This is a genomic window from Paenibacillus tritici, assembly GCF_018207515.1.
Classification (GTDB): Bacteria; Bacillota; Bacilli; order Paenibacillales; family Paenibacillaceae; genus Paenibacillus_AQ; species Paenibacillus_AQ tritici.
The window spans coordinates 2767560-2882902 of sequence record NZ_CP073365.1; the positions used below are offsets into that span (position 1 = coordinate 2767560).

The window sequence follows — 115343 nt, forward strand, 5'->3', positions numbered from 1 at the left end:
TTATGAAATAATGACATGATATTCCTCCTTTAATGAATTACAATTTAATTAGTTCATTTATATTATGTGGGTCCAATGGTTCTATTTTATACTAATTTTCTTAGCCGGCAAATGCTTTGCGATACACCATGCATATGCTATTTAGGAAGTGAGTTTTTTGAAAAATTGATTAATTGTATTATGAAATGTATTTGATGAAACTTATTTTAAAACTTTCTTGGGGATAGGAAGGTGTTTATGAATAGTCACCCTGGTCAATACGTCCGGAAGTCTATTGTTTACTTAGGAATATCTGAGATAGAAGCAGCTCAAAGAGTAGGCATTGATGAATCATCGTTATCGGAGTTTCTTAATGGTAAATCCCCACTATCTATAGATTTGGCACTTCGCTTAGAAAAATCTTTGGGCGTAAGCAGCGATTATTTACTTGAAATACAGGCCCTTTATGATAAGCGAAATGACACATGTACCAATGATGTTAACTTGATCTCGCCTGTTGTCCCAAGCTTCCTAACTATTAAAGCAAGGCAAATAGAAAACTGGGCTGAACAATATATAGAAGCACGAAGTTTGCTACCAGTTCTTCTAAGGAAATTAGTTCACTCTACTGGTAAAGGACTCACAAAAGTCGATTTCCCTGGGTACGATAATTCGCAACGTAAAGGTTCGGATGGTTTCATACAATCTAATATTGCAACTGCTTGGATACCTAAAGGAGATTCATATTGGGAATTTGGAACCAATAAAAATCCAGGATTAAAAGCAGAAAAAGATTACAATGCACGATTATCTTCAATTGACTCTCATATAAGAAAGGAGAGTACTTATATTTTTGTGACACCAAGAAATTGGCCTGCTAAGAATGAATGGGAGGTAGAAAAGAATGAGACTGGGGAATGGAAAAATGTCAGAGCATTTGATGCGGATATTCTTGAGCAATGGTTAGAACAATCTGTGCCAGCGCAAATATGGATTGCAGAACAACTTAGCTTAACGACTAATGGATGCGAAACACTGAATCAAGCATGGAACCGTTGGTCAAATGTTAGCCATCCACATCTTACGCCTACACTATTTGCTCCTTCAATTACTTTATATAAAAGTTTATTTATAAATTGGATTAAAAACGAAAGTAATAAGCCATTTGTTATCACTGCTGATTCTCATTTAGAGGCACTAGCATTCTTGGCATGCTTGTTTAATGATGTAGAGCTAAGCAATTATAAAGATTTACCGACAGTTTTTACTTCACCTGATGCACTTAAAACCCTCATTGCTTCGACTGCAACATTTATCCCCATCGTTTATTCTGATGCTACAGAGCGTGAACTTATCGACGTTTATCACCGGCTACATTGCATAGTTTACAGACCGCGTAATGTCGTCGATGTTATACCCGATATTAAACTTGATCTTCTTAACCATGAGCACTTCAAAGAAGCTCTTATCTCAATGGGTATTGTGGATAGTGATATTGATAAACTTGCTAGGGAATCTGGGCGTTCACCAACCATTTTACGTCGGCGACTTTCTCAGAATGCTGCAGTCAGTAGACCAGACTGGGCAAGAAACGATAATTGGGCAAAATCACTTGTACCAATGGTATTAATCGGAGCCTGGCAGTTTAAATCTACGGCAGATCAATCGATATTATCTAGTATAGCGAACTATAGCTACGAAAATATAGAAGAAGAGATGGCTCGGTTGCTTAAGCAAGAGGATAGTCCAGTATGGTCAGTGGGGAAATATCGAGGAGTTACTTCGAAGCTTGATGCAATATTTGCAATAGCATATGTTATGACAACAGCTGATCTTGATCGTTTCTTTGTTGCAGCTGAATCTGTTCTATTGGAAATAGATCCGGCTTTAGAGCTACCAGAAGAACAGCGTTGGGCTGCTTCTATTTATAACAAAACGAGAGTACATTCAAATGTACTGCGCAAGGGCATTTGCGAAACGTTAGTCATTTTTTCTGTTCATGGAAATAACCTATTCCAAAGTCGGCTTGGCCTAAATGTAGAGCATCAAGTCAGCACATTGATTCGAAAGCTTTTAACACCTTTGACATTGGAGAAGTTGCTCTCATGCAATGACGATCTTCCACACTATGCAGAGGCAGCGCCAGAAGAATTTTTGAATATTATGGAGACAAATTTAATTAATAACGACTCCATTGTACTTGGCCTTCTTAAACCAGTTGACAGTAGTATGTTTGGAGTCAGTCCATCACGCACTGGACTTCTCTGGGGAATAGAGTCCCTTGCATGGAGGCCAAATAATTTATGGCGCGTTGTAGCAATACTAGCCCAGCTATCTAAAGTTAAAATTGAAGATAATTGGGCAAATAAACCCATAAATAGCCTCCGTGCAATCTTTAGGTCTTGGATGCCGCAGACAGCCGCATCATTGGATCAAAGGTTAAAGGTGCTTGATATAGTTATCAAACGTTTTCCAGATATCGGATGGGACGTTTGCATCGAACAAATTAGGTCTGGTTCCCGGATAGGTGGTTATAATTATAAACCTAGCTGGCGTGGAGATGCGTCTGGTGCTGGATATGCAGTTTCGCGAAGAGAAAGCTACACTTTTAATCGAAGAGCTTTGGATATACTGATAGATTGGTCTTCTCATAATACTGAGACTCTTGGAGATTTGATTAAAAATCTTCAAGGAATTCCAATAGAAGATCAAAACAAAGTTTGGGATCAAATCGATAGATGGTCAAAACACGCTAATGATTCTGCTAAAGCAGTTTTGCGAGAATGTATACGACAATATGCTTTTACTCGACAAAGTCGTAAGCGGAAACTTGATGTGACAATCCGTGATCGTGCTCGTCAATCATATGATTCCCTTCAACCGGAGAATCCCATGATTCGCCATGCCTGGTTGTTTGCTGAGCAATGGATACAAGAATCAAGTGATGAAATCGAAGACCAGGACTATAACTTTTCTGAACATGAACAGAAAATTGACAGACTGCGTCACGAGGCGATGAAAGATATTTGGTCTAATTATGGTTTTGAAGGAGTCAAGCTGTTATTAGAAGATACCAATGCAGCTAATGTTATTGGACAATACGTTACATCATTCGTTCCAGAAGGGCAGGCACAAAGTAAATTCATTCAACAATTACTTTCAATAAAAGAAGATAATCAAATAAAGGCTGAGTTGTGTCTTAGAGGATTCTTGCTAGCAATTAAAGAGGATCAACGTATTGAATTATTACAACTAACATCAGCAGAACTGTGTACAAATGATCATGAGAGGTTGCTCCTCAACTCTCCATTCAACTGGTCAACTTGGAGGCTATTAGATGGAAATGAAGCACTTCATGCTGTCTATTGGAAAAATGTATTCCCCTCCTGGGGACTATATGAGTCAGAAGATTGTAACGAGATAATTGAATGTCTTTTGAATGCACAACGTCCCCGTGCAGCTTTTCATACTGTTCAAATGAATTTTAATTCTGTCGATACTTCTCTGTTTAAACGTCTTTTATATGAAATTGTTACTTTAAAAGCAGAACCACCAGGTCAATTTACATTGAGAAGCTATCATATTTCTAAAGCATTAAGTTCTCTAAATACGCGATCAGAAGTTACCGTCAATGAAATGGCGCGTTTAGAGTTTATGTTTATTGAAGCGCTTTGTAATGAAGAGCATGAATTCCCAAATCTTGAACGTGTTATTGCCACATCCCCGATATTATATGTTCAGGCTTTGGCACTCTGTTTTAAAAGGAAAGATGAAGGTGATGACCCCGAAGAGTGGACTATAGAAAATGCTGAGCAACAGGCCATGCTTCAATCAGCTGTGTATCGATTGCTTGAGCGATTTAAGCGGATACCGGGTACTAACGAAGAAGGTGAAATTAACGTTAATGCATTGAAGTCATGGCTTACCGAAGTCCGAGAACTATGCAGTGTCCACGGTCGTACTGAAATTGGAGATGAGTATCTCGGAAAGTTGCTTTCAAGAGCTCCAGCTAAAGAAGGTATGTGGCCGTGTAAAGAAGTATGTGAAGCGATGGAAGAATTCTCATCACCTGGAATCCGAACGGGTTTTCTTATGGGGATTATAGGTTCCCGAGGATTTGAATGGCGTGATGAAGGCGGAAAACAAGAACGTGAACTGGCTGCAAAGTACCATGATCTGGCAGAACGTTTATATTTTGAATATCCTTTTGTTGGGAGAGTTATCGAAGATATAGCTGAATTTTATGAGGACGAAGCTATTTTACAAGATACAGAAGAAGATATCTCAAAAAGGATAGATAAATAGATGGATTTTGTAAACAGTCTGTTTACTATTCTTGGTCCTCCGTCTCGTGGGGGTAGCCGAGTCGACGTACTACGACCGTAAGAAACGCAAGAGCAGGAGGCACAGGACGTCCCTCAGGGGTGCGGAAGACCCCTGGCTACTCCCTGACCGAGTCGGGAGAGAAGATTAGCGACGAGCCGATCCAGTAAATGCTCCTGGAACTGGTCGCTGGAGAAGAGCACGTGTACGGGTACAAACTGCTAGCCAAGTGCTTGTGGGACCAGTATGGGCTGAGGCTCATTCACAAGAAAAGCTAACGGCTGTGTCAGGCGCTAGATATCCTGCAGCCGCAGCGTCACAAGAGCTTTAAGCATCCCCGGAAGCTGCCGGAGAACCAGGTCATTACCGGAGCAGGCCAGCTCTGTCAGATGGACATTAAGTACGGGTACGTGGTGGGACAGACCGGCATTTCTTCGTCCTGAGCATTATCGATGTGTTTACCCGTGTCATCGTGGGCTACTACCGCGGATCGTCGTGTGAGGTCAAGCACGCCTGACAGACGCTGGCACTCACCATGGAGCAGCACTGCACCCCTGGTAGTGCACGCGGTGATCCGCACGGACAACGGCCCCCAGTTCGTCAGCCGCCTGTTTGGCGACATGTGTGAAAGCTGGGAGATGACCTATGAACGCATTCCGCCGAAAACGCCGGATTTAAATGCTTTTATTGAATCGTTCCACAGCAATATCGATCGGGATTTATTCCGCAAAGAGGCCTTCAACACGTTCGAAGAAGCCTATGAAGCGGTGGACCGGTACATGGACTTTTACAACAACCGTAGAATGCATACGAGCCTTCGGAACATGCCGCCAGCTACCTTTGCGGAGTATTGCAATATCAAAATCTTAAGTATGACGTCAGATTTTATGAGAAAAATTTTCAGGTTATTGAGACTGGGTGGTAGAATTGATGAGAAGCGTATAAATATGCATATTCTGCAGTGTTAACTTTCAAAGATAATGCAAATAACGCCACAACAATTGCAAAGTAAATGTGAAAAAAGACTGTCGTAGCAAGGTTCAATTTCACAACAAATGCAAAAACGCTTGAAAGGCAGTGCCAAATTAACATTCTTGGCGTTGCTTTTTTTAGGATGACAACGAAGATGTTTAAAGAATATGGGGGGAATAAGATGCCAGATGAAACGAAAACAGCATTTATAAGCTATAACTAGGAAGTTTAGGATTTGAATCATCATAGCATTCAAATTAACTGTGCCACTCTGAGTGATAAATAAATCCATTCGAATTTCCCTGATACTTCGAATTACTTCTTGTATGATGGGATCCTTTACAATGCCATGTAAAAAAGAATTTCAACATGGTTCCGGTGAACTCCCGATTTGGAAGGATCTATTCACCAATTGGTGGGTGAAGAGTCGCCTTCGAATCAAACTCGTATTTACTCGAAGGGATTCGGTAAAGCCATCAAATCGGGAACCTCGGACGACAGATTCCGTCGCTATCTCATCAACACTAGATTCTTAGAAGCTCTTAGCCGCCAATGCCGTTCTTGGTATAGGACTTAGGATATTGAGGTTATAACCTGGCGCATTGGAAAAGGCAGGGCAGAACTGCAAAATGGGGGATACCGCCTAGATTGAGATGCATTGTCCATTCTGCTGAAGCTTGAGAATTTGAGAAGTAGACACTGGGGAAGGGATTACTGGGGGCGGGGAAATCTGTGCTCTCCAAGAAGCTCCCACCAAATGGTGGGAGCTTCTTGGAGAGCACAGAAAATGGTGATTTATTTATGCACTTGAAAAATCTTTTCAGAACCAATGTAGTTTTAAATGCTTAGTATTGTAGAGTTTTTAGATGAACAAGTTCCATTTCAAACACATCTTGTACAGAATTGAAAAATTTCGTGTCTCCGTTTGGTAGAAGGGGGATTTTGAAGAAAAATTTTTCAATTGATCTCCAATAATTAATGATGTGTTCATAGCTATCAGGGCGTGTTTGATAAGTAAAATAAGTCATCCTAGAGATCGAAATATTTCTTATCATACCAAACAATTTTTTCTCCAGATCTTTTTTCATCTCAGAAGAAGATTGTAAATCAAAGTAAATGTTGAATTGTTCTTTAATAAATGAGTAGACATTATTATATTGTGATTCATAATCTTGCAAGGAAAGAATATAAGGAAGGCTTATGGGATTTTTTTTAGTTAAAGGTTGATCGAAAATATATATATTGTTATGAAATTGCAACCATGAATTTTTGCAATTCTCCAGAGATAAGGATAATTGTACCATATAATAGGGATCCCATAACGTAATTGTTTCATCCATATTGAAGGCCAAGACATAATGGATTTGATGTCGAATTTGATAAGAATCTTTCATATAGGGTAAATCAAATGTGTCGAGGGCGATAAGAAAGTAACGATTAGGAGGAACATCTTCAAAATTATAGATCTCTTCCACATTAATATCTAATTTGTTTACTAAATATTCCATTAATTTTTCGATAGGTATAGTACCACTAAAAGTAAGTGATTTCTGAGAATAGGCTATATTAAAATTATAAACTGATAGATCGCTAATATCAATATTTAGTATCTGTTTAAGATATAAGACTGTTGAGTTTAAGAAACAGTCAAAAGGCCCGTAAAGGAGCTTACAGTCCCTCCAATCAAATACGTTTAACTTAGTATTCAATCTCTTAGTTCACCCCTAATCGAACATGAATATTTCTGTTCAAGTAAAAAAACAATTTTATTGATGTTTTCAAAGTTTGTCATAAGTAAATCTTCGTCTGCAAATTCAAAATTGAATTCCATCTCGATCTTCACTAGAATTTCCATTTGTTTCATGGAATCTGCACCATACTCAATCAAATTGACTGAAGGATGTATTTCTTCGTCGAAATTAATAGTGGAACGTACAATAGCAATAATTTTTTGAGTAATTTGTTCGGAAATTTGAATGATAAACCCCTCCTGGAAAATGGATTTTTTAAATAATTTTATTGTCTAATGATAGACTGGGATACAAAAGCAGGCCATAAATCTGGGTTATGCCCAAATTGGTGTAAAAATGAAATAACCCATCTCTCTAATCCAAAACCAACGCATCCACTCACTGGATCGTCTATGTTGTTGATTTTAATATTGAATGGATGAGTAAAACCTTGTGAATGGAAGTTAAATGAAGCAACAGCAATCTGTTTTTCAATCCCGGATTCAAGCTTTATTTCTTGCTTGGTGTTTTCCATCCATTGGAATTTTTTATATTTTTGCATATTAGGGATAATAAAAGAGTCATGAGAAGTGCACAAGTAACCTCTAAGCCCTATCTTTTTAACAAACTCTATTGTCTTTTGAGTTAAAAATGACTTGCATTCAAACACAAACTGAGAATCACCAATAAATACAATCTCTCTGACCTTGTAATCCCTGAGTCTACCAGTCTCTTCCCAACTTTTCCTACCCTCATTTCGGAATACGTTTTGTGTGAAGGTTAGTACCTGATTACGAGGAAGTGTTTTATTTTCGTACTCCTCGTAGGTATGAAAGCAGGCTGCGGGGGAAAGCGAAAATTGAGGTTCATTACAACTTTCCAGCACATCTCCTTTGTTAACGCTCTCATTTAGTTGATTAAGTACGTCGAAATCTTCTTTTGAGTAGCAAACAAACATAGAGTATTGAGGTGAGGTTTTCAAATAATTAGTTTTTTTTAGTACAGAAATAGGCAACAATGTAGGGTAGATTCTTTCTTGGGCATTTAATTCTAAGGCTATATCTTTAAAAGCAGAATCAAAAAAATTAAATAGTTTCACAGCATCCGAATTGAAGATAACCCTACCAGAAACGTATCGATGTGCTGCAGGCTTATGTTCCTGTGAGTAGGGAATCGAATTTGTGAATTGATTAATAACAATGTCGCCTTGCTGGACAAATGTTTTCAAAATAAATTGGATGTTTTTTTGAATATGTTCATAATTCGCATCTCGTTTCAGATCAATTGTCAATTTGTCGCCGGCATGTTCAACGTGTTGTATGTCCTCAGAAACGAAGTATAATGCTCTAATTATTTCGTGAATATTCACCACATGAGACTCCTGAATTTTAACTTCCACTGCTCATCACCTCTCTATATATGTAATATGTAAAAAAGTTGAATATTGTTGTTGAAATACCATGAATAAAGTCTCATTCAATACAACTTTTAACTTTTCAAGAAAAAATACTACATCATTTTTCAATAAATCGCAAACGAAAAAAACGAATTATTTTTTAGTTTAAAATAACAATGGCCATCTATAAAAATAGAGCTCCGTTGCTGCTAGTACAATTTGCACCCAAGTTCACAAATTATCATATTCCTTTTTTGCTTAAAATTTAGAAGAGTTCTTCTTTATTTGCTATGTAACGTCTCTGTTCAGGCGTTATCATAGCAAATTCCTTTTAGCTTTGCTAGGGCACATTTCTTTCGTATGTGTAGGGTTTCTGTTGAAGCATACTGAGAACCGCAATCAATAATAGTGGAGCACGTAATACTAGGACTGATGGTGGCGAATAGGTTTTTCATTGCCTTTAGAACCGCTGATTCTTGCGTTCGGTAATCCCAGGAAACTTGGATGTTTGAACGCAATGTGATTATGCTCCTACTGTCAGGAAAGATTATGCTCATTTTTCTTAGGTGTACTATCACGGTGGGTAGTAGATCGATTCGTTATCTCTAAAATATTTCACTTATGGAATAAAGAGTCTTTGCAAAAACTTCGTGCGCTATTTCTTTAATTGGTGGGTGTAAAACATAATAATTTTTTAATTGGCACTACGAGTTTTAAAGATAATATCTACTTTTACATATTTAATTGATTGTTAAACTTTATTGTGATAATTATTAGTATCATGACGAAATTAGGAGGAAGAATATGAGAGATTCGATGATTGAAATTGAACAAAAGTTAAAGCTTATTGTGGCGCAGAATGCAATTCCGACAACATCTCCAGATGTTATTGTCCGTACCTCGAGGCCGATTGAAGATCTTGGAATGGATTCTATGCAAATTATTAATCTTTTCGCGATTATTGAGATAGAGTTTGGTATTACAATATTTGATGATATGTTCGCTCCTGAAGCAATTGAAACCTTTGGAGGTCTAGTGGAGATGGTCAAAACCTGTATAAAGAAAAGTAAACATACTATATAAAGACAGCGATAAATTACGATCTACTGCGTACGAAAATACCAAGAACTCAATGGCGGTTATTAAAGCGTTATTTCGCATATTTAGCCTTACTTCAAGAAGTACAAGTGTAGCGATTATGCAAGGAACATATCTCTATATGGGTATCGATGAAAACGAGTTGAGCTATTACGTCGGTGACCAGGCTAGTATTAAATGCATGCAAGAGAAGTTGAATAATATAGTGTTCAATAGTATCGTTTAGCTATTTTCAAATGTTTCCATATTATGTATGTTGTTCTCCAATAATTGGACTTGTATCCAAAAGACGATTCAAAACGCCACCTACAATGTAATTGAGGAATAAAAAAATCCACGAGTAACTTTATCCAATGTGTATTTTGGTGAAATTTTTGTTTTGCAGCGAGTAGAATGATCTTGATACAAAGTTCGTCACCACTGTTTCGTTATATTGAGATTAAAAGGGGGCTTGCTTGCGGAGATGCTTGGAAGAACTTAGTATATGATTTTTTATTCCAAAGAGTAGCAGGGGCCATATCCCTCACGCAACTATCGTGCCAGAACGTTGCAACATCTGAACGCCAATTATATTGTTGATTTTGAATAAGCGTGGTATAAAAATACTCTCAAAGGGATATGGTATCATGAAATTCTCGCATTTACGAGATCTGGTAGAATGTAATAATACTCCTTCAAATAAAGCTGCAGTTATAGAAGTAAATGGCCGCTGTGTTTATACATATGCCGAACTTAAATCTTTAGTAAACGACCTCAAAACTGAATTGTACAACCTTAATGTGAAGGAACGAATGCACGTAGCTGTGGTAGGCGGAAATAGTCTACAATTTATAGTTGCCTATTTTGCGATCCAATCCATTGATGCTGTATGCATTCCGATGTCGGGATCAGAAGCCAAATTCGATATGGACCGTATAATTGATACATGCCAGATCTCCTATGTGTTATTTTGTGACGACTATAATGAGGAACATTCCCTTAGGCTGTCTGTTGTTCGTAGAAAGTTTGGCATTACTCTTTGTAGAGTGTCACTTGAGTTTGATACGACGAATTGCCCGAAGGATGTTGCCCTCCTTCTAAGAACGTCCGGAAGTATTCTGAATCCCAAAATCGTAATGCACTCACATTCCAGTCTTCTTTTTAGCGCGAATTCTCATGCAGAATCAGTGGGGTACACGAAAGAAGAAAGAACTCTCGTAGTTCTTCCTTTGTGTTATGTATTTGCTCATACGTCTCAAATGTTGGCAACGCTCTCCGTGGGGGGGACAATTATACTATTTCCGAGTGGGAATATGTTTAATGTGAATAGTTTTAAAGATGTCGTTCAAGAATTCCGAATAACTTCTACAGCCTTAATGGCAACATACTTGAGAATGCTTGCAACCACTGCAGAGCGGTCCCTATTTAAGTTGGAATCGCTACAGCACATCTGTTTTGCAGGCGGCCCTACACCTCAATCTATAGTATCATCCCTTTCGAGAAATTTGAAGAATGTTAAATTGCTTCGAGCCTATGGGTTAACCGAGGCAGGACCACGAGTTAGTGTTGTGAGGCCTGCTAACTCGGAATATAACGTGTCGTCAGGGCATCCTGTTGAGGGAATTGAGGTTCAAATAACCAATGTGGCAGATGGAGTCGGAGAAATAATTGTAAAAGGGCCAAATATTATGAGGGGATACTATAATGACGTGGATGCAACTAACCTTGTCATTAAAGATGAATTTCTACATACTGGGGACCTTGGTTTTTTGGATAATAATGGAGAATTACATGTTGTTGGGAGAATTAAAAATATGGTTATTTCTATGGGAATGAAGGTGTTTCCTGAGGAAGTTGAGGATATCCTCAACTCTCATTATCTTGTAAAAGAAAGCCTGGTCAAAGGGGTATCTAACGAAGTTTTCGGTGAGATGGTTATCGCTTTTATAGTTCTTGAAGAGAAGGAAGCGGAAGAAGAAGAAGTGGAAAAAATCCTTGTAGGTCACTGCAAGGGACGGCTTCCGACACATTCGGTCCCACGAAAGATTTATGTAGTCGAGAAATTGGAGAAGACTATCAATGGGAAGTTAAAGCGAACAAGTGCGGCTCATACGAACATTCTGAGCAGTTGAGAATGGACTTTGGAAACTTATAACTTTTATTGAGGCGGGAGCATTCTATGTCGAGTAACCGTAGTACGTTTAAGATATACAAATGGGCGCTATCTTATTTATCATCTTATAAATGGAGATTTATTCTAGTTGTATTATTGATTGTAATAGCTTCATCTATTCAATTGATTATACCAAAATTCGTACAATATGTTATTGATGATCTTATGCCAACACGTCAATATGAACTTTTTTTTATTTTTGTAGGTATCCTTGTTTCATTGCTCATAATAGCAACTTTTTTTAACGGCTTTCAGAATAACTTGAAAATCAAAGTGCAAGAGGAAGCGACACGTGATTTACAACTGAAGGTCTTTCAACATACGAGGAATTTGGGATTCTCCTACTTTGAAAATCATCCGGTAGGTGAGACGTTGTCTCTCTTAAATTCTGAGGTTGCTTCAATGCAAAAATTATATAGGGATTTTTTGCCCAAAATGTTGGAGTGGGCTGTGTACGCGATAATCGCTGGAATTATTATGTTTCAAATAAATATAAATCTAACTCTCTCGACCCTGCCCTGTTTGCTGATTTACTATATTATTGGGCCGTTCTTTGTAAAAAAGTCTGCAATTTATGGGAAACAACTTGCAGATGACAGAGTGAACTTAAACCAAAAGATCAACGAAAGTATCTCGTGTTTGCCGGAGTTTAAAAGCAATTCAGCTGAAGACTGGGGACTCCAGAGGTTAATGCAGTACCAAGAAAAGATGGGTAATTCTTTGATTAAATTTGTGTTCTACGATTTTGCTAGATTCGCTGTTAGGAATTTTTCTTTTTATCTTGGTTTCATAGTACTTGTATTATATGGATATTTCCTTATTCAAAGGAATGAGCTCACAATTGGTGGGATTTCAGCCTTCTTGATTTACTATGTTGAAACTATGAAAAGAATTACTGGAGTCTTGTCCTTCATTACAGAACAGAAGATGCTTATGCATCAAGTAGAGCGACTTTATAGGTTTATTCATACAAAACCAAAATATCAACTTTTGACATCAACTACTAAGCATAATCAACCGATCGATGGGAACATAATTTTTAAGGACATCGCTTTTCGCTATACTGATACTCACACTCCTGTGTTCACTGGGTTGAATTTTGAAGTGAAGAGTGGCGAGAAGGTTGCAATCATTGGAACAAGCGGAAATGGGAAATCCACGATCACCAAAATTATAGGTGGATTTTATTCACCTTACGAGGGGGCTGTACTTCTTGATGGAGTTCCGTTGCAAAATTATGATTTAGTTTCATTGCGTGATGCTATGGGGTTTGTATTTCAAGAAACATACCTTTTTGGTAGGACCGTACGGGAAAACATATTATTTGGAAAACCGGAAGCTACTGAGGAGGAGGTTATTCAAGCTGCCAAATTGGCCTATGCGCACGATTTTATTATGGATCTTCCTGAAGGGTATGATACTTTCGTTGGTGAGCGTGGGATAAAATTGTCAGGTGGCCAAAAGCAAAGAATTTCACTTGCAAGAATGTTCCTCAAAAATCCTAAAATTGTGATTTTAGACGAGGCAACATCCGCACTTGATAATATGAGTGAATTCGAGGTTATTAAGGCTCTTGATATTCTTTGCGCTGGACGAACGACCGTAATGGTAGCGCACCGGCTTTCCACGATAGTTAATTTTGATCGAATCCTTGTCTTAGATCAGGGATCGATTGTCGAAAGTGGCTCGCATATGGAGCTACTAAGTAAGAAAGGCATATACTACAGGATTCATAACTCTATTGAGGTGTCCTATGGATAGTTTACGATGGTTTATTTCCTACTTGATTAAAGTTAGAGGATTAATATTACTGTCCTTGTTGCTGGTAGTGCTTGAAACTTCAACACTGACATTTTTGACATGGATACAAAAGCATCTCATCGATAACGTGTTTATATCGGATGATTTCCAAGAATTTCTTACATTTTTGATAATTATAATCATTAATATAATCATTTTTTGCTCAATGATGTTTATCACACCAGCAGTTTCGAACAAGAGTAGTGTGTTAATTCAAACTATGTTACTAAGAGATCTAATAAAGCAAATGTTTAGGCAGCCAATGGGAGAACTCCAAAAAGAAAGGACTATGATGCTTTCACATATTTATACGGACGACATCCCTAGAGCTGCTAGTGTGTCTGTCGAGCTAATTCGAGGGTTCCAACGCTTCTTTGTAGTAGCTTTGTCAATAGGTATTATTTTTACAGCCAATATCTACGTGCTCCTTCTTTTATTGTCTTTAAGTGTGATATATGTTTGTTTAGGATACAATTTCGGCAAGAAGGGCAAAAATATATCTAAGGAAGTGGAGAAAGAGAAGTCAAAATTAATGGTTTTCCTCGACGAGAGCATCTCCTCTACTCGGGAAGTCATTGCCTATAATCGTGAATCATGGGAAACGCATCTATATCATAATATATTTAGTAAATACCTTAAATCAGTAATTAAACGGGGTCATATATCTAATCATGCAATGTTTATTACGGACCCATTATTGTGGGGAACGTTAATCATTGTTGTTAGTTACAGCGGATATTTAATGTTTAATGACAAGATTACCATTGGTGAATTCGTTGTTATTTTTCAGCTTACCTCTACTTTCCTCAGTTCCATGGACGTATTATTTAAAACGTATTTGGGTTTGAGCTCCAACTGGGCGTCGGTTGAGAGGGTATATGATGCCTTTGAGAGATTCAACAAAACGGATATTGTCCAAGGTAGTATCGATAGTCCAATAAAGGAAATTGTATTCAAAGACGTTGATTTTCAATACTCCTGTGATTCTTCCAAGGTGCTCGATCGATTAAACCTTTATATCCCTGCTAACAAAAAAGTTGCGATTGTTGGTTCAAGTGGTGGTGGGAAATCGACAATTGCAAACCTCTTAATTAGGTTTAACGAACCAACCGGTGGGGACATTTTGATCAATCACAGAAATTTAAGCTCAATGGACTCGGACGCTTGGCTAAGAAAATTAGGAGTTGTATTTCAAGAGCCGTATCTTTTTCCTGATACAGTTAGAAATAATTTGTTGATGGGTAAGGAGGTATCGGAAGAATGGTTTAGATTGGTTTGCGAAAGTGTACTCGTAGATACATTTGTCTCACAGCTCCCGGATGGATATGAAACAATAATCGGTGAACGGGGAATTACACTGTCAGGGGGCCAAAGGCAAAGACTAGCATTAGCTAGATCTTTACTTAGAGATCCAGAGATTCTAATTTTAGATGAGGCTACCTCTGCGCTAGATGTTGAAATCGAGAAAGAAATCCAATTGAAGTTAGACATATTACGAAAGGCAAAGACAACTATCGTTATCGCTCATCGATTAACGACTATCATGAACTCCGATATCATTTATGTAATGGTTAAAGGGAAAATTTGCGAGTCAGGCACTCATCAACAATTAATGCAAAAATCAGGTGAGTACGAAAAATTGGTGAGAATCTACGGTACATGAACTACTCTGATATGCCTAAGCAGTTGAATGTCAAGCGCGCAATTAAATTCCAATCGAGATGAGCGTCACATTTTGTATCGTTTACTCTCTTATTATGAAAGCGTTCTGGTTTTGTTTGAATGGGCAGACCTGTTTCAATGGAATCTATTCTCAAATTAAAAATCTGTTTTGTATCCTAATTCATTTCTCAGGCTAAGCTTGAATTTATTCTAAGGAATATGAGGAAGGACTTCAATCTAAAATTTTTAACCAACCGTTAGTGGCTTGTTTACAGTGAAGATAATAGTATCGATTACAGATTAAATATCAATAATTAAAAGAAGAGCAATTAGCTAGAAACTGAGCCAATAACGTGAGACAAATCAAAATACCTTCAAGAGAATGAATCCTTTTCGTAAGATAGGGAAATCATCTGGGAGGTGTTTTTGTATTGGCAACCAGAGTGAGTTATCCCGTGGAAATATAGATGAAAGCCTTAGAAAGGAGTTTAGGTACCCGTAAAAAAGTTATGAAGAAGCTCGGGATACGATAGGAAATAAGACACAGTTAGAGACGTGGACAACGAAGGGGCTGTCGCTTTCAGAATAGCGGAAAAGCAGGATGCTTGGTTTTAAATACGATGGAACAGCTTCCAGTGAGGACATATATGCTGCTTCATAATGATCTCAAGCTTACTAAAGCGAAACTAAATAACCAATCTCACATGAACCTGAATTTCGAAAGCGCTTAATAGCAAGGAAGCCAGAGACTGGCTACTCGAAATAAGGGAGTATTAACAGAGTGAATTTTCCGAAATGGCTTGCCGGCTTATAGGACCCCCCACCCCAGAATTCCGGGAATCTGAATTTCTATGTTGAATTTTAGAGACCTTCATTCTAGATGGGCGATCTTAGATTGCATCCGTTTCCAAGCGTAGGGGTTTGTAAATTCCTTCGTCAGTTTGAGTACGGTAGTTCGACTGTGACTCACCAGCGTCGCCGCGCACTGAAAGAATTCCAGACGGAACCGTGCCACCGTATAACCGAAATGAATGGGTTCGCAGCAATCTCGTTTGAAGCGTTCATACAGGTTATGCGCCAGCAATTTGGTGAGGAGGTCGATTTCATTGGCTTCGAAGGAACCGGCTGCGATCTTTTCAATGGAAAATCCACGCTTGGCTTCTTTGATGTAGTTTTCCATGCAGCAGCGCTGGTTGTAAAACCGCCACAAGTCGATCGCTTCCCAGTCCAGGTTCGTGACAATGGCTTCGTACTGCCAATCCGTGTCCAGCAGTAAACACGCTTGGTCGTCTTGAACGACCATGGCTTTGCGGATCACGGCGACCCGCCGGGGCTTCGTCCAGGAGGTCGCTTGGTACCACAGGGCGATGCCTTCAATGATCCAGTCTTCGTCGATGTAACGTGTCCAGTACCGACAAGAGGCCACTTCAGCCGACAGACGCTTCGTCCATTTCATTTTGCCAACATAGCCAATCTTTCGTTTCTCCCACAAGGAATAGAAGTCTTCGCCGCCAAAGCCTTTGTCAAACCGGGCATATTGGACCGAGTGCTGGCCCAGGAGGCCACAGGTCTCTTCCAGAAAAGTAGAAGCATTCGTGGACGAGTGAACGTTTCCGGCACGGAGCATGGCATTCAGGCAGAGGTGGGATTGTCCCTCGAAAGCCAGCAAGGGATGGTAGCTTTTCCGCTCCGGCTTATGGGCATTCACCCCTTTGGCCGCCTTTGCCTGATTCCCATATACCGTCTCCACGGTGGAATCAAATTAAGAATGAGTTTGGAGGGCTGAGCCGGCCGAATCACTTCGAGGTTCACGAGCCGAAGTTGCTTCTGTACATGGGGATTCATGTTGGCCAGTCGAGTCAGTTCCTTGTACAGCAAGGAGTGGTGTGGACAGCGCCCGCCGAGAAAACGCTGAAGCAGGGAATCCTTTTGCCATCTGCGAAAGTGAAACAGACGCTCACAGCCCAAGACCCAGCCGATGATGAGATACAGTAGAATGTGGGGTATGGGAAACAGCGCATTGCGGGCTTTGCCTCTGGATAAGGTGCGCAGCACCTGGCGCAGTTTGATTTTTTTGAGATCATCCAGGAAGAACTTGCTTCCTCCGATGCTGGTCGACTGAGTCAGGGGAAATTCGGTCTTGATTTTAGAAATAGATGTGGTAGACTTCACCTAAAAGGTGCTCCTCTCTTTGGGCGTAGTGTTCTGGATAAACACCATTCTACCAAAGAAACTAGCCCTTTTTTTGTTTTTACGTACAGTTACTTTCGAAATTTAGGATGAATTTTCTAAGACAGGCTGTTTAAAATTGCAAGGTGCTCTCTGATATCTGTCTCACAAGTGGGGCCCAGTTCCCTTAGCTGGCAGGTTTTGTTTTTTTATTGTTTATTTGGTATTATGAAGTTTGTTTGTGTCTTGTCTATATTGATAGCGATAAGCATAAATTGAGATAACAGTGAAAGGAGATTGAGCATTGAGCCCCATCTGCATGGGCTATTACCTATACAATGCGTCGGTAAAAAGTACAAAGATCTTCGAAGAGGTTGAAACGAAATGCTAGATATGGTAGTTTAGTGATGCGATGCAGCTAGTAGTGATTTGGGAAATAAATTGTTTAGCTTCAAGTAATAAATGAAATAACTTTTCCTTCTGTCAAACACTATTTTGGTTCATAACCATGTTAGTTTCAGGAGGAACAGAAGAAAAAAATGAATTTTCAAGCATTATTTGAGTGCTTTAAGCATATATTTCTATAGAAACAGGAAAGTACAATGAAGAGTGTTAAATCTGATTAACTATATTAGGAGCCATTCCTGTAATGAATTAATTTGAGGTTTGAATAAAAAAGCTCCAACTGTATACTGGGAAACGTTCCGTCCAAAGAACTATTCCAGCACAGGAGGCACTCTATCATGAAGTATAAGCAATCGAAGAAACAGAATCAACGAATTGCACGAATAACAGGCAAGACCCTTGTCGTAGGCGCAGACATAGCTAAAGAAACCCCTATGGCCCGCGCCATTGATTTTTGGGGATCAAACTCGGAATGGATTGTGGGTTCACCAATACCCGTACCGGACTCAAGTAACTGATTCAGTGGATGAAGGAGCTTAAGCAGGAGCATGCCAAGAGTGACGTCCTATTCGGCATTGAGCTCAGCGGACATTACTGGTTACCCTGGCGGAGTATTTGGGAGGCCAAGACATTCCTTTAGTCATTGTCAATCCGCATCATGTACCAAAGAACTGGAAGATAACTCGCAACCAAAAACGACTATAAAGATGCAAAAGTTATTGCCGATTTGGTTCGAAATGGGAAGTACAGCGAACCGAAACTACCGATGAATATGTATTCAGATCTGCGAATTCTCATGAATCTTCGGGAGAAGAATTTCGGACAGGTGCAAAGACGGGTGCAGAACTGGCTGGATCGCTTCTTTCCAGAATATATGCAGGTCTTTAAAGACTGGGAAGGAAGGCATCGCTCATTACGCGCTGAGTGAGTTTCCCACACCGGGTGAAGTCATAGAACTAGGTACAGAAGCCATTGTCCAACGGTGGAAGAAAGATGTGAAACGAGCTGTAGGCGCAAAGCGAGCGCAGCTTATCGAAACGGCGAGACGTTCCATCGGTCTGACCGAAGGACTCCCGGCACCCAAAATCGAGATCAAGACGCTTCTGAAGCAGTATGAAATGTTCGACAGACAACTTGAAGACATTCTGACCGAGGTTGTACGTCTGCTGGCGCTAATTCCGGGAACAAAGGAGATGCTCACTGTGCCGGGCGTGGCAGTCGTGACGTTGGCGGGATCTAAACGGTTATGCGCATGGACAGACAAAGGAAGTACGGAGCAGCCGCAGGAATCAAATCCATAAGGGCAACGACCTTGTAAAGGAGCAAGAAACGGCGTCCACCTCTTGAGAGGCCGAACGAAGGAATGTAAGGGCAGAGACCCCGCGTAACATGGGAGGGTAAGCACGGCTGAAAATCTAAGAACGAGTGTTTAAACAAGAGCATTTATAGTGGGAGGGTATTTAATGGAGTTTCCGACGCACATTGTATCGGCAGGGGGAGTTGTAGAAGATGGGAATGGAAATATCCTATTAGTTAAAGCCCATGATGATGGTTGGGTGTATCCCGGTGGAATAACCGAAGTTGGAGAGAATCTGATCGATGGAGTGATCCGTGAAATCAAAGAAGAAAGTGGAATAGATGCAACAGTTAGCTATTTGATTAGCGTTGTTTCAAATACAGCAATACATAAGTGGTATGACGGTGTGACGGATGTTCCTACGAAGGTCATGTTTGATTTTTTGTGCAAAGCTGTGGGTGGAGAGTTGGCTACTTCTGATGAAACTAGTGAGTGCAGATGGGTTCCAAAGGAACAGGTTCTGGATTTGATCACTTTACCTTCAATCCGCATGCGTTACCAAGCTTATTTGGACTATAACGGCTCTGTGAATTATATAGAGTACGTCACTGCAAAAACATCAGAATGTGATGTTAAGCTACAAAGGGATGTTTAGTTATAAGCGCTTTTTGTTAAGTAGATCTTTCTATTGGGAAATGAAATATTATAATGCTAACTTCACTAATTTAATCAAGCCCTAGCCCATACAATTTAGTGTAGGTCGTGCGATTTGTTAGAAATAAAAACTAAAACAAGCTTAAAGAAAACCAGACTGTTACCTATGAAAGTAGGACTGTTAAAAAGAACTATTTGTCTAACCCAGAGGTAAATGGTAACGAAATCCCCAGAAAGACAACTGTGTTTTATCGAGATATGAACGGTTCACTCTAAGCCACACATTTGTATATTAAAAACGTAAATGAGGTTTATCAATACTATCCAAAATAAGTAGTAGAGATGTTGATTTGAGGAATGATTACAGTCTCGAGAGTTGGGGAGGGTCCTTAATCAAAGGAGAACTTGAATATTATCTGTCCAATTCCAAGAACTATCTTGGCTTGGAAAGACAGCGATGATACCTAATCGCAGGTTAGGGGAGCGTACCGTTCATGCGAGATATCATGGATGATCTCGGTTTGAATGCTGTAAACTTGATTATGATGGACGGAGCGGGATCAATCCAAATGCAAATTGGTAATCCAAAAAGCAATCCAGTTGACAGTAACCGTTATGTCTATAACATGATTCGGGTGAAAACAACCTAATTAGCTACAATACCCTTGCTCATATAAATAAGGCTGTCGAGAAAGTCTCGACAGTCTTATTTATATGTAATTAATTTAAGACGACACCGCGTTAATGTTATAGATAACTGTTTGTAGAACTGATGGTGTCTTGAGGCACTCCTTCACTGAAAAGGGATTCAATTTGCTCAGGATGTGAAGCGCCTGGGGATAACTGAAATACCGACTTATTTTGGTACAGAAAAGTATACCTCTTTATCATTAATTAGTACAATAAAATATTAGCGCTTAATTTAGGGCCACAGTGGAATAGTTTAGAAGAATACATTGTTTCCGATATTCCTGTGGTGTCTGTCCGTAGTATCTCTTAAATATATCTGAGAATTGTGAGGTAGAAATATAGCCAATAGAAGAAGCAATTTTTTTTATTGGCAAATCTGTATTCAAAAATTCTAAAGCCTTTTTCATTCTTACCGACTGTAGAAATTTCATTGGTGAGATGCGAAATACTTTGGAAAATGTGTTGCTTAAATAAACAGGATTGGACTTTATTAGATCTGCGAGACAATTTAAAGTCAATGGTTTACAATAATTATTTCGAATATGTCGATGAACAAGCAAGAGTCTTGCATCAATTTTTTTAACAATAGGTTTCACTATAATTCTGTTAGTATTAGTGCTTTCTTCTGAGTATGGTTTAAGCTGTATCATTAAATCATCAAGTATGTTTTCGAGTTGATGTACACAATTCATTTTTGGATTTTGTTCAAACTTATCAAAAGTATGTTCGAACTTATCTATAATCCTCTGTTGGTCTATATCACATTCCCTCTGTTGGAATACTTTAATTCTATGCTTAAAGAGCACGGTTCTAATTTGGAAGATGGCAATTCGATATCTTCCTAAATCTTTTGTAGGATTTACAATTTTAATACGGTTGGCGATGACCAATTGGCCAGAAGAAACAGGATATTTCTGATGGTTTAATTGCACTACTGCGCCGAATAAAAAATGAATGCATACCAGTTGGTTCTCAGGATTAATTATATCTATGAAGGAATGTGGAGTTAAATATTCTTGAGTACGAATAGAGCAAATCGTGGTTTTCATGCAATACTTATCCTCCTATTTTGTTTAAAGTCGGTTTAAAAAATTCCCACTTTAAATTATTCGGTAATAAATGCTTATGCCATATTACTGAGAAAAATGAAGTCATCTTGAATGTTTCGTGATCCAAGTTGAACTCCCTAAGTTAATTATTATTACAAAATATAACAGAAAACACTCTTGAACTGCAAGTACAAATTTAAAATAATTTTCAAGTCATTGAAATTTATACTTAACACTGAAGAGATTGAATTCGCAAAAAACCAATGGCTAAATGTGCTGTGGAGATAGGTTACTTAGAAGTTAACCGTGGGTCTCTAAATTTAAGCCCCAACAATTTAAACGAAATAAATTTGTAATGAAAGTCACAGGGTCTCAGTTCTACCTTTCACTATAAAATTTATTTGCAACATTATTATCCATAATTCTATCTTTTTCGACACACGCTTGAATTTTGGGAACTTAAATATAATGATTGCATTTACAGAATCTATCTAATATTACATAATGATTTGCTGATCAACGGATTAATGTGATAAATATTACGTATAGACCAGCTCTTCTCATACATTTGAACTGAACTCATACACCAGAATGTTGTTATTTCAAAATATATCATTTGGTAGAGAAGGCAACTTAAAATTTTAATTGCACGATACTAAATTAGTAAATCGAGGAGGATAGCAATGAGATCGTTAAATGTTGGGGTTATTGGAGCAGGGTTTATGGGACAAAGGCATATACGCACGTACCTTTCTAGGCCAAACTGTTCATTAATCGGTATAGTAGAACAAGATGATGCTAAATTAAAAGATCTGAGGGACGCTTTTAGTGTACCCGTTTATAAGGATTTAAGTTATTTACTAGACGATGTCGACGCGGTAAGTATTGCTACACCTGCATCTACACACTATGAATTGGCCAAGTTCCTCCTGGAGAATAAAAAGCACGTTCTTTTGGAAAAACCAATGGCTTACACAACCAGTCAAGCATGGGACCTTATAAAAACTGCTAGAGTCAACAATGTCATTCTTGCTATAGGTCATATTGAAAGATTTAATCCAGTCGTTGACAGTTTATGTGAACTTATTAGAAGAGAGCAACCCTTATTTATAGAAATACACAGGGAAGGTCCTTACGACCCTAGAATTTTTGATGTTGATGTCATTATGGATTTCATGATACATGACTTAGACTTATTAGTGCATCTGTTTGAGGATAGATTAGTACTAAAATCAGCATATGGTATAAGTGTTTTCTCAGACAAAACGGATGTTGTCAATGCTCAATTAGTTGAAAAAAACGGAATGCTGATAAATGTCACTTCAAGCAGAGCCTCCGAACAGCGGAAGAGGCAGTGGAGATTATTGTTTCATAACAAAACTATTGAGATCGACTTGTTCAATAGAAAAATTTCTTGTTTTAATAAAAAAGATGGATTGACTCGTAATATATCAGATCATTACAGTTCTGTAGATCCGTTGACACTTGAAATTGATGACTTTCTTAAATCCGTAATAGGTGGATCTCGGCCGACTGTAGATGGTACTCAAGGATTTAATGCTCTTTTCCTCTCTGAAAAAATACAGACAGCAGTAAATAGGCAGAACAGTGATCTGATGGCGATTTAAAAATTTGCAAATAATGGTGATGGAATGAAAGCGTTATTATTGTGTGCGGGTAAAGGGAAACGTTTGCAACCCATAACAAAAAAAATCCCTAAGGCATTGGTCCCTATTGGTAATATTACATTAGTTGAGCATGCCGTGATGTCAATTCGACAAGCAGGGATAACGGAGATTGGAATTGTCCTGAATGACGAAGTTTCGAAATATAGAAGTATAATTGATACAATGCAGGAATCTGCAAAGATAACTTATATTGAACAGATGGATCCCAGAGGTACTGCGCACGCAATACAAATCTCTTTGGACTTTATTGGAGACAGTCCCTTTCTAGTATATTTAGCTGATAATTTGTTTGGTGAGTCTTTGAAGGGATTTGTCACCAGTTTTTTGTCGAACAAACCTATGGTACAAATTGGAGTAAAAACAGTGCTCAATCCAAAAGATTACGGTGTACTAGAATTGTCGGAGAACAACAACGTCCTGAACATTGAGGAAAAACCTAAACATCCAAAGGGAGATAAAGCGGTAGTAGGCGTTTTTGCGTTTGAGAACTCGTGTAAAACGTTATTTGACGACCTAAAGCTGTCGGATCGAGGAGAGCTAGAAATTACAGATGCGCTTAATAAGGCGATTCAGCAAAATTATAATGTAACAGCGCATGAGTTTAATGAGTGGTGGATTGACGTGGGAAATATTAATCGCTTACTCGAAGCGAATAATCTCTATCTTCAAGATATCAATACGAAAGAACAAAGAACGATCGCAACGGATTCGATAATCAACAATTCTCTCATAATTCACCCTGTCATTATTGGTGCATCATGTAACATTGAGAATAGTGTTATAGGGCCCAATGTAACAATCGGAGATAATACAGTGATTACAGGCAGTGTAGTAAATGAATGTGTTATTATGAGCAACTCTAAACTATCCGGAATGAAAGAAATTCAGGATAGTATAGTAATTCAAAAGGAAATAGTACAGGTTAGATATTATCAAAATACTAGGGAGCAATGGCAATGACTCATGAAGAATTATTATTCAATAAATACTTTGTAGATATTACACAGGCAGCTTTAGTAGAGAATATTTCTAGAAAACTTGACCGATTTGGGCTAGTTACATTCGAAAATATTCATTCTAGGGAGCAACTGATCAATTTTGCTGAAAAATTCGGAGCAATATTTATGCATAGAGACTCTGACGCTGATGGAATAACCGTTGTAAATGACAGAGGGTATGAAGAGATAACCGCAGGTTACGAAGGACTTTCGAATGCGGAGTTGACTTTACATACGGATAGAAGCGGTGAAAAATCCCCTCCAGAACTTATGTTTTTTGTCTGTAAAAAACAAGCCTTAGTTGGCGGTGAAACGTTTCTTGTCGATGGTAAAGAGGTGTTGGATATCATGAGTAAGGAATACCAGAGTGAGTACCACCAAATATTGGAAAATAAATCTGTTATATTTGGTGGTGCAGATGAACTATATTGCGGTTCGATGATCAATAGGTTATCTAATGGGAATTATTCGATACGGTTCAGATTTGATGAGCTAGGCTATTTTTCAAGTAACACATATAATGCAGTGAAGCGGTTACTTCAAGTGATGAAAGAGAGGGCATTTAAGCTAAGGCTTAAAGAGAACCAAGGCTATCTCATCAAAAATGATCGAATTCTACATGGGAGAACAAATTTTCAGGGGGAAAGAGAAATGCATCGATTATTGGTCTGTCTAAACCATCTATCCAGGATAGCTCCTGGCTTTGATATGCAGGTAAAGAATGCAGTAAATTAACTAATCTAACCAATTTCCCGTCCGCTAAATTCAATTCGAAAGCGAGGATTCTTCATGAGATGGCTTGAAGTTCAAAGGACACAACTATTGGGAGGCGAGGTTAAAATACTGGGAGCTAAAAATAGTGTACTAGCTTTGATTGCAGCGTGTTGTCTAGGAAATGAACCAATAATTTTGAGGAACATACCGGACATTCAAGATGTAAGGGTGGCTTGTAGCATTGCGGAAGATATAGGTGTCAAGATAACAAGAAACTTAAACGGATCAATCACTCTTGACCCGCGAAATATTGATCATGCGAATCTAGATGTGCATAAGACTTCGATATACAGGGCTTCTTATTATTTTATTGGTGCTCTCCTCGCAAAATTTAAAGCAGTGAAAATCGGATTTCCTGGTGGAGATGACTTTGTATCGAGACCAATTGATCAGCACATTAAAGGATTTCGGGCGCTTGGCGCAAACATTGTCATCCACAAGGATCATTATGTTATAAATGCTAACAAATTAACTGGAACAGAGATTTATTTTGATGTTATTACTTCGGGAGCCACAATGAATCTGTTGTTTGCTGCGGTATGTGCTACGGGAAATACCGTTCTGAGAAACGCAGCAAAAGATCCCGAGGTGGTAGATGTATCGAATCTTCTCAATAAGATGGGTGCCAAAATTAGGGGTGCAGGTACAGATACAATAAAAGTAACAGGAGTCCAACAATTAGGTGGATGTGACTATACCGCTATCCCAGATCGATTGATGGCGGGTACATTTCTGATGATTGCAGGAATTTCTGAACGTCCCATAACGGTAATGGACGTAATACCCGAACATATGGAGGCCAGCCTGGCTAAATTAAAGGAGATAGGGCTTGAAATTGAAAGAGGAGAAAATTTTATTACTGCCCATCAAGCAAAAGATTTGAACTCCGCACTAATCCAGACAGAGATGTATCCTGGATTTGCAACTGATCTGCAGCAACCTCTTACTTCACTTTTGCTTATGGCAAACGGAAGAAGCGTCATAACTGATAATGTATACCCATATAGATTTGGCCATGTACCTGAACTTAATAAAATGGGTGCTGGCATCGAAATAAGCGGATCTAGCGCTCTTATTAATGGAAAGAAACAACTAAAAGGGACTTTGGTCCATACAACTGATATACGAGCAGGATTATGTATGATATTTGCAGGTCTAATGGCGGATGGAATTACTAGAATAACGGGTGTCGAACATCTCGAACGTGGAGTTGAAGACGTTATATCTTCATTTCGTTCCATTGGGACCAATATAAAACTATGTACTGATAATGAAGCGGAGAATATTAGTGAAAGGTTTTTGTAATTTTAATGTTTAAATTAGGAAATTAACTTTGGATGAAAAGAGGCGACAGGGACACCATGGATAATAAACATATATTTGATGTTGTTGTGGTTGGGAATGGTATTTTAGGACTTTCTTTGGCACTTACGCTTGCAAGAAAAAAAATGCGAGTTGCGTTAGTGGGCGAATCTGCTCGGCCGTGGGCAGCTTCGACAGCCGCAGGTGCAATGCTGGGGTGTTTCGGCGAAGTAACATCCTCACTACTTAAAAATGAGTATGGTCGTATGAAGCATGATTTTGCAGTACGTGCTTTAAGTCTGTGGGATAATTGGTTAGATGAAATGGAAGATAATCAAGGTAATACTAACATTCGTGTTGCCAATGGTACCGTTGTCATATTAAATGCAATTGGTTACTCCAAAGTTGATGATATCAATTTTGAAGCAATCCGTGACTCATTAAAACATTACAGAGAACCTTTTGAAGATATTGATCCCAGGGATGTCGAATGGCTTGATCCTTATCCCTTATCGAGGCCAGGAAGATCAATTTATATTCCAAATGAACATGCAGTTAATTCAATTAATCTTTTACAAAGATTAGAGAAATCCTTTTTATCGCTTGGTGGTAAATTGATTACTGAATCCGGCGTACGATTAGAAAGTAATGCAGGTCAAGTTGATGCATTAGTACTGAATTCAGGCGAACGCTTAGTAAGTAATAAAATCGTACTAGCTGCTGGAGTTAAATCTCAAGAGTTGCTTAACAGCGTACCCGAAATTGCAGCGCATATACCAAGATTAGTTAGTGGGCGTGGTATTTCTGCTTTAATAAGTACTGCCGACGGATCTACGCCTAACAGTGTGATTCGAACACCTAATCGAGCATTTGCATGTGGTCTACATGTACTCCCGCGACAGAAGGGTGAGGTTTATATTGGTGCTACGAATGCGATCGCTCCTAAAGTAGTAGAATATCCTAAGATAGGTAATGTTGCATCTCTACTTGAGACTGGGTATCGGCAAATTCGACGTGATTTGTATAACGGACAGTTGAATCGTATTCAAATAGGTAATCGACCAGTTTCTCTTGATGGGTATCCCCTCCTCGGTGAAACCGGTCTTAGTGGTCTCTGGATTATGACAGGGACTTACCGTGATGGATTAACGTTATCTCCGTATTTGGCTCGAGAAATGACTAAGTTAATTTGTGGTGAAGAGGCTGATCCAGACCTTAAAATGTTTAATCCGGTACGAGCTCCGATTCAACCATATACTCGTGAAGAAATTATTAAAGAGACGGTAGAACACACACTTGCTACCGGTTATGAAACAGATTGGCGCATCCAAGCAGGTTGGCACGACGTAATTGAGAACGATATGTATTCGTTTTATGAGAAGTTCACTAACGATCTCCATCCGTCATTCACACCGCCTGCCGATATACTTGTAGCTGCGGGTAAGCATATGAGTGTACGGAAAATACTCTTTAAATACTATAACAATATTCCTTAATGAAACATAATTAGGTTGTGGCAATTTAGGAAAAAAAGAACTCCAAAAAATCCACATTAAACATAGCAGTAGAGCGTTGAATAATATGTGATACTTACGGTGTCGTTTTGGAGGAAGAAATGGCTGATTATATAAAATATTTGAGAGAGTACGTTGGCAGTCAAGCATTATTGTTACCAGGAGCTGCTGTGATATTAAATAATACCAATGGTGAAATACTAATTCAACACAGAATAGATAATAATATGTGGGGGTTACCAGGAGGTTTCATGGAATTAGGGGAGTCTCTAGAAGAATGTTCTCGAAGAGAGTTCTACGAAGAAACTGGATTGAAGCTTGGTGAACTTCAATTGATTAATGTTTATTCAGGTAAAGATTTCTTCTATCAATATCCGAACGGAGATCAGGTTTTTTTTGTAACAGCAATTTATTATGCAGATACCTATTATGGTAATATTCGATTGGATAGTCCAGAGACTAAAGACTTAAAATTTGTTTCTATCTCAGAAATATTTAGCATGGGGGAATTTGATATTAATGATTTAAGAGTACTAAAACTATTCCAAAAAAATGTAAGGGGGAAGTTGCTTGATTCCAATATCAAAGCCTTCGATTGATGAGCGTGAAATTCAGCAAGTAACAAAAGTTATTAGTAACGGACAGTTAGCGCAGGGGGATAATGTTTATGCTTTTGAGGAAGCATTTGCAGATCATTTTGATTACAAATATTCGGCGGCAACAAGCAATGGGACAGCCGGACTGCATGTCGCTCTTAAAGCGGCGGGAGTGAAAACAGGTGATATTGTTTTGACAACGCCCTTTTCTTTTATCGCAACAACTAATGCTATTATTTATTGTGGAGCAATTCCTGTTTTTATTGATATTGATGATAAAACATTTAACATTTCTCCAGAGAAACTACGCGAAAAATTAATCGAGTACCCAAATGTGAAATACTTGCTTATAGTACATCTATTTGGTCAGCCTTGTCAAATGGATGAAATAATGGATCTTGTAGTATCAAAAGAGCTCATTTTAATTGAAGATTGCTGTCAGGCTCACGGTGCTACTTTTCAGGAGAAAACGGTAGGGAGCTTCGGACATGTAAGTGTTTTCAGTTTCTACCCTACGAAGAATATGACAACTGGAGAAGGCGGGATGATCGTTACTCATAGTAGGGAACTTTTTGAAAAATGTAAACTCCTAATTAATCATGGTTCTAAAAAGAAATATATGCATGAGGTTACCGGTTACAATTACCGAATGACGGAGATGGCAGCGGCTATTGGACTTGAACAGCTTAAGAAGCTTAATAGTATGAACTTGAAAAGAAGGTCAAATGCCGAATTCTACAAAAAACATATCTCAAACGAATTTATTCAATTACCGTTTAATAGAGAGAACATCGAACATGTATATAATGCCTTTACAATAATGACAGAATATAGGGATGAACTGATAGAATACTTGAGTTTAAAACAGATTGGTACATCCATCTATTATCCGTTGTCAATAAACTTACAAGATAGTGTCCAAGATTACTTGTCGGCAATGAATGAAACTGTCAGTCATTGCCCAATTTCAGGCATGGTGTCAAAAAAAGTCTTATCCATACCCATGTACCCTGGCCTAACAGAACCGGAACTTAAATACATTAGCGAAACCGTATCTTCTTTTATACCACGCGCGGTCTTGACAAAATAATTATGATTTGATTTTAGTATAAAAAAATAGAACGGGATGGTGTTAATTTGACTATCGTGTTGATTGATAAGAAAAAAGAGAAAAAGCTAAAAGAATTATTAGTTTTTTTGAATGATAATAATAAATATTATCACAATATGTTTAATAATTTTGGTATAAAAGTCAGTCAAGAAGGTTCAAGTGTAGATGAATTTGATAAATTACCGATTATAACGAAAAAGGATATCAATAAGAATTATAGTGATTATATCTCTCAGAATCAAACTGGTTTATTGCAAGAGCTTACAAGTGGTTCTACAGGAACACCACTAAAGTGTATAAAAACCGAGAAAGAACGTGTTATAGCGTCTGTTGCCCTATGGAAGGAAAGAAAGCGCTGGGATGTAAATGTGAATATTGATAATTTCATTCCGATTGTTGGAGCTAAAACATATAATGAAATTGGCGACTTTTGTGATTTTGAAATAGAGAATATGAAGAACTGTTTCAATAATTTACAGATGCTCTCTCCGCGATGGATTTCCGGTCCAATATCTGTCCTTGAGGAATATGCCAAGCTAGTAGAAAAAGGGGTTTTAGAATACAAAAATAAAAGTATTAAATTTATCGAATTGGCTGGAGAATATGCAGATCCCAAGATTAGGATGTATCTCGAAAAAATTTTTAGTTGTAAAACAACCAATCAGTATGGACTTCGGGAAAGTTGGTGTATTGGTTATGAGTGTAATTTTGGGAACATTCACGTGCTAGAAGATATTTTTGTCGAGTTAGGACCAAGTTTTGAAGTAGATAAAAGATCAGTAAATGAGCTTATCATCACGAGCTTGTATAATAAAGCAATGCCATTTATTAAATATAACACTCATGATCTAGGAAAATTAACTGTTAAGAATTGCGATTGTGGTAAAAGCTCACAGGTAATTGAATTACATGGTGGGAGAACTGGGGATATTATAAGAGGTAGTAGGGAGGTTTTAGGGGATATTTTTTTTAAACGCGTAGTAAATGATGTAATTGAAAGTGGCCATAACTGTATAGAATCATTCCGCGTTGAACAATTATCAGAGGATCAATTTGATTTTTTCGTTGTCAGAAATAACTCTTATACAGAGCATGTGAGCACGTTGTTGAAAGAAATTATTCAGTCAGGGCTGGGTAAGCCTGTTAATGTAAATATCCATTATGTTGATGCAATAGCTCCTCTACCCTCCGGTAAAATGAAGACATTTTATTCACATGTAAACTAATTTTTTATATTTCCATATCTATTACATATAAGGGGATACACTATATGGAAGTCCAATTTTATTCACAAGTCCCAAGTCCATCACATTCTGTTCCTTCTGAATTTGAGGGGTATTACGATTTCGTTAGTACGATCGCCCAACTTTCCGATGAATTCAACTTTACGGGATCCCTGATTTACTATAACCATTTCACGCTTGATCCATTGATCATAGCATCTGCAGTTATTCAGAATACCCAAAATAACATCCCGTTAATCGCTATTCAACCTAATGCATTTCCACCACATACAATCGCGAAGGCTATAGTAAGTCTACATAATTTGTATGGCAGAAAGGTGAATTTGAATTTTATAACAGGGAATAATTTAAACGAACTACGCGAAATCGTAGACGTTCTGGATCACGGTGATCGTTATGAGAGACTTCAAGAGTACATTGATGTATTGAAAGATCTTTTGACAAAGGAACGTATTACTTATAAGGGGAAGTACTATTCTTACGATAATTTTCGAATGGAACCAAGATTGCCCGTAAATGCGTTTCCTGGGATCTTTGTGCCAGGTGCTTCTGAGGCTAGTATACTTGTAGCAAATCGTCTTGCTGATGTTGCTCTTGCTAGGCCAACTCCTGTTAATACATTTTATGACCAATACTGTAAGCATCTAAGGGATAATTCCCTTAGAGTGGGTATTCGAATTGGAATTATCGCTAGAACTACTGACGAAGAAGCTTGGGAGGTTGCAAAAGTAAGGTTTCCTTCTTCTAGAGTGGGCGTGTTAAAAGCGCTTGTATTAAATCGATTGCAAATGAACGAAAACAACAAACAAATGTCTAACTTAGCAAAATCAGATGAAGTTACAGATGGAGTATTCTGGATGGGGGCATATCGAAGCGGAATTAACAACAATCCGTATTTGGTTGGAAGTTACGAAAAGGTAAGTGAATATATTAAAAGGTATCATGATATCGGAGTTAGGGTAATACTCTTATCTGATTTATATGAAAGAGAGCAATTTTTTCATATAAATAAAATGAGGTTAATGCTTAATTTGCTAATAAGTGAGGATATGAAGCTTATCGGTAACTGAAACTTGATAATAAGCATGCTTTTCATTCTTCGTTGAGCAATTGCACTGGTTTAAATGGAATATTATATGATTTATTAAGTAAATGTTTAAAAAACAGAAGAATACAAGAAAGAGTGGTTGTATGGATAGTCCCATTTCGATTGCGAAAGTAAACAAGTTATTGGAGTATTCTCAAACCAATATATCTTACTACAATAAAATATTTAATCGTATTTCGCCACGAATAAGCTATGAACACTTTTCAAGTATCCCACTATTAGACACTTATACTGCACACAAGAATGAATATAATCTATCTTTGGAGCCTAAACAAGGTGATGAGAATGAAATCTTGATGGGAGTTTTAGGATTGCCATTAAAGATCGTAAGGTCAAATTTGGAAAGCACAAGACTCGCCATGCAGCTCACACTCGAACGGAGAAAGCATCTGCAGGGATTACCACAAAGACTGAAGATAGCCGTATTTTCTGCAAGTATAAAAGAGATTGTTAAATATAATGTAAGATCGGACTTGTTAGAATTTTCGCTTAGAGAGATTAATGATGAAGCATTGGAAATGCAAATGAAAGCAATTGTAAAGCATAAATCCCAGATATTAATTGGTCCTCCAAGCATTATAGCAAGACTGGCTAAAATTTGCTCTGAATCCAAGTTGGAAACTAAAAATCTTGAACTAATTGAAACCAGATCTGAAATAATGAATTATAAGCAAAGGCAAGCAATTGAGGGAGTATTTAATTGTCCAGTGACCAATGTGTTTGGAAATCATGAACAATGGGTTATCGGTTATTCCTGTAAAGAAAAGTCGATTCATATTGCAGATGAACAAGTGATGGTTAATATCGTCGACAGCAGCGGTCGAACGCTTCCTTATGGCGCAAGTGGAGAAGTAATCATGACTGGTTTAAATAATTATAGCATGCCACTTATTCGATACAAACTTGGTATTACAGGTGTATTATATCCATCAAGCTATTGTAATTGTAAGAGAAATTCACCAGTTATAAAATTCCCGAATTATAAAAACTACGATTGGATCACAACGGAGCGCGGATTGACATCCCCTTCGTCGTTTACGAATCTATTTCGTGGAATTTCTGGGCCTGAATATTCAGATATTCGGAAAATTAACCTTATTCAAAAAAGCACGAGGGGCTTTGAATTTATTATCTTTTCAGAGGAAAAAAAATTATATGATGTAGATAAGTTGAAACCGATACTTGTTGCCATCTCGAAAGTCATTAATGATAGTTTCGATATAAGCTTTCGTATAAAAAAGCCAGAAGAGATGGGACACGATAGGCGATGGTTTTTAAATCAAATTTAAAAAATACAGTCGGTAAAGTTGAGTTTTTGTTACATGGAGGCACTCCACTTTCTCGACTAATAGTACTAGTGCCTTTGACCATCATCGACCAACTCTGTGTCAGGTTCTAGTCAGTTGTTTGTTTAGTTCGAACTATATAGATAAAGAAGGAGAATTATGCATCTATTGAAAACGGAAAAATACAAGTTATGATATTCTAACTATAGGGATTTTGAGCGTTGATAATTTATAATCAACAAAATAAAGGAGAATATACAAATGGCTGAAAGCATTGTTTTACCGACAGTTCAACCATATTTTTCAGTCTATAATTGGCATGCTAATTTACAATCAATTATTCTTAATCATCCAGATTGGTCCCCATGGATTTATAGTAATTATATACAAATATATATGGATGTAAGACCAGAGATAACGTTTGCTGATTTTTATTTGAATAATGGTCTAACCCATACTACCAGTTGTCCCTTTGTAGAGCGAAACAGCATAAGTAGACAAATAGTTAAAAGGTTTTCTAATTTCGTTGATTTTATTGTTGAGTGCATCAGAGCTGAGAATTATATCTATTTGGTAGCCGATATCTCGAAAATTTCCAGATATTCAGAAACACTTACCAAATATCATGAAATATTTTTATATGGTTATGATCATGGGCAGGGAATATTTTTCATATCTGATTTTATTCAGGGGAAATACTCATCTTTTACCGCTTCCTTTAAGGAAATCGAAGAAGCGATAAACAGTACATATGAGAAAACATTTGACCATCTCCAGCACATTGAGTTATGGAAATATAAACCTGATTCGAGCTATGCTTTTGATATCATTAACGTTAGAAATCAAATCCTTGAATATGTTAATTGCACTAATTCATCAGAGAAATACAGGCAACAAGAACCTCCTCATCCATTTAGAACATTTGGTTTAAATGTATTTAACATCATCTTAGATCATCTACAGTACGTACAAAGCCAAGGTAAAAACCGGATTGACGTAAGGCCATTCTATTTATTATATATTAGGTATAAATTAATGTGCGAAAGATTGAGGTATATGGAAGAAAATAAATTTATTGGTAATATTGCTGACTGCTTTGAATCATATTTAAAGTTATCTAATTTAGCACAAATAAATAGTAATTTGGCACTTAAGTATCAACTTACTAAAAAAGAATCAATAATCACTACTATGCAAAGCACAATACAAATTATTTACAAGGAAGATAAAGAATTATCGGAAAGGTTGTTAGTTGTTATGGATAGATCAATTTAATAAAGTAGTTGTTTGGGTCAAAATTATAGACAAGTGTATTTAAATTAGAGTTCTTTTCATAGAAGGGCTCTTTTTCTTATGGCTTTAGCCAGTTGAGTGCGTGAAACGCGCGAAACAAAAAACCACCCGCTATGCGGGTGGAGGGAACGAGGGTTTGACCACTAAGACCATTCCGATAGAATTGAGATGTTCAGGCTCAAAACGAAAGGAATGGTCAAAGATGGCAAACAAGAGCTATAGCCTAGCTCACACAAAGTGGATGTGCAAATACCATATCGTGTTCACCCCGAAGTATAGACGGAAAGAAATTTATAATCAAGTGAGGAAAGATCTGATCGAAATTTTTAGACGACTATGTAAGTACAAGGGAGTTGAAATTCTAGAGGGGCACATGATGCCCGATCATGTTCACATGCTGGTGGCGATCCCGCCGAAAATTGCGGTCTCAACATTCATGGGATATTTAAAAGGGAAAAGTTCGCTCATGATATTCGAAAAGCATGCTCAGCTCAAGTATAAATACGGAAATCGGAAATTTTGGGAAGAAGGATACTATGTAAGTACGGTGGGTCTAAATGAGGCTACAGTAGCGAAATACATCCGTGAACAAGAGGCACATGATCAAGCGATAGATTAACTGAGTGTAAAAGAATACGAAAATCCATTTAGCGATAAAAGAAACCAAAAGAAATAGCTTGAACAGAATTGCTGTCAGGCTAGTGTCTTTAGGCGCAGTTTGGCAACAAGGGGTTATACCCCAAGAGCAAACCACCCGTTGGACGGGTGGTCCTGATTTGAATGCATAAGCTGCAGCAATACCGCTGAATCCCTATGTTGAATTCGTATATAATAAGGTCATATGAAAGGAAGTGATCGTATCCTTTTTATCCTGGAAGGACTCCTGCTGCTGATTGGTCAGACTTTCTACCTGCTGAACTACCGGAGATAAGTCCAGCAGATCAGCAGCCAGTTCTCTTTTATCATGGAGCATGAATCCCGTAACCGTATAGTCACCCAACTGAAGCCGAAGGAGATCGGCAGGCTGGTCCGTGAATGCAACAACCTGTTAAGCCGCCAGACCGGGATGGGGGAACAGTTCAGCCGCAAGAATCAGGAAGCAATTGGTTCTGCGGACGGAGGTGGGGTAGGAAAAGGGACGGTACGTGCGGCTGGCCCAGTCGAGGATTACAGCAGATCATCAAGCTGGTGGACGGGCTGTTCCTGTATACCAGGCTGCAGAATCCCGAATATGAATTGGAGCTGCGGCTGGTTGATGTGGTGGAGGTCCTGAAGCGGAACCTGTTCACCCTTCATTGAGGATTTCACCCGAAGGAGGAGCCTGAGCTGCGGCTAACGGAGCGGCCTGTTCTGGTTATGGCGGAGCAGAATGCAGCAGAGCGGATTTTCACGAATTTGCTCGGGAACTATTTCATGCATGGGGATGGTTCACTTACTGTTTAAATGAATTTTAATTCTGTCGATACTTCTCTGTTCAAACATCTTTTATATGAAATTGTTACTTTAAAAGCAGAACCACCAAAGCATTAAGTTCTCTAAATACGCGATCAGGAGTTACTAATCTTTGAATTATAATGCAATGTAATGCATGAAAATAAATAGACATGAATTCTCTGAATATTATGCAAAAGATATGCATAATCCTATAATGCTCTTTTTATCATTATATGTGAAAAATATTTTAGTTGGTTAAAGTATTTTTCATGCTTTTATCACTTTATCTGAAATATGGATTGTTGAATAACAAGCTTTTTGAGCTCGATTTTCTCACTTATTTTGCAATATCACATGTTGTGACGTTTCATTTTAAATGAGAATTGTTTCATTTCAAGTGAGAAAATAATTTTATACACTTAATTGAATTAAAATACATTAAAAGCACAACTAGAACACCGCAGCATGCTTCATTATGTTGCTGTGTTCTTTTTTGTTTGTGCCTATTTAATTTAATGTAACTTAAAAAGATGAGGATGGTATAGAGTGCCTAAATATAATATTTATAAAATTAAAATGAAAAACAAATTGGTGATTATGTAGCCGAATTTTATATAAAGATTTCTTTAATGAAAAATTTAAACGATCTTCGTAGTTTCGGTATATAGTACAAAAGAGGTGGAACTCCTTAAGAATCTACTCATTAATCTTAATGGGGTTGAAGAAGTTATTCAATACGCTAATAATCGAAAAACGCTCTCAAATACTCAACTGTTCTAAGTAAAAATAATGGGGAAGTGATCCTATGGTGTATCGGGCTTTTTGCAGATTTAATACTTTATAACTACTTCTCTGCATGTGCTTGAGTTTGTTCGAATAAGTTAGGAAGTAAAACCAGGACAAACCATAGGTGGAGATGCTTAGAAATGGGGATGCGTAAACAAAGCTTTATTCGTGGCACGTTCATTTTAACCGTATCGTCATTTTTTACAAAAGGGCTCGGATTTTTGAACGGAGTTTTGTTGGCACGTTTTTTGGGAGCCGAGGGGGTAGGTCTGCTTATGATTGCTCATCCCCTACTTCCCTTATTTATTACACTGACAGAACTGGGGCTTCCTGTTGCGATTTCGAAGCTTGTCTCAGAAGCCGAGGTTAAGCAGGATGAAGCGCGGGTAAAGCGAATTCTCAAAGTATCCTTAAGCATTACGGGTACATTGAGTATTATTCTAACTTTAGTGGCTCTATTTGGCTCCAAATGGATCGCATCGGTTTTTTTAGCCGATCAGCGGGCGTATTATGCTATGGTCGCGATTACACCAATCATTCCAATTATTGCGATGTCAGCTGTATTGAAAGGTTATTTTCGTGGGAAACAGAACATGAACCCGCTGGCCTTTTCCGATATTATTGAGAATTTGGCGCAAATCATTGTCATTATCGGTGTTGTCAACGTTTTGCTGCCCTATGGCATTGCCTATGCAGCTGCGGGTGCTATGGCGGCATCCGTTATCGGCGAAGGTTTTGGATTGCTCTATTTGTTTGCTGTCTTCAAATGGTCAAATCGAGGGAAGATCAAAACCTCCCCACCGCCTACATCAAGTATTTCGCCCAAAGGTGACAGTACGTTGAGAGATCTGCTGCGCATCGGCTTACCGATGACTGGCAGCGGGTTTATTCATTCTATCTATCATGCGTTTCTCCCACTGCTTATAACGAAAAGTCTAGTACTGTTTGGTGTAGGTGTGGAGATGGCGACTAAACAATTCGGACTTCTGGCGGGATATGCTCTCCCAATGTTGTTTCTCCCCAGCTTTTTCACACAATCGTTGTCAACTGCATTAATACCGGCGATCAGCGAAGCAAGTGTGACCAACAATAGTAAGCTTATGCATAGTCGGATGGATATGGCTATGCGATCCGCGCTCATTGTAGGTCTCCCATGTACAATCATCCTGTACATATGGGCTGTACCATTAACGACATTGATCTATCATTCGGCAGAAGCGGGTGAGCTGCTAAGGTTGATTACCCCCTTATTTTTTCTTTATTATTTTGGAGCACCACTGCAAGCGATTCTGCTTGGTTTGGGGAAAGCATCAACCGTCATGTGGAACCATATTCTTACGAATATTTTTGAAGTCATTGCGATCTTTGTTCTCGGTTCAAATATTGGAATCGAAGGAGTTGCTATGGGGTTTGGACTGGGGCTCTTGCTGCTGACACTGCTGAATTTTTTATCTGTGGCAGGAACGATCGGATTATATTTTGACTTTCGCATTGTATTCAAGGTGGGCGCGGGAGGAATTGTCATGACGATTTGTGGGATGACGGCTCACGGAATTCTGGAACGAATGGACCTGGGACAGATCATTGAACTGTCCGGAGCGCTATTCGTTTCGTTGATCACCTACGCAGCAACATTGCAGGTAACCCATGCTTGGGAAAGGGCACCGAAACCGCCAACGATCACGCCTGTTTCTTAAATAAGAATATTCGGTTTCACGCTCCAAAAAGTAAATCGAGCAATGAAGCTGATGAATGATTATGGTATATGCCGCATTCGCTGCAGGCGATAAAAGAATGTAAGTGATCGGCATAGCGCTGGCTGATGACATCGTTCCACAATCAGAGGATGCTGCTGATCATAGTCTAAAGCCAGCAATGCAAACATCATAAGAATTGTACTGGTTGCATAACTGGTACAGGGTCCCATCGGATTCAATTCGCGTCTCTAAGAGATCAGACAGATTAGGAGCATTAGCCGTTGAGATCGAAAAACGTCGATCGGCCATTATAAGCATTGGTGTGAGATGCACTCTTGAGTAGCCAGAGAACTCAAAATAGTTAATAGGAAAATAAGCTGGAAATAGCAAAACTTCTAGAGGAATCGAAGAGATCGATAAAGGCCACTTGCTTTGTCCTGTAGCTGCGAGAATGACTCTAGTTAAGGTGCTAGTAACTTTTCAAATCCCTCCTTTGGATTGAATATAATCTTTAGCGCGCAACATCGGCTCATCTGTCACCTTACTGTATCCAGAGTATAGAAGGGAGTAGTAGGCTTCAACCGAGGTAGATAAGTTTCCATATTCTTTATCTCTATATTATATGATGGAGGAGAATGGGAAATGAAAAAGGACTGTAAAGTTGCTTTATGCAACTTTACAGCCCTAGATACTATAGATATACAAAAGTTTAATTCTCAATAATAATACGATTCAGCTTAAGATTCACCGGGGCAGCAATCGTGTCACCTACAGGGCATTTACTTTCTAAAAATTGCACGAATGCTTCAACCTTCTCGGCAGGCGATGAGGTCTTTATGTAGAATGTATATCGAATATCGGAATAACCAGGACGGACTTCGGAACGGTTAAAAAATCCGTCGAGATCCAGATCGCCTTCTACGTCAACTTTGAAATCTTCAAGTTCCACCTCGAATTTTGAGGCATAAACTCGGGCAACAATAGATTGGCAGGCCCCTAAAGAAGCAAGCAAAGCTTCAACAGGATTCATTCCAGTATTTGTACCCCCAAGACTTTGAGGTTCGTCGATGACAAGCTCGAATTGTCTTGCTTTTGTAATAACCTTAACCCCATCTTGTAAATGAGCAGTTGCTTTGAAAGTTTGAACATTTGGCATGTGTTTACACTCCTTCTTCTGGACAACCCAATTAAGAGTAGATACTTCGAATATCATTCAATTCATAGTATATTTATATGAATTGTATAGATTATAGTTCTATTCTTTGTACCTTGTCAATATTTGATTAGTTTATTGGAGGTAGATAATGTGTCGGCTGGAATGGCGTTTACGTGAAAATTAAATGTGGAAACTTAAGAGTTACTTAAGACCATATTGGGTGTGGTCTGTGTAGCACTACTTATGATGATGCTCGAAGTGTTTATGGATTTGCTTCAGACTACACTAATGGCGAGCATTATGGATTATGGGATTATGACGAAAGATTTATCACATATTTATTCGACGGGATTGACCATGCTAGGAGTAGCATTTGTCGGTCTAATTGGTGGGATGGGCGTGGTAGCGGTGCGCCAATCGTACGTGCTAAAAATCAAGTGAGCACGCTTAAACGCATCTGGACTTATTTGAATCGTCAACGGTTCGGGTTAATCATTGTATATGTATTTACTGTGTCGAATGCTCTTCTTTCGTCGATTGGACCGTATCTCATCGGTAAAGCGATTGATACTGCGTGTGGAAAATTGTATTTTGCACTATAGGAAATATCTTCTTGTCAACTTTTTAAGATATTCTTGGTAAGGTAAGGGGATATCAATTAATAAGAGGTGATGAGTTGTAATGATTAAGAAATACTGCTTGTTCTGTGATGAGATGGTATCCATTACATCGGAAGGCGATTACGATAGATATTTAGGTTGTAATTGTTCTCCTGACGGGTTCTATAACTTATTGAGAGACAGCTATGAGCCTATAAATTCTCTCGCGCATCAAAAGAAACGCGATATGTTTCATGTCGTATCGGCTTATATACGGGAGCTGACAGATCGTGGAGAGAAGTTCAGTCTATCGGCCGACGATTTAGAATCCATTGTAAATTCCCCGAAAATTCCAGTGACGATTGAAGATAAAGGAAACCTTTTACTGCAATACTTATACAGACATTCTGAAGCCCCCGGGGAATCCGTTGTTATTCAACCACTCTCCAGTAGCTATAACCTGACGTATTCGCCTAATCTGCAAGAACTGGTATATATCATAGATAAGCTGATTAACGATCAGTCTATGATTAGGGAAGGCATGACCTTTAAGTTGACGGACGCGGGATGGAATGAAGCTGCGGCAATCGCAGGAGGCAAAAAATTAAAACCCTGTATCGTTCTAATGTCCGATGCGGAGGATTTGCACACGGTGTGGGTGGAAAAACTGCTTCCCAAAATCGAGCAGTTTGGTTATATACCACGTTTGCTAAGGCATACGACATCGCAAAACCGTGAACCGTATTCCTTGGAGCTTATAGAGGAGAGTAAACTGATTATCGCTGATTTAACGGGTCAATCCCCTGAGGTATATTTTACTGCAGGATATGCGCTCGGTTTGAACATACCAGTGATTTGGACTGTGAACAGCAGCGATGCCGATAACCTTTTTGTACAGGTGAAAAATATCCGTCCGATCGTTTGGGATACGGCTGAAGAGCTGACAGTTGTACTCCAGCAGAAGTTGAGTTAATAGGGTCTATCTCATATTTATATTTTACGATATTTTTTTTTTCTTATTAAGGGCTGAACCTAAACCCACAAACAGCAAAGCGATAATACCACTGAAAAGAAACAGGAAGCCCAGCGGAATTAAGAAAAAGAGCGGCTCATGCAACATACCATCTGATCCCACGCTTGAATCAACTATTCTCGAGATCATTAACCATAATTACTTGTGAGGACTATTATTTTGATCATTAACGGAATGACGGATCAGGCGTTTGCACCGGCAGGCCAAGTTACACGTGCGCAATTTGCGGCACTACTGGTAAGAGGACTGGGGCTATCGACAGAGTCGGTAACAAATGCCTTCAACTTAGACAACTGGGAGTTTCTCAGGAATAAAAGCACGAGGCGGATTTGAGGTTGGTGTAACCTGGGCGAAATCTCGGGCGACGAGTATCCAGGTCAAATCGCTTAACGGAACAAGTGCCAAACGTTCATACCCAAACATTGCCGGGGCAATCGTCACTAATCAAGCAGGTCAAAATGTTGCTTATGCGACTAATCACTTCACTCATGTCCCTCATGCTGGGTCAGTTCCCGGACAAGAAGGGAATCGTCCTGGGGATGTTGCTAAGTGGTGCAGGTATCGGGATGTTGTTAAGCGGATTAAATCGCTTCGAAATAGGGAATAAGAATGCGCAGGGGAGGCATGTCCGCAGGGCGGAGGTGGCCTCCCGTCTCTGTATAAAGCTGCTGCAGAAATCTGCCCTTAATGTGGGCTTACCCGCCTTATCCGGATGCGCCAATCCGTCTATAATCAGGTTGTAAGCGAATACAAAATGGATATATAAGGGGGAACTGAGGTTACCGATGATCTGGAACACTTCGAGGTGCTCTAAAAAAAGATGAAAGAGGTGTTTATTTATGTTAAGGAAGTTAAAGTTATTAAGTGCATTATTAATTTTTTGTATGGCCAATCTGTTACCTGTCTTTCCTTCGACAGCAAGCGCGGCGGGTACAATTGTAAGCTATCCATTACCGTCGATCTATACCACGACCAGTCAATACACGGTTACAGCAGACTCTACGAATATACCGGTAATCGACACTTCGGCGGTATTTGTAAACTATAATTATTGTAATTTCTCTTTTTCAGGTACGACTACAATCACAATAACAGCAAGCGAGCCAATCAATACCTATAATATTTCTCCCAAAGCTTTGGGAATCACTGCAACCAAGAGCGGGAATACACTTACCTTTACACTTTCATCACCAACCTATCTTATCGTTAAAATCAATAACCTGAAGGATCTGGTGATTGCGGCAGATGCTCTTGAAACCAATGTTCCGGCTTCATCCGGTACAGGGATATACAATGTTAAAACCGGGTACGGTGCCGACAGTACCGGGGCCGCTTTGGCTACAACTGCAATACAGAACGCCATCAATGCGGCTAACGCAGCAGGTGGCGGTATCGTATACGTTCCAGCCGGAGTGTACAAGAGCGGAAACCTTGTTCTAAAAAGCAATGTTTCGGTGTATCTGGAGGGTGGTTCTGTTATAAGGGGTTCAGGAAATCCAAGCGATTACACTACCCATTTCCATAAGAATTCTCTGAATAAGGATGGAACCTGGTTTATTTATACCGAAACCAATGCAAACAATATTAAGATATACGGCAGGGGAACAATTGACGGCAATGGCCATTATATGAGAAATACAAACAATTATCTGAACAATATTCTTGTACCCTTGCAGTGCAGCAACTTCACGGTTGACGGCATAACCATAAGAGACAGCGGGGGCTGGGCTACAATCGTTACCAGATCTAATAACGTAACCTTCCAGAATACCAAGCACTTCAACAACAATGAACTTGATTATGAAAATGATGCCATAGACATTCAAGAGAGCCAGAATGTACTCATTAAGCACACTGTAGCAGTATCGGAGGATGACACCTACTCCTTTAAGACCTGGGATGTAGCCACTACGGATATAGCTGCAAACTGGCCGGGAAGTCCTGAAAGCCAGTCAAATGTAGTGGTGGATGATGCTTTGGCCTGGAGCAGATGTGGAGCATTCAAGGTTGGAGATGGAGTGAAACAGCTTCAGGATGGCATCGTTGTTAAAAACTCTTATGTATACCGGTGCTGGCGCGCTTTAGCAGTCGGTCACCTCTATGGGACTCCAGCAGCACAGAACATCGTATTCGACAATATAGATGTAGAAGGCTTCTGGCCAAGATCCGGTGTTCACTCCAGATGGTTTGATCTTTCTGCAAAAACCGGTCCGATCAAAAATGTGGTTTATAATAATATCAATTTACGCGCTTTGGGTGAAGTTTCAATCATGAAGGGTTGGAATGACACATCTACAGTCTCCGGAGTGACATTAAACAATGTTCGCGTCGGTGGAGCTGCGATAAATAATTTGACGGATTTGAAAATAACAGATACGAACAGCTATGCTGCAGAGCCCAAATTCAACACATTGAAATTTGAAGCAGAAGGCTATAACCTTAGTTCAGGTGTTATGTCCTATGAGTCAAGCACTGACGGCGGGGTGAATGTGGGTGGAGGCAGTAATGGCGACTATATAGCATTTAAAAATGTAGACTTTGGCAGTACAGCTAAAACAAGTATTGATATGAAGGTTGCATCCGCTAACTCCGGCGGAAGGATAGAATTCCACTTGGATAGCCCTACAGGCCCTATGCTGGGGTCTTGGACGGCCGAAAGCACAGGCGGATGGCAGACATGGTCAGTCAAGAATATCCCGCTTAATGCCGGGACAGCGGTAGGAACTCATACGGTATATGTTACTTTTGTGAAATCAGATTCAACGACAGTTGCCAATTTAACTTGGTTCCAGTTCAAATAAAATGGATAAAGGTTTCAATTCATATTCAAAAAGTCCTGATTAGGAATTACCTAAATCAGGACTTTTATTTTTGCTCCCTTAATGAGGGGAGATTCTCCCGCAACAGGTAGAAGAAAGAGGCATTTTCATTGATAATGGTTATCAATGATATCCGAAATTCGAGGAGGAAGAGGTAAGAATGCTCAAACATAAGACAATCGAAGGCGAAGAACTGGAGCAGGGGGTTAGTCCGCGCCGATGGTATACGTTGGCGGTTATTCTTCTCCCCATATTACTTATTTCGTTGAACACCTATATGATCCAGGTCGCGCTTCCGTTCATACAAAGTAATCTGAACGCCAGTTTTTCCGATGCGCAGCTTATTGTGACCTGTTTTTCACTTAGTTTGGCCATAACGCTCATTGTTAGCGGAAAACTTGGCGACATCTACGGGAGGAAACGCTTGCTGCGAATTGGCGTGAGCGGGTTTACACTCATGGCTATGCTGGGAGGTATGACTACGAGTCCGACTCTCCTGATTGTTATTCGAATCTTCCAAGGCCTTGCCGCGGCGCTTATTCAACCTCAAGTGTTATCCATGATGCAAGTTAATTTTCTGCCGCGGGAAAAAGGGCTTGTCTTCGGGATTTACGGCGCATTGCTCGGGTTCGGGTTCGCCTTCGGCCTCACGTTGGGAGGGATTCTGGTCCATTGGAACGTGTTTGACTTAGGTTGGAGATCCGTATTTTTGATCAATGTTCCATTCGGTATTGTTGTACTTCTGTGCTTGCCGTTTCTATCGGAATCGCGAAGAGACCGGGCACAGAAAAACGACTGGTTCGGTACGGTCCTCATTATGGGTGGGCTGTTTCTGCTTGTGTATCCGTTATCCGAAGGCCAAAAACAGGGATGGCCGAATTGGATATGGGGGTGTATGGTTCTTGCGATACTGTTGCTATTTACATTCATCGCAGTTGAATTGCGCAAGCAAAATCGCGGTGATGCACCGCTGGTAGATCTGACGATTTTTAAACAACGTCTGTTCGGCGCAGGAATTCTATCTGTTGTGTTCATCTATCTCAGCATGTTTTCTTTCTTTTTCATCCTGACGTACTATTTGCAGTTCGGCTTGCATTTCGATGTCCAAGAGACGAGCCGCGCTTTTCTGCCTCTTGGCTGCGGTTTTTTCCTGACTTCTCTGATCTCATCTCGAGTGGTTGACAGGTGGGGGATGGTTGTGCTGAAAATCGGGGCATTGGTAACGGCAGGCTGCTGTTTTTTATTTATATTGCTGTTGCATATTGATGCGATACATTTGCTCAATCTAACCTACATTGCACTGCTGCTGGTGTATGGCTTAGGACTGGGGCTGGTCACAACGCCGCTCACCCGAGTCGTGCTGGGCACCTTACCGGCGAAGGATGCAGGGACAGGCTCAGGCTTGTTTAATACCGTAATGTATTTGGCTAATTCGTTAGGTGTGGCGCTGATTAGCATTTTGTTTTCAGTTACGTTACGGCAGTCCTTGAATAATGCAGTCCTGTCCGACTATGTAAGGGCATTTTCCGCTTCTTTAACTGCCTGTGGAGGAATGGCTCTGGTGACTTTTGTTTGCCTTATTTTGATGCGCAGCCCCAAAAATTTATAAATCAAATCGTTTGTTTTGTTCCAAGTTTAGTTGGCTGATCCGTTTCACATAATCGCTGGGATTGCAGCCGTAATGCTTGCGAAAAGCAGTCGTGAAATTGCTGGCATTGCTATAGCCGACTGAAACAGCTGTTTCACCTACGTTCAGATGAGCTACTTCCATATACCACATGGCTTTCTCCATTCTTTGTTGACGTACAAGCTCGAAGATGGTCATGTCGAATAATTCGCGGAAGCCCTTTTTCAACTTGAATTCATTCATTCCAACTCGTTGGGACAACTCTCTGATCGACAGCGGTTGTTCGAAATGTATTTTTACTAACTCATGTGCCTGCTTCAGCTTGGAAATATCATCTCGACGAATGATCATATTTCCACCAACAGAACCGTATGCATCCGACTCTCCGAATAACGTTATAAATTCAAGCGCCTTACTCTCCAGATATAATCGTTTCAATGTGCCAAGATGAGTACAATGGAACATGTCGAAGACACATCTTTGGAGGGTCGGTGTGTTCGGAAATTGATCAATATTCCCACGATGATGTTTAAGCCATGTTTCCATTTTTCGTTTTTCTGATGAGTCCTCAGCGTAGCGCAGTAGTTCATCAGGGGTGAACCTGATTTCCACAAGCTGATTTTGGATACCTGCCTTTTTCTCCTCATAAACCTGAACATCCTCCAGAAAGAGAACACTGCCTGTTTGTGTACCAGTATGGCTGTCCTTACCGTTCCATTCGCAATGGATATCCCCATTCACACAATAACTCAATTCAAATAGCTGACAAGATTCCTGAATCTGAAGTTTCATATCCTGTTCGAATGTAATATCCGTTAGCATGATCTCCATGCCAGGACGGATTTGGGTTCTTGTCACACTTCCCTTGCCTATATGAGAAGGAATAATAAGCCGTTGTTCATAATTTCTTTGCTGAACATGTCCCTCTACTACTCCCGTAAATTGATCAAATAAATCATGAATCTTGTTAATGTGTAAAGTCATCGCGGATATCACTCCCTTGTCTATTACGAAGCGACATATGTCACAATTCATTCATAAAATAGCGTGTTTTCACAAAAAAGACGCACTATCGAAGAAAGTTAGACACATTGCCCCCCTCGTTTGGGCCATACAGAGTTTCCCTAAACTCATTATACTTGTGAATTAAAGCACAGCAAAGTGGAAGGAATAGCAAAGCGCTTCTAAAATTTGCTGGGCTTCATTCGCAAGATTGAGGGGGGATGTATTCGTGATGATTGATACAGTGATGTGGAGTAAATGGTTAACAGGAATGACGTTAGCATTTCACACCATTTTTTCTACGATTGGTGTCGGTGTCCCATTGATGATAGCCATTGCGGAATTCGTCGGGATACGCAAGAAAGACCAGCATTACACTCTGATGGCCAAAAGATGGTCACGCGGATTTATTATTTCAGTAGCTGTTGGCGTAGTGACCGGAACGGCGATTGCCTTGCAGCTTGCGCTGGTCTGGCCGAAGTTCATGCAGATCGGCGGGAACGTAATCGCCCTTCCCTTATTTATGGAGGTTTTCGCCTTCTTTTTTGAAGCCATTTTCCTGGGGATTTATTTGTACACCTGGGGGCGGTTTCGCAACCCGTATATTCACTTACTGCTGACGATTCCCATTGTCGCCGGGGCAGGCATGTCCGCAGTATTCATCACAACAGTGAACGGATTCATGAATCAGCCTGGAGGCTTTGTAATGGAAGCCGGACAATTCACGGCAGTGAATCCGCTGGAGGTAATGCTTAATACGGCAACACCTTCAAAGGTATTTCATGTCTTAACCTCTGCCTACTTGACGGGCGCTGCTTTGCTTGCGGGAATTGCGGCTTACACTATCCTGAGAAGGGGAGTCTCAGCCTACTCCAAGAAGGCCTTGAAGCTGATGATGACCGTTGTTGTGGCGTTCAGTCTGCTGACAAGCCTGGCCGGAGACATGTCAGCCAAGTTTCTGGCGGAGCATCAGCCGGAGAAGCTGGCGGCAGCGGAATGGCACTTCGAAACCGAACGCAGCGCAGACTTGGTTCTGCTAGGCTGGCTTAATGCAGAGAACGAGATTCTGGGGGCGATTCACCTTCCGAAAGCGCTAAGCTTCCTGGCGTTTGGAGACTTTAACGCTGAGGTCACGGGTCTTGAAGAGTTCCCGCTTGACGAACGCCCGCCGCTTATTGTCCACTATTTGTTTGATTTTATGGTCCTGAGCGGAATGGTTATCTTGGGGATTGGACTGCTGTATTTCCTCTTCCTGTTCTGGAAGAGACGAAATGAGCTTAACAAGTGGCTGCTCAGATCCATTGTCTTTAGCACATTTCTGGCCTTCCTGGGCATTGAATTCGGCTGGTTCTATGCAGAGCTTGGCAGGCAGCCTTGGATTGTCCGTGGATATATGCGTGTAGAGGAAGCAGCCACAACATCGCCGAATGTGAGGATTCTCTTTTTCCTCTTCCTCCTTCTGTATGTTGTAATGGGGACGATGTGTGTCATCGTACTTAGACGGCTGTTCCACAATAATCCTCCAGAGGCCGAGCTGAACAAGCTGGCACAAGCATCTATAGAAAAAGGTGAGCAACTATGATCAGCTATGAGCTGGCCGGTATTTCAGTGCTTTGGATTTTTTTGTACGGCTATTTAATTGTCGCGTCTATTGATTTCGGGGCCGGATTCTTTGCCTTATATGCCCGCTTGACGAAACAGGATCACCTGATTAACCGGCTGATCTCCCGCTACCTGTCGCCAGTCTGGGAGATTACTAATGTATTCTTTGTTTTCTTCTTTGTGGGCATCATCGGATTTTTTCCCGACACGGCTTACTATTATGGCTCTGCGCTGCTTGTTCCCGGGAGCATTGCCGTGATTCTGCTGGCTATACGCGGCTCCTTCTATGCTTTTCAGAACTATGGCTCGAAGCAGAACATTATCTATCTGTTTTTATACGGGGCCACAGGTTTACTGATTCCGGCTTCTTTATCGGTGGCCCTGACGCTGTCTGAGGGCGGTTTTATTATAGAGAATAGCGGAACGGTCACCTTAGCCTATTGGACGCTTTTGACAAGTCCGTTGTCATGGAGCATTGTAGCCCTCGCCATCGTGTCGGTGCTGTTCATCAGCAGCTCGTTCTTGGCCTACTACGCTTCGAAGGCGGAGGATCAGGCCGCGCTCAAGCTGATGCGGACCTACGCCCTGTTTTGGAGCATACCCACGATCATTGCTGCATTTACGGCATTTGTTTTTCTTTCCCAGCACAATGAGCGTCATTTTCATAACATGATGGATTTGTGGTGGCTGCTGGGCTCGTCCGTTGCCTTTTTCATGATTGCAACATGGCTGCTCTACTACGGCCGCCTCTACGGATTAGCCTTTATCTTTGTCATGCTACAGTTTCTCTGTGCCTTTTTTGCGTACGGGATAGGGCAGTATCCTTATATCCTCGACCCCTATATCACCATTCAAAGCGGCGCCACGAACGAATCCATGGGGATTGCGCTGGTGGCAGCCTTTATCGGCGGTCTGTGTCTGCTGGTCCCGTCGCTCATTCTGGTCTTCAGATTATTCCTGTTTGATGCGGAGTATGTAAAAGGCAAAAAATAAAGGAGGGGAGTTATCATGAAGAGGAGAACCGGTCTGATCTCAGAGTATATGTCTACACAAAGGAAACGTCGTGCACTATTAGCAGGCTTCTCGCTTGCACTCGGTGCAGCCATAACATGCCAGGCCGTGCTGCTCGCGGAAGCCGTTAATAAGATTTTTGTAGAACGGGTATCTGTGTCATCGGCGGCTGTTATCCTTGGGCTGTTACTGGCTGTCATGGCTGCGCGTACGCTGCTATCTTATGGCAACGGGTTAATCGGCTTGCACATGGCTGCTGATGCTATGGCAACGATGAGGGCCAGGGTGCTGCGGAAGTTGACCCAGGCTTCTGTACCCTCGTCACTTCGCGGGCAAACGGGCAGCAAGGTAAGTGTAGCACTGGATGCGGTGGATGAGGCGGACAGTTATTTCAGCCAGTACATGCCAAGAATGATGGAAGCTGCGGTCATACCCGTGCTGATATTAATCGTAATCTTTACCCAGCACAGCAATTCCGGATGGATCCTGCTGTGTACCGCACCCTTTATTCCGGTATTCATGATTCTTGTAGGGCTGCAGACCAAGAACAAGGCAGAGGAGAAATTCGCACAGCTCGCCGGGTTCTCCGGGACCTTCCTCGATTCCCTTCAGGGGCTGGTCTCGTTGAAGCTGTTCGGCCTGGCCCGCCGCCAGCAGCAGGAGATCGAACGCAGCAGTCTGGGGTACCGGGATGCGACCATGGGGATTCTGCGGGTTGCCTTTACCAATACCTTCATGCTGGAGTCGATCGTTATGCTGGGCCTTGGCATTATTGCGCTTGAGCTGGCGCTTCAGCTTCTTGTTTTTAAATCTCTTTCCTTTCATACCGCGTTTCTGATCCTGCTGCTGGTGCCTGAGTTCTTCAATCTGCTGAAGAACACGGGAACTGCTTTTCACAGCGGCCGCACCAGCATGGGAGCCCTTCGTAAAGTGGAAGAGATGCTTGCAGAAGCAAAAGAAGAGAGCGCGGCAGCGGATCAGCCGGAAGCATACGAAGGGGGCTTGCACCGGATGCCTCCTACTATTGAGCTGAGGGATATCCAGTTTCAATATGCCCCGGGTATGTTCGGGCTGTCAGTGGATTCAATATCCATACAGCCGGGTGAGCAAATCGCCATTGCCGGCAAAAGCGGGTCCGGCAAAACCACGCTGCTGCATCTCATTGCAGGACTGCTTAAGCCGGCGGCGGGAGAAGTACTGGTGAACGGACGCCTGCTGACGCAAATAGAGGAGACTTCTTGGTTTGAACACGTCAGTTATATTACTCAGCACCCGTATATTTTTGCCGGTACGTTGGCTGATAATATTGCGCTGGGCGCTGGCAGGAACGTCTCCAGGGCCGAAGTCGTTCAGGCGGTGGAAGCCGCGGGACTTGCTTCTGTGGTGGCTGAGCTGGAACAGGGCTACGATACCCTGGTAGGTGAAGGAGGCCGGGGACTGTCAGGCGGCGAGAAGCAAAGGCTTGCTCTGGCACGTGCCTTCCTGAAGCATCCGTCGGTGATTCTATTTGATGAGCCCACGGTGGGATTAGATCTGCATACCGAACGCATAATGCAGCGGTCTATAGCTGAACTTGCCGGTCAAGCTACGATGATTACCGTGGCTCACCGCCTGTATACGATCCGCCAAGCCGACCGCATATTGTTTATGGATAAGGGAGAAATACTGGACTGCGGAAGCCATGATGAGCTTCTTGAGCGGCTGCCCCAGTATGCTGAAATGGTGAAGGCGGGAAAGGGGGAGCAGCATGAATGAGCTGGCTATTTTGACCAAGGCCATGCTACAGGAACGGAAAGATATTGTTATGGCCATCCTTGGGGGCTTCATTGCCGGAATAGCGGGAGTATGCCTCTTTGCAACCAGCGGATATCTGATCTCCCAGACAGTATTTGCCCCTCCGCTATATACCTTGATTGTGCTGACGTCTCTCGTGAAAATACTTGGTCTGGTGCGGGCGGCCGCGCGATATGCTGAACGTTTGTATACCCACAGGGCGACGTTTTCGATGCTCAGCCGTTTGCGGACCGCTTTTTTTGCCAAGCTGGTTCCTTTGACTCCGGGAGTACTAAACCAAAAACGGAGCGGAGATCTCCTCTCACGTATCGTAGGCGATATAGAAAGCTTGCAGCACTATTTTCTGCGGGTCGCCTATCCTCCGGTCATTGTCGTTATGGTGTTTTTGGCCACGGTTCTGTTTACTTCTGCCTTCTCCATCTGGATCGCCTGTTTGTTTGTACTGGGGATGCTGGCGGCGGCATTTGTGGTTCCGGCCATGGTTATGCTTGGACAGAGGAAGAACCAGGGGCGTGTTCGGGAGCAACGCTCGGTGCTTTCCACGGAAGTGACGGAATTACTTTACGGTTTCCGCGATTTGAAAGTATACGGGCAATTGGAGCAACGCGGAGAGCAGTTGGAGTCTGCCTCTGCGGCATTGACGGCTGAACAGCAGGCAGCGGCGCGGCATTTGCTGCGCGGGCAATCGCTGCATGTATTTGTAACTTTTCTGATATCCTGGAGCGTGCTGACCCTTGGCGCCCTGCTGATTGTGGAGGGTTCGCTTGCCGGTGTGTTCCTTGCAATGCTGGTTATGATATCTCAGACTGTGTTTGAAGAAGCTGCGGCAATGGCGACACTGCCTGCATATAAGCAGGATAGTGAGCATGCCGCCAAGCGGCTAGAGGAAACCGTTAGGGCAGCAGATCTACTGACAGAGCAGCCAAGCGGTAAACTTCCTGCCGGTCAGGCCGTGTCCATTGAGCTGAGCGGTGTATCTTTTCAATATGAAGATGAATGGCGTCCGGCACTCAAGGATGTGTCCCTCCATATTCCGTCTGGATCTAAGACTGCCATTGTCGGGCCGAGCGGTTCAGGCAAAACAACCATTCTCGAATTGCTGCTTAAGCTGCGTGCACCGGCGGAAGGACAGATCCGGTTCAATACAACTTCGATTCAAGAGCTGGATGAAGCAGGCCTATGGCAAGCTGCCAATGTGGTGCTCCAGCACAGCCATTTCTTCCGGGGAACCCTACGTGATAATCTGCTGCTGAAGGAGGAAGCTCATTCCGATGAAGTGTTATCCGCAATGCTGAATAAAGTGCAGTTGCCGGATAAGCTCCTGGATGACATGGTTTATGAGAAAGGAGAGAACCTGTCGGAGGGGGAAAAGCAACGCCTGGCCCTGGCCCGTGTGATGCTAAGGACAGGAAGGTTATGGCTTCTGGACGAGCCAACCTCTTCGCTGGATTACATTACCGAGCAGCAGGTACTCAGGCACTTGCTGGCCCAGGCGGCAGACGATACGCTGATTCTGATCAGCCACCGGCTGACCGGTCTGGAAGCGATGGACCAGATCTTGGTTATGGACCGTGGACAAGTTATTGAAGCAGGCACATATTCAGATTTAATGAAGCAAAAGGGCTATTTCTATGAAATGAAGCAAATTGAGCTGCAAATGATAGAGGGAAGCTGAGGATACTGTATACGCATATGACGATCGCCTTGGCCTTCTAGGACTTGGACGGGCTTCTCGAATTTCTAAAAGGCTTGAAATGTTAAAAAGCAGCGATCTCCGTTTTTGGAGAATCGCTGCTTTTTTCTTGTATAGGAAATTATAATGGCCAGATGTGGATAAGGAGGCGTAGCGTGGGGAGAAGTGCTCATTGAATGATACTGGGGCCGCATGAGTAAATGAGGAGCCCAGAATGTAAGCGAAAAACCGAATACAATGTGCTGGTGCGAGTATGCGTAGGCCGAATGTAATCGAAAAACCGAACACAATTGGACTGTGAGCGCCGCGTAAGCCAAATGTAATCGGAAAAGCGAACACAATTGGACTGTGAGCGCCGCGTAGGCCGAATGTAATCGGAAAACCGAACACAATTGGAATGGATACGCCACGTGGGCCGAATGTAATCGGAAAACCGAACACAATTGGACTGGACGTGCCACGTAGGCCGGATGCCCCGGAAATGGGCAGATGGGTACAGTGGAGGTAGCCCAACGAGTTCTCTGGAACGCAGAGGTTCCTACATTTATCCACCCGCAGGGTGATTTTGTTCTTTGTTTTTAAACAAAGGTTTTCGTACCCCGCTTAAACAGCGACCCAAACATCGCTCCGTTCACGCAGCGTCCACCAAAGTGCTCACTTTGATCTTCAATCTCTCGTGAAATTCTCTAACATTCCAGCTGGATACCGGCTGCCGGCTGATCCGTGCGGGAGGATCTCATTAATACGCTGAAGATCAGCTTGTGAGAGATGAACATGAACAGCACCAATGTTCTGCTCAACCCGCGCAGCGCTGCGTGTACCAGGGATCGGGACGATATTCTCTCCCTGATGAAGAAGCCAGGCCAGGGCCAATTCTGCTACAGAGATCCCTTTGGCAGAAGCAAGTTCTCTAAGTTGCCCGGTTGCGTTCAGGTTGTAGATATAGTTGTCCCCTTGCCAACGCTCATCGAACCGGCGCATATCGTCTTCGGCGTACTCGTGAGAGGGTTTAACCGCATCGGTCAGGAACCCTCTGCCTAATGGAGAGTATGGAACCAGACCTATACCCAATTCATTCAAGGTTGGCAGTATATTGTCCTCGATCTCGCGTTCGAATATGGAATATTCAGTCTGAAGCATAGACACGGGGGTAACCGCGTGAGCCCGGCGGATGGTTCTGGAGCCCGTATTACTCAACCCGAAATATTTAACCTTCCCTTCTTGGATCAGATCTCCAACGACCCCGGCTACCTCCTCGATAGGAACATTAGGATCAGGGATATGCTGATAGAGAACATCAATGTAATCCGTCTGCAGATAGCGAAGACTGTTCTCCGCTACTTTACGAATATTATCTGGACGGCTGTTGAAACGTGTTCCGAATGGCTTGGCTGTCATGTCAAAGCCAAATTTGGTAGCCAGTACTACCTTGTCACGAAAATCCTTCACTGCTGTACCCAGCAGCTGTTCATTGTGGCCTTTTCCATATCCATATAATTCTGCCGTATCAAAGAAATGAACTCCAAGCTCATAGGCCCGGCGAATTGTCGCTATTCCCTCCGTGTCATTTGAAGGACCGTAGGCCATGGTCATCCCCATGGTTCCCAAACCAATAGCGGAAACGCTTAAACCTTGCTGACCAAGAATCCGGGTTTTCATTGTGGTGCCTCCCTTATCCATTTTCATTTCCTCAGGAACAAAACCATATTATCACGGAAAATAAATTAAGTAAACAAAAAGTGTATAAAGTGTCTATTGTGTATATGGTGTGTGGAGTCATGCTTATGAGTTATACTATAATTTACAAGGGGGCATTTACATGGAACCGCAGAATGAAAAACAACATCAGATGAGGATTAATCTTGCTAATAGACTGGTAACATTCGTTAGAAAAAATGGATTCCAAAGTCTGAAAATTGACGAAATCGCAAAAATTATGGATATCAGCAGGGCCACATTATATAAATATTTCTCGACTAAAGAAGATATCATAACGTTTATTGTCAGTGGCCTTGTAAAATATATCCACGAAATTATAGAAGATTCTGAATCCAATCAAGCGTACGGTCCACGATTTCAGCATTTATTTGAACAAACCATTTTATTAAAAGAGTACATCACCGATATTTTCCTGAGGGAGCTTGAAGGCAGTTACCCTGAGAGCTATGAGCGGCTAAAAGAAGCGATGAAAAAGCGGGAACATCAGGAATTGGCTTTCTATGAAGAAGGAATTAAACAAGGGGTTTTTAATAAGATTGACGGCAGGCTTATCGTCTTGCAGGATGAGATTCTAAGAACCGTGTTAGATGTGAAATACCTGATGGAGAACCATTTGACCGTGTATCAGGTGCTATTTGAATATTACAATCTAAAAAAAACCCAGTTGTTTAAACCTGATGAAACGGAAAGGATAGATGACAACTTGATGATTCCTAGAATGGAGTATATGGCACAAAAAATTTTGAAAGACTTGTATTAAACTTTGCAGCCGAGGTATCCCTAATAAACAAAGGAGAACTGAAAATGAGAAAGCTCGTTCTATTTCTGCACGCATCGCTTGACGGTTTTGTTGAAGGGCCGAAGGGTGAAATGGACATTGGCTGGGTTTCCTACGATGCTGACTTAGAAAAACATGCAAAAGAAATTCTCAGTACTGCCGACACTGTCATTTGGGGACGAGGGACTTATCAGATGATGTACAATTACTGGCCATCCGTGCCTTCGAACCCGTCAGCTTCACAGCATGAACTGAATCATGCCGAGTGGATCGAAAAGGCAACCAAAATCGTTTTTTCCACAACATTGGAGAACGTCGAATGGAATAATTCCAGACTGGTGAAAGAAGCTGCCGAGGAAGAGATCCATAACCTCAAACAGCAGCCAGGCAAGGATATGGTTATCCTCGGCAGTCCCAGGCTGGCACACTACCTTATGCAGCTTGATCTAATTGATGAGTATAAAATTACGGTTTCTCCTGTCCTGATCGGTAGCGGATTGCCGTTATTCCAAGGTCTCAAGGAGAAGATTAATCTTAAGCTAATTGACAACAAGACCTTTGATTCTGGAGCCATAGGCCTCACTTACCAGACGATAAGAGGATAGTTAGCTTAAGGGGCTATCCAAAAGTAGTTTTTCTGCGAGTAGAAACAGCCTGTTCTCATTTTCAGAACTGCAAAAGGACCAAAATAGCAGCGATTCTTCTCCGGGAGATCGCTGTTTTCTGTTTGTTTTTTGTGATTTTAGACAGATTTGAAGAAACTTTTTCAGCTTAAACAGCGGAGAGGACGGAACGAATGTGGAAAAGCGTCAGCGGTCGCCTTTGTCCCCGGATTTTCACCGCTAAGGGGAATCCAAAAAATCCGGGGACAACAGCGATTGGAACATCGGTCCGTTCACGCAGCGTCCTTCCAGGCGCTAACGTTGATCCTGCTCAAAAACCAAGGACTTCCCTAAAGGTCACTCCTTAATATCTTATAAGAAATTCTTGAAATCACAGAAATTTGTCCGGGTAGGGGGTGCTACTATACAACTATAAATAAAGACGAGGTGATGAAATGCAAGCAAAACTGGCAGCGGACGCCATTCCCCTCTCCAAAAAGCGGAACTCATGGATAAGGACGATAAAAAAGTATAAAGTGATGTACGCGCTCTTGTTCCCGGCATTAATTTATTTTGCCGTATTCAAATACATTCCTATGGCGGGAATCATTATTGCCTTTAAGAACTATAACCTGGTTTTGGGGCTATGGGATAGCCCGTGGGTGGGATTCAGAAATTTCACGGATTTTATGAACGGCGTGTATTTCTGGGACATCATGAGAAACACGATTATCATATCGCTGTATAAGCTGTTGTTCGGTTTCTCGGCTCCCATTATTCTGGCTTTGCTGCTTAACGAAGTGTATACCCAGTGGTTTAAGAAAATCGTCCAAACGATCACGTATTTACCCCATTTTCTGTCATGGGTCATTGTGTATGGAATGATGGTGGCTTTATTAGCCCCGGGGGATGGTCTGTTTAACATGATTTTGAAGGAAGCTGGAGTGGAGCCTATCTCCTTCCTGACAGAACCTGCCTGGGGCAGACTGCTGATTATCTTATCTGAAATATGGAAGGATATTGGCTGGGGAGCGATATTGTATCTTGCCGCATTAGCGGGAATCGATCCAAGTCTATATGAAGCGGCTAGAATTGATGGCGCTTCCAAATCGAGACAGCTCTGGCATGTAACCCTTCCCGGCATCCGGGGAGTTATGATTCTGATGCTGATCCTGAAGTTAAGCCATATCCTGGATGCTGGTTTTGACCAGATATTCATGTTCGCCAACAGCTTCAATCAGGAGAAGATCGACATTATCGATACCTGGGTATACCGGGAAGGGCTTGAGCGGCTTAAGATTGGCCTGGCTACGGCTGTAGGATTGTTTAAAGCAGTCATCGGATTTATTTTAGTGCTGACGGCGAATAAGATCGCCAAAAAATTCGACGGGCAAATCTGGTGAGGGGGTGATCTAAATGATCAATTTAACAATCGGGGAAAAAGTCTGGCAAGCTGTCGTTTATTTTATACTGATTCTGCTATCCCTGCTGTGCTTACTCCCCTTTCTGTATGTGGTTGCGGTCTCAGTAACCCCGGAATCGGAAGTGCTAAGAAGAGGAATTGTGATTATACCAGAGACCTTTACCTTTCTAGCCTACAAAGAAGTATTCATCTCTCATGGCATCGGGCAGGCCTATAAAATCACCCTGTTCCGGACGATTGTAGGCACTTTGCTGAATGTGTTTTTTACGGTAATCGCAGCGTATCCCTTATCCAAAAAATATTTGCCGGGACGAAGCCCATTCCTGCTATTCATTGTCTTCACGATGATGTTCGGGGGAGGATTAATTCCGACTTATTTATTAGTCCGCTCGCTGGGATTGCTGAACAGTCCATGGGTACTGATCATTCCACAGCTCATCAGTGCCTTTAATCTGGTCATCATCAAAGGATTTTTCGAGCAATTGCCTGCAGAAATTGAGGAATCAGCGAGGGTAGACGGGGCAAGTGAGCTTCAGTCGTTATGGCGGATCATTTTACCCCTGTCCTTGCCCGTCCTGTCCACCATCTCCTTATTCTACGCAGTCGGGCATTGGAACAGTTACTTCGATGCTATTGTCTATATCAATGATTCCAGCCTGATGCCGCTTCAAGTCATCTTGCGTAACATCCTGCTTAACGTCGCCACCCAAAGTGCTGATTCGCTTGCCAATTCCGGAGCGGTGAGTACGTTCGCAGTGCAAATGGCTGCAGTTGTTGTGACTACCGTCCCGATCTTAATCGTCTACCCCTTTATGCAAAAGCATTTCACCAAAGGTGTACTCTTGGGGTCGGTCAAAGGTTAAAAAGAATTCCAACCTGAGTTGTTACGGGGAAACCGTGATAATATAGAAGCAAAGGAGAGGTCATTATGCAACGTAAAGCGATTTCATTGGCTATTCTGGCAGCAATGGTCGGGGTGGGAACGGTGTTGTCTGGATGTGGGGAACAAAAAGAGGATACATCGACAGCTTCGGATAATTCACAAGACCCGTCTAGTCCCTTTAAAACTAAACTAAAAATCTCGATGTTCAACCAGGGGACGTTCAATGCTGCTGCTCCAATTCCTCCCCGTGAAGAAGATATCCAGCGTCAAATGCTGGAGAAAGCCGTCAACATCGACCTGGAAATGATGATTCCTCAATCCGGGCAAGCAACGACTAAATTAAATACGCTCATTGCCGGCGGAGATATTCCGGATCTGATTTTCTTGAAAAGCCGGGCGGATCTCGCGCAATATTATGATCAGGGTGTTCTTGCGGATCTGACACCGTATCTGGATCAATTCCCTGAATTGAAGAAACGGTTCAGCAGCGACTCCTGGGAGGCGGTGTCCTATCAGGGACAAACCATTGGGGTACCCGGTTATGATAATGTGAACGGGATCAGCCGAAGCTACTTCATCCGCCAGGACTGGCTGACCAAGCTGAATATGGAAGTGCCTACGACACCTGACGAGCTCTTTGAAGTTATGAAAGCCTTTACAGAGAAGGACCCGGACGGTAACGGCAAAAACGATACGTACGGCTTCATAGGCGGTATGAATAAAGAAGGCAATCTGCAAACCTACGGCTTCGATAGCCTGATGTGGATGTTCGGCGTCAATCCGCCATCAGCCATTGATGTGAAGGACAATGAACCGGTGTTCCTGTTTACCGACCCCAAAATGAAAGAAGCGCTCGCCTATATCCATAAAATGATGGAAGCTAAGGTTGTAGATCCGGATTGGGTGACGATGAATACGCCCGATTTGCTCGACCAAAAGCTATTTAAGGGGAAGGTCGGCTTCATGATCAGAGACGCCCGCAGGCTGGAACCGGATTATCAGCAGAAAATGAAAGAAATCAGCGGAGAGGTGCCGGAATGGATCGTGATTCCTCCAATGACAGGCCCTTATGGTGATCAGATTGTAGAGAGAAAATCATTCCAGGGCAATTCATGGGCCATCTCCAAAAAAGCGGATAAGGAGAAAATCATCCGCATCTTGTCCATGCTGAATTATTTCTTCACGGACCAGGAAGCCTATCCGAATTTTGCATACGGGATCAAAGGGATTCATTGGGATGTGGTAGACGGCAAGATCAAAAATAAAACCTCCGAATTATCGAAGGATATGAAAGAAAAGTACCTATGGGTCGATCATTATAGAATGCCGCGCCGCGGGGATGATGCGGAGTACTTCAGCTTCCAGAATCCCAAGACGGCAGAAGCTTTTGAGAACAACCAGCAATATGTGGCGGCTACTTTGCCCGGGAATCTATTGACTGAAGACCCGAATGATTCATTGGCAGCCGACCGCCAGCGTTACATTAATGAGAGCCTGGTCAAATTCATGACTGGCAAAGAACCTCTGTCGAACTGGGACAATTTCCTCGATACACTGGAGACCAAGTTTGACATGCAGAGATATAAGGAGTCTGTAATCAAACAATTCAAAGAAGCAGGCTTAATCAAGTAAAATCAAACGAAGAGAGCGGCTATCATTAGCCCCTCTCTTTGTTGTCATATGCTATGATTTGTTCAATACAGATGCAGAAGGAAGATGATCCATGCGAAGAAGAATCAGCTTGCCTTTGAAATTGTTTCTAATCGTGTTTGCCTTTGTGTTAAGCTGCATCATCTTGATCAGCCAGTTGTCTTACCGTTATGTCCAGAAGGAAATAAGAACCACGGATGTGTATTACACCAACCAGATTCTTGACAAGATAGACCAGTATTTCACCGTTAATTTCTCCTCCTTCCAGACGATCCTGTTCTCGGTCGAATCATCGGTGAAGGCCAACATGGACAATACGGATGTGATTAAAAAGCAATTAAGAGTGCTGTATGAACTTAACAGTAATTACGTAAGCAATATCTATTTGATCAAAAGCGATTTATCCATTCTAGGCGGAAGCACGCCGACCCGGATATTCGATGAACCTTTAGCGGAAAGAGAACCGTTGTTTGCTGCGGCTGACAAGGACAGAAGGACTACCTTTGTTAGCGACCCTTACAAATCCAAGTATTCCGGCTGGACTGTGACAATGGTCCGATATCTGAACGGCGCTCCGTTTCCTATAGCCATTGCGGTAGATCTGGATCTCAATGCCATTGAAGAAACCCTGTTCAAGATTAATCGGCAAGAACAAATGAATTTGGCTCTAATCACGGCATCGGGCAAAATCATTGCCGGATTCTCGGAAAATAAAGGCCCCCTGAACATTCAGGACCATACCTTCTCCATTGGTGAAACATCGGCGGAACAAATTCTGGATACTGCAGAATCAAGCCTTCAATTGCATACCAGGGAGGGGACTCCCGTCTCCCTTCTGAAGAAACCGACGGAGAAATTCAACTGGACAATCCTCTCGATCAACGATGAATCACGCCTGAAGGCGGCTTTGTCCAGATTGGAAACCTATTATATCGAGCTTCTGGCCGCAGGTTTTCTCTTAAGCCTGTTCGTATCCTTCGTCATTGCCAAATATATAAGGACCCCGCTCTATGCACTCAAAACAAAAATGAAGCGGGTGGAGCAAGGCCTTCTGACAACTACGATATCCATTAACCGGAATGATGAGTTCGGTGATCTCTCCCGGGCCTTCGACCGTATGCTGCAGCAGATTGTGGAGCTGATCCGGGGAGCAGAGCTTCATCATGAGCTTGAACGCAAGCTGGAAATTCAAGTGCTGCAGTCTCAAATCAACCCTCATTTTCTGTATAACACGCTGGGTTCTATCAGCAATGTTATCCGGCTCGGACAAATCGAGAAAGTAGATGTGGTGATCGAGTCTCTGATTTCAATCCTGGAATACGGGATAGCTGACGCTTCGGAGAAGGTCTCCCTGCGTCAGGAACTGCAAAATGTATCGGACTATATCGCGATCCAGAACATCCGCTATAACCGAAACTTCCAATTAATTGAAGATATCGAAGCAGGGTTAATAGACTTTCCTGTGTTCAGAATGCTGCTGCAGCCGCTTGTGGAGAATAGCATCTTCCATGGTTATAACGGAGGGGGGCTCGAAGGCCCTATTACTATTCACGCTTACAGGGAGCGCGGCAGGGTCATCATAGAAGTCGTTGATCAAGGCGAGGGTATTCCAAGCGATAAGCTCCAGCATGTTCTAATCTCAGAACCCAGTGATGTGGAAGTGAAACGGAAAAGAATCGGATTAAACAATATTCATGACCGGATCAGACTGCACTACGGAGAACAGTTCGGACTCCAAATCATAAGCATACCTAAGGAAATTACCCGTGTTCAGGCCTTGTTCCCGGCAGGCTTGTTTAAAGGAGATGCATCATTGTGAGAGACTACACCTGCTTCATTGTTGACGATGAGGATCTAATCATTCAGAGACTGGAATTGTTTTTTCACGAGCTTTCCCTTAGGGACAGGCGATTTCATCTGGTGGGCAAAGCGAGTAACGGGCTGGAGGGGCTGGAGGAGATCGTAAAGCTTAAGCCGGATATCGTGATCTCTGATATTGTTATGCCGCGAATGGACGGGATTTCCATGATTGAGCAGCTGAAGCCCATGCTTCCCCGGACCCAGTTCATTCTTTTGACCGCTTATTCATCCTTTGAATACGCCCAGAGAGCGATTCAAGCCAACGTACTGGAATACATTGTTAAGGTTCCGCTCAGGGAAGCCGATTTGAACCGGGCTTTGGATAAGGCGGCCGGAATTCTAAATGAGGTGAAGAAAAAAGAAGCGGAATTTCAATCGTTAAACGTATCCGTGCTGGAAAATAAATATAGAGTCCGCAAGCAATTTTTCAACGAGCTGATCAGAGGCGAAATCCCTTCGCACCGGGCATCGGATTTTGCCAACCGTATGCAGTTTCATTTCTTTCAAGCTAACTACCGCTGCTTCATTGTCGAAATGAATCGGTATGAGAGCTTCCGGAACGCTTATTCAGCGACGGATCAAAACATCTTGAGATATGCAATTACGAATATCATCGAAGAAACGGTGATGAATGGCGGCAGTGGTGTAGCTGCGGATCTATCCGATAACCGTTTTATTGGCTTCCTTTCCTGGGAGAATAACCGCAGTGATCTGGAGACGGAATATGATTGCCAGGCATTAGGGGGACAGATCGTCTCCCATTTGGACCAATATTTGAATCAAAGGGTATCTGTCGCTTTTGGAGGGCCGCACCGGGGCTGGGAATCCATCAAACAAGCATACACGGAAGCACACCATGTGAGTGACGATTTCTATTATCATACGGAGAAGGCAGTACAAACACCTATGCATCGCTTTCAATACCAGAATGACAAAAAAGAGGAATTTCAGCAGAAGCTGGCTGAATTTCTGGCCGGGGTGAAAAGAAAGGTCTCCAAGGAAGAGCTGGAGCAAGCCTTTGCGGAGCTGAACCAGTGGGTTACGGACCATAAAATCCATAAGTCCATCATGGCGCCTATGCTCCGGGACTTGTACAGAGACATTACTGTGAAATTTAAATCAGGGAACAAGCTGACCACGGAAGTAGCGGAGTTTCCCATAGAGTGTATGTCTTTCCGGGAGCAGCTTGCCTATATTGGTGACTTCACCTACGAATATGTGCACGCCGGCCAGCTTTTACATCGTATAGAGATCATGAGTGCTATCCGGTTTATAGAGCAAAACCTGAAACAGAGATTAACGCTTGAGGCGATTGCCGAGGAAGTGAATTTAGCCCCATCGTATTTCAGCAGCTTATTCAAAAAAACAATGAACGAAGGCGTGATCAGCTACATCAACCGTAAAAAAATCCATGTAGCTCTTGAGCTGTTAAATGTTCAGGATTATTCAATATTGGAATTGTGCGAGGAAGTAGGGATTGTGAACGAAGGTTATTTCTGCAAATTATTCAAAGAATACACGGGGGATACGCCCAAGCAATACCGGATAAAAATGACGCGGTATGAATCCAGATAACATTGCAACAATTGTATAATTTTTTCGTGAAATCATGTAAAAAAAAGCTCTTCAAAAAGCTTACCATGAGAGCAGGATCTAATCATGGAGGTTATCAAAATGGAGCTTATTAAAGCAGATGTAACCGTCGTAGGCGGAGGGATTGCCGGGATCTGCGCTGCCATCGCTGCCGCACGCCAAGGGCTGCAGGTCTCCCTAATTAATGACCGCCCGGTTCTTGGGGGGAATGCGAGCAGCGAGGTCAGGGTTCATATCAACGGGTCGGCCTATCTCGGGAAAAGTCCATCCTATTATGCACGCGAGGGCGGATTGGTGGAGGAACTCAAACTGAAGATTTTCCACTACAATCCGTTGTACAACAAGAAGCTAATGCTGTCGCTATCGGATACGGTCTTGCTTGACATGGTCTATAGTGAGGCTAACATTTCTCTATTCCTGAATACAAGCGTGCATGACACGGGCATGGAGAACGGCAGGATTAAGTGGGTGGATGGCCTTCAATTAGCTTCGGAGCGGAAATTCCGTTTCGAAAGCCGGACCTATATTGATTGTTCAGGAGATGGAATTGTCGGATATCAGGCAGGGGCGCTCTTCCGGCGGGGGAGAGAGGCGAAGCATGAATACGGGGAAGAATTGGCGCCTGAAGCGGCGGACCATTACACCATGGGCGATACGATCCTGTTTCAAGCCCGTGATGTTGGTTATTCCGTTCCCTACGAAAGACCTGGCTTTGCGTATGATATTACGAAGCTGGCTTTTTTTGATAGTATCCGAAAAGGCTTGAACCACCGGGCTTTTCCCAGAAAAATCAACGGGCTTGGCGGCTTGTGGTGGCTGGAATACGGCGGGCATCTGGATGTTATCAAGGATAATGAAGACATCGCCTTGGAGCTGCGGAAGCTGGTGTACGGGATTTGGGATTATATCAAAAACAGCGGCGAATTCGATGATGTAGACTCTCTCATCCTGGATTATGTATGCCCGATTCCGGGAAAGCGGGAGTCAAGGCGGTTTATTGGTGATCACATGCTGTCCCAGAACGATCTTACGGCAAAGCCGCATTTCGAAGATGCTGTATCCGTCGGCGGATGGTATATGGATTTACATGCGAATAAGGGCATCTACGACGAGGGACCGGCAACAGCCTGGAATTTCGTGCCGGGACTATACAATATCCCTTTCCGCAGCTTATATTCACGGAATATTCCTAATCTTATGTTCGCCGGGCGCAATATAAGTGCTACCCATGTGGCCTTCGGATCGACCAGAGTAATGGCAACCTGTGGTTGTATGGGTCAGGCGGTTGGAACAGCTGCTTCGTTATGCCTGAAATATGAGATAGACCCTGCGGCTATAGCAGAGGATCATATGGGAGAATTGCAGGCGCTGCTGCTCCGGGACGGGCAGACGATTGTAGGGCTGCAAGAGGAATTGGACCCTTATTTCGCGGACGGATTAACGATTCGGGCTTCGTCCCAGCGCAGCTATGACAATCTTCATCCCACCGAAGAGATCTCCTTGGAGACCGGGTTATGTCTGGTCTTGCCGATTCAAACAGCCGAGGCTGACAGCGTACAGATCAAGATTAAAAATCAGTCCGGGCATCCGGAGACACTGCATGTGAAGCTGCTTGGCGGGGACCGGAAGGAAAACTATATTCCCAACAGCGAGTTGAAAGAATACCGCTTGACGATTGCGGCCGGTCATGACGACTGGATTACGCTGGACCTCGGCTGCAAGAAACCGGCAGACGACAAAATCTACATCGTATTGGAAGGTACGGCGGGCCTTGCCGTATACAGCAATGAAGAGAAAGTGACCGGAGCGGTCAGCTTCTATTATAGACCGGAAGAGCCGTCCAGACTGAAGAAATTCAACAAGAGCATCTGCTTCAAGGATCTGTTGCCCGCCCAGGATATGTACAATCCCGGGAATGTCGTCAATGGCTTCTCCAGACCTTATGGTCTGCCGAACAGCTGGATCTCTGAACGTACGGAAGGACAGGAATGGCTGGAATTCAGTTGGGCCAGCCCCAAAAGTCTGGACGAAATCCAGCTTGTGTTCAATTCGCAGCTGGATTTGGAGCATTTCGATGATCCGATCCAGTCGCTTATCCAAGATTATGTGATGACCTTAACCCTAGAAGACGGAAGCGAGCGGACCGTCATCACCCGGGGGAATTATCTCACCTTGAACAAACATAAGGTGGATGCCACAGGTGTCATCCGAATCCACTTCGATTTCTATGCAACGTATGGTTCGTCTTATTTTGAAGTATTTGCTGTGAAATGCTTTGCTCCTAAAAACGATAAGTGAGGTCAGGTGAAGTCGAGATGAAGGAAGCATTCCCCCGAAGAGGGCTGCCTAATGTAATTCAGAAGCTGGAAAATGGAGATACCGTAACCATCGTCTATTTCGGTGGCAGCAATACGCGTTCGGAAGGATACAGGGTCATGACGGCGGATTGGCTGCGTGAGCAATATCCCCAGGCGGATATCCGCACGGTGAATGCAGGCATTAATGGGACAGGATCGGATCTCGGCTGTGCACGTGTGGAGACAGATGTACTGCGTCACAAGCCTGATCTGGTATTTGTTGAATTTGTCGGTAACGATGGCGGAGATCCCGAATCCAAGGCGCGGATCGAAGGGATAGTCCGTCAGATCCGCAAGCGGAGCCGGTTCACCGATATCCTGTTCGTGTATACGCTGAAGGAACGGGATGTGGCCTTATTTCAGGCCGGGGAATACCAGAAGGGGGCTCTGATGCAAGAGGAAGTGGCTGACTATTATGGTATTCCTTCGATTCATCTGGGCGTAGCGGTCAGTCATCTGGTGTCGAAGGGTCAACTCATATTCACCTCCAGAGAAGACGTATCCATTTCTGGAGCCGTTATTTTCACACATGATTCGATCCATCCGACCATTCCCGAAGGACACCAGATTTACACGGATACGATCACCCGCTCATTCGAGAGAATTCGGGAACTTCAAGATCATCCGGGAAGGGTAGTCCATCACTTACCCCAGCATCCGCTCGTCCCCGCTAATCCCTGGGAGTATGCGGGCATGCTGCCACTGGATAGTCTGACTACTTTTTCCGCAGGATGGTCTTATATGACACCGGATAATTCTGCTCTGGCGCGCGAGTACAATTGGTTGTTCCCCGGCCTATGGCGGGCAGCCGAGCCTGGAGAGGCGATCACGGTGCAGTTCGAGGGAACGCGTATCGGGTTATTCGATATCGGGGGGCCTGATTCCGGCAGATTGAAGGTGTCGGTGGACGGTGGAGAACCCTTTATTGTCGACCGGTTCACACTATACAACGATCATAACCGGAACCAGTATGTATTCTTGCCGGAGCTCCCGAACGGGCAGCATACGGTCCGCTTCGAAGTCGATGCCGGCAAAACAGACAAAGCGGCTGTGTTCGAAGCATCCGGCAATGAACGAAGTATTGAGCATGTCCGGCAGCATCCGGAGTGGTACGATCAAACGGTGATTCAGCTTGGGAAGTTGTTGTTGGTGCAGCCGCCATTATAATTCTTTTTATGGAAGCGTTATCAACTTGAGAGAGGCTGTGATTTGTATGAACCCAAGGAAGCTGCTTATCTTAATCGTGTTCGTCGTGACGATATTCGTTCCTTTCAGCCTGGACGGTATAAGGACCGCTTATGCGGATACCTTACCGTATAAGACCATCATCATTGATGATGGAAGCCTCACGGTCGATGGTGTCGTCACCCCTGATGTGAATAACGTGAATAACGGGTACTCCGCTCTTTATTGGACTACAAGCACGGGAGTGAAGGGTTATAATAATTCCAGTTCCAAATTTACCGATGCCGTAAACAGAAGCATCACTTGGAATCCGCGATTGGAAGCAGGGACAGCGAAGATTTCGTTCAACAAGCTGGACTGGGCGGATAAAGCCGACAGTAATGTCAAAATCGAAATTGTTCATAATGGGATTACGGATGTCATGTTCATGGATCTGAGGCCTTCGTCCGGCCCGGCGGCCGGATGGGTTGACTTGGGGTCCTACTACTTCAGTGGCGAGGATAGCGAATTTGTCAGGCTGACCCGAACGCAGCCTACGACCGGAAAGATCATTACGCGGGCCGATGCGGTCAAGTTCGAAGGGAATATCGAGCAGCAGGCGCCTCCATTGCCTCCACTGCGCAGCCGCACCCTGGCGAATCTCAGTTACACGGAAAAAGGCAGCATCGAGAATGCCGGCTATAAGGCGACCTTCTATGAAGCAGCCTGGGATGGAGGCAAATCCATCGTTCGTGATCTGTTCTATAAGAACACGGATACAGGGAACTGGATACCCGTCAATAATGTGGCGGAAAGACTGGAAGAGCAGTGGGTATTATTGGAGGGGAATGCGGGGAGCCGGACCAATTACTACGATACGATGAACAAGCACTGGATTACCTTCGACGAGATCGACTTCCCTGACAGCCACACGGCGATATTAACCGATTCCACCCATGGAAGCGATTACGATTTACAGGTGAACTGGTCCATGGCAGGTGACAAGCCGGATGTGTCCTACGACTTCACCCCCCGCCGGGACGGCAATTATGTGATCGGCTATCAGTCTTTCACAACCGAGCAGCTCTCTGACGTCAATGAAGTGTTGAATGGGTTCAGGTCACATGCCAAAATGGCTGGTTCGGTGGAATCAACAAGCTTACGCGAGCTGAGCGCTCCGATGAGTCTGGTGGAAAAGAACGATGGCTTGGGCCACGCTTTTTCGTACGGCGTATTTGTACCTTCGGAAGAGCTGCCCGTGGAATTTGAACCGACGGGAGGCGTGTCCAAGCAACGGCTGGGCATGAGTCTGGTCAACAACGAAGGCAGCGTGCAGCCGATCCTGTATGCGCCTCAACTGGGAGATTATTCGCAAATGACTGCGGAGAGCACCTATCAGTTCCATATGGGGCTAATCGTGCAAAACAGCAGTATATATGAGGCTTACCGAGATATTCTCCGCAGTGAGTACGGCTATTCGGCCTACCGGGAAAATGTCGGAGAACAGTCGCTCACTGACGCGATGTTCAATATGATCGACTTACTTAAGATAGAGCCACAAGGGGACGACTCTGTGAATTATGTCCCGTCACCCAGCGGGTGGTGGAGCCGTGCCAAGGGCTTCATTGACATTGAGAACGAGGACAGTGTACGAACCAGCTCGAATGCGGTTCTTCTGGGGGCCTACTATTTGACCGGGGATGACCAGCTATACGATACGAGAGCCTTGCCGTCGGTCCAGTATGGCTTATCGCGAAATGGTATCGGCTGGTCGCCAACGAAGAAACCGGTATACGGTGTGCCGTCGTTATGGAAAATGGCAACCCTGCCGTTCGATTATTCCAGCATAGCCGCTGTCCATCAGATGATGGGTACTTCGGCAGGAATCGGGGCGCTGGCACAGGAAGAGTATCTCGTGCGTGATCCTGACCAGAAAGACCGGGGGCCTGTCATTCAGCCCCTGATGAAGTACCGGATGACAGGCGATGTGCAGTATTTACAGGCCGCCAAGGATGCAGCCGACAGCTATATCCTGGAGCATATTGATACGCCTGCATCTGTGAATGTGGGTAAAAATGAGTTCATCTATTATTACAGCAAGCTGTGGATGGAGATCCTGGAGCTCTACGAGGAGACGCAGGACCCCAAATACTTGAACGCTGCTTATAAGGAAGCCAAACGGTATGCTACGATGTTCGTGGCCCGTCCGGTTCCTGCAGGTGCCGTTACAATTCCGCAGCCGGAGACGTATAATTACGCGGAGTCATTCCATTGGCCGGAGAGTGGTAAATTTCAATATCCCCGGCTCAAGCTCCCGGAGGATGTAGCCGGAGGCGTGCAAGCGGATAAACGGCTGGTTTCTCCTAATGGATTAACGTTTGAAGCGGGAAGTACCACAGGCTATTACCGGATGAACGCTCAGGAAGCTCCCTTCATGCTGAGATTGGCGCTCTATACAGGCGATACCCTGCTGCAGGATATTGCCCATAATGCGGTTATTGGCCGGTATTCCAGTTATCCGGGGTATTACTACAAGGGGTTCGCTGTTAGCCAGCTTGAACCAGAGTTTCCTCTGGAAGGCCCAAGCGGGGCTACCTCTATCTATTATCACCATATACCGGGACAGCTCGGGCAGACGATGGATTATTTGATCAGCGAACAGGCGTTGAAATCGCAGGGCAGTATCTCCTTCCCTGCTGTGTTTGAGACTAACTTTTTATGGTTTAAATATCACCTTTATGGCAATAAACCAGGTCAATTTTACGGGAATTCTAACGTTTGGCTCTGGATGCCGAAGGGGATTATTAAGACCAACGATCCTCAATTGAACTGGATCACCGGAGAGAGCGGGAACAAATTTTACATCGGGCTCAGCAACGAATCGTCGGCTGAAGTCCAGACTCCTATTGAATTGAATGCGCAAATCATCGGGTTCGACCCTGCACAAAATTATACTGTAACGATCATCCGCGACAATGGCACGCCGGAGCAGGCGGTGATGAGCGGCGGAATCATCCAGGCCACAGTATCAGGCAAGGGGATTACCGCTATCATTGTAGAAGGGCTTAACATTGATGTGCCGCTGCACCAGGTCCGAACTGCTGATCCATCGGATGCAAGCTATTTCTTCGATATCCACAGTCCAATAGATGCGGTTAAAGGGATGCTGATCGTCAAGCCCGACGACACTGCCTATGATGCTTATGTGCAGGCCAAAACGACGAAACCCGCGACGATCCATTATTCCTTGGACGGCGGGGTTACGTATACGACTGTTCCAGATACGATCTATCCGATGGAATGGTCAATACGGGTAACTGACTTATCCCAAACCTTCACTTATTATGTGGAATCGGACGGGAAACAGACCCGCAAGCGGACACTCTATTTGCCCGATCATGTACAAGAAACTCCGGTTCAACCGGATTGGCAGGAGGGTTCATCCATCATTGTCGATAATACGGAGGCGGAGACAGAAGGCGTCTGGATACGGGATACAACCGCTAACGACTATTACTACGATAACTATGTATACGCCAAATCAACTACCGGCACAGCGACAAGCAGAATGAAGTGGCGGCCTGAGCTGCCGGAGAGTGTTACTTACAGTGTGTATTACAAGCTTCCGCAAATCACCGCAGCCAGTGAGAATTGGGCAACGAATGCCTCATTTACCGTTCATTACAGCGGAGGCACCCAGACGGTTACCGTGGATGAGACAATGGCCAATGGGACTTGGGTGCACCTGGGGGATTATCCTTTTGCAGCAGGCGGTAGCGGATATGTCGAATTAACCAATACGGCCAACAAGTCACGGGTAGTTGCCGATGCGATGATGTGGGTGGACCCGAGCCATATGCCGCAATTGGAGTCTGCGGTGATCCTGTCGGACCGGAGCGAACTGCAAATGACTCAGACCGCGAACTTAAGCGTAACCGGCTATTTGGATAACGGTCTGATTGCGGATCTGTCACAGGCAAATGTGCAGTACTTCGTGGATCGAACCGATCTGGCTGAAGTGGACAGCAGCGGTGTGTTGACTCTTCTAAGTCTGGACGGGGAGACGGAGCACATTGAGGTATGGGCCACGGTGACGGTTGACGGGGTGACCTTAACTACACCGCCTTTGACCCTTGCGATCAGGGACTTAACGGTCATTGTCGACAGCACGGATACGACCGGGTTATACACGACAGAAGGGTCCTGGAGCCAGAGTAATTTAGCCGGATACAAAATTGGGGTGAAGTCCCGTTATTCTACCGTTCAAGGGTCATCAGCAACGTGGAAAGGCCAGTTCCCGGCAGGGGAATATACGGTCTCCATCTACAAGCTTGTCCATACGACGGCAAACGATAATCATGTCAAAGTGGAAGTGAAGCACCAGTCGGTTACCGAGGTCACGTATATTGATGCAACCGCCGGCCCGTCGGGCTGGGTTAATCTGGGGACCTTCAACTTTAATGGAGACGGCAGTGAGTACGTCCGGTTAACCAGGGTTACTCCGACAACGGTAGACCCGCCAACTCTGCCTGCCGATATGATTTATACGAGAGCTGATGCTGTTAAGTTCGAGCGGCATTCTGCTGGTCCGTTGAACAAATGATCCCTTCGGCTTTTTTATTGGGCAGGGTTGTTGATATAATGAGCTTATTCTGAATAATATCATTCCATTATATCGGAGGAAGCTGAAATGAAGCAGCTCTATATCAAGCAGAAGGTATTCAGTCTAAGCGAGAAGTTCACGGTGAAGAATGGGCAGGAGCAGGATGTGTATTATGTGGAGGGCAGTTTTATGCGCATTCCCAAGACGTTCTCCATCATGAATGCAGGGGGTGCGGAAGTTGCACTGATTACGAAAAAGGTGTTTAGCTTTTTACCGAAGTTTTTTGTGGAGGTGGACGGCCGGGAAGTCTTGACGATTCAGAAGGAGTTCACGTTCATGAAAGACCGGTATTCGATAGAATCGGCCGATATTGAGGTACAGGGGAATTGGTGGGACATGGATTTTCAGGTCATGCAGCGCGGGGCCGTTGTCGGTGAAGTCAGCAAGGAGTGGTTCACCTGGGGCGACAGCTACAGTGTGCAGGTGCTGAACGAGGAGCTGGAGGCCATCATCATCGCGATTGTGGTCGCCATTGATTGTGTGAAGGCTGACAATGCCGCGGCTTCTTCTTCCTCACAATAGATTCAAGTACTCCGTAACACTCAGGCAACCGTATCGTTTAAACCAAGAGCAGTGGTTCTCCTGTAAAGGAGGATCGCTGCTCTTTCTTTTGTCCGATTGTTGGAAAAGTATTACTTTCAGTTGCTTGCCATAATCCACGCCGTGTAAGCGCTCACGTATAATTAAGCTACCTATGAAGAGGAGGCTGTACGATGAGAAACAGAAAAAGAAACAGTAACAGCAATAATAACAGCAATAGAATTCTGGCCATGCTGCTGTCCTTGGCAATGATCCTGTCCATGGCTTCAATCGGAGTACCCGCACGGGCAAGCGCTTCGCCGGCTCCTGATTCCTTCTCCAAGGGCGCAGATATTAGCTGGCTGCCGCAATTAGAGGCATTAGGGTATAAATTCTATAATGATGACGGGCAGGAGCAGGATCTTCTGCAGATTCTGAAGGATCACGGGATCGACTCCATCAGAATCAGGGCCTGGGTGAATCCTTCGGATGATCCGGCTAACGGTCATAACAGCACCGAAGAGGTAGTTGCCTTAGCCTCACGTGTAAGCGCTCTCGGATTCAGGGTGATGATTGATTTTCATTACAGTGATACCTGGGCAGATCCCGGCAAACAGGTCACTCCTGCCGCATGGGCGGGCGATAATCTGGAGCAGCTGAAGGCGCATGTGTCGGCGTATACTTCGGAGGTTATGAATGCGCTGAAGGCAGCAGGCGTAACGCCGGAGTGGGTGCAGATCGGGAATGAGATTAATAACGGGATGCTGCATCCGCTGGGGAGCTACAGCAATACGTCGAACCTCGTTCAACTGATTCAGGCCGGATCAAGTGCGTCCAAGGCGGTATTTCCGGGAATTAAGGTCATCATCCACCGGGCTAACGGAGCTGAAGCGGGCGTTGATCCCTTTTTTGCCGGACTTGTAGCAGCGGGCCTTCAGGATAGCGATTACGATATCATAGGGCTGTCTTATTATCCCGATGCAGTGTTCACCTCCTCTATTAATGAATTAGGCGAGAACATGAACAAGCTGGAAGCGAATTATGGAAAAGAAGTAATGGTCGTTGAAGTCGGAGGGGACGTCTCCAAGGATGTGGACAGCGTGTACAACATGCTGGTAGCTGTGCAAAACAAACTGCACGCCGTTCCTAAGGATAGGGGAACCGGTATATTTTATTGGGAGCCTGCCGGAATCCTGTTCGGCTATCCTTTATCTGCGTGGAACAGAGATGGCACACCGACCCTTGCTATGGATGCGTTCATTGACGGAGCTGCGGAGATTAACCTGAATCCGGTAACCTCTGTGACGCTGGATAAGTCTGCGGTTACGATTGAGGTTGGCGGGACCGGTCAATTATCGGCCATCCTGGAGCCTGCGAATGCAACCTATCGGGGAGTGGAATTTACAAGCTCCAAGCCGGAGGTGGTCCGGGTGGACCGTTACAATGGAATTATCTCCGGGATATCGGCCGGATCTGCCACCGTCACAGCGGTTACCTATGATGGAGGGTTCCAGGCTTCGAGCGAAATTTCGGTCATTCCCAGCACAAGTCTGGTGCAGAACCCCGGGTTCGAGGATGGATTGAACGAATGGACCCTTACAGGGGATACCAGCGCAGTCAGCACAGATAAGGACGTACATTCAGGTGCGTTGGCGTTACACTATTACAGTGCTGACCCTGCGGAATTCACGGCTTCTCAGACCCTCACGGGGCTGGACAATGGAACCTATTCGTTGTCGGCCTGGGTATCAGGAGGCGGCAGTGAAGAGGTCTCGGAGATTTTTGCGGGCAATACCACTCAGAGCTTCACCAATACAGGCTGGCAACAATGGACCAAGGCGGTGCTGGATTCTATTGAGGTCACGGATGGAACGCTAACCCTTGGCGCTCATTACAAGCTCTCTGACGGGCAGTGGGGGAACATTGACGATTTCGAGCTGATCAAGAAGGATAATACCCGGTTGGCTGATTTAAAAGTAAACGGGGAAACTGTTCCGGGGTTTAACCCGAAGATCCAGGACTATGAAGTAGTGTTGCCGCATGGTACGACAGCCCTCCCTACAGTGGAGGCCAAGACAATAGCAGGCGCAGAGGCCGTGGTAACCCAAGCAACTGCCTTGCCTGGCAGTGCCAGGGTTGTTGTAACGGGAGACGGGACAGCAACCTATACGCTTCATTTTACGGTAGATCCGAACCCTGTTGTGAACCCCGGCTTTGAGCATGTGAATGAAGAGGGGCTTCCTGAGGGGTGGACTCTGTCTGACACTACGCCCCTGGCATCGAACTCTGCCCGTACGGGAACGAAGTCACTGGGGTTCTGGAAGGAAACAGCCTATACCCTGGAAGCCTCCCAGACCCTTACCGGCCTGACGAATGGAACCTACACGTTGTCAGCCTGGTCGCAAGGCGCTGGCGATGAAGTGAAGAATGAGCTGTTCGCAGTGAATGGGGATCAGGCCCGGTCTGCTTCCAGTTTTGCAAATAAGGGCTGGAATGAGTGGAACCAGGCGGTTGTCGAACAAATTAAGGTGACAGATGGCACGCTGAGAATTGGGGTCTCGCAGGATGCGAAGGCCAGGAACTGGGGGTCTTATGACGACTTCGTGCTGCTGAAGACCAGTGATGCACCGGGGACGGGCGTTCCCCCGACAATCGGAAATACGGACCCTGTCTCTTCCGGAAGCGGGAATGGAAGTAATGGCGGGAATGATGGGAACGGCGGGAACAGCAGGAACAGTGAAAGCAGTACTCCACTAGCCCAGGTTGTTACGCTTGTTACTGGCAGTACTACAACTTACACCGTGAAGATCAAGGCAACCAGGGACCTGCAATCGAATATTGCCACGGCCAAGCTGGAACCGGGCCTGCTGGCGGACCTGCTTCCGAAGATCAAGGTGTCTGAAGCGGCTGGACAACAAGCAGTGATTGACATCAAGGTGGAGGGTGCAGCAACTGATAAGGCTGTCCAAGTCAGCCTGTCCAAGGAAGCTCTTACACTATTAGCAGAAATGAAAAATGTGGAGTTAAAAGTAGATACAGGAATGGCAGCGGTCACTTTCAATTCAAAAGCATTGGCCGCCCTTGGAGACAGTCCGGCAGGAGATCGCTTGATCCGCATCAGGGAGCTGGATCATTCCGGCCTTCCAGTAGCTGTTCAGACCAGGTTGCGGGACAGACCGGTGGTTGACATCTCTGTATGGGCAGGGAATGCTGAAGTGAGAGAATTTAATGGAGAGAAGCTCGGGATTAGCCTGCCGTATGCGCCCCGGGCGAATGAGAAGACCAATGCTATTGTAGGATACCGCATCGACCAGGCGGGAATCCTGCAGCCGGTGCGGGGAGGATATGATGCTTCTACCGGACAGGTTCATTTCCAGACAACCTCTCTCGCCGATTATGCGGTGGGGTACAACGAAGTCACCTTCAATGATGTTAGCCCGGAGAGCGGGTATAGCGGGGCCGTTGGTTATCTGGCGGCAAGAGGAATCGTGAACGGTGTTGGCGGGAATGAATTTGCACCGGAGAAGCAGGTGACCCGGGCCGATTTCCTGATGATGGTCATGAAGGCTTACGGGATTGAGCCGGAGGCAGGGGTAACCGGGAATTTCTCGGATGCCGGGAATAAGTACTATTCCGGTTATCTGGGCACTGCGCGGAAGCTGGGGCTGGTTACTGGTGTGGGCGGCAATCAGTTTAGGCCGGAAGCGACGATCAGCAGACAGGATGTTTCGGTTATTGTGTACAACCTTCTGAAGCAGTTGGATGAGCTGCCAGCCTCTACAGAGGGTAAGAGCTTAGATAGTTATATAGATTCAGCGGCGGTATCCGTCTATGCACAGGACGCCGTCAAGGTATTAGTGCAAACAGGCGTAATTACGGGAACTGAACATAAGCTCGCTCCCAAGGCTCTTGCTACCCGGGCAGAAATTGCACAGATTGTATTCAATGCAATGAAATAAATAAAAGTGAAGTCCCCTCTTGGCAGCCAGTCCCTTTAGACATCTATGAGATGCTTAGGCGCTGGCTGGCCCGGAGGGGGTTTTGCTGAAATATAAGAATTTATAGGTTTCTCACGATAACTTATCCTTCTATTTCTCGCTGAAACGGTGCCGCCCCTTAAAGACGGCAAAGCCGTTTCCACTTATGGGAAGCCGGATACATTCCAATGTTAGAATATATCAATTATGATCCGGTTTAGATCATTGTTTTGGGCGGAGGGGTCTATTAGAATTTCTAGTGTAAGCAAGCGTATTCATGCAGTTACACCCCACTAAAGGAGACGGTAACATGCTTAGATTGGTCCAGGTTGAGAATGGGGCGGTTCGGGGATTATCCGCAGCCGATCCCCGGATTACGAGCTTCAAGGGGATACCGTTTGCGGCCCCGCCTGTTGGCGGCAACCGCTGGCGGGCACCGCAGCCTGCCGAAGACTGGGAAGGTGTGCTGCAGGCCCACGAATTCGCACCGGTCTCGATGCAGGTCAGACAGGAAATTGATGATAACAACATCTATACCCGTGAATGGGCCGTGGAACCGGACATCGCGATGAGTGAAGATTGTCTGTACCTGAACGTGTGGACACCTGCCAAGCACGCTGACGAGAAGCTACCCGTATATGTATGGTATTTCGGCGGAGGCTTACAGGTGGGCCATCCGGCTGAAATGGAGTTCGACGGTGAACGTATTGCACGCAGAGGCATCGTGGTGGTCACGATCAACTACCGCCTGAATATCTTCGGATTTCTGTGCCATCCTGAGATCACGGCGGAATCGCCGGATGCGCCCGCCAACTTCGGCAACCTCGACCAGCAGGCAGCGACCCGCTGGGTGAAGCGCAATATTGCCGCATTCGGCGGGGACCCGGATCAGATCACCATCGGCGGACAGTCTGCCGGGGGCGGGAGTGTCATGAGCCAGCTGACCTCACCGCAGAACGAAGGCTTGTTTCAGCGGGCCATTATTGAGAGCGGTATCTTCACCAGGCTGTATCCGGGCACGCTGCTTCCTCCTATGCGCAGTAATCTGCAAGAGGCTGAACATGACGGTATCGAGTTCTTCCAATATTTAGGGGTATCCACGCTTGCGGAGGCCCGGAAGCTGGATGCGGTCTATCTTCGGGACAAGGCAGTAGCACACGGCGGATTCTGGGGCACGGTCGCAGATCAGCAGTTCCAGGTGGGCAACCCGTTCGATTTGTTCGTGCAGAATAAGCGGTGGAAGGTGCCGGTTATGCTCGGCCATACCTCCTCCGAGTTCTTCAGTACCCCGAAGGTTCAGTCTTATGAGGAGTTCAAGCAGCTTGCGGCAGATATGTTCGGAGAAGCTGCGGATACCTTCCTGGAGCTTAGCGGCGTTCAGAGGGATACTGTGCAGCAAGCGGCGGAGCGGGCTTCGGTAAGCGGAATCGAATACGCGATTCGTATTGCCGCGCAGGCCAATGCGGATAGCGGCGGCATGACGCCGCTCTATTATTATAATTTCGATGCCGAGATTCCAGGATGGGATAACCCGGGCACCTTCCACTCGGTGGACCTCTGGTTCTTCTTCGAGACCCTTGCCAAATGCTGGCGGCCTTTTGTCGGCAAGCATTATGATCTGGCCCGCCAGATGTGCAATTATACGGCTCATTTCATCCGCACCGGAGACCCGAACGGTCAAGACTCCACCGGGGAAGCCTTGCCCCGCTGGGAGCCTTACACCCCGGACGCGCCGTACGGGATGCTGTTCGCAGATCAGGCTGAGTTCGCCAGGCAGCAGCCGTGCGGGATTATGAATTTTCTCGTGCAGCAGTATTTCAAGAACGCGAAGAACGCGAATAGCTGTACAGAGAAAGAGGAATCTCCAATCTGACGCTGTAAGATTAATTGGACAAACGTATCTTAATTTGGATGATTCGGAGCGTCAGCGGTTATTAATTGGATAAACGTCATTTAATTTGCTGTCTTTCCGCTGTACTGATCTATTTGCAGCTTATTAAGTGCTGATTTTCCAACTGTTGCTTGGCAAGAGCGCCTCCGTTCATCAGCAAGTGGAGTAAATCCAACTCTTTCCGGGCGGCGCGGACACTGGCACTGCCACTGCCACACCGTTGCCCACGCTGTTCCTGCTTCGGAAGCAACAGCTGTCTGCGGATTGCTACCGCGAACAGCGGGTTGAATTCAAGAAATCAGCAGACGGCAGCGGCCGGAGGGTCGAACATTCTCTGGAGTCACAGCGAAGCTCCCAACTTGGCCTGCTTCTGGAAATTTCCCGGCGTGTGCCCGGTGATTTGTTTGAATTGGCGGCAGAAGTGCTCCACATTCTGATAGCCGCACCGTGCGGCGACCTCGGCAATGCTCTGGGCGTTGTGGATCAGGTATTCTTTGGCCATCCTGATCCGGCTGTTGATGACATCTTCCATGCAGGAGATGCCGAAGGTTTTTTTGTAAATGCTCTGGAGATACCCTGGACTGATCGCAAGGTAATCCGCCATGGTGGCGACGGTCCAGTACTCTCCGGGGTTATTCTGAATGACGGTACGCAGCTTCAGCAGCTTGTAGTATTGAGGTGTAATATTGTCCTGGAAGTAGGATTCCCATAGCTTGTTGAACAAGGCCCGAAGCAGATAATCAATCGAGGATGCTTTGCAGTCCCGGCTGAAATGATGCTCGCTGACAATCAGCTCAAGCAGCTTCTGGCAGAAGTCGGGATCGCTTAAGGCAAAGGGAATGCCCGGAGGAAGCGGAGATTCCGTAATATAGGGTTCATCGGATTCAAACCGAATCCAGTCGTTGACGAACTGAGCGGCGCAGGCCTGATAATAGACCTTCTGCTGCGGCTGATAGAGAACTACACTGTGCGCGGGATATAGCTTGAGTGCGCCATGCACCCAGAACAGTGCCGGAGTCTTGGTAACGACTAGCAGCCAGTGCGCGCCTGCGGGAACATCGACAACAAAATTAGCAGCGTGTACAGTATTGCACTCCACATAGTGAATAAGGGCCATTGCGCTCTCCTCCTGGCAGGTTACCGGAGTTAATGAATCTCGCGGAATTCGCCCGGCGTGATTCCTTCGGATTCCATGAATTTTTTGTTGAAGTAGCTGATTCCCGGATATCCCGAGAGGATGGCAACCTCTTTAATAGACATAGAGGGATGTCCTAACAACAATTGCTTGCTGGTCTGAATCCGGCACTTGGTAATATAGGAGACCGGTGTCATTCTCGTTGCTTTCTTAAACAGACTGCAGAAATAATTGGGCGTCAGCCCTGCCTTCCCGGCCCACAATTCCAGCTCGAATGGAAGGTGGGCTTTTTTTTGCATCTCAGGCAACAGTTCGGTTATTTTGTCCAAATGATTGGTGCTCCGGTACGATGAGAACGGAAGTGAATTGCTAACAAATTCGATCAGCACGCTATAGGTTAAGGTGGAGATCCGGGAGGGGCGCAAGAAATTATAGTGTTCAATTTCATGAAATAAATCATCGAACGCTGACTGTAGCAGAGAAGCATTCTTCAGAGTCCAGATCGACGACCCAGAATATCGGTTCTCCAGAAAGTAAGCCGGGAGGGCATGACCGTTAAACTGAATCCAGAATATATTCCACGGGTCCTCTTCGGAGCAGTAATAACGCATACGGTCATGCGGGAAATGAAGAAAAGCATCACCTGCTCCGAGCGTGAAGGTTCGATCCTCTATTTCAATGACCCCGCTTCCATTGGCGATATAATGCAAACTGAAATCTCTGACTCCATTCGGCCGGTTCACATTGTGGTCGTCCGGCCGGATGAAGTTGCCCAGGGAATGCGGAAAGCAGAAAAAACGGAATTCCGATAAATTGGGTAAATAATACGTTCGCATGTTATTGCCGTTCCACCTTTCCCTAGCACGCCAAATCTTAATATAGTTTTAGTAATAGTATAATAATATTATTTCGTCAAGGGTTTTGGAGAATTATAATGGTATGAATAATATAATTTTGTCTTAAGAGAGTGGCGCCGGATATATAAAAATGACAACGCTTTCTAGAAAATATCAGCTTACGCTGACGTCCCCGGGAAGGCTAAACTACAGATAAAGGAGGAACGAATATGCAGCTTGAGAGCAACGTAACCGGTCCGCTGACCTACCGGGGCCAAGTATGGAAGCGATTCAAAAAACAAAAAGTGCTTCATTTATTTGTCGGGTTTGGCTTGATATTTCTGGCGGTTTTTTCTTATACGCCGATGTTCGGTATTCTGATGGCGTTCAAAGACTACAGCATTTCCGACGGCATCAAGGGCATTTTTACAAGTGATTGGGTGGGGCTGAGGTATTTCGACGAATTTATCCATGATTATCAGTTCGGTAAGATCGTCAGGAATACACTTGTGCTCAGCTTCTTAAAGGTGATTTTTGCTTTTCCTGCTCCTATTATACTGGCAATCCTTCTGAACGAAGTGAAGAGTATGCCGTTCAAGCGATTTGTCCAGACCATCAGCTATTTGCCGCATTTTATCTCCTGGGTTGTGGTTGTGGGAGTCTCCTATGCGTTTCTGTCCGCAGACATCGGTCTTGTGAATAGAGCACTGTTGGAAGCCGGGTTCATTGACCAGCCGCTTAATATTCTGACAAGTCCCAATTATTTCTGGGGCCTGGCTGTGGGGAGTGCGATATGGAAAGAAATGGGCTGGTGGACGATTATTTTTCTGGCGGCCATTACAGGCATCAATCCTTCTCTCTATGAAGCCGCTGAGATTGACGGGGCAGGAAGGCTGGCCCGCATCCGCCATATTACACTGCCGGGGATGAAGGGGACCATCGTCGTAGTGCTGCTTCTGACCATCGGCAGCATTCTGGGGGGCGGGCTGGTAGGCTCCAACTTTGAGCAGGCATATCTGCTGGGAAACAGTATCAATAATCCTACCTCGGAGATTGTGCAGACCTATGCGTTCAAGGTTGGGTTAAGCGACGGCCGGTTCTCGTATGCAAGCGCAATTGATTTGATCCAGTCAGTAATCTCGGTTATTTTGATTTTCTCCAGCAACTTCATTGCGAAACGGGTGTCAGGCTCAAGTCTATTTTAGGGAAAGGAGGGCAAACGTGCTCAAGAATCAAAAACAAAAAGATCTAGTGATGGACAGTACGGTTTATTTGCTTCTTTCCATCATTGCGCTTGTCATGCTATATCCGTTCTATTATGTATTAATCGCTTCGTTTAACAAGGGATCAGATACACTGCTGGGCGGAATGTATTTATGGCCCCGGAGTGTAACCTTCGAGAACTACAGGATTTTTCTGGAGGACCCCAAATGGGTTAAGGCGTTCCTGGTTACCGTGGCCCGGACGGTCTCGGGTACTGCGCTCGGACTGCTGCTCACCAGTCTGGTAGCCTACGCGCTGTCTCACCGGGATCTGCTGTTCAGCAAATTTTATTTCACCTTGATTATATTTGCGATGTATTTCTCCGGAGGTCTGATTCCGTATTACGTGGTGCTCCGCTCGTTAGGCCTGCTGAATTCGTTCGGTGTCTACATTGTCCCATCTATGCTGAATACATTCTTTCTGCTCATTGCCATCTCGTTCTTTCGGGAAATTCCCGGGGAATTGAAGGAGTCCGCCCATATGGACGGCGCAGGCGAATTCGTTATTTACTTCCGGATCATCCTGCCGGTCTCGATGCCGCTGCTTGCCACAATGGCGCTGTTCATGGGTGTGGGCCAATGGAACTCCTGGCTTGATTCCGCTTATTTCGTACAGTCCGAGAATCTCAGGACGCTTACGTTCCGCATGATGGAAGTGATCAATCAGAGCAACTCCCCGATGGATTCGCTTACTGTGGCGAACCGGCCAAGCTCCGGGGTTACCAGCTTTTCCTTGCAGGTGACTTCGATGGTCGTATCCATCTTGCCGATCATCTGTGTCTATCCGTTCCTGCAAAAATATTTTGTACACGGGATTATGCTCGGTTCTGTGAAAGGCTGAGGAATAAGCTGAGATTGAAAAAGATAACTACAACGAAGCTGGGAGAGATAGGAATTGCTTAGAGAAAATCTGGATCGAAACTGGGAGTTTGAACACGGAAAACCGTTCCACATTCATCGCAGGGAGAGTGAACAACCGAGGATCGTTCATCTGCCGCATGACTTCACGATTGAAACGGACACCTGGGCGGATGCGCCTGGAGGGAGAGCCACAGGCTATTACGGCGGAGGCATTGGAACTTACACCAAGATGCTGGACATACCGGAAGAGGCGGAGGGACAAAGGGTCGTGGTCGAGTTCGACGGCGCTTATATGAACACCACTGTGGTGCTGAACGGCCATACTGTGACCAAGCATCATTATGGATATACGCCATTTCATGCCGACCTTACTCCCTATATCCGGCCGGGCCGGGCGAACCGGCTCGCGGTTACGGTGAATAACGCCGCACAGCCTAACTCCCGCTGGTATACGGGTTCGGGCCTCTACCGTCATGTTGATCTGCTGACCAGTCCTAAGCTGCACATCGTTCCTTGGGGAATATACGCCCATACCTCGCATATCGTCAACGGCACAGCCTTTGTCATTGTGGAGACCACGGTAGAGAATCATTCGGATACCCCTGCCAGTGTGTGGGTGGACCTTAAGCTGGAGAAGGAATCCGGCGGTTCTGAAGCGGGAAGCGGCAGAGTGCAGGTCTATGTCCCTGGGGCAGGGAAAACCGTGGGCAGGGTGACGGTCGCTGTTAACAACGCCGAATTATGGGACATTGATTCACCGAAGCTGTACCGGATTACCGCTTGTCTGAACAGCCGCGAGCGACAGTATGACAGTGACAGTACTTTATTCGGCATCCGTACACTCACCGTAGATATGCAGAACGGTCTAATGCTGAACGGACGCACCGTCAAACTGAAAGGCGGCTGTGTGCACCATGATCACGGGATTCTCGGAGCCGCTTCCTACAGGGACAGCGAGTACCGCAAAATGAAGCTGCACAAGGACAACGGATATAATGCCATTCGCTGCGCTCATAATCCGCCGTCAAGGGATATGCTGGATGCCTGTGACCGGCTGGGCCTGCTCGTTATGAATGAAGCCTTCGATATGTGGACGATGGACAAGAACCCGCATGATTACAGCTTATATTTTGAGGAGAACTGGAAGTCTGACATAGAGGCCTTTATTGTACGGGACCGCAATCATCCCAGTATTATCATGTGGTCGACAGGCAATGAAGTCAACGAGCGCGGGGGATTATCCGGCGGATACGAATGGGCTGCCCGATTGGCGGCATGGGTAAGGGAGCTGGACCCGACCCGTCCGGTGACCAACGCGGTATGCACATTCTTCAGCGGGCTGGAGGACGAGGATCAGGAAAGGTTCTATGAGGATCTCAAGAATCCCCCCAAAGAGTCGGCCGGCTTCGTCAACTTTGATACGGAGTTCGGCAAGCAGGTGTGGGATGGATACACCGAAGCCTTCTGCGCTCCGCTGGATATTGTCGGATACAATTATCTGATTCACCAATTCGGCGCCGCTGCCGGCAACTATCCGAACCGGGTGATTTGCTCGACCGAGAGCATAGCCAGAGATATGGATCAATATTGGGAAGGCGTGGAGCGTCATCCTTATATTATAGGAGATTTCAACTGGACCAGCTTCGATTATATCGGGGAAGCGGGCCTGGGCAAGACGTTGTATACGGAAGCGGAGCAGGCGGATGAACAACGCAAAAAATTGCATGAGTCCCCGTATCCTTGGCGCCTGTCTTATGACGCGGATTTCGATCTGTGCGGCTTCGCACGCCCCCAGCTTGCTTACCGGCGGATTGTCTGGGGCTCAGACGAGACCTTCATCGCCTCACACCGTCCTGAAAATCACGGCAAAACCGAGCTGCTGAGCGGATGGGGATGGACGGAATGCGAGCATGGTTGGAGCTGGAGCGGGTATGAAGGAGAACCCGTTACTGTCGAAGTCTATTCGGCGGCGGAGGAAGTTGAACTGATTCTGAACGGTAAAAGCCTGGGAAGGCAGCCCGCAGGCAAGGTTAACCGCTTCAAGGCACGTTTTGTGCTCTCCTTTACACCCGGAACCTTGGAAGCTGTGAGTTATACCGGAGGCAGACAAGGTTCAAGCGATGTGCTTCATTCCACTGGAGTACCGGCGGGAATCCGGATTGTTCCGGAGACAAAAGAGCTTGCGGCAGATGGACAATCGCTCTGTTACGCGGTTGTTGAAATAATAGACGCAGCCGGTAATTGTGTGCCGGAAGCCTCACTTGTGGCGTCTGCCCGGGTAGAAGGTGCGGCTACGCTGGCTGCCTTCGGCACCGGCAGACCACAGACGGCTGAGAATTACACGGCAGGCCGCTTCACTTCCTTCAAAGGCAGACTGCTGGCCATTGTACGTGCAGGATATGAGCCGGGGATCTCTACACTCACAGTCAGCGTGGGCGGGCTGGAGCCGGTAAGTCTTGAGATACCTGTAAATGAATGATACGGAGGGATTCGATTGAAAAAGACAAAAAGCTATAAGACGCTTGCGGCGACAATGGCGGTAACCTTGGCCCTGGGACTGCTGTCCGCCTGCGGCGGAGGCAACAGTGAAGGCGCTAAGCCGGAGGAAGCGGCTGCAACGGCCTCAGCCGGAGGCGTGAAGGAATTGTCCTTATTCATTGATTTTCCCTGGTGGGCAACCAAGGAATGGACAGGGCCGATCGCAGAGAAAATTACCGAGAAGACAGGCGTTAAGCTAAATGTAACCGTAGCCACAGATGATAAGCAGCTCCCGCTGATGATTGCTTCGGGCGATTTGCCGGATCTGGTGTTCACCTCCAGCAACGTGAGCCGCATGTCGGATGCCAAGCTGTCGTATTCCTGGAATGAGCTGATCAAACAGTATGCGCCGGACTTCAAGCTTGATGCGACACGAACTGCAATCAATACGATGGATGACGGCAACTTCTATACGGTTCGCAATGCCTTCGCCACCCAGGAGGAAATGGCGGGGAATAAATATGCGCTCGGCGGAGACGGCAATCCGGGGATCGCGGTCCGGGAAGACATTCTGAAGGAGCTGGGTAATCCGCCGATCCAGTCGCTGGACGACTTCGTGAAGGTGCTGGGCATGGTCAAGCAGAAGAAGCCTGACCTGGTGCCGCTGATCATGGACAAAAACTGGATCGAGCAATATTTCCTCCAGCAGTTCGGTGCAGAGGCGTTGTTCGACAATTGGTATGAACAAAACGGGAAAGTGGATTATTACATCAGACAGCCGCAAATGCTGGAGTTCTTCAAATTCATGAACAGCCTGTACCGCAACGGGTACCTTCTGGCCGAGAACTTTGCATTTGCGAATGATCAGATTGACGAGCAGTACGCGACCAGCGGCAAAGCGTTCGCCCATGGCCACACGGTGGGCACGGCGGATACGGACAACAGTGCTATCCAGAACAACAAGGGCGCGTTCACCTTCAAGATGCTGCCAAGCGCCTTGACGAAGGAAGCCAAAAAGGTGAGTACGGGTCTGGGCTTCGCAGGCACTTTTGTCACCAAGAAGAATAAAGACCCTGAGGCTTCGATCAAGCTTCTCCAGTACCTGGCCAGCGACGAGGGACGGAAGCTGACGATGTTCGGGGTGGAAGGCGAGCATTGGACTTGGAACGAAGAGGGGCATCCCGATCTGAAGTACGATTCGTCCGATGCGGACTTCATGAATGCCAACGGCATTGGCTGGTGGGTGCTGTACAACGACGGCATTATGGAAGGCTTGAGGGGATTTGTGCCAGGCAAGCAGAAGACACAGGCGCTGATGGAGACGAAGGCAATCACGACCTACAAGCCGCAGCTTGGCCTGATTCAGACCCAACCGGATTCTGCGGAGAAGACGCTCAAGACGAAGATTGATGAGATGATCAAAAATGAAAAGGTCAAGATATACCTGGCGAAATCTGAAGCGGAAGCAGTAGCAAATTACGAAAATCTGGTGAAGACTGCCGAAGGCCTGGGCTTGCAGCAACTGGTGGATTGGGCCAACGACACCTATCAGAAGAAGAAAGATTTGTTCAAGTAAGCAAGGACCGGTAGAGGCTAGAGGCCTCTACCTTATTTTGCTTTTTACAGTGCATATGGAAAAAAGATAGCAGAGAGGCGGAACAGACATGAGAGTATTGATTGTAGACGATGAGCTGCTGATTCTTAACGGGCTGGTGAAGATTATCGGTAGTGCGGCACCGCTCGGGACAGAGATATTCAAGGCGAACGATGCTTTTGAGGCATTGGACCTGATGCGGGACTTCATGCCGGATGTGACGGTTACGGATCTTCATATGCCCGAGATGAACGGATTTGAACTGATGGAGATGGCCAGAGAGAGCGGGCTGTGCGACCGGTTCATCATCCTGACGGGCTACGATGAATTTGAATATGTACGCAGAGCGCTCCGAGCAGGAGTAGTGGATTATCTGTTGAAGCCGATCGACAAGAATGAGATTGCCGTTCTGCTGGAGCAGGTCGAACAGGAGCTTCCCTCTGAAGCCGATCCGGAGTACTACGGCCATGCCAAGCGCATCCTGGCGTATACCAAAACCCATTATATGAATGATCTGTCACTGGACCATCTGGCCGAATTGATGGATCTTCATCCGAAATACATCAGCAGCCTGTTCAAAAAAGTGACAGGCGATACATTTATAAATTATTTGAATACCTTTCGCATTAAGGAAGCCCAAAAGCTGCTCAGGTTCCATGGCCGGTTATCCGTGAACGCTATCGGAAAGAAGGTGGGGTTCGAGGACAAACACTATTTCAACAAAGTGTTCAAGAAGTATACAGGAATTACGCCTGGCGCTTACCGTGAACAGGGCAAACTGGAGGCTCCTGCGAGCGAAGAAGGAACAGTTGGGGCTGGAAGGCCGGAGCTCCAGGATAAGCGGAGTTAAAGTACTGCATTAGGTATTGTGTCAATGCCGGATAAGTGAAGTAAAAATGTGAGCGTTGTCAATAAATAGGCGTCTCCCCCATAATGAAAGCGTAACCAAAAAAAATCAACACTAATTGAACTGGGGGTTGACTATGAACACAGGTACAAGGAAGGGTCCGGCAGGGCTGAAAAGCACTTCAATTCTGCTCCTGTCTGCACTGCTGTTGTCCGCTTGCTCGGGCAAGCTGGAATCCGGTAACGGCGGCAAGGAAGCGGCAGCCGGCAATGATCCGAAGGCAAGCGCATCCGTCGATGAGAGCCCGCTCGGGAAATATGATCCTCCGATTGAACTATCGTTCGTCAGAGACCTCAGCGATGTGGTAGAGAATAACGTGCTTGGTGTGCTGAAGGATGAGACGATTGATAACAACCGCTGGACCAAGTTGTACGAGGATCAGCTCGGAATCAAGATCAAGTATAACTGGATTGTGAAGGGCAACCAGACCTCGGATCAATATCTGCAGAAGATCAATGTCACACTGGCCTCCGGCGACTTGCCGGATGTGACTCCGGTCAACGCCACACAGCTCAAGCAACTGGCCGATTCCGACCAGATCGAGGATATGACGGCGTTATATGAAAAGTATGCCTCCCCGTTCACCAAAAAAGTGCTCGCGGGGGAAGGGACGAGTGTATTCGACGCAGCAACCTTCGACGGGAAGCTGATGGCGATTCCGAGCCTGGAATCCTCCATTGAACGGTCGATGTACATCTGGATACGTACCGACTGGCTGGAGAAGCTGGGACTCCAGCCGCCGAAGACCATGGCGGATGTGCTTGCGATCTCCGAAGCCTTCGTGGAGAAGGACCCGGACGGGAACGGCAAGAAGGATACGATCGGCCTTGGCATCACCAAGGATCTGTGGGGAGGGGCCATGGGGCTGGAAGGCTTCATGGCCGGGTACAACGCTTACCCGAATATCTGGGTGGATGACGGCAGCGGCAAGCTGGTCTATGGCAGCATTCAGCCTGAAGTGAAGCAAGCGCTCCAGGTGCTCCAGGATATGGCCAAGAAGGGACAGCTCGACCAGGAGTTCGGGGTCAAGGACGGCGGCAAGGTCTCCGAGATGATCTCCGCAGGCAAGATCGGGATGGAGTACGGCGAGCAATGGAATTCCATCTGGCCGCTGCAGCTTAACCGTGACAATGATCCCAAGGCGCAGTGGCAGGCCTTCCCGATTGTCTCGGAATCGGGCGATACGCCGAAGGTGCCGCTGAAATTCAGCACCACCCGCTTCTTCGCGGTCAAGAAGGGAGCCACGAACCCTGAAGCCGTAATCAAAATGTTCAATCTGCATGTGGAGAAGAACTGGGGCGAGACAGCCGAATTCGATAAGTACTATGCACCGCCGGAAGCGGAGAGTGTCTGGCAGTTGTCCCCGGTTACACCGTATCCGGTAACGAAGAACGTAGACGCCTTCCGTGAGATTGATGCTGCCCGCAAGGCCGGTGATTTCTCTACCCTGAAAGGCGAAGCCAAGACGATCCAAGGGAAGCTGGAGTCCTATGCTTCAGGTTCAACGGAAGGCTTCTCTCTATGGGGCTGGGAGCGGATCTATGGCGAGCAAGGCTCCATGGGAATCGCCGACCAGTACATCAAGAATGACCAGTTCCTGCAGGAGAAATTCGTCGGCGCTCCGACACCGACCATGGTCGAGCGCAAAACGACGCTTGAAAAGCAGCAGAATGAAATGTTCGTCAAAATTATTTTAGGTGATCCTATCGACAAGTTCGACCAGTTTGTGAAGGATTGGCAGAAGCTGGGCGGGGATCAGATTACACAAGAGGTCAATGAATGGTACGAATCGACTAAGAAATGATGTGCCCCGGAGGATAACGATGAGAGCAAAACTGCGAAAAGAACTGCCGCTTCATTTGATGCTTGTGCCGGGACTGGTCATGATTATTCTGTTCTCCTACGTGCCCATGGCCGGTGTTGTGATTGCCTTTCAGAAGTTCATTCCGGCCAAGGGGCTGTTCGGAGATCAGAAGTGGATTGGCCTGGATAACTTCGAATATGTGATGAATCTGCCTAGCTTCACACAGGTCTTGTGGAATACGCTGTTTATTTCGAGTCTCAAGCTGATTCTGGGTCTGATTATTCCGCTTGTATTCGCAATACTGCTGAACGAGCTGACCAGTAATTGGATCAAAAGGTCCGTGCAGACCGCGATCTATCTGCCTTATTTTCTGTCCTGGGTCGTGCTTGGGGGGATATTGATTGATATTCTGTCCCCCTCGGGCGGGATCGTGAATGAATTTCTGGGATGGTTCGGCGTCTCCAAGATCTTTTTCCTGGGCGACAATGACTGGTTCCCCTTCACACTGATCACTTCGGATGTCTGGAAGAACTTCGGCTACGGTACCATTGTGTATCTGGCGGCGATTACAGGAATTGATCCGGGACTGTATGAAGCAGCTACCATTGACGGCGCTAACCGCTGGCACAAAACCTGGCATATCACCATTCCGGGCATACGCATGGTTATCGTCCTGCTGTCGGTGCTCAGTCTGGGGCAGCTGCTGAATGCGGGATTCGATCAGGTCTTTAATCTCTACAGTCCGCAGGTCTATGAGAGCGGGGATATCCTGGACACCTTTGTCTACCGGATTGGTCTGCTCGACGCACAGTACGGAGTGGCGACCGCTGTCGGCTTCTTTAAGTCGGTCATCTCGCTCACCTTAATTTCCAGCTCCTATTTCCTGGCTTACCGATTTGCCAAATACCGGATCTTTTAGAGGAGGGAGTACCCATGGAGCAACGGCTTACGCCTAAGCAGGCGGAATGGACTCCCATTCGCCCCAAGAAACGCCTGGACTGGATTGCGGTGCTGAATGCAACCTTTCTAATTCTGATTTCACTGCTGTGTATATTGCCTCTGATTCATATTGTAGCGGTATCCTTCAGCTCAAGTGCGGCGGCTTCCGCAGGGTATGTCAGGCTCTGGCCGGTAGACTTCACGCTGGCTTCCTATATGTATACGATGAGCCGGACTGAATTCTGGCAGTCGATGCTTGTCTCGCTGACGCGAATCGGCATCGGAACTCCGCTGAATCTGCTTTTGACCATTCTGGTGGCGTATCCATTATCCAAAGAATCACATGCCCTGCGGTTCCGCAGCGTGTATGCCTGGGCTTTTTTCGTTACCATGCTGTTCAACGGGGGACTGATCCCCTGGTATACGACCATTAAAGAGTACGGCTTGCTCGACTCGATCTGGGCGCTTGTGCTGCCCGGTGCGGTTCCGGTGTTCAGTGTGGTGCTGCTGCTGAACTTCTTCCGGGAGATTCCGAAGGAGCTTGAAGAAGCGGCGCTTATTGATGGAGCCGGGCATTTCCGGACGGTGTGGTCCATCTTTGTACCGATTTCCAAGCCTGCGCTCGCTACACTTGCCTTATTCTCGATGGTCGAGCACTGGAATAGCTGGTTTGACGGCTTGCTGCTCATGGGGAATCCGGCCAATTATCCGCTCCAGAGCTATATTCAGACGATTGTCATCCAGCAAAATCTGTCGAACATGTCACGTGACGCGATGCTGGACCTGGCGCTGATCTCGGACCGGACGCTCAAATCCTCCCAGATCTTCCTCGGCTCCCTGCCGATTATCCTGGCATATCCGTTCCTGCAGAAGTACTTCGTGAAAGGGATCGTACTCGGCAGTGTCAAAGGCTGACCTCAGAGAAGTTATGCAGCAGCCAGCGGAACTCCCGGAATTCAGGCTATAATGGTGAAAAATGATTCTTGGAGGCCTGGTCATTGTTCTTCCAAAAGGATTCCTCACTGCGCAATACGATCTTTCTGCGGATGATTGTGACCTTTCTGCTGATTATGCTGCCTATTCTTATCTTTGCCGTCTATCTGTATCAATGGATTGTGCAAACTGCAAGTGCGGACATTAGAAGCTCGGCCAGTGCCCAGACGGAATTCTATCTGCGGGATATGGAGAATGAGATCGAGCGGATGAAGCTCATGCAGTACAGTCTGCTGGAGGATGAGGATCTGAACAAGCTGGCGCTGACCTGGGAGACGCTGCCGACCATTGACCGCACAGAGAATCTGAATTCGCTGATGAAGCGGTTGTTCATCGTGCAGAACAGCAGTACGTATATTAAGGACGTACGGGTTCATATCATGACCATAGGCAGAACCATCTCGTCAGTTGGCGGTGTACGTGAGATCGAAGGGAAGCGCTTCCGCGAGATTCGTTCGGTCTTCGGAGACCGCCGCTCCCAGGTCATTGAATGGCAGGGAGGCTTGTATCTCAGTGCGATGAAGCAGCGGGGTGTCAAGGGCGCAGAGCCGATTCTGACGGTGGAGATCGAGCTGGACATCCAGGAGCTGCGGGCGGCGCTGGGCCAATTCAATACCTATCCGGGCAGTGGTACGCTGCTGCTCTCAGACCGTGCAAGCTTTGCATTGTCCAGTGTGACGGGAGATCTGGCCCATGCGGACCCCTCCCAGTATTCTCCCAAGATCCGCTCGGTTGCCTCCGGGGAGCGGCTAAGGATTGCAGGGGCACCTTATTATATTGTCCAGTCGGGATCGCAGGAGCTTGGTTTGTCCATCTACCGGATGATCCCGGAGGGCATCATCAAGACCCCGTTAAGCAAATTCTATACCTGGGCCTGGGTATTTGCCGTAGCTGCGCTTGCCATCATCATTGCTTTTGCGCTGTCTACCTACAAGTTCATCCACAAGCCCATGCTGACGCTGGTCAAGAGCTTCAGGAGAATGGAGCACGGAGATCTGGATATTCATATCAAGCATGAATCGAGGGATGAATTCCGGTATTTGTACAGCCGCTTCAATCAGATGGTAAGCAATCTGCAGTCCTTGATCGATCAGGTGTATAAGCAGACCATCATGGCGCAGCGGGCCGAGCTGAAGCAGCTTCAATCGCAGATTAATCCGCATTTTCTCTATAACAGTTTCTTCATTCTGAACACGATGGCCAAGACCGGTGACACCGAGCGGATCGAACAGCTCACGACCATGCTCGGGGAATACTTCCAATTTGTCACCCGGAACGCTTCCGATCTGGTCTCGATGGAACAGGAGATTCATCATGCGCGGATGTACACAGAGATTCAAGCCATGCGGTTCTCCCGGCGGATCGGGGTGCGGTTCGATCCCTTGTCCGAGGAGCTGAAGAGGGTATCCGTCCCCCGGTTGATTGTCCAGCCGATTGTGGAGAACGCGTTCAAGCACAGCCTGGAAAAGAAAGCGGCAGAAGGTCTGATCATTGTCCGCTTTGCGCAGGAGGGCGCTGAAATCCGCGTGATTGTGGAGGACAACGGTGACCGGCTGACGGATGAGACACTGGCGCAATTGAATGAGTCCCTTAACGTGTGCCAGGAGCAGGCAGAGACGACCGGGCTGGTGAACATTCACCGGCGCCTTCGCATTACCTTCGGGGAAGAGAGCGGTCTGCTCGCTGAGCGGAGTGCACTGGGCGGACTAAGGGTGACCATCCTTCTTAGAGCTGGAGGTGAGCATACAGGTGTACAGGATGATGATCGTTGACGATGAAGAGATTATTACGGATGGCCTGGCGGTTATTTTCGGCAAAATGGACCTGGGTCTGGATATCTACAAGGCTTATTCGGGCCAGGAAGCGCTGGAGCTGTTACACCGCACCCGGGTGGATATCGTCCTGTCCGATATATGTATGCCTGAAATGGACGGGCTGGAGCTGATGGAGCATATCCGCCGGAGCTGGCCGCAGTGCAAAATCGTGTTCCTGACCGGACACAGCGACTTCAATTACGTCTATCAGGCGATTCAGGCTCCGGGCGTTCAATATGTGCTCAAGAATGAAGGTTATCCGAAGCTGATTGAGGCGGTTAAGCGTGCGCTTCAGGAGCTGAAGGATACGATGCAGGTCAATGATCTGATCCGTCAGTCCAAAGAGCAGCTTAACACGCTGGAGACCTTGGCCCAGGGAGACTACTTCCGCCATCTGATTCACAGTGTCAAAGTAGATCAGGAGGTGGCGGAGGACTTCAGCCGGCTGCGGATTCCGCTGGATGCTTCACTGCCTGTACTGATCGCACTGGGCAGTATAAGTGATTCTGAGTCTCCGCGCACCTATTCCGACCGCCAGGAGACAGCACTTGCGGTTAAGTTCCTGTCGGAGAAGCTGCTGAAGGAGCGGACGGTAAGCCTCGGGGTCATCGACCGGTACGGCGACCTGATCTGGCTGATTCAGCCTGTGCGGTCAAGGGATCTGGACAGGGCGGAGACTTTTGAACAGCTGGGCAAATTCCTGGAGGGCACCTTCGAGCTTATTCAGCAGGCCTGCCGCGAGTCGCTGGAGGTCGGGATGGCCATCACGCTCAGTGCAGAGGCGTCCCATTGGACCAGGCTTCCCATGCTGTACGATAAGGCAAGACAGGTGCAGCATTACCGGGCGGGTGACGGGGAGCAGATGGTGCAGAGGGTGAACCTGAATGAGGCGGCTGCGCCGGACCCCGTCCGTGACCGGTTCCTGCGGGACAAGGTGGATACCTTGGCTGCGCATCTGGAGGCAGGCCGCAAGGAGGAGTTCCTCCGGCTGTTCGGGGAGATGGCCGGACCGGCGGGGCAGGACCGGGGAAGATGCAACCCTTATCTCACCGAGCTGTATTATACGATTGCCCTGATGCTGATGTCGTATATCAACCGCTGGGAAGCTGATGAGGCGGTAGGCGTGAGCAGTCTCATGCAGCTGGAGGTCCACCGTACTCTGGGAGAAGCGTTCCGTTATCTGCGGGATACGGCAGAGCTTCTGTTCTCCGTCAGGAAGAGCGGGGAGCAGAAGCGGGCGGCCGGGGTCATTGATACCCTCTGCTTATATATTGAAGAGAATCTTACCCGGGATCTGTCGCTGGTCCGGCTGTCGGATGTGATCCATTTCAATCCCTCCTATCTGTCCCGCCTGTTCAAGCAGGAGCGCGGAATTAATCTGTCCGAGTATATAGAAGACATGCGAATCCGCCAGGCCAAGGACCTGCTGAAGCGAGGGGAACTGAAGGTTGCGGAGGTCGGCTCGTTAATCGGTTATGTGACCCCGCAATCCTTCACCCGGGTGTTCAAAAAGTGGACCGGAACCACGCCGCAGGAATACCGTACGGATATGCTCAGCGGTTGAATGGTGTTAACAAGTGGAAACGGCTTTGCCGTCCTTTAAACGGACGGCATTCGTTTCAGCGAGAAATAGAAGGATAAGTTATCGTGTGCAACATATAGATTCTTATATTTTGAAAAAATCGCTCCTTCGGGATGGATGGCGGTGCCTCCATATTCCGGGGGAGCGATTGTTGGTTGCAGCTATTAATGCGGGCGTGGAGCGAGCCTATTCAGGTCTGCTGCTCCTCAGACTTGGGAGTGTGGCTAGACCGTAACAGACTGAGAAGCTCTTATTCCGGCGGAGTTAGGAATCTATTATAAATAAATCCGGTAGTTTCCGCTTAGTGCCAGCATAGTGAAGAAGTACAGGCAGTTGTCATAATACCGCCGCTCCCCGGTACGTAGCGGGGTATTCCAGAACCGCTGGACGAAAAGCCCGGCATCCGGTCCATCGGCTGCAAGCGAAGCCATAGCCAGGGTTGCCAGCAGGCCGACCGGATGGAGGGAAGGCTCGTCAAACGGCTGGCCGTCAATGGTATAACGCCGGTAATCCGCAGGCTCTATGTCCCGGAAGAACGCCTGAATCCGGTTAGACTGCCCGACCTGCCAAGGGTCACAGCGGAACCATTCATAGTCCAGCCCGATGTTGGCGGCAACCCGGTAAGCATCGCTGAAGAAGTGGCGGAAGTCACCGTGCGGCTGGGGTTCAACCGGAGTCCCGTCGTAATTGGCATATTCCGGCGACAGGCCGGTTTCGGGATGACAGGCTTTTTGCAGATAGGATCTGCTTTTGGCAGCCGCGTCCTTCCAGAATGCCCGGTCCGTCTCATCCGCCTGCAGCGCGAATAGGTCATAGAAATGCGGCAAATGGTAGGAAGGGTCGCTGAAAGGCGTCTCGGGAATGAACTTAATCAGCCGGGTTGCAGGGTCCCACATGGGATCGCCTTCTCCGTCTTCGCCTTTGTGTACACAGGCGCGGAGAATAATTCTGGCCTGCTCGGAATAGTTGAACGGCTCGGCACCATCGTTCCAGCGCGCCGACGCAAAGAACAGCGCCATGGCGAAGAACTCTTCCCCGTCCGGTGCCGGACCGGGAGACAGCCGCGTGCCGTCCAGCTTGCAGTGCCAGGCGAAATAATCCTTATAGCGACCCTCCGTATGCTGCATATAGACCTTGGCGAACTTCCAGAGCCGGTCGAATTCCTCCTTTTTATCCATTTGAACCGCCATCATCATCCCGTAGGACATGCCTTCGGTACGCACATCAGTATTACCGGTATCTACGATATACCCCTTATCGTCACCCATAGGATGGTAGATCCGGACCCCGGGAGCGCCGTAGAAAAGCTCGTTCCACGTATCTTCAAGTCTCTGCGCAATGGCCTCGGACGGCAGGCCGTTCTCGAGAAACAGGTTTCTGTATTGTTGTGTATAAAAGGTGCCTTCTGTGGTCGTACTCATAATCATCCTCCAGGCAGATCATATTTTGCCCAAAGTATACCACAACCGGAGATATAGAGATTAAAGCGTTTTCCTTGAAATTTATAGAGGATTCCGGCGGCCTTCCCGTAATCTAAGAATAGATCAAACTTAGGTGTCTATATGTCATGGACTTCACTTAAGCGGCTTCTCTATACTGAGAGGGACATGTTATAAGGTGAATATGAAGGTAAGGGTGATATTGTTATGAATAAGATGCAGGGTCCTATGAAGCTTACAGTGTATACACGGTTGCCGGACCAGGATTACACGGCGTCTCTGAGCAACAGCGTTCATCTTGCCTGTACAGATGAGTCTGGCGGATATCAGCCTTTGAACCGGAACTATGGCCTGTTGTTCGCTGTGGCTACCGTGGATGAGAATAATGTGATTCATGAAAAAGGACTTAAAAATCCCTATCTATTCCGCACACCCGGCGGTGCTTTCGGCATTGTTGCGGTAAGAGCAGATGCTCTCGGGGAGGATGACGAGGAGAGCGAAGGGCAGCTTCTTTTGTGGACTTCACCGGATCTGACCACCTTCGATTATCAGGGGCTTGTACCCTTGGACAAGGAACGGTATGTACAAGAAGCCGTCTGCGGATTTGACAAGACGAGCGGACTATATGAGATTCGCTGGCAGGATAACGGCGGTAACTGGTATGTGAACCGGCTGGCGGATCTGCGGAAGCCGGACCTTATATCGCCGCCGGAACCTGCGGAACCTGTTGCGGCAGAGCGGCCGGCTCAGCCGCTGCCCGGAACCCGTCCGGGGAATGAGATTACGGTAGACTACGCCGTCGGCCATAGGGTACAGAGGGCCTGGACTCCGGTGCATAACACCGGTATCCGCGTGGCGGAGCAGGCCAGTATCCGCTCCGCCGACGAGTTGACAACGCTTAGAGCTACAGCGCTGTACTCTGACGGCTCCACCGCTGACAAGCCGGTAGCCTGGGATACCGATGGTATTGACTTTACCGTGCCCGGAACCTATACCGTACATGGCAAGGTAGTCACGCACGACCTTCCGTTCCCCTTGGCAAGCGGCTATGCTGACCCGGTAATCCTTCCGTGGAACGGCAGGTATTATTTCCTTGCCACCAATGACAATGCCGGGGATATCGGTATCTATGTCCGCGTGGCAGATACATTGCAGGGTTTATTCGCCCCTGGCTTCCAAGAAGCCGTTATTCTGGATCAGAATGAGGAGCTGAATTTCATCCAGACCTTCTGGGCACCGGAATTTCACCTCATCGGCGGGGAGTTGTACATTCTGTTCGCCGTAGGCGGAACAGTATGGGGGCCGCAGTGCCATCTTATGAAGCTGAAGCAGGGCGGCGATATTATGAATGCCGCCGATTGGAGCACGCCGGCCCGGGTGAAGCAGATGGACGGTACGCCTTTGACAGAGGACGGCATTACGCTGGATATGACTTATTTCAAGGCAGATGATACTTCCTGTGTCGTCTGGTCGTACCGAAAGGGAATCGGAACGCCGCTGGACACCGGCTCCATGCTGTATATCGCAACCGTTAATGAAGCGGACCCTGCGGTATTAACCAGCGAGCCGGTGCTGCTCTCGCGTCCGCTGCTGGGCTGGGAGAATGTTCAGGGCACGATCAATAACGAAGGCCCTTATCCGCTAATTACGGACGATACCGTGTATATTGCTTATTCCGGCGGGGCTGCAACGGGGTATACCTATGCGGTGGGCTGGTTAAGCATTCCGCGGGGCGGCGATTATCTGGATGCCGGGGCATGGAGCAAAGCCAGCACTCCTGCATTGTCATACTACTCATTGGAAGGGATCTACGGTCCGGGGCACAACTCATTCTTCCAGGATGTTGATGGCACGGTGCTGATCCTGTATCACGGGGAAGAGCAGCTGGTGAAGCATGGGACGAGATGCTCGGCGATGCACAGAGTCCATTTTAACAGCGAGGGTAAGCCGCTACTCGATGTAGCCAATGAACGGGATGTACACCCCGATTACGCCGATTGCGTTATACAGGTGACGGTGCAATCTATATAAGAAGCACTACAGAAATAAACAAAAAGCAAAAGAAGCGGAGGGGAAATTTGGAACTGTAGGAGCGGTAGCGACCGCCTGAAAGCTTTCCGCAGGAAAGCTCGCTTCGGAAGCAGCAGCAGTCACCGGATTTCACCCGCGAACAGCGGGATTAATCAAGAAATCTGGTGATAACAGCGGCCGGAAGTCCAAATGTTCACCGCAGTGACGACGAAGCTTCAAGTTCAAAACCTAAGTGCGTCTTATTATATATAACAACTAGGAGGACAACAGAAATGACACAACAACAGGGATTCAATCCGTATCTTCCATCCTGGGAATATATCCCGGATGCTGAGCCTTATGTATTCGAAGGCAGAGTGTATGTGTATGGCTCGCATGACCGGTTCAACGGACACGCCTTCTGCCTGAACGACTATGCCTGCTGGTCTGCGCCGGAGGACAATCTGGCCGATTGGCAGTATGAGGGTGTGATCTACCGGAATACGGATGACCCGCTCAATCCCGAAGGCAACATGTGTCTCTACGCACCGGATGTGACGAAGGGCCCGGACGGTCGCTATTATCTCTACTATGTACTGGACAAGGTTCCTGTCGTATCGGTGGCTGTCTGCGACAAGCCGGGCGGCAAGTATGAATTCTACGGCTATGTAACCTACGGTGACGGCACGCGTCTGGGCGAACGGGCAGGCGACGAGCCGCAGTTCGATCCCGGGGTATTGACCGAAGGAGATACCACCTACCTGTACACCGGCTTCTGCGGGTACGGGGATAAGTCCAGACACGGCGCCATGGCTACCGTGCTAGGTCCTGATATGCTTACGATTAACGAGGAGCCTGTGTTCGTGGCACCGAGCCAGCCTTACAGCGAGGGGACCGGATTTGAAGGCTATGAGTTCTTCGAGGCCCCGTCCATCCGCAAAAGAGGGGATGTCTACTACCTGATCTATTCTTCGATCTCGATGCATGAGCTGTGTTATGCGACCAGTAAGCATCCGACCCGGGACTTCGTCTACCAGGGAGTTATTGTAAGCAATTGCGATCTGCATATTGATACTTATAAGCCTGCGGACCAGCCGATGTATTATGGCGGCAATAACCATGGCAGTATCGTAGAGGTTAATGGAGAATGGTATATCTTCTACCACCGCCATACCAACGGGACCGCGTTCTCGCGCCAGGGCTGCATCGAGCCGATTACGTTCCGTGAAGACGGCACCATCCCGCAGGTGGAGATTACAACCTCCGGCCCGAACGGCGGCCCGCTGGAGGGACGCGGAGAATATCCGGCTTACCTGGCCTGTCATTTGTTCACCAAGGATCAGGAGATGTACACCGGAGGTTTCGGCCGGATTGGCGCCTGGATGGACAGCCGGTTCCCGAAGATTACCCAGGACGGCAGAGACGGCGATGAAGAGATCGGCTATATTGCCAATATGACCGATTCGGCTACCGCCGGATTCAAATATTTCAGTTGTGAAGGGGTTACCCGGGTCTCCATTAAGGTGCGCGGCTACTGCCACGGCGAGTTCGAGGTGAAGACAGCCTGGGACGGACAGGCACTTGGACGTATCCCGGTAGGGTTCACGAATGTCTGGAAAGAATACACTACGGAAGTGGCAATTCCGGACGGCGTTCAGGCGCTGTATTTCACCTATACCGGAGGCGGTGGCGCCCAGTTTGCTTCCTTTACGCTGGAATAACCCGGAGGACCTCCTGAATATGGCCTGATACACAAGCAGCACCTGGAAGTTCCCGGGTGCTGCTTGTTTGTTACACCCCGGAAGAATAACGGGCCCTGTAGTCGGAAGGGGTCATGTTCATATAATGCCTGAACCACTTCGAGAAGTAGCTGACATGCTGATAGCCCGACTCCAGCGCAGCCTCCAGCACGTTGTATGATCCGCTGCGGAGCAGACTGGCCGCCTGGCTGATGCGGATATAGTTCAGATATTCCATCGGACGCATACCGGTCTGGGCTTTGAAAAACTTGCAGAAATGCGAGCGGCTAAGCGATACGACGGAAGCTAGCTGATCCAGCTCCAGCCTGTCACGGGAATGCTCCTCCATATAGCTCAGCACTTCCCTGATTTGCCGGTTGTATTCCCGCCCGTGACGGGGTTCCGGCTCCGGATTCTGTCCGGTCAACCCGTAGTGATGGCTGTCTGCAATGAACAGCAGCAGGAGGGCCTTCAAGCTCAGTTCATACGCCGCAGACTTGTGTTCATAGCGGTTCAGCAATTCTTTTACCAGATAGAGCAGTGGAGTATGGGTATCGTCCGCAGCAGATAACAAGGCAGGCAGCCGGGTTGTCCCCTGCAATAGAGGGTCCAGGAACAGCTCCTGCACCCGGTCGGGATACGGTGAAGACAACCAGGAGCATTTGAACACGATGGAGTAATAACAGGTGCCGCCTGAGACGGTGTCCATGCCTGAATGAAGTTCTCCCGGGTGGACGATCAGGGCATCGCCTGCCTGCATGGCGAACTCCCGGCTCTCGATATAGAAGACAGCCCGGCCCTCCGCCAGATAGATGATCTCCATCTCGTTATGCCAATGCACGGGCAGAATCGAATGGACGCGGGCCTGATGCTCCACCCGGTAGATATGAAGCGGGAATTCAGGCTGACCATGCAGCTTGTTCTCCCGGTAACGGTGTTCGTACATGATTACCTCCTGCGAATCGAAATATTGTGCCTATAAAGCACAAATATATGCTAGATAACGGATATTAATAATAATATCATTATAATCAAACGAAGTCATAATGAAGGGTGGAACTATTGTGAAACTGATCGCTACACACTCCGGTACAGATGGCCTAAGGCTGGAGACTACAGAAGGGATTATGCATATCGCCATGTATACGCCGGGCATCGCCAGAATCCAGTATACCCTGAATGCGGAGCTAAGCGGGAAAGAGAGTCTTATGGTGGTGAACCATCCAGAGGCTGAGAGTGTAGAGTGGAAGGTCACAGAACAGACCAGCCATCTGGAAATATCGACAGCACTGCTTACGATTCAAGTGGACAAAGAGACCTGTGCATTCAGCTACCGGGATGCGGTCGGAGCGCTGCTGACACGGGAGCCGTCCAGAGGCGGCAAGACCCTGGAGCGGACTGAGGTCTATCATACGGTCTTCGATGCTTCGGCAGATACGGTGGAGACCGGCCAGGGGGCCGATGGTCTACGCGCGCGCGCCGAAGGGGTCAACCGCAGGCTGGACAGAGAGGCTTTTCATACGAAGCTGGAATTTGAATGGCAGGAAGACGAAGCGCTATATGGACTTGGCTCCCATGAGGAAGGGATGATGAACCTCCGGGGCCGGCAGCAATACTTGTATCAGCAGAATATGAAAGCGGTTGTTCCGGTGCTTGTATCTACGCGCGGCTACGGGATTATGGTAGATTCGGGGTCGTACATGACCTTCCATGATGATGCCTTTGGCTCCTATCTCTGGAGTGATGCCGATCAAGAAATGGATTATTATTTCATTTACGGGCCGGAGTTCGATCAGATTACTGCGGGAATCCGTTATCTGACCGGGGAAGCGCCGATGCTTCCCAAGTGGTCCTTCGGGTATGTACAGTCCAAGGAGAGGTATATCTCCCAGGCAGAACTCATTGCCACTGTGCAGGAGTACCGTGAGCGTTCGCTTCCCCTAGATTGTATTGTGCTTGACTGGCAGTCCTGGACGGGGAATCTGTGGGGGCAAAAGACCTTCGATCCCGAACGTTTCCCTGATCCCTCGCAGATGATGGACAGCCTGCACGCCATGAATGCCAAGCTCATGGTATCCATCTGGCCGATTATGGGCGCGGGCGGGGCCAACCATGAGGAGATGAAGGAACGCGGCTTCCTGCTCGGCAATCAGGCCACCTATGACGCCTTTCAGGAGGAAGCGCGCGAATTGTACTGGAAGCAGGCCAATGACGGGCTGTTCTCCCACGGAGTCGATGCCTGGTGGTGCGATTGCACCGAGCCGTTCGAAGCGGACTGGAAGGGCGCGGTGAAGCCGGAACCGGAGCAGCGTCTGCTGATCAACACCTCGGAATCCAAGCGTTATCTCGATCCGGGGCTGATCAATGCCTATTCCATGCAGCATTCCAAAGGCATCTATGAAGGCCAGCGTGCAGCCACCTCAGAGAAACGGGTGGTTAATCTGACACGGTCGGCTTTTGCGGGGCAGCACCGGTACGGCACGATTACATGGTCAGGGGATATCGCCGCCAATTGGGAGACGCTGAGGAAGCAGATTGCTGACGGCCTTAACTTCTGCCTGACAGGCTCTCCGTATTGGACACTGGATATCGGCGCTTTTTTCGTGAAGAAGATGAAGGAGCAATGGTTCTGTAACGGGGATTATGATGAAGGTGTCGCCGATCTCGGATACCGTGAGCTGTATGTCCGCTGGTTCCAGCTAGGGGCCTTCCTGCCGATGTTCCGTTCCCATGGAACGGATACGCCAAGAGAGGTGTGGCAGTTCGGAGAAGAGGGGGAGCTGATGTATGATACGCTTGTGAAATATCTGAAGCTCCGCTACAAGCTGATGCCTTACATCTACTCACTGGCCGGAGCCGTCGCACACCGCAGCTATACTCTGTTCCGTGCGCTTGCCTTCGACTACCGGGAAGATGTGCAGGTCCATTCGATCGGCGACCAGTTCATGTTCGGTCCGGCATTCATGGCAGCTCCTGTAACGGAGGCAATGTACTATGGTCCCGGCTCGCGTGAGCTGGAGGGAATCTGTAAGCAGCGCAGTGTCTACCTGCCGGCGGGGGAATGGTACGATTACTGGAGTGATGAACGGATAGAGGGCGGCCAGACGATTGAAACCAAGGCCGACCTGGAGACACTACCCCTCTTCGTCCGCGCCGGCTCGATTGTTCCGCTTGGCCCCGAGGTTCAATATACGGACGAACAGCCGGATGCTGTGATTAGTCTCAAGGTATACGGCGGCAAGGATGCGTCCTTCACCCTATATGAAGATGAAGGGGATAACTACAATTATGAGCATGGCTACTATTCCATGATCTTGATGACCTGGAGCGAAGCGGACCGCACTTTGACCATCGGGAAGCGGGCAGGAGGGTATGCCGGTATGCAGGCGGTAAGAGCATTCGCTGTAGAGATTGCCGGACAGGCCGGAAGCTGTATGGTAACTTATGAGGGTGAAGCTGTAACCGTCCGGGAAGCAGATTTGGGTTAAAATAATGCTGCGATAGAATTGAGGTGCCTTGTGTTTAAGAACTTTGGTCTGGATGAAGTGACGTTAACCGACCATGATTTTGCTTCCCGCAGACAACTCGTCAAGAAGTATATTGCCGAATTTGATTTGAACCGTCTGCTGCATACCTTTAAGCTCAATGCCGGGCTTCCGTCGGACGCGGAGCCTTTGGGCGGCTGGGAGAGCCCGGAGAGCGGCCTGCGCGGACATTTTGCCGGACATTACCTCTCTGCTTGTGCCAAATTCGCTTACGGAGACCAGGATCAGGCGTTAAGGAGAAAGGCCTGCGAGATCGTGGATATCATGGAGGCTTGCGCGAAGCCTAACGGGTATTTGAGTGCCTTTGAAGAGGAGAAGCTGGATATACTCGAAGCAGAAGAGGACCGGAAGGTCTGGGCGCCTTATTACACACTGCACAAAATCCTGCAGGGTCTGGTAGACTGCCATCTCTATCTTCACAGTCCGAAAGCTCTGGTGCTTGCCAGGAATCTGGCGTATTACGTGAAGCGGCGTATGGATAAGCTGTCCCACTGGAAAAAAGACGGGATCTTGCGCTGTACGAAGGTAAACCCGGCCAATGAGTTCGGGGGCATGGGGGATACTCTTTACACTTTATATGAAGCCACAGGAGACCGGCAAATTCTTGCGCTGGCGAACCAATTTGACCGGCCGTATCTCCTTCATCCGCTGGAGACCGGGGCAGATGTGCTTGAGAATCTGCATGCCAATACGCATCTGCCCATGGTGCTGGCGGCTATGCACCGTTACAACATCAGCGGCGAAGACAAATACCAGGCAGCGGCCATTCATTTCTACGAATATCTGCAGGGAAGGACGTTAGCGAACGGGAACAACAGCTCGAAGGCTACGGACTATATCCCGGGCGGTGTATCTGAGCGGTCAGAGCATTGGGGAGCTTACGGCGATCTGGGCGATGCGCTGACCGGCGGCGAAAGCGAAAGCTGCTGTGCGCATAATACTGAGAGAATCCTGGAGCGGTTACTGGAGTGGTCCGGTTCGGTGGAGTATCTCGATCATCTGGAGTCTCTGAAATACAATGCCATATTGAACAGTGCAAGCCGCAGCACAGGGCTATCGCAGTATCATCAGCCGCTGGGCAGCGGGGTATCCAAGACCTTCAGCGGACCGTATGATACCTTCTGGTGTTGTACCGCATCGGGAGTCGAGGCGATGAGTGAGCTTCAGAAGAACATCTGGTTCCGCAGCGGGGAGGCGTTGCTGCTGAACGCGTTCATCTCCTCTACCTTGGATTGGAAGGAGAAGAACCTGCAGATAATCCAAGAGTCCCGTTTCCCGGACGGGCTCTTATCCACGCTTCAGATCAAAGCCGCCGGGCCGGCAGCCTTCAAGCTGATCCTGAAGGAGCAGGCGGTCGCCGCAGTGACCATTAACTCTGTACCGCAGGTGCTTCAGCGGGAGAACGGGTATTGTGCCATAGAGCGGGTGTTTGCGGACCAGGATCTCATTGAAATCGAAATCGCAGCAGCCCTGCACCAGGTACCTCTCCCCGGCGCGGAGCATCTGGCGGCAGTGAAGTTCGGTAACGTATTGCTTGCCCGGGTCGGCCAGGCGCAGCAAGCATCATTCGTTCCCCTGTTCCGGGTAGAGGAGGAAGAGTATACGGTGTATCTGGATGTGGAGGGACACGAAGGCCGTGACCGCCCGTTCTCCCGAGCGCAGGATGGCAGCGCAGCGTATGCAGATTGAAGAGCGGCTTAATGCGTTCTGCTGTTTCTCCGGTAGGCGGCCGGGGTCACGGTCGTAATCTTTTTGAACGTACGGTAGAAATGGGGCATACTCTCGAAGCCGCAGGCCATCGCGATCTGCTCAATGGTGCCGCTTGATTGCAGCAGACTGTCCTTGGCGGCAAAAATCCGTTTGGTCGCAATATAATCCGTCACATTCATCCCCAGACGCTGCTTGAAAACCCGGCTGAAATGGGCCGGAGAGATCGCCGCCCGCCCTGCCAATGAGCTAAGCTCCAGCGGCTGATTCAGGTGGTCGTTGATATAGCTGAGTGCTTCACGGAACCAGTCCGGCAGCAAGGCGTTTGAGGTTAGCGGCCCGGCGGTCTGCGGCAGGCAGTAGCGGTTCAAGTGAAGCAGCGTGAGATGGAGCAGCAGGGTCAGGGCTTGTCCGCCGTCCGTGCGGTTCTGCTCCCGTTCATTGTGGATAGCATCAATATCATTTTGCACAATTCCGGCGTGTTCAGGGGATAAGGTATACTTGTACTGCTTGTTCTGCTTGGCAGCGTCAAACAGCTTCAGATAAGCATAGGACTCACTGTAAGGTTGGTTAAGAATAAGACCCGGGCTGAAAAATACGGCGGAGGAGGTCACCGGCTCCTCGTTGTCAGGGAATCCCCGGTGCACTGTGTTTCCGGGAACGACGATAACGTCGCCCTGGCGCATTTCATAAAAGGTCTGATCAATGAAAAAGCTTCCTTTGCCGCCGTATACGTATATGATTTCGTACCAGTCATGCTGATGGTCGGGCAGCTCGCGCTGCGGGCTTTTGGTCTCCTTGTAGTCCAGAAGCAGAGTGAACGGCAATTCGTTACCGAAATGCTTGCGGATCGGTTCCATGACGCGGCCTCCTTAGCCAAATCTATCAATTCTTAACCTCATCATATCAAAATAAGGTATAGTTTTGTTTGTTTTAGCTATTTTTATTCCTTTATCGGATGTATAAAATAAGGTGGAATGGAGGTGCTGTGATGTATATAGATGCTCATCAGCATTACTGGAAGATAGACAGGGACGATTATGGATGGATTACGCCGGACATTCCGGTGTTGTTCCGCGATTATCTGCCCGCTGACCTTGAACCGCATTTGCACAAGCACGGGATTAACCGCACGATTGTGGTACAGGCTGCGCCGACCGTGGAGGAGACGGAATATATCCTGGGACTGAGTGAGCAGGCGGATTCCATAGCAGGCGTGATTGGCTGGCTGGACCTTGCGGGTCCAGCCTTCAAGGAGCAATATCAGCAGCTTCGCGGGCACCGGAAGTTCACCGGTCTTCGCGTGATGATCCAGGAGATGGAGGACCCCGGCCTGCTTTTGACCCGTCCTTATATAGAAGCGCTCTCATTCCTTGCGGACGAGGATCTGCCCGTTGACCTGCTGGTTCTGGCAGATCAGCTTCCGCAGCTTATAGAGCTGCTGAATCGGGTTCCGGGTCTAAGAGGGGTCATCGACCATTTGGCCAAGCCTCCCATTGCAGCGGGCCAACTAGAGCCGTGGCGAAGCCGGATGGCGGAGATTGCGAAGCATCCGAATATCTGCTGCAAGCTGTCCGGGATGGTAACGGAAGCCACTCCCGAGGGCTGGACACAGGAGGATTTCACGGCTTATATCCATGCGGTGCTGGAACTGTTCGGACTGGAGCGGGTGATGTTCGGCAGCGACTGGCCCGTGTGCCTGATGGCAGCAACCTATGATGAGGTGCTTCAGATCTTGCGCACTGCCCTGCAGGAGCGGCTGTCGCCGGAAGAGATGGAGCCGGTTTTTGGAGCGAATGCGGTGAGATTTTATAAGTTGGATTCACTAATTACAGGAGGTAGAACGCTATGAAATACAGAAAGCTCGGGAATACAGGGCTGGATGTCTCCGTATTAAGCTACGGGGCATCGTCGCTGGGAAGCGTGTTCCGGGATGTGCCCAAGGAAGAAGGCATCCGCACGGTTCACACAGCGCTTGATATGGGGATCAACCTCATCGACGTCTCCCCCTATTACGGCCTGACCAAAGCGGAGACCGTTCTGGGAGAAGCGCTGCAGACGGTGCCGCGGGACCGCTACATCCTGAGTACGAAGGCCGGACGTTACGGCCAGGATGAGTTCGATTTCTCCAGAGAGCGGATTATCCGCAGTGCTGAAGAGAGTATGGGCCGTCTGGGAACGGATTATTTGGATATTTTGCTGCTGCATGATATTGAATTCGGCTCTCTGGCGCAGGTGATGGAAGAGGGAATTCCAGCGCTTGAGGAGTTGAAGCAATCCGGCAAAATCCGTTATTACGGCGTAACCGGCCTGCCGCTTCCTATCTTCGAGACCGTGTTGTCGCGGACTGCTCTGGATGTCATCCTGTCCTACTGCCACTATTCGCTGAATGACACCACACTGCTGCAGCTCCTTCCGCTGCTGGAGAGCCGCGGCACGGGACTAATGAATGCCTCGCCTATCTCCATGGGCCTGCTCAGCAACCGTAAAGTGCCTGACTGGCATCCGGCGAGTGCAGAGATTCAGGCCGCATGTCAGCGCGCCGCCGAATATTGCCGGGACAAGGGAGAGGACATTGCCAAGCTGGCGGTCCAGTTCTCTACAGCGAATGAACAGATTCCGACAACCCTCGTAAGCACCGCGACACCGGAGAATATCCGCAACAACATTAGATGGACGGATGAGCCGATGGATGAACAATTACTGGCCGAAGTAAGGGACATTCTGAAGCCTATCGACGGGGCAACCTGGCCGAGCGGCCTGCCGGAGTGGAACGTGGCACAAGGCCGGAACGGGGAGCACTTATAATGAAGGGAATTATTTGTGAGGAGATCGGAAAGTTCGTATACCGGGAAGATCTGCCCGAACCGGAGCTTCAGGACGGAGAAGCCATTGTAAGCATCCGGCGGATCGGAATCTGCGGCACAGACCTGCATGCCTACCGGGGCAATCAGCCTTATTTCACTTATCCGCGTGTGCTTGGGCATGAGCTGTCCGGGACGATTGAGCGCATTGGCGACAACCCGCAAGGGCTGCGGGCCGGTGATCAGGTAAGTGTGATTCCATATCTTCATTGCGGAGAGTGCCGGGCCTGTCTGAGCGGCAAAACGAACTGTTGTCAGAAAATGAGAGTGTTCGGCGTTCATTTGGACGGCGGTATGCGGGAGCGGGTAAGCTTGCCTGTAGGCAATCTATTGAAGACAGACGGACTGACGCTGGATCAGGCGGCTATGCTGGAGCCCCTGGCGATCGGTGCACATGCCGTCCGGCGCTCGGGGCTGGGATCAGGCGATCAAGTACTGGTGATCGGAGCCGGTCCTATCGGACTGGGCGTGATGGCAATGGCCAGATATGCCGGTGCGAAGGTGATCGCGATGGATGTCAACGACGAACGCATGGAATTCTGCAAGGGCTGGGCGCAGGCGGAGCATACCGTGAGTGCCCTGCATGAACCGAAGGAGCAGCTATCCGGGCTGACAGAAGGCAACTTCCTGCCTTATGTCATTGATTCCACCGGCAATATCTCCTCGATGGAGGGGGCTTTTGGTCTGGTTGGCCATGGAGGAACATTGACTTATGTCGGCTTGGTCAAAGGGAATATAACCTTTAATGATCCGGATTTCCATGCGCGGGAAATGACTGTGCAGGGGAGCAGAAATGCGACCCGGGAGGATTTTGAACAGGTGATTCGGGCCATTACTGACGGTTATATTGATGTGGAGAGCTATATTTCCCACCGCTGCTCATTCGGGGATATGACCGGCCAGTTCGAGAGCTGGCTGAATCCGGAGTCCAAGGTAATCAAGGCACTGGTAGAGCTGGATTAAATACGAAGGGGCGGAATAGCGATGACAAGCATGGAACAGAGCCAGCGGTTATGGTACAGTGAACCGGCGAAGGAATGGAATGAGGCGCTGCCGATCGGCAACGGGCGGCTCGGAGCCATGATCTTCGGCAGAGTAGCCGAGGAGAAGCTGCAGCTTAATGAGGATTCCGTATGGTACGGAGGTCCGCGTGACCGCAACAACGAAGACGCGCTGCCTCATCTGCCCAAGCTCCGCAAGCTGATTCTTGAGGGCAAGCTGAAGGAGGCGGAGGAACTCGCCGCGATGTCAATGGCAGGAATGCCGGAAGCGCAGCGCCATTACCTGCCGCTGGGCGAGCTGCTGCTGTCGTTCGGCGGGCATGAGCAGCCGGCTGCGGATTATAGACGGGAGCTTGATTTGGAGCGCGGCGTATCCCGGGTAAGCTATACAACCGGAGGCGTCCGGTATACCCGTGAGCTGTTTGCGAGCTTCCCGGATCAGGCCATAGTGGTTCGCTTGACCTCCGACCGGAAGAACGCAATCTCCCTGAAGGCCCGGTTCAACCGCCAGAACTGGAGAATGCTGGAGAAGACGGAGAAATGGCAGGACAGCGGACTGGTGATGGGCGGAGAATGCGGAGGCCGGGGAGGCAGCTCTTTCGCTGCCGTATTGAAGGCAGTTACGGAAGACGGCACCTGCCGCAATATCGGAGAATATTTGCTTGTGGAGGGGGCCAGCTCGGTTACGTTGCTGCTTGCCGCAGGAACCACATTCCGCCATCCCGATCCGGCGCTGCATGCCAAGAGGCAGCTTGAAGAACTGAGCCGGGTTCCCTATGAAGAGCTGCTGGAGCGTCATATTGCGGATTACCGCGGCCTGTACGGGCGGGTTGCGTTGACGCTTCCAGAGAACCCGAAGCTACACGGGCTGTCGACCGGCGAACGGCTGAAGCGGTTTCAGCAGGGGGAGGAGGATCACGGGCTGATCACCACCTATTTCCAGTATGGCCGTTATTTGCTGATCTCCTCCAGCCGTCCGGGCTCCCTGCCAGCGAATCTGCAGGGAATCTGGAATGACAGCTTTACCCCGGCCTGGGACAGCAAATTCACGATCAATATCAATGCGCAAATGAACTACTGGCCTGCTGAAATCTGCAATCTGGCGGAATGCCATGAGCCGCTGTTCGATTTGATTGAACGGCTGCGGGAGCCGGGACGGGTGACGGCCAGAGTAATGTACGGCTGTGGAGGCTTCACAGCGCATCACAATACGGACATCTGGGCAGATACCGCTCCGCAGGATACCTATATGTCGGCGTCCTTCTGGCCGCTGGGTGCGGCCTGGCTGTGCCTGCATCTGTGGGAGCATTACCAGTTCAGCCAGGACCGTTATTATCTGGCGCAGGCGTATGATACCATGAAGGAAGCTGCGCAGTTCCTGCTGGATTACCTGATAGAGGATGAGGCTGGGCGGCTGATTACCTGCCCGTCCGTCTCGCCGGAGAATACGTATCAGCTGCCCGGCGGGGAATCGGGCGTGCTGTGCGCCGGGGCCTCCATGGACTTCCAGATCATTGAAGCGTTGTTCAAGGCCGTTGTCCGCAGTGCGGAGATTATCGGCCGGGATGACGCGTTCCGCGAAGAACTGCGCTCTGCGCTGGACCGGCTGCCTGGACCGCAAATCGGGAAATACGGCCAGATTCAGGAGTGGATGGAGGATTACGAAGAGGTGGAGCCGGGACACCGCCATATCTCCCATCTGTTCGCTTTGTATCCTGGGGACTCCTTCACAGTGGAGCATACGCCGGAGCTGGCGGCAGCAGCCCGGACTACGCTGGAACGCAGACTTGCAAGCGGCGGCGGACATACCGGCTGGAGCCGGGCCTGGATCATTAACTTTTGGGCGAGACTACAGGATGAGAGCAAAGCCTATACGAATGTACGGGCCTTGCTGGAGCATTCTACCCTGCCTAATCTGTTCGACAACCATCCGCCGTTCCAGATTGACGGGAATTTCGGGGGAACCGCGGGAATTGCCGAGATGCTGCTGCAGAGTCACACGGATAGCCTCAGACTGCTGCCCGCGCTGCCTGCAAGCTGGAGCGAGGGCAGCGTCAAGGGTCTGCGGGCAAGAGGCGGCTATACCCTCGACTTCACCTGGGCCGATGGACTCGTTACAGAAGCGGTGGTATCATGTACCGTATCCGGCCCTTGCCGGATCGAAGGCCCGGGCCTGGATTCTATTTCGTTCACCGGCGAAGCGGGAAGCTCTTATACGTTTACCGGGTAAGCATGAAGCGGAAGCTGAGAGGGTAGAAGGTTATGGAGGATTACGAATGTAAGCCTACAGAAGACTGCACCCAAACTGGAAAGCCTCCAGAGTGGATGATTCTAGAGGATTACGGAAATTGTAAGCTGGCGAGTGGATGGTTATAGAATATTGAAGAAACTGGACGCTGGCAGAGTGGATGGTTATAGAAGATTGTGCTTGGGATTGGCGCATTTGCGCCAATCCTTTTCTGCGGTTGTGGGGAAATTCTGCTTATAAAGTAGACTCATCCGAAGTTGGCGCGTGGAACAAGTGGACGATGCCGCCTGGGAGTGGGGGATGTGCGGGAATGGAAGGGATAAGTCCCTCTGAGTTAGCTGGAAGTAGGCGATACGCGGAAATGAAAGGGATAAGTCCCTCTGAATCGGCTGGGAGTAGGCGATACGCGGAAATGAAAGGGATAAATCCCTCTGAGTTAGCTGGAAGTAGGCGATATGCTGGAATGAAAGGGATAAATCCCTCTGAATCGGCTGGAAGTGGGCAATATGCAGAAATGAAAGGGATAAATCCCTCTGAGTTGGCTGGAAGTGGGCGATACGTTGAAATGAAAGGGATAAGTCCCTCTGAATCGGCTGGAAGTGGGCGATGCGCGGAAATGAAGGGGATAACTCCCTCTGAATCGGCTGGAAGTGGGCGATGTGCGGAAATGAAAGGGATAAATCCCTCTGGGTCCGCCGAAAGCGGTAGGCAGCCGAAAAGGAGGAGCAAAAGTGCACCTCGTTCCGCCGAAAGTGGTCGGTAGCCGGGGAGGAGGAGCAAAAGTGCACCTCATTCCGCCGAAAGCGGTCGGCGGCCAAGGAGGAGGAGCAAAAGTGCACCTCGTTCCGCCGAAAGCGGTCGGCAGCCAAGGAGGAGGAGCAAACCGCCGAAAGTGGGCGGCGGCCAAGGAGGAGGAGCAAAAGTGCACCTCATTCCGCCGAAAGGGGGCGGCAGCCGGGGAGGAGGAGCAAAGGTGCACCACATTCCGCCGAAAGCGGACGGCAGCCGCGCAACCGCGAGCGGTACATAAGGTCATGTTAGATACCGGGAGCGGCGCATCATTCTGGCCAGCTCCCCTACAGAATAACGGCAATTTCGATGCCGCGAAACAAGCAAGCGTTTTCTTTTAATCGAATTTTCGGGGGGGAAGTACTATAGTTTATGAATTGTAAGCGCATTCTCAAAAAGTATAATTAGAGATGTCACCAGGAGATGTTATAAACATAAGCGATTAGCCAAAAAGGGGAGGCATAATAACATGCACAAAACGGCAAAACGTTCAGCAAAGGCCGCTGCGGCCGGTGTACTAGCACTCACACTGGCACTTACAGGCTGTGGATCAGGCAACAACACTAACACCGGAGGCAAGAATAGCGCCACTGGGGGAAATGCCAGTCCGGCAGCAGCCGGAGACGACACTGCACCCGTAACATTCTCGATATTTATGAACGGTCCCGGACAACAGCCAACACCTGACAATAAGATTCTGAAACAGATTAAAGACAAAACCGGTATCAGCTTCAATATGGAATTCCTGGTCGGTGACCTGCAGCAGAAGCTGGGTGTCATGATCGCAGGTGGCGACTATCCGGACATCCTGTCGGGCGACGACAAATTAATCAATGCCAAGGCTTACATTCCGCTTGAGGATCTGATTGAGAAGTACGCTCCCAACCTGAAGAAGCATTATGGTGATGTCTGGAACCAGATCAAGGATGAGAGTGACGGCCACATCTACGTACTGCCAAGCTATGGCGTATATCAAGGTAAAATTACCGAACCAACTTACCAGGGACCAGGCTTCTGGCTGCAAAAAGGCGTGCTTGAGGAAATGGGCTACCCTACTCCAAAGACCCTGGATGAGTATTTCGATATCATTGCCAAATATAAAGAAAAACACCCTGAGATGATCGGGTTCGAATCACTCAACTTCGACTGGCGCGTGTTCCCGCTGCAGAATCCCCCAGAGCATCTGTCGGGGCATCCGAATGACGGGGCCGTTGTTGTAGATAACAACGTAGCACAGATTTTTGCCGACAAGGATATGTCCAAGACGTACTACAAGAAGCTTAATGATATCAACGCTCAAGGCTTGATGGACAAAGAAGCCTTCGTACAGAACTATGACCAGTATCTGGCCAAGGTTGCAAGCGGTAAGGTCATCGGAATGTTCGACCAGCACTGGAACTTCCAGGACGGCGAGAAATCCCTGATCTCCCAAGGTAAGCTGGAGAATACGTATATCGGCTTCCCGCTGCTCTACCCGGGCGCAGAAGAATGGTATCGTGACCGCGGAGCGGTCGGCACCAACCGCGGATTCGGAATCTCGATCAATGCCAAGGACCCTGTCCGCATTATCAAATTCTGGGATCAGATGATTACCGAGGATTGGCAGAAGACGCTTCAGTGGGGCGTGAAAGGCGAAGATTATGAAGTGAACGCAGACGGTTCCTTCTACCGTACGCCTGAACAACGGAACAATGCAGAGCAGACCAGCTGGCAGGTTGCTAACAAAATCTCAGGGATGTTCGGTTACATGCCTAAGATTCAAGGTACGTACAGCGACGGTAATGCAGCAGATGCCGGTACACAGCCTCAGGAATTCTTCGACAGCCTGAAGCCTTACGACCAGAAGATTCTGAAGGCGTACAACAAGAAATCCTGGTCCGAATTCTTCAAGGAACCGAAAGAGAACAATATTTATTTCCCGGCGTATTCCATCGTGCTTAAAGATGGTTCACCAGCCCAGCTCGCACAGTCTAAGCTGAATGACCTCATGATTAAATATTTGCCAAAAGCCATTATGGCCAGTCCTGCAGAGTTCGAGGGCGTATGGCAGGATTATGTGGACAGAATCCACAAGCTGGACATCAAGGCCTATGAAGACCGGATGAATGAAGGCATCCAGCAGCGCATCGAAAAATGGAGCGTTAAATAAACCATTCCATACAGAAATAGGAGCGGGAAATGCTGTTTCCCGCTCTTCCTAAATAGGACTGCGTGAATAGGACAACTTGGAGAGAATGACTTTTACAGGAGGGAATACAACATGTCTGATGCCGTACTGGACAAACAGGTCAAAAAACCAAAGACCCGAAAAAGCAAAATCGATCCGGAAATCGGTGTGGAACTCAGCTGGAAAACACTGAAAACACAGAAACAGCTTATTTTCATGTCTGTGCCCATCGCACTATATCTGATTATCTTCAACTATGTTCCCATTTGGGGCTGGCTCATGGCCTTTCAGAATTACCGCCCGGCGGTGTCCTTCGGCCAGCAGGAATGGGTAGGCCTGCAGCAGTTCAAATTCTTATTTTCCGATGATACCTTTCTGCTGGTACTGCGCAACACTATTGCCATGAGTTTTATTAACCTTGTACTTGGTACGGTTACCGCTATCGGTCTGGCTCTGCTGCTGAATGAGATTAAGCTCAAGTTCTTCAAGCGTGCGGTTCAGTCCATTTCCTATCTGCCGCACTTTCTGTCCATGGTTATCGCAGCGGGGATTGTCTCCACTTCGCTCTCCATTGATGGCGGGATTGTCAATGTTGTCTTAATGAAGCTTCACCTGATTCAAGAACCGATTATGTGGCTCAGTGAAGGGAAATACTTCTGGGGAATTATCGGGGCGTCGAACGTGTGGAAAGAGGTGGGCTGGGGTACGATCATCTATCTGGCTGCCATTACCTCCATTGATCCTTCCCTGTATGAGGCAGCGTCCATTGACGGCGCCAAGCGTTTTCAAAAGATGCGTTATATCACGCTTCCGGGAATTAAAGCTACCTTCGTGATTTTGCTGATTATGAACATTGGACATATTCTGGATGCCGGCTTCGAGCTTCAATATTTGCTGGGCAACGGACTTACTGTGGACTACTCACAAACGATTGATATCTTTGTAGTGAAGTATGGTCTGGCCATGGGTAACTACTCTCTGGCTACAGCGGCGGGGATCTTCAAAACGATTGTCAGCGTCATTCTCGTACTCATCGCAAACAATGTCGCAAAACGCCTCGGCGAAGAGCGATTACTATAGAGGAGGAAGCCCATATGAAAGCTGTGACCAAAGGTTCAGGCCGGATTGAGCCGGTTGTTTTTCATACATTCAACACGATATTTATGCTCTTTGTGGTTACTGTCACGCTCTATCCGTTCCTCCAGACGCTGGCGGTATCCTTCAATGACGGCAGTGACACGCTTGCAGGCGGAATCTATCTCTGGCCCCGCGAATGGACGCTGGAGAATTACCGGGCGGTCTTTATATCCGGAACGATCTATCATGCCGCGTTTATCTCGGTATCCCGTACTATAATCTCAACGGTGTTCGGTGTATTCCTTACGACGATGCTTGCGTATGCACTGGCGCAGCCGCAATATATTTTCCGCAAAAAGATCGGCCTGCTGTTCATCCTGACCATGTATTTCAATGCCGGGCTGATTCCGAACTACTTCCTGATCAAGAATATGGGTCTGCTGCATAACTTCATGGTCTATATCCTTCCGAGTCTGGTCAGCGCGTTCAACCTGATTATCATGCGGACGTATATCCGCGGTCTTCCGTTCAGTCTGACTGAATCGGCGAAGATTGACGGGGCGGGGGAATTCCGGATTTTCTGGAAAATCATCTTCCCGCTGTGTACGCCGGTACTGGCAACGGTTGCTTTGTTCATCGCCGTGGGCTCGTGGAACTCCTGGTTTGACACGTTCCTCTATGCTTCTTCGGATATCAAGCTGAGCACCCTGCAATATGAAATGATGAAGATGCTGGGCTCGATCATGAGTGCGAACAATGATCCTTCGATGCTTGCAGGAGGTCAGAACAATCAGGTACAGTCGCTGGTGACTCCGGCTTCCATGCGTTCCGCGATTACGATCGTGACCGCTGTTCCGATTCTGTTCGTCTACCCTTTCTTGCAGAAGTATTTCGTGGTAGGATTGAACCTGGGAAGTGTGAAAGAATAAT

General features: G+C 46.6%; 81 protein-coding genes and 4 pseudogenes (1 of these 85 only partly in view). 67 read left to right on the forward strand and 18 right to left on the reverse strand.

Annotated elements, in window-relative coordinates; all coding sequences use genetic code 11:
• Positions 1-17 carry the start of an AlbA family DNA-binding domain-containing protein gene (locus KDC22_RS11615; protein WP_211723118.1) on the reverse strand. Its footprint begins 1138 nt before the window's first position, so only the first 17 of its 1155 coding nucleotides appear in the window; its start codon is at positions 15-17; its stop codon lies off the left edge, out of view.
• A gap of 220 nt (positions 18-237) precedes the next feature.
• On the opposite strand from KDC22_RS11615, the gene KDC22_RS11620 reads away from it, so the two are divergent.
• The gene (locus KDC22_RS11620; RefSeq protein WP_211723119.1) at positions 238-4284 is read left to right on the forward strand and encodes a helix-turn-helix transcriptional regulator; all 4047 of its coding nucleotides are present in this window, start codon (positions 238-240) and stop codon (positions 4282-4284) included.
• A 578-nt stretch (positions 4285-4862) separates the two neighbouring features.
• Entirely contained in the window at positions 4863-5270 is a 408-nt protein-coding gene (locus KDC22_RS11625) for an integrase core domain-containing protein (protein ID WP_211723120.1), read from the forward strand.
• A 368-nt stretch (positions 5271-5638) separates the two neighbouring features.
• Here the strand turns inward: KDC22_RS11625 and KDC22_RS11630 are convergent, their stop codons facing one another.
• The 4 genes from KDC22_RS11630 to KDC22_RS11645 form a co-directional block, all read right to left on the reverse strand.
• Complete coding sequence (locus KDC22_RS11630; RefSeq protein WP_211724003.1) at positions 5639-5788, reverse strand: spore germination protein; 150 nt, start codon at positions 5786-5788, stop codon at positions 5639-5641.
• Positions 5789-6119: 331 nt separating this feature from the next.
• Positions 6120-6983 (reverse strand): hypothetical protein, encoded by an 864-nt coding sequence (locus KDC22_RS11635; protein WP_211723121.1) that lies wholly within the window; start codon positions 6981-6983, stop codon positions 6120-6122.
• On the reverse strand, positions 6980-7294 hold the full coding sequence (locus KDC22_RS34020) for an acyl carrier protein (protein ID WP_211724004.1): 315 nt from the start codon (positions 7292-7294) through the stop codon (positions 6980-6982). The genes KDC22_RS11635 and KDC22_RS34020 overlap by 4 nt, the downstream gene beginning before the upstream one ends.
• Complete coding sequence (locus KDC22_RS11645) at positions 7291-8403, reverse strand: hypothetical protein (protein WP_211723122.1); 1113 nt, start codon at positions 8401-8403, stop codon at positions 7291-7293. The genes KDC22_RS34020 and KDC22_RS11645 overlap by 4 nt, the downstream gene beginning before the upstream one ends.
• 801 nt (positions 8404-9204) lie before the next feature.
• Here KDC22_RS11645 and KDC22_RS11650 point away from each other — a divergent pair.
• The 4 genes from KDC22_RS11650 to KDC22_RS11665 all read left to right on the forward strand — a co-directional run bounded on the left by KDC22_RS11650 (position 9205) and on the right by KDC22_RS11665 (position 15113).
• Entirely contained in the window at positions 9205-9483 is a 279-nt protein-coding gene (locus KDC22_RS11650; protein WP_211723123.1) for a phosphopantetheine-binding protein, read from the forward strand.
• A gap of 596 nt (positions 9484-10079) precedes the next feature.
• On the forward strand, positions 10080-11609 hold the full coding sequence (locus tag KDC22_RS11655; RefSeq protein WP_211723124.1) for a class I adenylate-forming enzyme family protein: 1530 nt from the start codon (positions 10080-10082) through the stop codon (positions 11607-11609).
• A 47-nt stretch (positions 11610-11656) separates the two neighbouring features.
• Complete coding sequence (locus tag KDC22_RS11660) at positions 11657-13411, forward strand: ABC transporter ATP-binding protein (protein WP_211723125.1); 1755 nt, start codon at positions 11657-11659, stop codon at positions 13409-13411.
• Positions 13412-13433: 22 nt separating this feature from the next.
• A complete protein-coding gene (locus KDC22_RS11665; RefSeq protein ID WP_211723126.1) occupies positions 13434-15113 on the forward strand; it encodes an ABC transporter ATP-binding protein in 1680 nt (559 codons plus the stop codon).
• An 870-nt stretch (positions 15114-15983) separates the two neighbouring features.
• Here the strand turns inward: KDC22_RS11665 and KDC22_RS11670 are convergent.
• A pseudogene (locus KDC22_RS11670) lies at positions 15984-17284 on the reverse strand (IS1380 family transposase).
• A gap of 740 nt (positions 17285-18024) precedes the next feature.
• Between KDC22_RS11670 and KDC22_RS34025 the strand changes: the two are divergent.
• The 3 genes and pseudogenes from KDC22_RS34025 to KDC22_RS11685 all read left to right on the forward strand — a co-directional run.
• Positions 18025-18921 (forward strand): annotated as a pseudogene (locus KDC22_RS34025) (IS110 family transposase); the annotation flags it as partial.
• Between the two features lie 228 nt (positions 18922-19149).
• Positions 19150-19638, forward strand: a complete 489-nt coding sequence (locus KDC22_RS11680) for an NUDIX hydrolase (protein ID WP_211723127.1) — start codon at positions 19150-19152, stop codon at positions 19636-19638.
• Between the two features lie 493 nt (positions 19639-20131).
• Positions 20132-20287: a hypothetical protein gene (locus KDC22_RS11685; protein WP_211723128.1), complete on the forward strand. Its 156-nt coding sequence runs from the start codon at positions 20132-20134 to the stop codon at positions 20285-20287.
• A 267-nt stretch (positions 20288-20554) separates the two neighbouring features.
• Here KDC22_RS11685 and KDC22_RS11690 read toward each other — a convergent pair whose 3' ends face one another.
• Positions 20555-21376, reverse strand: coding sequence for a helix-turn-helix transcriptional regulator (locus tag KDC22_RS11690; RefSeq protein WP_211723129.1), 822 nt, complete (start codon positions 21374-21376; stop codon positions 20555-20557).
• 683 nt (positions 21377-22059) lie between these two features.
• Between KDC22_RS11690 and KDC22_RS11695 the strand changes: the two genes are divergently transcribed.
• The 12 genes from KDC22_RS11695 (at position 22060) to tnpA (ending at position 34909) form a co-directional block, all read left to right on the forward strand.
• Positions 22060-23004 (forward strand): Gfo/Idh/MocA family protein, encoded by a 945-nt coding sequence (locus KDC22_RS11695; RefSeq protein ID WP_211723130.1) that lies wholly within the window; start codon positions 22060-22062, stop codon positions 23002-23004.
• Between the two features lie 24 nt (positions 23005-23028).
• Positions 23029-24024 (forward strand): sugar phosphate nucleotidyltransferase, encoded by a 996-nt coding sequence (locus KDC22_RS11700; RefSeq protein WP_211723131.1) that lies wholly within the window; start codon positions 23029-23031, stop codon positions 24022-24024.
• Complete coding sequence (locus tag KDC22_RS11705; protein ID WP_211723132.1) at positions 24021-24797, forward strand: TauD/TfdA family dioxygenase; 777 nt, start codon at positions 24021-24023, stop codon at positions 24795-24797. The genes KDC22_RS11700 and KDC22_RS11705 overlap by 4 nt, the downstream gene beginning before the upstream one ends.
• Positions 24798-24851: 54 nt before the next feature.
• A complete protein-coding gene (gene murA / locus KDC22_RS11710; protein WP_211723133.1) occupies positions 24852-26141 on the forward strand; it encodes a UDP-N-acetylglucosamine 1-carboxyvinyltransferase in 1290 nt (429 codons plus the stop codon).
• A 56-nt stretch (positions 26142-26197) separates the two neighbouring features.
• Entirely contained in the window at positions 26198-27634 is a 1437-nt protein-coding gene (locus tag KDC22_RS11715) for an NAD(P)/FAD-dependent oxidoreductase (RefSeq protein WP_211723134.1), read from the forward strand.
• A gap of 119 nt (positions 27635-27753) precedes the next feature.
• The gene (locus tag KDC22_RS11720) at positions 27754-28251 is read left to right on the forward strand and encodes an NUDIX hydrolase (protein WP_211723135.1); all 498 of its coding nucleotides are present in this window, start codon (positions 27754-27756) and stop codon (positions 28249-28251) included.
• Complete coding sequence (locus tag KDC22_RS11725; RefSeq protein ID WP_211723136.1) at positions 28223-29338, forward strand: DegT/DnrJ/EryC1/StrS family aminotransferase; 1116 nt, start codon at positions 28223-28225, stop codon at positions 29336-29338. Before KDC22_RS11720 ends, KDC22_RS11725 begins: the two co-directional genes overlap by 29 nt.
• Before the next feature lie 47 nt (positions 29339-29385).
• The gene (locus KDC22_RS11730) at positions 29386-30585 is read left to right on the forward strand and encodes a phenylacetate--CoA ligase family protein (RefSeq protein WP_211723137.1); all 1200 of its coding nucleotides are present in this window, start codon (positions 29386-29388) and stop codon (positions 30583-30585) included.
• 44 nt (positions 30586-30629) lie between these two features.
• Positions 30630-31673 carry an LLM class flavin-dependent oxidoreductase gene (locus KDC22_RS11735; protein WP_211723138.1) on the forward strand — a complete coding sequence of 348 codons (1044 nt, stop codon included), beginning with the start codon at positions 30630-30632 and terminating at the stop codon, positions 31671-31673.
• A 121-nt stretch (positions 31674-31794) separates the two neighbouring features.
• Positions 31795-33000, forward strand: coding sequence for a phenylacetate--CoA ligase family protein (locus tag KDC22_RS11740; protein WP_211723139.1), 1206 nt, complete (start codon positions 31795-31797; stop codon positions 32998-33000).
• Between the two features lie 258 nt (positions 33001-33258).
• Positions 33259-34272 (forward strand): hypothetical protein, encoded by a 1014-nt coding sequence (locus tag KDC22_RS11745; RefSeq protein WP_211723140.1) that lies wholly within the window; start codon positions 33259-33261, stop codon positions 34270-34272.
• A 220-nt stretch (positions 34273-34492) separates the two neighbouring features.
• Positions 34493-34909 (forward strand): IS200/IS605 family transposase, encoded by a 417-nt coding sequence (gene tnpA, locus KDC22_RS11750; protein WP_211724005.1) that lies wholly within the window; start codon positions 34493-34495, stop codon positions 34907-34909.
• Between the two features lie 192 nt (positions 34910-35101).
• On the opposite strand, the gene KDC22_RS11755 is transcribed toward tnpA, so the two are convergent.
• Positions 35102-35290, reverse strand: coding sequence for a hypothetical protein (locus KDC22_RS11755; protein WP_211723141.1), 189 nt, complete (start codon positions 35288-35290; stop codon positions 35102-35104).
• A 35-nt stretch (positions 35291-35325) separates the two neighbouring features.
• On the opposite strand from KDC22_RS11755, the gene KDC22_RS11760 reads away from it, so the two are divergent.
• Together KDC22_RS11760 and spoVB are read left to right on the forward strand one after the other, a co-directional pair.
• Complete coding sequence (locus tag KDC22_RS11760) at positions 35326-35589, forward strand: hypothetical protein (protein WP_211723142.1); 264 nt, start codon at positions 35326-35328, stop codon at positions 35587-35589.
• Positions 35590-36650: 1061 nt separating this feature from the next.
• On the forward strand, positions 36651-38207 hold the full coding sequence (gene spoVB, locus KDC22_RS11765; RefSeq protein WP_211723143.1) for a stage V sporulation protein B: 1557 nt from the start codon (positions 36651-36653) through the stop codon (positions 38205-38207).
• A 159-nt stretch (positions 38208-38366) separates the two neighbouring features.
• On the opposite strand, the pseudogene KDC22_RS11770 reads toward spoVB, so the two are convergent.
• Both KDC22_RS11770 and KDC22_RS11775 read right to left on the reverse strand, forming a co-directional pair.
• A pseudogene (locus KDC22_RS11770) lies at positions 38367-38750 on the reverse strand (hypothetical protein); the annotation flags it as partial.
• Positions 38751-38916: 166 nt separating this feature from the next.
• Positions 38917-39363 (reverse strand): OsmC family protein, encoded by a 447-nt coding sequence (locus tag KDC22_RS11775; RefSeq protein ID WP_173137679.1) that lies wholly within the window; start codon positions 39361-39363, stop codon positions 38917-38919.
• Positions 39364-39606: 243 nt separating this feature from the next.
• Here KDC22_RS11775 and KDC22_RS11780 point away from each other — a divergent pair, with 243 nt between their 5' ends.
• Together KDC22_RS11780 and KDC22_RS11785 are read left to right on the forward strand one after the other, a co-directional pair.
• A complete protein-coding gene (locus tag KDC22_RS11780; protein WP_211723144.1) occupies positions 39607-39804 on the forward strand; it encodes a hypothetical protein in 198 nt (65 codons plus the stop codon).
• A 240-nt stretch (positions 39805-40044) separates the two neighbouring features.
• Positions 40045-40935, forward strand: a complete 891-nt coding sequence (locus KDC22_RS11785) for a hypothetical protein (protein ID WP_211723145.1) — start codon at positions 40045-40047, stop codon at positions 40933-40935.
• 24 nt (positions 40936-40959) lie between these two features.
• On the opposite strand, the gene KDC22_RS11790 is transcribed toward KDC22_RS11785, so the two are convergent.
• Positions 40960-41124: a DUF3955 domain-containing protein gene (locus KDC22_RS11790; protein WP_211723146.1), complete on the reverse strand. Its 165-nt coding sequence runs from the start codon at positions 41122-41124 to the stop codon at positions 40960-40962.
• A gap of 15 nt (positions 41125-41139) precedes the next feature.
• Here KDC22_RS11790 and KDC22_RS11795 point away from each other — a divergent pair, with 15 nt between their 5' ends.
• The 4 genes and pseudogenes from KDC22_RS11795 to KDC22_RS11805 all read left to right on the forward strand — a co-directional run bounded on the left by KDC22_RS11795 (position 41140) and on the right by KDC22_RS11805 (position 45423).
• Positions 41140-41328, forward strand: coding sequence for an S-layer homology domain-containing protein (locus KDC22_RS11795; protein ID WP_343221979.1), 189 nt, complete (start codon positions 41140-41142; stop codon positions 41326-41328).
• Positions 41306-41410, forward strand: a pseudogene (locus KDC22_RS34030) (glycoside hydrolase family 95-like protein); the annotation flags it as partial. The gene KDC22_RS11795 and the pseudogene KDC22_RS34030, both read left to right, overlap by 23 nt.
• A gap of 424 nt (positions 41411-41834) precedes the next feature.
• Positions 41835-43796, forward strand: coding sequence for a carbohydrate-binding protein (locus KDC22_RS11800; RefSeq protein WP_211723147.1), 1962 nt, complete (start codon positions 41835-41837; stop codon positions 43794-43796).
• Between the two features lie 178 nt (positions 43797-43974).
• Entirely contained in the window at positions 43975-45423 is a 1449-nt protein-coding gene (locus KDC22_RS11805; protein WP_211723148.1) for an MFS transporter, read from the forward strand.
• On the opposite strand, the gene KDC22_RS11810 is transcribed toward KDC22_RS11805, so the two are convergent.
• Entirely contained in the window at positions 45418-46425 is a 1008-nt protein-coding gene (locus KDC22_RS11810; RefSeq protein WP_211723149.1) for a helix-turn-helix transcriptional regulator, read from the reverse strand. The genes KDC22_RS11805 and KDC22_RS11810 overlap by 6 nt on opposite strands.
• A 247-nt stretch (positions 46426-46672) precedes the next feature.
• Between KDC22_RS11810 and KDC22_RS11815 the strand changes: the two genes are divergently transcribed.
• Genes KDC22_RS11815 through cydC form a run of 4 tightly spaced genes read left to right on the forward strand, consistent with a single transcriptional unit; the run spans position 46673 to position 52525 of the window.
• A complete protein-coding gene (locus KDC22_RS11815) occupies positions 46673-48025 on the forward strand; it encodes a cytochrome ubiquinol oxidase subunit I (protein ID WP_173137633.1) in 1353 nt (450 codons plus the stop codon).
• On the forward strand, positions 48022-49038 hold the full coding sequence (locus tag KDC22_RS11820) for a cytochrome d ubiquinol oxidase subunit II (protein ID WP_211723150.1): 1017 nt from the start codon (positions 48022-48024) through the stop codon (positions 49036-49038). The genes KDC22_RS11815 and KDC22_RS11820 overlap by 4 nt, the downstream gene beginning before the upstream one ends.
• 15 nt (positions 49039-49053) lie before the next feature.
• Positions 49054-50811, forward strand: coding sequence for a thiol reductant ABC exporter subunit CydD (gene cydD / locus KDC22_RS11825; RefSeq protein ID WP_211723151.1), 1758 nt, complete (start codon positions 49054-49056; stop codon positions 50809-50811).
• On the forward strand, positions 50804-52525 hold the full coding sequence (cydC, locus tag KDC22_RS11830) for a thiol reductant ABC exporter subunit CydC (RefSeq protein ID WP_211723152.1): 1722 nt from the start codon (positions 50804-50806) through the stop codon (positions 52523-52525). Before cydD ends, cydC begins: the two co-directional genes overlap by 8 nt.
• Before the next feature lie 684 nt (positions 52526-53209).
• Here the strand turns inward: cydC and KDC22_RS11835 are convergent.
• On the reverse strand, positions 53210-54202 hold the full coding sequence (locus tag KDC22_RS11835) for an aldo/keto reductase (RefSeq protein ID WP_211723153.1): 993 nt from the start codon (positions 54200-54202) through the stop codon (positions 53210-53212).
• A gap of 160 nt (positions 54203-54362) precedes the next feature.
• On the opposite strand from KDC22_RS11835, the gene KDC22_RS11840 reads away from it, so the two are divergent.
• From KDC22_RS11840 to KDC22_RS11900, 13 genes are all read left to right on the forward strand, one after another.
• On the forward strand, positions 54363-55022 hold the full coding sequence (locus KDC22_RS11840) for a TetR/AcrR family transcriptional regulator (protein WP_211723154.1): 660 nt from the start codon (positions 54363-54365) through the stop codon (positions 55020-55022).
• A 44-nt stretch (positions 55023-55066) separates the two neighbouring features.
• Positions 55067-55645, forward strand: a complete 579-nt coding sequence (locus KDC22_RS11845; RefSeq protein ID WP_211723155.1) for a dihydrofolate reductase family protein — start codon at positions 55067-55069, stop codon at positions 55643-55645.
• Between the two features lie 452 nt (positions 55646-56097).
• A complete protein-coding gene (locus KDC22_RS11850; protein WP_211723156.1) occupies positions 56098-57045 on the forward strand; it encodes an ABC transporter permease in 948 nt (315 codons plus the stop codon).
• Between the two features lie 13 nt (positions 57046-57058).
• The gene (locus KDC22_RS11855) at positions 57059-57928 is read left to right on the forward strand and encodes a carbohydrate ABC transporter permease (protein ID WP_173137617.1); all 870 of its coding nucleotides are present in this window, start codon (positions 57059-57061) and stop codon (positions 57926-57928) included.
• 65 nt (positions 57929-57993) lie between these two features.
• Positions 57994-59580: an extracellular solute-binding protein gene (locus tag KDC22_RS11860; protein WP_211723157.1), complete on the forward strand. Its 1587-nt coding sequence runs from the start codon at positions 57994-57996 to the stop codon at positions 59578-59580.
• A gap of 91 nt (positions 59581-59671) precedes the next feature.
• A complete protein-coding gene (locus tag KDC22_RS11865) occupies positions 59672-61417 on the forward strand; it encodes a sensor histidine kinase (protein WP_211723158.1) in 1746 nt (581 codons plus the stop codon).
• On the forward strand, positions 61414-63033 hold the full coding sequence (locus KDC22_RS11870; RefSeq protein ID WP_246553488.1) for a response regulator: 1620 nt from the start codon (positions 61414-61416) through the stop codon (positions 63031-63033). Before KDC22_RS11865 ends, KDC22_RS11870 begins: the two co-directional genes overlap by 4 nt.
• Before the next feature lie 99 nt (positions 63034-63132).
• On the forward strand, positions 63133-65349 hold the full coding sequence (locus KDC22_RS11875) for an FAD-dependent oxidoreductase (protein WP_246553495.1): 2217 nt from the start codon (positions 63133-63135) through the stop codon (positions 65347-65349).
• Positions 65350-65366: 17 nt separating this feature from the next.
• Complete coding sequence (locus KDC22_RS11880) at positions 65367-66575, forward strand: SGNH/GDSL hydrolase family protein (RefSeq protein WP_211723160.1); 1209 nt, start codon at positions 65367-65369, stop codon at positions 66573-66575.
• 46 nt (positions 66576-66621) lie between these two features.
• Entirely contained in the window at positions 66622-71175 is a 4554-nt protein-coding gene (locus tag KDC22_RS11885) for a golvesin C-terminal-like domain-containing protein (RefSeq protein WP_211723161.1), read from the forward strand.
• A gap of 87 nt (positions 71176-71262) precedes the next feature.
• Entirely contained in the window at positions 71263-71757 is a 495-nt protein-coding gene (locus tag KDC22_RS11890) for an LURP-one-related/scramblase family protein (protein ID WP_211723162.1), read from the forward strand.
• A gap of 191 nt (positions 71758-71948) precedes the next feature.
• A complete protein-coding gene (locus tag KDC22_RS11895; RefSeq protein WP_211723163.1) occupies positions 71949-75713 on the forward strand; it encodes a glycosyl hydrolase 53 family protein in 3765 nt (1254 codons plus the stop codon).
• 328 nt (positions 75714-76041) lie between these two features.
• Positions 76042-77604: a carboxylesterase/lipase family protein gene (locus tag KDC22_RS11900; protein WP_211723164.1), complete on the forward strand. Its 1563-nt coding sequence runs from the start codon at positions 76042-76044 to the stop codon at positions 77602-77604.
• A gap of 358 nt (positions 77605-77962) precedes the next feature.
• On the opposite strand, the gene KDC22_RS11905 is transcribed toward KDC22_RS11900, so the two are convergent.
• On the reverse strand, positions 77963-78739 hold the full coding sequence (locus tag KDC22_RS11905) for a helix-turn-helix transcriptional regulator (RefSeq protein WP_211723165.1): 777 nt from the start codon (positions 78737-78739) through the stop codon (positions 77963-77965).
• A 29-nt stretch (positions 78740-78768) separates the two neighbouring features.
• Entirely contained in the window at positions 78769-79593 is an 825-nt protein-coding gene (locus KDC22_RS11910) for a helix-turn-helix transcriptional regulator (RefSeq protein WP_211723166.1), read from the reverse strand.
• A gap of 230 nt (positions 79594-79823) precedes the next feature.
• Between KDC22_RS11910 and KDC22_RS11915 the strand changes: the two genes are divergently transcribed.
• The 10 genes from KDC22_RS11915 to KDC22_RS11960 all read left to right on the forward strand — a co-directional run bounded on the left by KDC22_RS11915 (position 79824) and on the right by KDC22_RS11960 (position 93809).
• Entirely contained in the window at positions 79824-80798 is a 975-nt protein-coding gene (locus tag KDC22_RS11915) for an ABC transporter permease (protein WP_211723167.1), read from the forward strand.
• Between the two features lie 16 nt (positions 80799-80814).
• Positions 80815-81696: a carbohydrate ABC transporter permease gene (locus KDC22_RS11920; protein ID WP_246553497.1), complete on the forward strand. Its 882-nt coding sequence runs from the start codon at positions 80815-80817 to the stop codon at positions 81694-81696.
• 54 nt (positions 81697-81750) lie between these two features.
• Entirely contained in the window at positions 81751-84195 is a 2445-nt protein-coding gene (locus KDC22_RS11925; protein WP_211723168.1) for a glycoside hydrolase family 2 TIM barrel-domain containing protein, read from the forward strand.
• 15 nt (positions 84196-84210) lie between these two features.
• Complete coding sequence (locus KDC22_RS11930; RefSeq protein WP_246553499.1) at positions 84211-85770, forward strand: type 2 periplasmic-binding domain-containing protein; 1560 nt, start codon at positions 84211-84213, stop codon at positions 85768-85770.
• An 88-nt stretch (positions 85771-85858) separates the two neighbouring features.
• Positions 85859-86638, forward strand: a complete 780-nt coding sequence (locus tag KDC22_RS11935; protein WP_211723169.1) for a response regulator transcription factor — start codon at positions 85859-85861, stop codon at positions 86636-86638.
• 133 nt (positions 86639-86771) lie between these two features.
• Complete coding sequence (locus KDC22_RS11940) at positions 86772-88499, forward strand: extracellular solute-binding protein (RefSeq protein ID WP_211723170.1); 1728 nt, start codon at positions 86772-86774, stop codon at positions 88497-88499.
• Positions 88500-88518: 19 nt separating this feature from the next.
• Complete coding sequence (locus tag KDC22_RS11945) at positions 88519-89418, forward strand: ABC transporter permease (RefSeq protein ID WP_211723171.1); 900 nt, start codon at positions 88519-88521, stop codon at positions 89416-89418.
• A 14-nt stretch (positions 89419-89432) separates the two neighbouring features.
• Positions 89433-90353 carry a carbohydrate ABC transporter permease gene (locus tag KDC22_RS11950; RefSeq protein ID WP_173137593.1) on the forward strand — a complete coding sequence of 307 codons (921 nt, stop codon included), beginning with the start codon at positions 89433-89435 and terminating at the stop codon, positions 90351-90353.
• Between the two features lie 83 nt (positions 90354-90436).
• Positions 90437-92203 (forward strand): sensor histidine kinase, encoded by a 1767-nt coding sequence (locus tag KDC22_RS11955; protein ID WP_246553501.1) that lies wholly within the window; start codon positions 90437-90439, stop codon positions 92201-92203.
• Complete coding sequence (locus KDC22_RS11960) at positions 92190-93809, forward strand: response regulator (RefSeq protein WP_246553706.1); 1620 nt, start codon at positions 92190-92192, stop codon at positions 93807-93809. Before KDC22_RS11955 ends, KDC22_RS11960 begins: the two co-directional genes overlap by 14 nt.
• 293 nt (positions 93810-94102) lie before the next feature.
• On the opposite strand, the gene KDC22_RS11965 is transcribed toward KDC22_RS11960, so the two are convergent.
• Positions 94103-95248 (reverse strand): family 8 glycosyl hydrolase, encoded by a 1146-nt coding sequence (locus KDC22_RS11965; protein WP_211723173.1) that lies wholly within the window; start codon positions 95246-95248, stop codon positions 94103-94105.
• Between the two features lie 225 nt (positions 95249-95473).
• Between KDC22_RS11965 and KDC22_RS11970 the strand changes: the two genes are divergently transcribed.
• Together KDC22_RS11970 and KDC22_RS11975 are read left to right on the forward strand one after the other, a co-directional pair.
• Positions 95474-97297, forward strand: a complete 1824-nt coding sequence (locus KDC22_RS11970) for a family 43 glycosylhydrolase (protein ID WP_211723174.1) — start codon at positions 95474-95476, stop codon at positions 97295-97297.
• A gap of 272 nt (positions 97298-97569) precedes the next feature.
• On the forward strand, positions 97570-98997 hold the full coding sequence (locus KDC22_RS11975; protein ID WP_211723175.1) for a family 43 glycosylhydrolase: 1428 nt from the start codon (positions 97570-97572) through the stop codon (positions 98995-98997).
• Between the two features lie 70 nt (positions 98998-99067).
• Here the strand turns inward: KDC22_RS11975 and KDC22_RS11980 are convergent, their stop codons facing one another.
• Positions 99068-99961 (reverse strand): helix-turn-helix transcriptional regulator, encoded by an 894-nt coding sequence (locus KDC22_RS11980; protein ID WP_211723176.1) that lies wholly within the window; start codon positions 99959-99961, stop codon positions 99068-99070.
• 118 nt (positions 99962-100079) lie between these two features.
• Between KDC22_RS11980 and KDC22_RS11985 the strand changes: the two genes are divergently transcribed.
• Both KDC22_RS11985 and KDC22_RS11990 read left to right on the forward strand, forming a co-directional pair.
• A complete protein-coding gene (locus KDC22_RS11985; RefSeq protein WP_246553504.1) occupies positions 100080-102503 on the forward strand; it encodes a glycoside hydrolase family 31 protein in 2424 nt (807 codons plus the stop codon).
• A 30-nt stretch (positions 102504-102533) separates the two neighbouring features.
• Positions 102534-104249, forward strand: coding sequence for a beta-L-arabinofuranosidase domain-containing protein (locus KDC22_RS11990; protein WP_211723178.1), 1716 nt, complete (start codon positions 102534-102536; stop codon positions 104247-104249).
• An 8-nt stretch (positions 104250-104257) separates the two neighbouring features.
• On the opposite strand, the gene KDC22_RS11995 is transcribed toward KDC22_RS11990, so the two are convergent.
• Positions 104258-105127, reverse strand: a complete 870-nt coding sequence (locus KDC22_RS11995; protein ID WP_211723179.1) for an AraC family transcriptional regulator — start codon at positions 105125-105127, stop codon at positions 104258-104260.
• A 131-nt stretch (positions 105128-105258) separates the two neighbouring features.
• Between KDC22_RS11995 and KDC22_RS12000 the strand changes: the two genes are divergently transcribed.
• The 7 genes from KDC22_RS12000 (at position 105259) to KDC22_RS12030 (ending at position 115342) form a co-directional block, all read left to right on the forward strand.
• Positions 105259-106119: an amidohydrolase family protein gene (locus tag KDC22_RS12000; protein ID WP_211723180.1), complete on the forward strand. Its 861-nt coding sequence runs from the start codon at positions 105259-105261 to the stop codon at positions 106117-106119.
• Positions 106116-107075: an aldo/keto reductase gene (locus KDC22_RS12005; RefSeq protein WP_211723181.1), complete on the forward strand. Its 960-nt coding sequence runs from the start codon at positions 106116-106118 to the stop codon at positions 107073-107075. The genes KDC22_RS12000 and KDC22_RS12005 overlap by 4 nt, the downstream gene beginning before the upstream one ends.
• A complete protein-coding gene (locus KDC22_RS12010) occupies positions 107075-108094 on the forward strand; it encodes a zinc-binding alcohol dehydrogenase family protein (RefSeq protein ID WP_211723182.1) in 1020 nt (339 codons plus the stop codon). The genes KDC22_RS12005 and KDC22_RS12010 overlap by 1 nt, the downstream gene beginning before the upstream one ends.
• A 30-nt stretch (positions 108095-108124) precedes the next feature.
• Entirely contained in the window at positions 108125-110362 is a 2238-nt protein-coding gene (locus KDC22_RS12015) for a glycoside hydrolase family 95 protein (protein WP_425517059.1), read from the forward strand.
• A 1276-nt stretch (positions 110363-111638) separates the two neighbouring features.
• Positions 111639-113318, forward strand: coding sequence for a type 2 periplasmic-binding domain-containing protein (locus KDC22_RS12020; RefSeq protein WP_211723184.1), 1680 nt, complete (start codon positions 111639-111641; stop codon positions 113316-113318).
• Between the two features lie 111 nt (positions 113319-113429).
• Positions 113430-114416, forward strand: coding sequence for an ABC transporter permease (locus KDC22_RS12025; RefSeq protein ID WP_173137565.1), 987 nt, complete (start codon positions 113430-113432; stop codon positions 114414-114416).
• Positions 114417-114430: 14 nt separating this feature from the next.
• Positions 114431-115342, forward strand: a complete 912-nt coding sequence (locus KDC22_RS12030) for a carbohydrate ABC transporter permease (RefSeq protein ID WP_173137563.1) — start codon at positions 114431-114433, stop codon at positions 115340-115342.
• Position 115343 lies beyond the last annotated feature (1 nt).

Bases quoted from the DNA above. Each gene is read 5' to 3' on its own strand.
- KDC22_RS11880 (WP_211723160.1), top strand. From the start codon at position 65,367: ATGAAGGAAGCATTCCCCCGAAGAGGGCTGCCTAATGTAATTCAGAAG.
- KDC22_RS11680 (WP_211723127.1), top strand. From the start codon at position 19,150: ATGGAGTTTCCGACGCACATTGTATCGGCAGGGGGAGTTGTAGAAGAT.
- murA (WP_211723133.1), top strand. From the start codon at position 24,852: ATGAGATGGCTTGAAGTTCAAAGGACACAACTATTGGGAGGCGAGGTT.
- KDC22_RS11690 (WP_211723129.1), bottom strand. From the start codon at position 21,376: ATGAAAACCACGATTTGCTCTATTCGTACTCAAGAATATTTAACTCCA.
- KDC22_RS11980 (WP_211723176.1), bottom strand. From the start codon at position 99,961: ATGTACGAACACCGTTACCGGGAGAACAAGCTGCATGGTCAGCCTGAA.
- KDC22_RS11850 (WP_211723156.1), top strand. From the start codon at position 56,098: ATGCAAGCAAAACTGGCAGCGGACGCCATTCCCCTCTCCAAAAAGCGG.
- KDC22_RS11900 (WP_211723164.1), top strand. From the start codon at position 76,042: ATGCTTAGATTGGTCCAGGTTGAGAATGGGGCGGTTCGGGGATTATCC.
- KDC22_RS11890 (WP_211723162.1), top strand. From the start codon at position 71,263: ATGAAGCAGCTCTATATCAAGCAGAAGGTATTCAGTCTAAGCGAGAAG.
- KDC22_RS11945 (WP_211723171.1), top strand. From the start codon at position 88,519: ATGAGAGCAAAACTGCGAAAAGAACTGCCGCTTCATTTGATGCTTGTG.
- KDC22_RS11620 (WP_211723119.1), top strand. From the start codon at position 238: ATGAATAGTCACCCTGGTCAATACGTCCGGAAGTCTATTGTTTACTTA.
- KDC22_RS11975 (WP_211723175.1), top strand. From the start codon at position 97,570: ATGACACAACAACAGGGATTCAATCCGTATCTTCCATCCTGGGAATAT.
- KDC22_RS11735 (WP_211723138.1), top strand. From the start codon at position 30,630: ATGGAAGTCCAATTTTATTCACAAGTCCCAAGTCCATCACATTCTGTT.
- KDC22_RS12010 (WP_211723182.1), top strand. From the start codon at position 107,075: ATGAAGGGAATTATTTGTGAGGAGATCGGAAAGTTCGTATACCGGGAA.
- KDC22_RS11895 (WP_211723163.1), top strand. From the start codon at position 71,949: ATGAGAAACAGAAAAAGAAACAGTAACAGCAATAATAACAGCAATAGA.
- KDC22_RS11700 (WP_211723131.1), top strand. From the start codon at position 23,029: ATGAAAGCGTTATTATTGTGTGCGGGTAAAGGGAAACGTTTGCAACCC.
- KDC22_RS11910 (WP_211723166.1), bottom strand. From the start codon at position 79,593: ATGCGAACGTATTATTTACCCAATTTATCGGAATTCCGTTTTTTCTGC.
- KDC22_RS11845 (WP_211723155.1), top strand. From the start codon at position 55,067: ATGAGAAAGCTCGTTCTATTTCTGCACGCATCGCTTGACGGTTTTGTT.
- KDC22_RS11685 (WP_211723128.1), top strand. From the start codon at position 20,132: ATGCGAGATATCATGGATGATCTCGGTTTGAATGCTGTAAACTTGATT.
- cydC (WP_211723152.1), top strand. From the start codon at position 50,804: ATGAATGAGCTGGCTATTTTGACCAAGGCCATGCTACAGGAACGGAAA.
- KDC22_RS11715 (WP_211723134.1), top strand. From the start codon at position 26,198: ATGGATAATAAACATATATTTGATGTTGTTGTGGTTGGGAATGGTATT.
- KDC22_RS11915 (WP_211723167.1), top strand. From the start codon at position 79,824: ATGCAGCTTGAGAGCAACGTAACCGGTCCGCTGACCTACCGGGGCCAA.
- KDC22_RS11965 (WP_211723173.1), bottom strand. From the start codon at position 95,248: ATGAGTACGACCACAGAAGGCACCTTTTATACACAACAATACAGAAAC.
- KDC22_RS11720 (WP_211723135.1), top strand. From the start codon at position 27,754: ATGGCTGATTATATAAAATATTTGAGAGAGTACGTTGGCAGTCAAGCA.
- KDC22_RS11760 (WP_211723142.1), top strand. From the start codon at position 35,326: ATGCAACAACCTGTTAAGCCGCCAGACCGGGATGGGGGAACAGTTCAG.
- KDC22_RS11650 (WP_211723123.1), top strand. From the start codon at position 9,205: ATGAGAGATTCGATGATTGAAATTGAACAAAAGTTAAAGCTTATTGTG.
- KDC22_RS11885 (WP_211723161.1), top strand. From the start codon at position 66,622: ATGAACCCAAGGAAGCTGCTTATCTTAATCGTGTTCGTCGTGACGATA.
- KDC22_RS12020 (WP_211723184.1), top strand. From the start codon at position 111,639: ATGCACAAAACGGCAAAACGTTCAGCAAAGGCCGCTGCGGCCGGTGTA.
- KDC22_RS11835 (WP_211723153.1), bottom strand. From the start codon at position 54,202: ATGAAAACCCGGATTCTTGGTCAGCAAGGTTTAAGCGTTTCCGCTATT.
- KDC22_RS11775 (WP_173137679.1), bottom strand. From the start codon at position 39,363: ATGCCAAATGTTCAAACTTTCAAAGCAACTGCTCATTTACAAGATGGG.
- KDC22_RS11905 (WP_211723165.1), bottom strand. From the start codon at position 78,739: ATGGCCCTTATTCACTATGTGGAGTGCAATACTGTACACGCTGCTAAT.
- KDC22_RS11805 (WP_211723148.1), top strand. From the start codon at position 43,975: ATGCTCAAACATAAGACAATCGAAGGCGAAGAACTGGAGCAGGGGGTT.
- KDC22_RS11820 (WP_211723150.1), top strand. From the start codon at position 48,022: ATGATCAGCTATGAGCTGGCCGGTATTTCAGTGCTTTGGATTTTTTTG.
- KDC22_RS11860 (WP_211723157.1), top strand. From the start codon at position 57,994: ATGCAACGTAAAGCGATTTCATTGGCTATTCTGGCAGCAATGGTCGGG.
- cydD (WP_211723151.1), top strand. From the start codon at position 49,054: ATGAAGAGGAGAACCGGTCTGATCTCAGAGTATATGTCTACACAAAGG.
- KDC22_RS12025 (WP_173137565.1), top strand. From the start codon at position 113,430: ATGTCTGATGCCGTACTGGACAAACAGGTCAAAAAACCAAAGACCCGA.
- KDC22_RS11840 (WP_211723154.1), top strand. From the start codon at position 54,363: ATGGAACCGCAGAATGAAAAACAACATCAGATGAGGATTAATCTTGCT.
- KDC22_RS11855 (WP_173137617.1), top strand. From the start codon at position 57,059: ATGATCAATTTAACAATCGGGGAAAAAGTCTGGCAAGCTGTCGTTTAT.
- KDC22_RS11780 (WP_211723144.1), top strand. From the start codon at position 39,607: ATGATGATGCTCGAAGTGTTTATGGATTTGCTTCAGACTACACTAATG.
- KDC22_RS11865 (WP_211723158.1), top strand. From the start codon at position 59,672: ATGCGAAGAAGAATCAGCTTGCCTTTGAAATTGTTTCTAATCGTGTTT.
- KDC22_RS11660 (WP_211723125.1), top strand. From the start codon at position 11,657: ATGTCGAGTAACCGTAGTACGTTTAAGATATACAAATGGGCGCTATCT.
- KDC22_RS11695 (WP_211723130.1), top strand. From the start codon at position 22,060: ATGAGATCGTTAAATGTTGGGGTTATTGGAGCAGGGTTTATGGGACAA.
- KDC22_RS11810 (WP_211723149.1), bottom strand. From the start codon at position 46,425: ATGACTTTACACATTAACAAGATTCATGATTTATTTGATCAATTTACG.
- KDC22_RS11960 (WP_246553706.1), top strand. From the start codon at position 92,190: ATGATGATCGTTGACGATGAAGAGATTATTACGGATGGCCTGGCGGTT.
- KDC22_RS12030 (WP_173137563.1), top strand. From the start codon at position 114,431: ATGAAAGCTGTGACCAAAGGTTCAGGCCGGATTGAGCCGGTTGTTTTT.
- KDC22_RS11875 (WP_246553495.1), top strand. From the start codon at position 63,133: ATGGAGCTTATTAAAGCAGATGTAACCGTCGTAGGCGGAGGGATTGCC.
- spoVB (WP_211723143.1), top strand. From the start codon at position 36,651: ATGGGGATGCGTAAACAAAGCTTTATTCGTGGCACGTTCATTTTAACC.
- KDC22_RS11950 (WP_173137593.1), top strand. From the start codon at position 89,433: ATGGAGCAACGGCTTACGCCTAAGCAGGCGGAATGGACTCCCATTCGC.
- KDC22_RS11940 (WP_211723170.1), top strand. From the start codon at position 86,772: ATGAACACAGGTACAAGGAAGGGTCCGGCAGGGCTGAAAAGCACTTCA.
- KDC22_RS11785 (WP_211723145.1), top strand. From the start codon at position 40,045: ATGATTAAGAAATACTGCTTGTTCTGTGATGAGATGGTATCCATTACA.
- tnpA (WP_211724005.1), top strand. From the start codon at position 34,493: ATGGCAAACAAGAGCTATAGCCTAGCTCACACAAAGTGGATGTGCAAA.
- KDC22_RS11740 (WP_211723139.1), top strand. From the start codon at position 31,795: ATGGATAGTCCCATTTCGATTGCGAAAGTAAACAAGTTATTGGAGTAT.
- KDC22_RS11995 (WP_211723179.1), bottom strand. From the start codon at position 105,127: ATGGAACCGATCCGCAAGCATTTCGGTAACGAATTGCCGTTCACTCTG.
- KDC22_RS11745 (WP_211723140.1), top strand. From the start codon at position 33,259: ATGGCTGAAAGCATTGTTTTACCGACAGTTCAACCATATTTTTCAGTC.
- KDC22_RS12000 (WP_211723180.1), top strand. From the start codon at position 105,259: ATGTATATAGATGCTCATCAGCATTACTGGAAGATAGACAGGGACGAT.
- KDC22_RS11970 (WP_211723174.1), top strand. From the start codon at position 95,474: ATGAATAAGATGCAGGGTCCTATGAAGCTTACAGTGTATACACGGTTG.
- KDC22_RS11935 (WP_211723169.1), top strand. From the start codon at position 85,859: ATGAGAGTATTGATTGTAGACGATGAGCTGCTGATTCTTAACGGGCTG.
- KDC22_RS12015 (WP_425517059.1), top strand. From the start codon at position 108,125: ATGGAACAGAGCCAGCGGTTATGGTACAGTGAACCGGCGAAGGAATGG.
- KDC22_RS11790 (WP_211723146.1), bottom strand. From the start codon at position 41,124: ATGATCTCGAGAATAGTTGATTCAAGCGTGGGATCAGATGGTATGTTG.
- KDC22_RS11705 (WP_211723132.1), top strand. From the start codon at position 24,021: ATGACTCATGAAGAATTATTATTCAATAAATACTTTGTAGATATTACA.
- KDC22_RS12005 (WP_211723181.1), top strand. From the start codon at position 106,116: ATGAAATACAGAAAGCTCGGGAATACAGGGCTGGATGTCTCCGTATTA.
- KDC22_RS11800 (WP_211723147.1), top strand. From the start codon at position 41,835: ATGTTAAGGAAGTTAAAGTTATTAAGTGCATTATTAATTTTTTGTATG.